At 68.3% G+C, this 111,939-nt stretch carries 106 protein-coding genes and 3 pseudogenes (2 of these 109 only partly in view); 61 read left to right on the top strand and 48 right to left on the bottom strand.

Annotation, left to right across the window (positions count from 1 at the left end; translation table 11 throughout):
* Positions 1–225, top strand: the end of a protein-coding gene (locus QTI68_RS26780; RefSeq protein WP_286525992.1) for a hypothetical protein. Its footprint begins 1,089 nt before the window's first position; 225 of the gene's 1,314 nt are visible here — the last part of the coding sequence; its start codon lies beyond the left edge, outside the window; it ends in the stop codon at positions 223–225.
* Entirely contained in the window at positions 213–3,665 is a 3,453-nt protein-coding gene (locus QTI68_RS26775; RefSeq protein ID WP_286525990.1) for an efflux transporter outer membrane subunit, read from the top strand. Before QTI68_RS26780 ends, QTI68_RS26775 begins: the two co-directional genes overlap by 13 nt.
* 28 nt (positions 3,666–3,693) lie before the next feature.
* Here QTI68_RS26775 and QTI68_RS26770 read toward each other — a convergent pair whose 3' ends face one another.
* Entirely contained in the window at positions 3,694–3,969 is a 276-nt protein-coding gene (locus QTI68_RS26770; protein WP_286525989.1) for a DUF2164 domain-containing protein, read from the bottom strand.
* A gap of 114 nt (positions 3,970–4,083) precedes the next feature.
* Between QTI68_RS26770 and QTI68_RS26765 the strand changes: the two genes are divergently transcribed.
* Together QTI68_RS26765 and QTI68_RS26760 are read left to right on the top strand one after the other, a co-directional pair.
* On the top strand, positions 4,084–4,674 hold the full coding sequence (locus QTI68_RS26765) for a hypothetical protein (protein ID WP_286525988.1): 591 nt from the start codon (positions 4,084–4,086) through the stop codon (positions 4,672–4,674).
* Positions 4,671–5,237, top strand: a complete 567-nt coding sequence (locus QTI68_RS26760) for a nucleoside 2-deoxyribosyltransferase (RefSeq protein ID WP_286525985.1) — start codon at positions 4,671–4,673, stop codon at positions 5,235–5,237. The genes QTI68_RS26765 and QTI68_RS26760 overlap by 4 nt, the downstream gene beginning before the upstream one ends.
* Here QTI68_RS26760 and yccS read toward each other — a convergent pair.
* Both yccS and QTI68_RS26750 read right to left on the bottom strand, forming a co-directional pair.
* Positions 5,229–7,439, bottom strand: a complete 2,211-nt coding sequence (yccS, locus tag QTI68_RS26755; protein ID WP_503011741.1) for a YccS family putative transporter — start codon at positions 7,437–7,439, stop codon at positions 5,229–5,231. The two genes, QTI68_RS26760 and yccS, sit on opposite strands and share 9 nt — an antisense overlap.
* A 73-nt stretch (positions 7,440–7,512) precedes the next feature.
* Positions 7,513–8,958: a sensor domain-containing diguanylate cyclase gene (locus QTI68_RS26750; RefSeq protein WP_286525983.1), complete on the bottom strand. Its 1,446-nt coding sequence runs from the start codon at positions 8,956–8,958 to the stop codon at positions 7,513–7,515.
* A 270-nt stretch (positions 8,959–9,228) separates the two neighbouring features.
* Between QTI68_RS26750 and QTI68_RS26745 the strand changes: the two genes are divergently transcribed.
* A complete protein-coding gene (locus QTI68_RS26745; RefSeq protein ID WP_286525982.1) occupies positions 9,229–9,771 on the top strand; it encodes a DUF3237 domain-containing protein in 543 nt (180 codons plus the stop codon).
* Positions 9,772–9,821: 50 nt separating this feature from the next.
* Here the strand turns inward: QTI68_RS26745 and QTI68_RS26740 are convergent, their stop codons facing one another.
* Genes QTI68_RS26740 through QTI68_RS26725 form a run of 4 tightly spaced genes read right to left on the bottom strand, consistent with a single transcriptional unit; the run spans position 9,822 to position 14,953 of the window.
* Entirely contained in the window at positions 9,822–10,955 is a 1,134-nt protein-coding gene (locus tag QTI68_RS26740; RefSeq protein WP_286526096.1) for a 2-aminoethylphosphonate--pyruvate transaminase, read from the bottom strand.
* Between the two features lie 47 nt (positions 10,956–11,002).
* Positions 11,003–12,736 (bottom strand): putative 2-aminoethylphosphonate ABC transporter permease subunit, encoded by a 1,734-nt coding sequence (locus tag QTI68_RS26735; RefSeq protein WP_503011739.1) that lies wholly within the window; start codon positions 12,734–12,736, stop codon positions 11,003–11,005.
* Positions 12,733–13,863: a putative 2-aminoethylphosphonate ABC transporter ATP-binding protein gene (locus QTI68_RS26730; protein WP_286525981.1), complete on the bottom strand. Its 1,131-nt coding sequence runs from the start codon at positions 13,861–13,863 to the stop codon at positions 12,733–12,735. Before QTI68_RS26730 ends, QTI68_RS26735 begins: the two co-directional genes overlap by 4 nt.
* Positions 13,864–13,906: 43 nt before the next feature.
* Positions 13,907–14,953: a putative 2-aminoethylphosphonate ABC transporter substrate-binding protein gene (locus QTI68_RS26725; protein WP_286525980.1), complete on the bottom strand. Its 1,047-nt coding sequence runs from the start codon at positions 14,951–14,953 to the stop codon at positions 13,907–13,909.
* 152 nt (positions 14,954–15,105) lie between these two features.
* Here QTI68_RS26725 and QTI68_RS26720 point away from each other — a divergent pair, with 152 nt between their 5' ends.
* The 5 genes from QTI68_RS26720 to QTI68_RS26700 are packed head-to-tail and all read left to right on the top strand — an operon-like array spanning position 15,106 to position 20,509.
* Positions 15,106–15,831 (top strand): phosphonate utilization associated transcriptional regulator, encoded by a 726-nt coding sequence (locus QTI68_RS26720; RefSeq protein ID WP_286526094.1) that lies wholly within the window; start codon positions 15,106–15,108, stop codon positions 15,829–15,831.
* Position 15,832: 1 nt separating this feature from the next.
* Positions 15,833–17,059: a phosphonoacetate hydrolase gene (phnA, locus tag QTI68_RS26715; protein WP_286525979.1), complete on the top strand. Its 1,227-nt coding sequence runs from the start codon at positions 15,833–15,835 to the stop codon at positions 17,057–17,059.
* A 44-nt stretch (positions 17,060–17,103) separates the two neighbouring features.
* Positions 17,104–18,540 (top strand): phosphonoacetaldehyde dehydrogenase, encoded by a 1,437-nt coding sequence (gene phnY / locus QTI68_RS26710; protein WP_503011738.1) that lies wholly within the window; start codon positions 17,104–17,106, stop codon positions 18,538–18,540.
* Positions 18,541–18,542: 2 nt separating this feature from the next.
* Entirely contained in the window at positions 18,543–19,112 is a 570-nt protein-coding gene (locus QTI68_RS26705; protein ID WP_286525975.1) for a phosphonate degradation HD-domain oxygenase, read from the top strand.
* Positions 19,113–19,120: 8 nt separating this feature from the next.
* Positions 19,121–20,509 carry an FAD-dependent oxidoreductase gene (locus QTI68_RS26700; protein ID WP_286525974.1) on the top strand — a complete coding sequence of 463 codons (1,389 nt, stop codon included), beginning with the start codon at positions 19,121–19,123 and terminating at the stop codon, positions 20,507–20,509.
* Positions 20,510–20,527: 18 nt separating this feature from the next.
* Here the strand turns inward: QTI68_RS26700 and QTI68_RS26695 are convergent, their stop codons facing one another.
* Positions 20,528–20,773, bottom strand: a complete 246-nt coding sequence (locus tag QTI68_RS26695; protein WP_286525973.1) for a hypothetical protein — start codon at positions 20,771–20,773, stop codon at positions 20,528–20,530.
* A 47-nt stretch (positions 20,774–20,820) separates the two neighbouring features.
* Positions 20,821–21,087: pseudogene (locus QTI68_RS26690) on the bottom strand (group II intron maturase-specific domain-containing protein); the annotation flags it as partial.
* A gap of 357 nt (positions 21,088–21,444) precedes the next feature.
* Here QTI68_RS26690 and QTI68_RS26685 point away from each other — a divergent pair.
* The gene (locus tag QTI68_RS26685) at positions 21,445–21,858 is read left to right on the top strand and encodes a hypothetical protein (RefSeq protein WP_286525971.1); all 414 of its coding nucleotides are present in this window, start codon (positions 21,445–21,447) and stop codon (positions 21,856–21,858) included.
* A 1,214-nt stretch (positions 21,859–23,072) separates the two neighbouring features.
* On the opposite strand, the gene QTI68_RS26680 is transcribed toward QTI68_RS26685, so the two are convergent.
* The 3 genes and pseudogenes from QTI68_RS26680 to QTI68_RS26670 form a co-directional block, all read right to left on the bottom strand.
* Positions 23,073–23,618 carry a DUF4256 domain-containing protein gene (locus QTI68_RS26680; RefSeq protein WP_286525969.1) on the bottom strand — a complete coding sequence of 182 codons (546 nt, stop codon included), beginning with the start codon at positions 23,616–23,618 and terminating at the stop codon, positions 23,073–23,075.
* A gap of 106 nt (positions 23,619–23,724) precedes the next feature.
* Positions 23,725–24,063, bottom strand: coding sequence for a nuclear transport factor 2 family protein (locus tag QTI68_RS26675; RefSeq protein WP_286525967.1), 339 nt, complete (start codon positions 24,061–24,063; stop codon positions 23,725–23,727).
* 120 nt (positions 24,064–24,183) lie between these two features.
* Positions 24,184–24,327 (bottom strand): annotated as a pseudogene (locus QTI68_RS26670) (tyrosine-type recombinase/integrase); the annotation flags it as partial.
* 155 nt (positions 24,328–24,482) lie between these two features.
* Between QTI68_RS26670 and QTI68_RS26665 the strand changes: the two are divergent.
* The 3 genes from QTI68_RS26665 to QTI68_RS26655 are packed head-to-tail and all read left to right on the top strand — an operon-like array spanning position 24,483 to position 25,907.
* A complete protein-coding gene (locus QTI68_RS26665; protein WP_286525965.1) occupies positions 24,483–24,845 on the top strand; it encodes an ArsR/SmtB family transcription factor in 363 nt (120 codons plus the stop codon).
* The gene (locus tag QTI68_RS26660) at positions 24,817–25,302 is read left to right on the top strand and encodes an SRPBCC family protein (RefSeq protein ID WP_286525961.1); all 486 of its coding nucleotides are present in this window, start codon (positions 24,817–24,819) and stop codon (positions 25,300–25,302) included. The genes QTI68_RS26665 and QTI68_RS26660 overlap by 29 nt, the downstream gene beginning before the upstream one ends.
* A complete protein-coding gene (locus tag QTI68_RS26655) occupies positions 25,299–25,907 on the top strand; it encodes a glutathione S-transferase family protein (protein WP_286525959.1) in 609 nt (202 codons plus the stop codon). The genes QTI68_RS26660 and QTI68_RS26655 overlap by 4 nt, the downstream gene beginning before the upstream one ends.
* A gap of 8 nt (positions 25,908–25,915) precedes the next feature.
* Here QTI68_RS26655 and QTI68_RS26650 read toward each other — a convergent pair.
* The 4 genes and pseudogenes from QTI68_RS26650 to QTI68_RS26635 all read right to left on the bottom strand — a co-directional run.
* Positions 25,916–26,047, bottom strand: a pseudogene (locus QTI68_RS26650) (integrase core domain-containing protein); the annotation flags it as partial.
* Between the two features lie 31 nt (positions 26,048–26,078).
* Positions 26,079–26,438 (bottom strand): COG4315 family predicted lipoprotein, encoded by a 360-nt coding sequence (locus QTI68_RS26645; RefSeq protein WP_286525956.1) that lies wholly within the window; start codon positions 26,436–26,438, stop codon positions 26,079–26,081.
* A gap of 281 nt (positions 26,439–26,719) precedes the next feature.
* Complete coding sequence (locus QTI68_RS26640) at positions 26,720–27,142, bottom strand: GNAT family N-acetyltransferase (protein ID WP_286525955.1); 423 nt, start codon at positions 27,140–27,142, stop codon at positions 26,720–26,722.
* 36 nt (positions 27,143–27,178) lie between these two features.
* Positions 27,179–27,913, bottom strand: coding sequence for a GntR family transcriptional regulator (locus tag QTI68_RS26635; RefSeq protein ID WP_286525953.1), 735 nt, complete (start codon positions 27,911–27,913; stop codon positions 27,179–27,181).
* Positions 27,914–28,202: 289 nt separating this feature from the next.
* Here QTI68_RS26635 and QTI68_RS26630 point away from each other — a divergent pair, with 289 nt between their 5' ends.
* From QTI68_RS26630 to QTI68_RS26585, 10 genes are read left to right on the top strand one after another with little or no spacing between them, the layout of a single operon-like run.
* Positions 28,203–29,528: an aromatic ring-hydroxylating dioxygenase subunit alpha gene (locus QTI68_RS26630; protein ID WP_286525952.1), complete on the top strand. Its 1,326-nt coding sequence runs from the start codon at positions 28,203–28,205 to the stop codon at positions 29,526–29,528.
* Between the two features lie 13 nt (positions 29,529–29,541).
* Positions 29,542–30,981, top strand: coding sequence for a glutamine synthetase family protein (locus QTI68_RS26625; RefSeq protein WP_286525949.1), 1,440 nt, complete (start codon positions 29,542–29,544; stop codon positions 30,979–30,981).
* Positions 30,982–30,992: 11 nt separating this feature from the next.
* The gene (locus QTI68_RS26620) at positions 30,993–31,316 is read left to right on the top strand and encodes a 2Fe-2S iron-sulfur cluster-binding protein (RefSeq protein ID WP_286525947.1); all 324 of its coding nucleotides are present in this window, start codon (positions 30,993–30,995) and stop codon (positions 31,314–31,316) included.
* Positions 31,316–32,548 carry an NAD(P)/FAD-dependent oxidoreductase gene (locus tag QTI68_RS26615; RefSeq protein WP_286525945.1) on the top strand — a complete coding sequence of 411 codons (1,233 nt, stop codon included), beginning with the start codon at positions 31,316–31,318 and terminating at the stop codon, positions 32,546–32,548. Before QTI68_RS26620 ends, QTI68_RS26615 begins: the two co-directional genes overlap by 1 nt.
* A 49-nt stretch (positions 32,549–32,597) precedes the next feature.
* On the top strand, positions 32,598–33,791 hold the full coding sequence (locus QTI68_RS26610) for an ABC transporter substrate-binding protein (RefSeq protein ID WP_286525943.1): 1,194 nt from the start codon (positions 32,598–32,600) through the stop codon (positions 33,789–33,791).
* Positions 33,792–33,828: 37 nt separating this feature from the next.
* Entirely contained in the window at positions 33,829–34,689 is an 861-nt protein-coding gene (locus tag QTI68_RS26605; protein ID WP_286525942.1) for a branched-chain amino acid ABC transporter permease, read from the top strand.
* Positions 34,686–35,648 carry a branched-chain amino acid ABC transporter permease gene (locus QTI68_RS26600; RefSeq protein ID WP_286525940.1) on the top strand — a complete coding sequence of 321 codons (963 nt, stop codon included), beginning with the start codon at positions 34,686–34,688 and terminating at the stop codon, positions 35,646–35,648. The genes QTI68_RS26605 and QTI68_RS26600 overlap by 4 nt, the downstream gene beginning before the upstream one ends.
* Positions 35,645–36,400, top strand: coding sequence for an ABC transporter ATP-binding protein (locus tag QTI68_RS26595; protein ID WP_286525939.1), 756 nt, complete (start codon positions 35,645–35,647; stop codon positions 36,398–36,400). The genes QTI68_RS26600 and QTI68_RS26595 overlap by 4 nt, the downstream gene beginning before the upstream one ends.
* Entirely contained in the window at positions 36,393–37,112 is a 720-nt protein-coding gene (locus QTI68_RS26590) for an ABC transporter ATP-binding protein (RefSeq protein WP_286525937.1), read from the top strand. Before QTI68_RS26595 ends, QTI68_RS26590 begins: the two co-directional genes overlap by 8 nt.
* Positions 37,113–37,125: 13 nt before the next feature.
* Positions 37,126–37,848: a type 1 glutamine amidotransferase gene (locus QTI68_RS26585; protein ID WP_286525936.1), complete on the top strand. Its 723-nt coding sequence runs from the start codon at positions 37,126–37,128 to the stop codon at positions 37,846–37,848.
* Positions 37,849–37,888: 40 nt separating this feature from the next.
* Here the strand turns inward: QTI68_RS26585 and QTI68_RS26580 are convergent, their stop codons facing one another.
* Positions 37,889–38,899 (bottom strand): zinc-dependent alcohol dehydrogenase family protein, encoded by a 1,011-nt coding sequence (locus QTI68_RS26580; protein ID WP_286525935.1) that lies wholly within the window; start codon positions 38,897–38,899, stop codon positions 37,889–37,891.
* A gap of 111 nt (positions 38,900–39,010) precedes the next feature.
* Between QTI68_RS26580 and QTI68_RS26575 the strand changes: the two genes are divergently transcribed.
* Positions 39,011–39,889, top strand: coding sequence for a LysR family transcriptional regulator (locus tag QTI68_RS26575; protein ID WP_286525934.1), 879 nt, complete (start codon positions 39,011–39,013; stop codon positions 39,887–39,889).
* A gap of 123 nt (positions 39,890–40,012) precedes the next feature.
* Complete coding sequence (locus QTI68_RS26570; protein ID WP_286525932.1) at positions 40,013–40,666, top strand: H-NS histone family protein; 654 nt, start codon at positions 40,013–40,015, stop codon at positions 40,664–40,666.
* Between the two features lie 96 nt (positions 40,667–40,762).
* On the opposite strand, the gene QTI68_RS26565 is transcribed toward QTI68_RS26570, so the two are convergent.
* The 12 genes from QTI68_RS26565 to nac all read right to left on the bottom strand — a co-directional run bounded on the left by QTI68_RS26565 (position 40,763) and on the right by nac (position 50,516).
* Positions 40,763–41,605: an ABC transporter substrate-binding protein gene (locus tag QTI68_RS26565; RefSeq protein ID WP_286525930.1), complete on the bottom strand. Its 843-nt coding sequence runs from the start codon at positions 41,603–41,605 to the stop codon at positions 40,763–40,765.
* A gap of 37 nt (positions 41,606–41,642) precedes the next feature.
* Positions 41,643–42,377, bottom strand: coding sequence for an amino acid ABC transporter ATP-binding protein (locus QTI68_RS26560; RefSeq protein WP_286526091.1), 735 nt, complete (start codon positions 42,375–42,377; stop codon positions 41,643–41,645).
* A gap of 76 nt (positions 42,378–42,453) precedes the next feature.
* Complete coding sequence (locus QTI68_RS26555; RefSeq protein WP_286525928.1) at positions 42,454–43,209, bottom strand: amino acid ABC transporter permease; 756 nt, start codon at positions 43,207–43,209, stop codon at positions 42,454–42,456.
* Positions 43,210–43,212: 3 nt separating this feature from the next.
* The gene (locus QTI68_RS26550; RefSeq protein ID WP_286525926.1) at positions 43,213–43,914 is read right to left on the bottom strand and encodes an amino acid ABC transporter permease; all 702 of its coding nucleotides are present in this window, start codon (positions 43,912–43,914) and stop codon (positions 43,213–43,215) included.
* Positions 43,915–43,965: 51 nt separating this feature from the next.
* The gene (locus QTI68_RS26545) at positions 43,966–44,718 is read right to left on the bottom strand and encodes an SDR family oxidoreductase (RefSeq protein WP_286525925.1); all 753 of its coding nucleotides are present in this window, start codon (positions 44,716–44,718) and stop codon (positions 43,966–43,968) included.
* Between the two features lie 160 nt (positions 44,719–44,878).
* Positions 44,879–45,643, bottom strand: a complete 765-nt coding sequence (locus QTI68_RS26540; RefSeq protein ID WP_286525923.1) for a LamB/YcsF family protein — start codon at positions 45,641–45,643, stop codon at positions 44,879–44,881.
* A gap of 18 nt (positions 45,644–45,661) precedes the next feature.
* A complete protein-coding gene (locus QTI68_RS26535; RefSeq protein ID WP_286525921.1) occupies positions 45,662–46,027 on the bottom strand; it encodes a biotin/lipoyl attachment domain-containing protein in 366 nt (121 codons plus the stop codon).
* A complete protein-coding gene (locus tag QTI68_RS26530; RefSeq protein WP_286525920.1) occupies positions 46,024–47,007 on the bottom strand; it encodes a 5-oxoprolinase subunit C family protein in 984 nt (327 codons plus the stop codon). The genes QTI68_RS26535 and QTI68_RS26530 overlap by 4 nt, the downstream gene beginning before the upstream one ends.
* Positions 47,004–47,669, bottom strand: coding sequence for a 5-oxoprolinase subunit PxpB (gene pxpB / locus QTI68_RS26525; RefSeq protein ID WP_286525919.1), 666 nt, complete (start codon positions 47,667–47,669; stop codon positions 47,004–47,006). Before pxpB ends, QTI68_RS26530 begins: the two co-directional genes overlap by 4 nt.
* A complete protein-coding gene (gene accC / locus QTI68_RS26520) occupies positions 47,666–49,018 on the bottom strand; it encodes an acetyl-CoA carboxylase biotin carboxylase subunit (protein ID WP_286525918.1) in 1,353 nt (450 codons plus the stop codon). The genes pxpB and accC overlap by 4 nt, the downstream gene beginning before the upstream one ends.
* On the bottom strand, positions 49,011–49,445 hold the full coding sequence (locus QTI68_RS26515) for an acetyl-CoA carboxylase biotin carboxyl carrier protein (protein ID WP_286525917.1): 435 nt from the start codon (positions 49,443–49,445) through the stop codon (positions 49,011–49,013). Before QTI68_RS26515 ends, accC begins: the two co-directional genes overlap by 8 nt.
* A gap of 159 nt (positions 49,446–49,604) precedes the next feature.
* Entirely contained in the window at positions 49,605–50,516 is a 912-nt protein-coding gene (gene nac / locus QTI68_RS26510; protein ID WP_286525916.1) for a nitrogen assimilation transcriptional regulator NAC, read from the bottom strand.
* Between the two features lie 128 nt (positions 50,517–50,644).
* On the opposite strand from nac, the gene QTI68_RS26505 reads away from it, so the two are divergent.
* The 13 genes from QTI68_RS26505 to QTI68_RS26445 all read left to right on the top strand — a co-directional run bounded on the left by QTI68_RS26505 (position 50,645) and on the right by QTI68_RS26445 (position 60,963).
* The gene (locus QTI68_RS26505) at positions 50,645–51,463 is read left to right on the top strand and encodes a FadR/GntR family transcriptional regulator (protein ID WP_286525915.1); all 819 of its coding nucleotides are present in this window, start codon (positions 50,645–50,647) and stop codon (positions 51,461–51,463) included.
* Entirely contained in the window at positions 51,460–52,362 is a 903-nt protein-coding gene (locus QTI68_RS26500; protein WP_286525914.1) for an NAD(P)-dependent oxidoreductase, read from the top strand. The genes QTI68_RS26505 and QTI68_RS26500 overlap by 4 nt, the downstream gene beginning before the upstream one ends.
* Entirely contained in the window at positions 52,359–53,036 is a 678-nt protein-coding gene (locus QTI68_RS26495) for an amino acid ABC transporter permease (RefSeq protein ID WP_286525913.1), read from the top strand. Before QTI68_RS26500 ends, QTI68_RS26495 begins: the two co-directional genes overlap by 4 nt.
* A complete protein-coding gene (locus QTI68_RS26490) occupies positions 53,033–53,728 on the top strand; it encodes an amino acid ABC transporter permease (protein WP_286525912.1) in 696 nt (231 codons plus the stop codon). Before QTI68_RS26495 ends, QTI68_RS26490 begins: the two co-directional genes overlap by 4 nt.
* Positions 53,725–54,477 (top strand): amino acid ABC transporter ATP-binding protein, encoded by a 753-nt coding sequence (locus QTI68_RS26485; RefSeq protein ID WP_286525911.1) that lies wholly within the window; start codon positions 53,725–53,727, stop codon positions 54,475–54,477. The genes QTI68_RS26490 and QTI68_RS26485 overlap by 4 nt, the downstream gene beginning before the upstream one ends.
* Positions 54,478–54,513: 36 nt before the next feature.
* Complete coding sequence (locus QTI68_RS26480; protein ID WP_286525910.1) at positions 54,514–55,299, top strand: transporter substrate-binding domain-containing protein; 786 nt, start codon at positions 54,514–54,516, stop codon at positions 55,297–55,299.
* 21 nt (positions 55,300–55,320) lie between these two features.
* Positions 55,321–55,770 carry a ribose 5-phosphate isomerase B gene (gene rpiB, locus QTI68_RS26475; protein WP_286525909.1) on the top strand — a complete coding sequence of 150 codons (450 nt, stop codon included), beginning with the start codon at positions 55,321–55,323 and terminating at the stop codon, positions 55,768–55,770.
* Positions 55,767–56,708 (top strand): ribokinase, encoded by a 942-nt coding sequence (gene rbsK / locus QTI68_RS26470; RefSeq protein WP_286525908.1) that lies wholly within the window; start codon positions 55,767–55,769, stop codon positions 56,706–56,708. Before rpiB ends, rbsK begins: the two co-directional genes overlap by 4 nt.
* Positions 56,709–56,802: 94 nt before the next feature.
* Positions 56,803–58,011: an aspartate transaminase gene (locus QTI68_RS26465; RefSeq protein WP_286525907.1), complete on the top strand. Its 1,209-nt coding sequence runs from the start codon at positions 56,803–56,805 to the stop codon at positions 58,009–58,011.
* Positions 58,012–58,047: 36 nt separating this feature from the next.
* Positions 58,048–58,719: an RraA family protein gene (locus QTI68_RS26460; protein WP_286525906.1), complete on the top strand. Its 672-nt coding sequence runs from the start codon at positions 58,048–58,050 to the stop codon at positions 58,717–58,719.
* 92 nt (positions 58,720–58,811) lie between these two features.
* The gene (locus tag QTI68_RS26455) at positions 58,812–59,588 is read left to right on the top strand and encodes a glucose 1-dehydrogenase (RefSeq protein WP_286525905.1); all 777 of its coding nucleotides are present in this window, start codon (positions 58,812–58,814) and stop codon (positions 59,586–59,588) included.
* An 8-nt stretch (positions 59,589–59,596) separates the two neighbouring features.
* Entirely contained in the window at positions 59,597–60,631 is a 1,035-nt protein-coding gene (locus tag QTI68_RS26450; RefSeq protein ID WP_286525904.1) for an L-idonate 5-dehydrogenase, read from the top strand.
* A gap of 8 nt (positions 60,632–60,639) precedes the next feature.
* Positions 60,640–60,963: a DUF1161 domain-containing protein gene (locus QTI68_RS26445; RefSeq protein WP_286525903.1), complete on the top strand. Its 324-nt coding sequence runs from the start codon at positions 60,640–60,642 to the stop codon at positions 60,961–60,963.
* A gap of 4 nt (positions 60,964–60,967) precedes the next feature.
* Here QTI68_RS26445 and QTI68_RS26440 read toward each other — a convergent pair whose 3' ends face one another.
* The gene (locus tag QTI68_RS26440) at positions 60,968–61,525 is read right to left on the bottom strand and encodes a DUF4124 domain-containing protein (RefSeq protein WP_286525901.1); all 558 of its coding nucleotides are present in this window, start codon (positions 61,523–61,525) and stop codon (positions 60,968–60,970) included.
* Between the two features lie 27 nt (positions 61,526–61,552).
* On the bottom strand, positions 61,553–63,121 hold the full coding sequence (locus tag QTI68_RS26435; RefSeq protein ID WP_286525900.1) for a phosphoethanolamine transferase: 1,569 nt from the start codon (positions 63,119–63,121) through the stop codon (positions 61,553–61,555).
* A 210-nt stretch (positions 63,122–63,331) separates the two neighbouring features.
* On the opposite strand from QTI68_RS26435, the gene QTI68_RS26430 reads away from it, so the two are divergent.
* The gene (locus tag QTI68_RS26430) at positions 63,332–63,583 is read left to right on the top strand and encodes a hypothetical protein (protein ID WP_286509445.1); all 252 of its coding nucleotides are present in this window, start codon (positions 63,332–63,334) and stop codon (positions 63,581–63,583) included.
* Positions 63,584–63,591: 8 nt separating this feature from the next.
* Here the strand turns inward: QTI68_RS26430 and QTI68_RS26425 are convergent, their stop codons facing one another.
* Positions 63,592–64,485: a LysR family transcriptional regulator ArgP gene (locus QTI68_RS26425; RefSeq protein ID WP_286525899.1), complete on the bottom strand. Its 894-nt coding sequence runs from the start codon at positions 64,483–64,485 to the stop codon at positions 63,592–63,594.
* Positions 64,486–64,555: 70 nt separating this feature from the next.
* On the opposite strand from QTI68_RS26425, the gene QTI68_RS26420 reads away from it, so the two are divergent.
* Entirely contained in the window at positions 64,556–65,182 is a 627-nt protein-coding gene (locus QTI68_RS26420) for a LysE/ArgO family amino acid transporter (protein WP_286525898.1), read from the top strand.
* On the opposite strand, the gene QTI68_RS26415 is transcribed toward QTI68_RS26420, so the two are convergent.
* From QTI68_RS26415 to QTI68_RS26395, 5 genes are all read right to left on the bottom strand, one after another.
* The gene (locus QTI68_RS26415) at positions 65,151–66,476 is read right to left on the bottom strand and encodes an NAD(P)/FAD-dependent oxidoreductase (RefSeq protein ID WP_286525897.1); all 1,326 of its coding nucleotides are present in this window, start codon (positions 66,474–66,476) and stop codon (positions 65,151–65,153) included. The genes QTI68_RS26420 and QTI68_RS26415 overlap by 32 nt on opposite strands.
* Before the next feature lie 111 nt (positions 66,477–66,587).
* Complete coding sequence (locus tag QTI68_RS26410; RefSeq protein WP_286525895.1) at positions 66,588–67,553, bottom strand: helix-hairpin-helix domain-containing protein; 966 nt, start codon at positions 67,551–67,553, stop codon at positions 66,588–66,590.
* 181 nt (positions 67,554–67,734) lie between these two features.
* On the bottom strand, positions 67,735–68,712 hold the full coding sequence (locus QTI68_RS26405; protein ID WP_286525894.1) for a LysR family transcriptional regulator: 978 nt from the start codon (positions 68,710–68,712) through the stop codon (positions 67,735–67,737).
* A 152-nt stretch (positions 68,713–68,864) separates the two neighbouring features.
* Positions 68,865–69,095, bottom strand: a complete 231-nt coding sequence (locus QTI68_RS26400; protein WP_286525893.1) for a hypothetical protein — start codon at positions 69,093–69,095, stop codon at positions 68,865–68,867.
* A gap of 47 nt (positions 69,096–69,142) precedes the next feature.
* Complete coding sequence (locus QTI68_RS26395; protein WP_286525891.1) at positions 69,143–69,670, bottom strand: hypothetical protein; 528 nt, start codon at positions 69,668–69,670, stop codon at positions 69,143–69,145.
* Between the two features lie 164 nt (positions 69,671–69,834).
* Here QTI68_RS26395 and QTI68_RS26390 point away from each other — a divergent pair, with 164 nt between their 5' ends.
* From QTI68_RS26390 to QTI68_RS26360, 7 genes are all read left to right on the top strand, one after another.
* Positions 69,835–74,136: a GAF domain-containing protein gene (locus QTI68_RS26390; RefSeq protein ID WP_286525889.1), complete on the top strand. Its 4,302-nt coding sequence runs from the start codon at positions 69,835–69,837 to the stop codon at positions 74,134–74,136.
* Positions 74,137–74,329: 193 nt separating this feature from the next.
* A complete protein-coding gene (locus tag QTI68_RS26385; RefSeq protein ID WP_286509457.1) occupies positions 74,330–74,686 on the top strand; it encodes an STAS domain-containing protein in 357 nt (118 codons plus the stop codon).
* Positions 74,686–75,123 carry an ATP-binding protein gene (locus QTI68_RS26380; RefSeq protein WP_286525888.1) on the top strand — a complete coding sequence of 146 codons (438 nt, stop codon included), beginning with the start codon at positions 74,686–74,688 and terminating at the stop codon, positions 75,121–75,123. Before QTI68_RS26385 ends, QTI68_RS26380 begins: the two co-directional genes overlap by 1 nt.
* A gap of 51 nt (positions 75,124–75,174) precedes the next feature.
* Positions 75,175–75,798, top strand: a complete 624-nt coding sequence (locus tag QTI68_RS26375) for a hypothetical protein (protein ID WP_286525886.1) — start codon at positions 75,175–75,177, stop codon at positions 75,796–75,798.
* Between the two features lie 52 nt (positions 75,799–75,850).
* A complete protein-coding gene (locus QTI68_RS26370) occupies positions 75,851–77,713 on the top strand; it encodes an OmpA family protein (protein WP_286525885.1) in 1,863 nt (620 codons plus the stop codon).
* Between the two features lie 13 nt (positions 77,714–77,726).
* Positions 77,727–78,221, top strand: coding sequence for a Rab family GTPase (locus QTI68_RS26365; RefSeq protein ID WP_286509461.1), 495 nt, complete (start codon positions 77,727–77,729; stop codon positions 78,219–78,221).
* 2 nt (positions 78,222–78,223) lie between these two features.
* On the top strand, positions 78,224–79,438 hold the full coding sequence (locus tag QTI68_RS26360; protein WP_286525882.1) for a PP2C family protein-serine/threonine phosphatase: 1,215 nt from the start codon (positions 78,224–78,226) through the stop codon (positions 79,436–79,438).
* Between the two features lie 12 nt (positions 79,439–79,450).
* Here QTI68_RS26360 and QTI68_RS26355 read toward each other — a convergent pair whose 3' ends face one another.
* Positions 79,451–80,044, bottom strand: a complete 594-nt coding sequence (locus QTI68_RS26355) for a hypothetical protein (protein WP_286525880.1) — start codon at positions 80,042–80,044, stop codon at positions 79,451–79,453.
* A 123-nt stretch (positions 80,045–80,167) separates the two neighbouring features.
* On the opposite strand from QTI68_RS26355, the gene QTI68_RS26350 reads away from it, so the two are divergent.
* Positions 80,168–82,135, top strand: coding sequence for a hybrid sensor histidine kinase/response regulator (locus tag QTI68_RS26350; protein WP_286525878.1), 1,968 nt, complete (start codon positions 80,168–80,170; stop codon positions 82,133–82,135).
* A 3-nt stretch (positions 82,136–82,138) separates the two neighbouring features.
* Here QTI68_RS26350 and QTI68_RS26345 read toward each other — a convergent pair whose 3' ends face one another.
* Together QTI68_RS26345 and QTI68_RS26340 are read right to left on the bottom strand one after the other, a co-directional pair.
* Complete coding sequence (locus QTI68_RS26345; protein ID WP_286525876.1) at positions 82,139–82,696, bottom strand: hypothetical protein; 558 nt, start codon at positions 82,694–82,696, stop codon at positions 82,139–82,141.
* 20 nt (positions 82,697–82,716) lie between these two features.
* Positions 82,717–82,938, bottom strand: a complete 222-nt coding sequence (locus QTI68_RS26340) for a hypothetical protein (protein ID WP_286525874.1) — start codon at positions 82,936–82,938, stop codon at positions 82,717–82,719.
* Between the two features lie 181 nt (positions 82,939–83,119).
* Between QTI68_RS26340 and glgB the strand changes: the two genes are divergently transcribed.
* The 9 genes from glgB (at position 83,120) to QTI68_RS26295 (ending at position 101,032) form a co-directional block, all read left to right on the top strand.
* Positions 83,120–85,015, top strand: a complete 1,896-nt coding sequence (glgB, locus tag QTI68_RS26335) for a 1,4-alpha-glucan branching protein GlgB (protein WP_286525872.1) — start codon at positions 83,120–83,122, stop codon at positions 85,013–85,015.
* Positions 85,008–87,068, top strand: a complete 2,061-nt coding sequence (locus tag QTI68_RS26330; protein ID WP_286525870.1) for an alpha-1,4-glucan--maltose-1-phosphate maltosyltransferase — start codon at positions 85,008–85,010, stop codon at positions 87,066–87,068. Before glgB ends, QTI68_RS26330 begins: the two co-directional genes overlap by 8 nt.
* Positions 87,069–87,083: 15 nt before the next feature.
* Positions 87,084–90,413: a maltose alpha-D-glucosyltransferase gene (gene treS / locus QTI68_RS26325; RefSeq protein WP_286525868.1), complete on the top strand. Its 3,330-nt coding sequence runs from the start codon at positions 87,084–87,086 to the stop codon at positions 90,411–90,413.
* A gap of 33 nt (positions 90,414–90,446) precedes the next feature.
* Entirely contained in the window at positions 90,447–91,211 is a 765-nt protein-coding gene (locus QTI68_RS26320; protein ID WP_286525867.1) for a mechanosensitive ion channel family protein, read from the top strand.
* The gene (gene glgX / locus QTI68_RS26315) at positions 91,208–93,343 is read left to right on the top strand and encodes a glycogen debranching protein GlgX (protein WP_286525866.1); all 2,136 of its coding nucleotides are present in this window, start codon (positions 91,208–91,210) and stop codon (positions 93,341–93,343) included. Before QTI68_RS26320 ends, glgX begins: the two co-directional genes overlap by 4 nt.
* On the top strand, positions 93,340–95,193 hold the full coding sequence (treZ, locus tag QTI68_RS26310; protein WP_286525864.1) for a malto-oligosyltrehalose trehalohydrolase: 1,854 nt from the start codon (positions 93,340–93,342) through the stop codon (positions 95,191–95,193). Before glgX ends, treZ begins: the two co-directional genes overlap by 4 nt.
* Positions 95,186–100,213 carry a malto-oligosyltrehalose synthase gene (gene treY, locus QTI68_RS26305; protein WP_286525863.1) on the top strand — a complete coding sequence of 1,676 codons (5,028 nt, stop codon included), beginning with the start codon at positions 95,186–95,188 and terminating at the stop codon, positions 100,211–100,213. Before treZ ends, treY begins: the two co-directional genes overlap by 8 nt.
* Before the next feature lie 102 nt (positions 100,214–100,315).
* Complete coding sequence (locus QTI68_RS26300; protein WP_286525861.1) at positions 100,316–100,594, top strand: hypothetical protein; 279 nt, start codon at positions 100,316–100,318, stop codon at positions 100,592–100,594.
* A gap of 48 nt (positions 100,595–100,642) precedes the next feature.
* Positions 100,643–101,032 (top strand): hypothetical protein, encoded by a 390-nt coding sequence (locus tag QTI68_RS26295; protein ID WP_286525859.1) that lies wholly within the window; start codon positions 100,643–100,645, stop codon positions 101,030–101,032.
* Position 101,033: 1 nt separating this feature from the next.
* Here the strand turns inward: QTI68_RS26295 and QTI68_RS26290 are convergent, their stop codons facing one another.
* Both QTI68_RS26290 and QTI68_RS26285 read right to left on the bottom strand, forming a co-directional pair.
* Positions 101,034–102,218: an amylo-alpha-1,6-glucosidase gene (locus tag QTI68_RS26290; RefSeq protein WP_286525857.1), complete on the bottom strand. Its 1,185-nt coding sequence runs from the start codon at positions 102,216–102,218 to the stop codon at positions 101,034–101,036.
* Between the two features lie 79 nt (positions 102,219–102,297).
* Complete coding sequence (locus QTI68_RS26285; protein ID WP_286525855.1) at positions 102,298–103,197, bottom strand: caspase family protein; 900 nt, start codon at positions 103,195–103,197, stop codon at positions 102,298–102,300.
* Between the two features lie 313 nt (positions 103,198–103,510).
* On the opposite strand from QTI68_RS26285, the gene QTI68_RS26280 reads away from it, so the two are divergent.
* The 3 genes from QTI68_RS26280 (at position 103,511) to QTI68_RS26270 (ending at position 106,079) form a co-directional block, all read left to right on the top strand.
* Positions 103,511–104,563: an aromatic ring-hydroxylating dioxygenase subunit alpha gene (locus QTI68_RS26280; RefSeq protein WP_286525852.1), complete on the top strand. Its 1,053-nt coding sequence runs from the start codon at positions 103,511–103,513 to the stop codon at positions 104,561–104,563.
* A 3-nt stretch (positions 104,564–104,566) separates the two neighbouring features.
* Positions 104,567–105,532, top strand: coding sequence for a PDR/VanB family oxidoreductase (locus QTI68_RS26275; RefSeq protein WP_286525851.1), 966 nt, complete (start codon positions 104,567–104,569; stop codon positions 105,530–105,532).
* Between the two features lie 70 nt (positions 105,533–105,602).
* Positions 105,603–106,079, top strand: a complete 477-nt coding sequence (locus QTI68_RS26270) for a MarR family winged helix-turn-helix transcriptional regulator (protein WP_286525849.1) — start codon at positions 105,603–105,605, stop codon at positions 106,077–106,079.
* Positions 106,080–106,100: 21 nt separating this feature from the next.
* Here the strand turns inward: QTI68_RS26270 and QTI68_RS26265 are convergent, their stop codons facing one another.
* From QTI68_RS26265 to QTI68_RS26240, 6 genes are all read right to left on the bottom strand, one after another.
* The gene (locus QTI68_RS26265; protein ID WP_286525848.1) at positions 106,101–107,072 is read right to left on the bottom strand and encodes a Bug family tripartite tricarboxylate transporter substrate binding protein; all 972 of its coding nucleotides are present in this window, start codon (positions 107,070–107,072) and stop codon (positions 106,101–106,103) included.
* A gap of 91 nt (positions 107,073–107,163) precedes the next feature.
* Positions 107,164–108,864: a dihydroxy-acid dehydratase gene (gene ilvD / locus QTI68_RS26260; protein WP_286525846.1), complete on the bottom strand. Its 1,701-nt coding sequence runs from the start codon at positions 108,862–108,864 to the stop codon at positions 107,164–107,166.
* Positions 108,861–109,322 (bottom strand): aconitase X swivel domain-containing protein, encoded by a 462-nt coding sequence (locus QTI68_RS26255; protein ID WP_286525845.1) that lies wholly within the window; start codon positions 109,320–109,322, stop codon positions 108,861–108,863. Before QTI68_RS26255 ends, ilvD begins: the two co-directional genes overlap by 4 nt.
* Positions 109,319–110,611: an aconitase X gene (locus QTI68_RS26250; protein WP_286525843.1), complete on the bottom strand. Its 1,293-nt coding sequence runs from the start codon at positions 110,609–110,611 to the stop codon at positions 109,319–109,321. The genes QTI68_RS26255 and QTI68_RS26250 overlap by 4 nt, the downstream gene beginning before the upstream one ends.
* A gap of 37 nt (positions 110,612–110,648) precedes the next feature.
* On the bottom strand, positions 110,649–111,497 hold the full coding sequence (locus tag QTI68_RS26245; protein ID WP_286525842.1) for an IclR family transcriptional regulator: 849 nt from the start codon (positions 111,495–111,497) through the stop codon (positions 110,649–110,651).
* 76 nt (positions 111,498–111,573) lie between these two features.
* Positions 111,574–111,939, bottom strand: the end of a protein-coding gene (locus QTI68_RS26240; protein WP_286525840.1) for an FAD-dependent oxidoreductase. 1,095 nt of this gene lie beyond the right edge of the window; 366 of the gene's 1,461 nt are visible here — the last part of the coding sequence; its start codon lies off the right edge, out of view; its stop codon occupies positions 111,574–111,576.

Raw genomic sequence — 111,939 nt, 5'->3', positions numbered from 1 at the left:
AAGTTGCTGGCCGCGCAGCGCGCCGACAACGGCCTGTACTACGCGACACCGAGCCCGCGCATCTCGACCGGGCTGGCCATCGGGCCGGACTCGGCGGGCGCCGACTTCTTCTACTACCACTGGCCCCACCTCGGTGCCACCGCCTGGATCGCGCTCGCAGCGACGGGCTGGAACCCGTTCACCGGAAGCCCCACCGCCACAGGAGAGACGCCATGTTCGAGCTGATCGATTCGCCCGAGTTCAGGATCAACCTGATCGTCACGGGCCTGGCCCTGATGATGATCTTCCATGCCCGCGCGGACCGCCTCTCGCACCGCGCGCTGTTCGGCTACCTGACCGCGCTGGTGCTGGTGCGCTACGTGGTGTGGCGGCTGGCCGAAACACTGCCGCCGGCCGATCTCGGCTTCGGCACGCTGGTCGGCTGGGTCTTCCTGGTGTTCGAGATGGTGTCGATCCTCTACACCCTGATGTCGATCCAGATGCTGACCGGGCGGCGCGACAACCACGGGCTGGCCGACCGCGGCGAAGCCTCGCTGCGCGCGCGCGGCGCCGACGTGCCGGCGGTCGATGTCTTCATCTGCACCTACAACGAGGAACTCGGGGTGCTCGAGAAGACGATCCTCGCCGCCCAGGCGATCGACTACCCGCGCCTCGCGGTCTGGGTGCTCGACGACACGCGCCGCGACTGGCTGCGCGACTACTGTGCCCGCAAGGGCGTGCACTACGCCCGGCGCGCCGACAACGCGCATGCCAAGGCCGGCAACCTCAACAACGGCCTGCGCCAATCGGCCGCGGCCACCGACGCGCCGTACATCCTGGTGCTCGACGCCGACTTCACGCCACACCGCAACATCGTCTACCGGATGCTGGGCCTGTTCGACGATCCGAAGGTGGGGCTGGTGCAGACGCCGCAGTTCTACTACAACGCCGACCCGATCCAGCACAACCTGCGCGCCACCGACAGCTGGGTCGACGAGCAGCGCGTGTTCTTCGACGTGCTGCAGCCGGCCAAGGACGCGGCCGACGTCGCCTTCTGCGTCGGCACGTCGTTCATCGTGCGACGCGACGCCATCACCGCCGCCGGCGGCTTCCCGACCGGCAGCGTGTGCGAAGACATCTACACCACCTACACGCTGATGCGCTTCGGCTGGGTCACGCGCTGGCTCAACGAGCGGCTGTCGAACGGGCTGTCGGCCGATAGCATCGTCGACTACATCAACCAGCGCAGCCGCTGGTGCCTCGGCACCATCCAGGTGGCGCTGCTGCGCGACGGTCCGCTGCGCGGCAAGGGCTATGGCCTGGCGGCGCGCCTGCACTATGTGCACGGCCTGCTGCACTGGCTCAGCAAGCCGTTCATCCTGCTGATCCTGGCGGCGCCCGCGCTGTACTGGTATGCGGGCGTCTCGGCCTTCCACGCCACGCCACGGGCCTTCGCACTCTATGGCCTGCCGCCGCTGGTCATGTTCTGGGGCTACACCTACTGGATCAGCCAGCGGCGCTGCCTGCCGGTGTTCACCGAGGTGACGCAGATCGTGGCGGCCATGGCCGTGACGCGCACCATCGTCACCTCGCTGGTGCGGCCCTTCGGGCGCCCTTTCAAGGTCACGGCCAAGGGCCAGGATCGCTCGAAGACCGTGGTCCACTGGAACCTGGTCGCGGTCTTCGGCGGCCTCATCGTGGCGATGGAAATGGGCGCGCTCGACGCCATCGGCGGCACGATGAGCACCGGCGATGTCCTCAACGTGATCTGGACCCTGGTGGCCACGGTCTACTGCCTGGCGGCGCTGATCGCCTGCATCGACCGCCCGCGGCCGGACCATGACGAGCGCTTTCCATACGACGCCGCGACCAACATCCGCAGCGCCGCGGGCGTCGGCGCCACGCAGTTCATCGAGATCGCGGTGGACGGGGCGCTGCTGCGCGACAGCGCCCTGCTGCGCCGGATCCCGGTCGGCCAGCCGCTGGATGTCCATGTCGACCATGTCGGCTGGGTGCCCGCCTTGCTGGCGGACCACACGCCAAGCGGCGCCGAGCTGAGCTTCGCCTGCGACGAGGCCGTGCACGACCGCCTGGTTCGCCATGTGTTCAGCCTGCCGCCGAGCCATGTGGCCACCCAGGTGCGGCCCGGCCACGCGGCCATGGCCTTCCTCGGCAGCGCGGGCTGGCGCTGGCCCCGGGTTCCGGCGGCGTGGCTGCGCGGCGTCGCCGCGCCGGCACCGCTGCTGCTGGCGCTGGTGCTCGGCGTGCTCGTGCTCGGCGGCTGCAGCCTGACGCCCGCGCTCAAGCCGGCCGATGTCGAGCTGCCGACCCAGTGGCCGACAGGCGCCGCCGTTGGCGACGCAGCGCCCATGGCGTGGCAGGCCTTCGTGCGCGACGATGAGCTGCGCGGCCTGGTCGCGACCGCGCTGGCGCAGAACCGCGACCTGCGCGCCTATGCCGCGAAAGCCCGCGAGGCGCGCGCCGTCTACGCCGGCACGCGCTCCAGCCTGTTCCCCGAGATCGGCATCGCCGGCTATGCCCAACGGGGCGACATGGCGACTTCGCTGAGCTCCACCGGTGTCGTCACGAGCAACCAGGCAATCGGCCGGGTCGGCAACACCTACGCGGTCCAGGCCGGCGTCACGGCCTACGAGCTCGATTTCTTCGGCCATGTCGATGCCGGCGTGAAACAGGCCGGCGCGCAGGCGCAGGCCATCGACCGGGACTACGCGGCCGCGCGCATGAACCTGGTCGGCGAGGTCTCGAACGCGTACCTCACGCTGCGCGCCGACCGCGCGCTGCTCGCGCTGGCCGAGGCCGACCTGAAGAGCCAGAGCGACAGCACCGACATCATGAAACGCGCCCGCTCGGTCGGCGGCACCTCCGACCTCGACCTGCTGCGCTCCCAGTCGCTGGTGCAGCGCGCCCTGGTGCAGCGCGAGGAGTTCAGCATGCGCGTCGGCCAGGACCTGCAGTGGCTCACGGTGCTGGTCGGCCAACCGGTGGCGGCCACGACCGGCACCCAGCGCCCCTGGCCGGAGCGCTCGGTGGCCGAGGTGCCGGTCGGCCTGCCGGCCAGCCTGCTGCAGCGCCGGCCCGACCTGCTGGCGGCCTATGCGCGGGTCGAAGCGGCGAACTCGGGCGTGGGGGCCGCCAAGGCGGCGTTCTATCCGACTTTCTCTCTGACCGCCGTGGCCGGCGGGCTCAGCAGCGAGTTCTCGAACCTGCTTGGAAGCGGCAACCGCAGCTGGGCCACGGTGCTCGGGGTCTCGCTGCCGATCCTCGACTGGGGCCGACGTTCGGCCAACCTCACGGCCAACGAGGAGCGGCTGTCCGCTGCCATGTCGGCCTACGAATACGCGGTGCAGCAAGCGCTGCGCGAAACGGCGAACGCGCTGATCGCGAACAACCACCTGTCGCCGCAGCTGGAGGCACAGCAGGGTCGCGTGCAGGCGCTCGAGAAAGTGGCGGCGATCTCGCGCACCCGCTTCCGCAACGGACTCGAGGACTACTTCGCCGGCGCCGACGCCCAGCGCGAGCTCTACCTCGAGCAGCGCCAGTGGATCGAGCTGCAGTTGAAGCAATCGGTCAACCTGGTGAACCTGTACAAGGCGCTGGGCGGGGGATGGGACGAGGCGCCGCAGGCGCAAGCCGCGGCGGCGTCGGCGTCGAGCGCCATGCATTGAGCGCCTGGATCGTCGGCGCGGTCCCGCGTCACTTCCGCTCGCGCGGCTTGCGCTCGTACTTGCGCCAGTACTGGAACTCGTCCTCGTGGACTTCGATGTCCAGCTCGGAGATCCTGGCCTGGAGCCGCTCCTGCACTTCGGTCACGGCCCGGTTGTAGATCACCGGCCCGACTTCCTCGAGGAAGAAGCCGAGCAGTGCGCCGGCGGCGATGTTGCCGATCGGCTCCTCCATGTTCTCCCGGAAATATCGCTCGATGGAGGCGATGGCCTCCTTGCGGGCTTCCTTGCTGAGCTCGATGGCCATCGTGCGCTGTCTCCAGGTTTCGGGTGCGGGGTCTCGGGATGATTCTGCCCGCTCCGCGGTTCGGCGTAAGCTCCCGTGCCTCCAACCGCCACCACTCGATCGGGACCCCGGAACATGGCTGATTCGAAATTCGACACCGACTCGCTGCCCGGCGTCATGTCCACGGCCGCGTCCGACCTGCAGAGCCTGCGGCCCAGCCTGGTCGAGAACGCCCTGACCCAGGCGCTGCCGCTGCCCGACATCATGTTCGGCGGCGCGGTGCTGGTCTTCGTGATCATGTTCCATGCCTTCTGGATCCGCGTGATCACGAGTTCCTTCCTCAAGCACACGAGCGCCTCGCACGTTCGGGCGTCGCTCTGGCGGGCCGACCTGCTGTTCACCGTCACGGTGATGATGCTGCTGGCGCTGCACCTGGCAGAGGTGGTGGTCTGGTCGGCGGCGCTGATCTTCGGCGACATCGTCGCCGACTGGTCGACCGCGGCCTACTTCGCGGCCAACTGCTACACCGCGCTCGGCGAGCCTTTCTCGCTGCCGCGCGCCTGGCGGATCGTGCCGCCGATCATCGGGATCTCGGGTATCTTCGCCTTCGCCTGGACCGCCAGCGTGCTGGTCAATTTCGTCTCGCGCTACAACGACCTGCGCGCCGACATCCTGGGGCGGTCCAGTGCAAGCCAACCGGCGCGGGCCGATAACATGGCGCCATGACTTTCCAGCGCCAAGGCGACCCGGACCGCCCTCGCCCCCGCATCTACCTCGCCGGGCCCGACGTCTTCCTGCCGGACCGCGACCGCATCTTCGCCGCCCTGAAGGCGCACTGCGCGCGCCTGGGCCTGGCCGGCGTCGCACCGATCGACGCACCGCTGGCGTTGGCGGCCTCGGCCGGCGACGACGCCCGGGCGCAAGCCATCTACGAAGGCAACGTCGCGCTGATCCGCGAGTCCGACGGCGTGATCGCCAACCTGTCGAGCTTTCGCGGCCAGGAGCCCGACGCCGGCACCGTGTTCGAGGTCGGCTTCGCGGTCGCGCTCGGCCTGCCGGTGGTCGGCTACGCCGTGCCTCAAGGCAGCTATGCGGACCGCGTGCAGGCCGCGATCGCCTGCCGCCGCGATGCGGCCGGGGTGGTCACGGAAGCCGCCACCGGGACGGTGGTCGAGGGGCTCGGGCAGCCGCTCAACCTCATGCTGTCGCGATCGATCGATCTGGCACCGACCGCCGCGCAGGCGCTCGAGCGGCTCGCCAGGAGGCTCGGCGCCGCCGCCTCACTCTGAAGTTTCGACCACCGGCCGCAGCCACTGCAGGGCATGGCCGCGCAGCGCCTCGATCTGCTGGCCGATCAGGGACAGCTCGGTGCGGATGAGCTGCGCCGCGGCGTCGCCGCCTTCGCCGTCGGACGCCAGCAGGTCGGCCAGGGCCGGGCGCTCGTCCGCCGGGGCCGTGGCGGCCTCGATGGCGTCCGCCGACCCGCGCTCGACATCGGCCGCCAACGCCTCCAGCGCCTGGGCCGCGCCTTCAGCCGCACCGCGCGTCGCGACCGCCAGCGCCGGACTGCGCAGGGCGACCCGGTGGGCGCCGAGCGCCGACAGGTAGCTCAGCAGGGTGTGCGACTGGATCAGGAAGCGCAGCGCGACGCCGGCGCGCGGCCGCACCAGCGCCGGCTCGCGGAACATCTCGGACACCGCCACGGCCAGCGCCGCATCGGCGTTGTGGGCATTGCGCCGGGCCAGCCGGTAGGGCAGGTCGTCGCGCGCGCCGGCACGGTACTGCTCGGCGATCTCGCGCAGATAGAGCGCCTGGTTGCGCATCGCCGCGGCCGCCAGTTCGTTGAAGCGCCGGCCCTGCCAGTGCGGCAGCACCAGCACCATCGCCAGTCCGGCGATCAGGCTGCCGATGGCGGTGTCGACCAGCCGCGGCACGATCAGCACGCCGCCGTCGCCGACCTGGTTGAAGCACATCAGCACCAGCACCGTCATGCAGGCGGTCGCCAGCAAGTAGCGCGCGCTGCGGGTGGCGAAGAAGAGCACGCCGGCCGCCACCGCCAGCAGCGCCTGCACCAGATGCTGCGGGAACAGGTCGAGCAGCGCCCAGCCGACCACCACGCCGACCGCCGTCCCCGCCATGCGCTGGCCCATGCGCGACATGGTGTCGCCCCAGGTCTGCTGGCAGACGAACAGCGTCGTCAGCAGGATCCAGTAGCCCTGGGCGGGATGGATGAGCCACATCACGCCGTAGCCCGCCGCGAGCGCGATCGCCAATCGCAGCGCATGCCGGAACAGGGGCGAGCGCGGCGACAGCTGGCGCCGCACGCGCTCGGCCGCGTCGCGCCAGGAGCGCGGCGAGCGGTCGAGCAGGCCCATGTCGGTGCGCCCGGCGCGCGCGGTCGGCTCGCTGGCGCCGGCCAGCTGGCCATCGAGACGCTCCAGGTTGTGCGCCAGCGCCTCGATCGACGCCAGCAGGGCCTGCCGCGCCGGCTCGCGCGCGTGCGAACGTTCATGCGCGATGGCGCTGCGCAGTTCGGCCAGTGCCTGCACCGTGGCGGTGTCGGCCACGAAGGGCTGGCGCCGCTCGATCGACTGCGCCAGCCGACGGCAGGCCTCGCCCTCCAGGTGCAGCACGCGCTGGCAGCGGTAGAGCAGGTCGCTGTGGAAGAAGGCGTCCGCCAGCGCGTTGTAGTCGTCGTGGGACGAGCTCGCGCGTTCATGCACGTCCTGGGCGATCAGGTAGAGGCCACGGTAGCGCGCGATCCGGCCGGTCGGCGCCCGCGCACCGATGCGGCGGAAGATGCTCTCCTTGGCAGCGTTGAGCTCGGCCACCACGTCGGCATTGAGCTGCGCCAGCGACAGCCGCTTGCGCTCGATATCGATGCCGCGCAGCGGCTCGAACAGCGAGGCCTTGAAGCGCACGTAGTGGCCGAGCACCGAATACAGCCGGGCGAGCCGCGCCTGCACCGGCTGGGCCGGCAAGGCCAGGCACCAGGCGACCGAGAAGACGCCGTACCAGGCGGCGCCCGCGAGCAGCAGCAAGAGCTCGTGCAGGCGTTCGTCCGGGCCCGCGAGCGGGTGGTTGCCGATGCCGAGGGTGGTGTACATCGCCAGGATCAGCGTCGCGTAGGCGATCGCCTTGTAGCGCGCCTCGACCGCCCCGAGCATCGTGAGCCAGAAGGCGGCGAGCGCGAGGCTGGTGATGAACAGCGCCGGGCGGTCGATCAGAGCCGACACCGCGAAAGCCGCCGCCGCGAAGCAGAGCAGCGTGACGACCTGGGCCCGGTAGCGTCCCCGCGCGCTGTCGTCGGTTTCGGCCAGCGCGCTCGCGATGGCGCCCAGGAACAGCGGCGTCACGGCGTCCATCCGGTCGCTGGCGCCGCACACCGCCATCAGGCTTCCGAGGGTGAGCAGCACCCGCAGCGCCTGTGCCTGCCCGGCGCCCCATCGGCGCAGCCGTTGCGGAAATGTCTCGATCACGAATGCGAGCATGCCACCGCTTTGCACGATGCGTGCCATGTCACTCCGGTTGCCGCAGCGAAAGCCCGCGGCCGCCGACGGCGGCTCAGGCGACGCTGCTCGCGTAGTGCCGGGCCTTGTCCTCGTACATGGCCCGGTCGGCCCGCTGCAAGGCGGCTTCCAGCTGGTCGCCGGACCCGCAGGTCGCCACGCCGATCGCCAGGTGCACCACGTGGCCGCTCTGCCCGGCGTGGAACTGGTTGTTCAGGTCGAGCAGCGAAACGATGCGATCCCGCATGCCGGCAGCGCCGCGCTCGTCGGTGGCCGGCAACAGCACGGCGAACTCGTCGCCGCCGATGCGCGCCGGCCAGCCGGGCGCGTCGACCGCCTGGGTCAGCACCTCGCCGACCCGCCTGAGCAGGGCGTCGCCCGCGGCGTGGCCGTCCTCGTCGTTGACGCGCTTGAGGCCGTTGAGGTCGATCGCGATGACGGACACCGGCCACGGGCCCTTGCGCGCCAGCCGGTGCAGCTCCTCGGTGTAGAAGGCGCGGTTGCACAGCTGCGTCAGCACGTCGTGCCGGCCGAGGTATTCGAGGTAGGCCTCGGCTTTCTTGCGCGCCGTGATGTCGACCAGCGACACCAGCACCAGGTCCCAGGTCTGGAGGTGGTGCTGCAGCACGGTGAACTGCATGTGGATGTTGATCAGGTCGCCCGCGAGCGAGTAGTTCACGACTTCGCGCTGCTGGGAGGTCTTGTTGTTCCACAGGTCCTGCAGCTGGTCGGCGAACGAATCCTGCATTTCGTCGCGAAACACCCTGGGGATGTTGCGCAGCAGGTCGGCGGTGTCGGCGGCGCCGAACATCCGCAGGGTCTCGCGATTGACGTCGATCACGCGAATCTCCTGCATGCAGCGCGTGACGAATTCCGGGTGCACCTTGATGAAGGTCGTGAAATCGGTGATGCCGCGCTGCCGGATCTCGTCGAGCAGCTTCTTGACGGCGCTGAAATCCTCGACCCAGAGCGAGACCGGCGAATGGTTGAAGAGGCCGCGGGCATAGCGCTCGGCCTCGGTGCGCTCGCGATAGGCCGCGACGCGGGCCGTGATGTCGTCGAGCGACACCAGCACGCGGTCCCAGCGGTCTTCGTGGCCCGGCAGGATGCGCAGGCGCACCTGCACGTCCAGGCGGCGGCCGTCGAGCGTGTAGTTGACCGTCTGGTTCTCCACGCTCAGCGCTCCCTGCCAGAGCTGTTCGAGTTCGTGCATGACGCAGTCCGCCATGTCGTCGCGGAAGACCTGGTCGAGGGCGGCCAGCAGGTGGTCCTGGCTGCGCGCACCGAACAGCGTCAGCGTGTGCTGGTTGACCCGCAGGACCTTGTAACAGGCCATGCAGTCGCGGATGCGCGCGGGGTCGGCCGCCAGGTGCGCGGCCAGGTCGGTGACGCCGGCCAGCCGCCATTGGTCGAACAGGTCCTTGAGGCCGCTGTAGTCTTCGAGCCAGAGAGAGACGGGCGACAGATCGAACATCGACTCGAGGTCGGTAGACGCGGACATGGCTGCTGGCTTCCTGGGGACGGTGGCGGGGTCGGGACCGCCGATTGTCCACCCAAGCCGACGCGCCCTTCAGCCGCGCCGGTCGCGCCAGCGGCAGTACCGCACGGAAGGCGCGAGAAACCACGGATTGCCGGTGTAGAGCGGCCGGGCCTCGAGACTCGAACCAGGCCAACGCCAGGGATAACCCCTGGAAGAAAGCGTCAGGTGCCCCTTGTTTAGTTATTTAATATAACCATAATGAGGCCAGGACCCCGCCCCAAGGACACCTCGATGAACTCGACTTCCCGCCGCGGCATGCTGCTTGCCGGCTTGGCCTGCGCGACCGCCGCGGGCCCTGCCCTCGCGGCCGATGCCCCCGCCACGCCGACCACCCAGGCCATCCCCATGGTGCTGCCGCGCACCGAGTTCGTCTACGAGGCGATCGTCGATCTCTCGCCGGCGCTGACCTTGGGCGCCTCGCCCTTCGGCGAGCGCTTCATGGTGCCGATCGTCGGCGGCAGCTTCGAAGGGCCGGGACTGCGCGGAACGGTCATCGCCGGCGGCGCCGACCGGCAGCTGCTGCGCCGCGACGGGGCCAAGAACCTGGACGCGGTCTATGAGCTGAAGACCGAGGACGGCGTCGTCATCTCGGTGCGCAACCGGGTGCTCTCGCGGCGGCCGAAGGATGCGCCGCCCTACGTGTTCTCGTCCCTGGAGATCGTCGCGCCCGACGGCCGCTACGGCTGGCTCAACGACTTCGTGTACGTGGGCACGCTGAACAGCCTTCGCCCGCAGCGCGAGGCGGTCGTGATACGGGTCTACAAGGTGGTCTGAGGCGGGCGCTGGCCGGTTCGGCCAGAGGGCCCCACCCCACCTGTGCCGCATCAGGTGACTGCGGCAGCGGCAACACCTTGCCGAATGCCCATGGCCTCGAGTGTGTCTGCCACCGCAGCGACCGCTCCCGGTATCCCTGCTTCACCGAAGTGGCCCATGCATCCGACGCGAAATGTCTCGACCTGCGTGAGCTTGCCGGGGTAGAGGATGTAGCCGCGCTTCTTGACTTCCTGGTAGAACGTCTTGAAGTCGTATTTCGGATCGTCGGGCGCATGAAAAGTGACGATGATCGGCGCCTGGATGGCAGGATCGAGATAGCTGCGGAATCCCAGCGCGGCCATGCCATCGATCAAGGCCTTGCAGTTGCGCGCGTAGCGCCCGCCGCGCGCGTCGAGCCCGCCTTCCTCGACGTATTGCGTGATGGCTTCATCCAGTGCCGCGACCACGTGGGTGGGGGGCGTGAACCGCCATTGCGTCGTCTTGCCCATGTATATCCACTGGTCGTAAAGATCCATGGCGAGCGAGTGGCTGTTGCCCTCGCACTTTTCCAGGGTGCTGCGCCTGACAATGACGAAGCCCATGCCGGGCACGCCTTCGAGGCACTTGCCCGAGGCGGCGACAACCGCGTCGAAAGGCGTGATTCGGGCGTCGATATCAATCGCGCCGAATGAACTCATCGCATCGACGATCAAACCGCGGCCGTGCTTTTCGACGACCAGCGCGACGTCGTGGAGCGGGTTGAGCACACCGGTTCCGGTCTCGCAATGGACCAGCGCCACATGCGTGATCGAAGGGTCTGCTGCGAGGGCACGGTCGACGTCCGCGGCCAGGACCTGCTGGTCTTCCCTGTAGTCGATCGTGGTCACGCGACGGCCGAGCACCTTGCAGATCTTGGCGATGCGCTGGCAATAGGCGCCGTTGTTCGGCACCAGCACGTGGCCGTCGCGCGGGACGATCGTCCCGATGGCAGCCTCCACCGAGAAGGTGCCGCTGCCCTGGAGCGGCACGCACTCGTGCGAGGCCTCGCCATGCACGATGCGCAGCACCTGCTGGCGGATCCTCGCGGTGATCTGGTTGAAGTCAGAATCCCACGAGCCCCAGTCGCGCAGCATGGCCGCGCGGGTCTTGTCCGATGTGGTCAGCGGACCGGGAGTGAGAAGGATCGGCGAACGAACTTGGCTCATGGTGTCTCCTGTGGGAAGGGCGATGGTGTGAGGAAATGCAGTGATGGTCAGCCACGGCGAAGGTTGCGCCAAGCCTGCGTTCGAACGAGCAGCACGCGCGTCAGCAGCGAATAGGCGATGCACACGACGATCGATGTCACGACGATCAGGCTGGCGAGTGCGGCCGCCGGACCGATGTCGCCGGCGTCGTCGAGATGCATGATCGCGACCGACGCCAGGATCGTTTCGGGCGAATACAAAAAGATCGCGCACGAGAGGCTGGCCATCGAGACGACGAAGAAGTAGCGACCGATGTCCAGGATGGCCGGCAGGCAGACCGGCACCGTGACGCGCAGGAAGGTCTTGTAGAACGGCACCTTCAGCGAGGCCGAGACGGCTTCGAACTCGTTGTCGATCTGCTTGAGCGCAGTCACGGCGGTGAGGTGGCTCGATGTGTAGTAGTGGACGATCATCGAGAGGATCAGGATCGCCATCGTCTGGTAGAGCCCGTTCAGCGGATTGGCCGGATGGTTGAAGAACATCACGTAGCCCAGGCCCAGCACCAGGCCCGGCACGGCCATCGACAGCACCGCCATGAGGTGCATGGCGCGTTTCATCGCGACGAGGCCGCGCGACTTCTCGATCAGGTAGGCGCCAACGAACACGATCAGCGATCCGCCGATGGCCGTCGAGATCGCCACGATCAGGCTGTTGCCGTAGGCCGCGGCCATGTCGCTTTCGATCAGGGCGAAGTGATAGTGCTTGAGCGTCAGCGACAGGTCATACGGCCAGAGCGTGATGAACGACGTGTAGAAGGCCATGCCGATGGTGCCGAGCAGCAGCGTGCACACGAGGACGCAGGTCGCAGCCAGGAGGGAATCGGCCAGGCGACGCGGCTTCGGAATGTGCGGGACCGAGCGCGCGGTCAACTGCGCCTTCAGCTTGCGGCGCACCGTGTAGTCGATGACGAACGACAGGATGGACGGAACGAGCAGCAGCATGCCGACCACCGCACCCATCGAGAAGTTGTGCTGCCCCACCACCTGCTTGAAAACGTCCACCGACAGCACGTTGAAGTTGCCGCCGATGACCTTCGGCGCGCCGAAGTCGCTGACCACGTAGGTGAACACGACCGTCGCGGCGCTGATCAGGCCGTACTTGCAGGAGGGCAAGGTGATCGTCGTGAACTGGCGCCACGGGGGCGTGCGCAAAGCAGTGGCCGCTTCGTAGAGGCGGCCATCGGCAAGCGACAACGCGGTGACCAGGATCATCAGCGCGTGCGGAAAGGTGTTGTAGACCTCGGCCAGGATGATGCCCGGCGCACCGTAGATCGAAGCGCCCATCAGGAGCGCCTTGAACGCGCCCTGGTTGCCGAACCACTGCACGAACGAAATGGCCGCCAGGAGCGAGGGCGCAAGCAGCGGGATCAGCGCGACCAGCTTGAACGTGCCCTTGAACCAAGCCGGCAGGCAGGTACGCGTCAGCGCATACGCGCAGACGAAGGCCGTCGGCACCGAGATCATCACGACGACCGAGGCCACCCAGATCGAATTCCATGCGGCGCGCAGCAGGCTGGGTGTCTGGAAGTAGGTGACGAAGTGCGCCAATCCCACGAAAGCGCCGTCCCTGTCCTGCACCGCACTCACGAGGATCATGAAGAGCGGCGCGATCAGGAACGTGAACAGCATCGCCATGATGGCGAGCAGCACCCCTCGCGCGATCAGGTCGTCACGGCTCCAGCGCATTCCAGGGCGGGCGGTAACCATCGGGGCGGACGGGTAGGGACGTGCCAGCGCGTTCATGGCCTGGCAGTCCTGCTGCAGAAGGCCCGGATACGGTTGGCGCGCAGTGCGATCTCGATGCGATTGCCCTCGCGAATGTCGAGATCATGCAACTGGTTGAGCGAGAAGTGCAGGCCCAGGCTCTGGCCATGAAGCGCATCGGCAGTGACTTCGGCAATGCACAGCCCGCCGAGGAACTCGACCTTGCTCACCAGTGCGCTCATCCGGTTGGGCGTGTCGTGGGCAAGGTTCTCGACCAGGCGGTCTTCCGGCCGCAGGTAGAGATTCACCTCGTCGCCCGGCTCGAAGCCGATGTCGCAGGCATCGCACTGCAGCTCCATGTCGCCGACGCGAAAGAGGTTTCCGCCCAGCGCGTAGCCGTGCAGGACGTTGACCTTGCCCACGAAATCGGCCACGAAGGGAGTCGCCGGCCTTTCGTAGATGTCCATCGGCGTTCCCACCTGCTCGATCACGCCATGGTTCATGACGACGATCCGATCGGCCATCGACAGGGCCTCTTCCTGGTCGTGCGTCACCATGATGGTCGTGATGCCCACCTGGCGCTGCAGGCGGCGGATCTCACCGCGCAGACGGATGCGTTCCAGCGCATCGAGCGCCGACAGGGGTTCGTCCAGCAGGAGGAGCCCAGGACGTGTGGCCAGCGCGCGCGCCAACGCGACGCGCTGCTGTTGCCCGCCGGACAGCTGGCTCGGGTACTTGCTGCCCGAGGTCGGCAGGCCGACCAGCTTCAGCAGTTCCTCGACCCGTGCCTTGGCTTCCCCCTTCTTCACCTTGCCATTGACCAGGCCGTAGGCGATGTTGTCGGCGATCGTGAGGTTCGGAAAGAGCGCGTACGACTGGAACACGATGCCGTAGTCGCGCTGATCGGGGGGCAGCCAGGACACATCCTTGCCGTTCTGCAGGATCTGACCGGCGGTTTGCGTCTCGAGCCCCGCGATGATTCGCAGCAGCGTGGTCTTGCCGCACCCCGAGGGACCCAGGAAGCAGAGCATCTCCCCTGGATTGACGCGCAGGTGCACGTCGCGCAGGGCACTGAAGGATTCGAAATCCTTGCGGATGCCGATGACCTCGAGTGCGCCGGCGGTGGTCGGCTCGCTGCCGAGAAACCTGGTGTCAGTCATGTCCATCTTCTTGCTCTCGTCGCGGGTTGAAGAACGGGTCGGGCAGCGATCAGTTGGACTTGGCTTCCGACTTGCCGTCGTAGCGCTTGCTCCACTCCTTCAGGATGCGGTCCCGGTTCTTGGCCGACCAGTTCAGGTCGTTCTTCGACAGCAGCTTCTCGTAGTTCTCGGGGATGCCTTCGAGCTTCTTCGCGACGCCGGGATAGGCCACCACGGCCCACCAGTTGGACGTGACCTGGTTGGCCTCCTTGCTGGCCATCCAGTCGGCCAGGCGTTTGGCCTGCTCCATCTTCTTGGTGCCTTTCATGATGCTCGTGGCCTCGATGTCCCAGCCCAGCCCCTCCTTGGGGAAAACCAGTTCGACCGGAGCGCCGGATTTCTTGACCTGGTGTGCGCGAAATTCGAACGAGATGCCGATCGGGAACTCGCCGGCGCCTGCCTGCTTGCAGGGCTTGGAGCCGGAGTGCACGTACTGGGCGATGTTTTCGTGCAGCGCGTCCATGTACTTCCAGCCGTCGTTCTCGCCCCACATCTGGAGCCATGCGGCCACGTCGAGATAGCCGGTGCCGCTGGAGGCGGGATGCGGCATCACGATCGCGCCCTTGTAGACCGGCTTGGCGAGGTCCTTCCAGGTCTCCGGCTTCGGCAGGCCGCGCTTTTGCGCTTCGACGGTGTTGAAGCAGATCGTCGCGGCCCACACGTCCATGCCCACCCAGGCTGGCGGCCGCGCGCTGTCCGAGTACGCGGGCGTGAGTTCCTTGAAGCCCTTGGGCTCATAGGCGGCGAGCATGCCTTCCTGGTCGAGCAGCGCGAGGCTGCTGGCCGCGAGACCAGCGACCACATCCGCCTGGGGGTTTGCCTTTTCTGCCAGCAGCTTGGCCGTGACGATGCCGGTCGAATCGCGCACCCAGCGGATCTCGATGTCCGGGTTCGCTTTCTCGAAGCCGTCCTTGTAGAGCTTCATCGCGTCGGTTTCGAGCGCGGTGTACACGAGCAAGGTGGTTTTCTGTTGCGCGGAAGCGCCGGTGAGGGCGAAGGCCAGGGCCGTCGCGCACAGTGCCGTAGAGAGTCGGCGGATGCCTTTGCTTGAGTTCATCGGTTCGTCCTGTGTGGGTAGGAATTGGATTGCTGACTCGTGCCCAAGCGCGTCTTGACGGCCGCTTCGGTACGTTCAATGTAAAACGTCAACTGGCCACTGTCAATATTAAATTGTTGACAGTTGGCGATTCGGCACGCAGAATCGATTTCATGAACTCAAGCAAACCAGCCGCTGCCCTGGCCTTCTTCCAGTCCAATTCGCTGCCGATGCTGGTGCAGGAAGAAATCGAACGGCTCATCATGACCGGCGAGCTGGCCGTGGGCACACGCGTGAACGAAAGCGAGCTCGCACAGCGCTTCAACACCAGCCGCGGCCCCATCCGCGAGGCCCTGAGGGCGCTCGAGGAAGCCGGGCTCGTGCGCAACGAGAAGAATCGCGGCGTGTTCGTGCGGGAGATCTCCTTCGAGGAAGCCGACGAGATCTACGAGTTGCGCGAAGCGCTCGAGGAAATCATCGGACGCCGTGTGACGCGCGCCATTGCGCCCGACGGCATCGAGCGCCTCAAGGGCATGCTCAAGGCCATGGGGTCCGCGGCAAAGGCCAAGGACGTGGAGCAATACGCGCAATTGAATCTGCAGTTCCACGAGGTGCTGCTGGAAACGGCCGGCAGCCAGAAGCTGATCGAAACCTACCGGCGCCTGATCAAGGAGCTGCTTCTGTTTCGTATGCGCGCGCTCGACAACGGCGGCGGCCTGCGCGTGTCCGTCGACGAGCATCGCGAGATCGTCGACGCCATCGCCTCCGGCGAAGCCGAGCGCGCAGGGCGCGTCATGCGGCAACACGTTGCCGACAGCCGCAACCGAATGCACGCGGCCATGGGCCGGCCTGACGCCGACTCGCCGAGGTCCAACTCTTCCAATCAACAAGGAGCATGAAATGAATCCCCAGTCGATCGAAGTCAACGCCAGAAGCTACCGCTGGATGAAGCGGCCGGTGGTCGTGGTCTGCGTGGACGGTTGCGAGCCGGCCTACCTCGATGCCGCGGTGGAAGCTGGCGTCGCTCCCTACCTCGAGAAGATGATGCGTACCGGCGCCAACCTGCTGGCCGACTGCGTGGTTCCGTCTTTCACCAATCCCAACAACCTGTCGATCGTCACCGGGGCGCCACCTGCGGTCCACGGCATCTGCGGCAACTACTTCTTCGACCGTGAACTCGGCAAGGAAGTGATGATGAACGACCCCAAGTACCTGCGCGCAGGCACCGTGCTGGCGGCCTTCGCGGACGGAGGTGCCAAGGTGGCCGTGGTCACCGCCAAGGACAAGCTGCGCAAGCTGCTGGGCAACCACATGAAGGGCATCTGCTTCTCTTCCGAGAAAGCCGACGAGGCCACGCAGGAAGAGAACGGCATCGACAACGTGCTGGACCTCGTGCGCCTGCCCGTGCCCTCGGTCTACAGCGCGGAACTCTCCGAGTTCGTGTTCGCTTCCGGCGTCAAGCTGATGGAGACGCGCCGCCCCGACCTGATGTATCTCTCGACGACCGACTACGTGCAGCACAAGGCGGCGCCGGGCAGTCCGGCCGCGAATGCGTTCTACGCGATGATGGACCGCTACCTGGCCGAACTCGACGCGCTCGGCGCCACCATCGTTCTGACCGCCGACCATGGCATGAACGACAAGCACGATAGCGACGGCAAGCCCAACGTCATCTACCTGCAGGATGTGCTGGACGGCTGGTACGGTGCCGAGGCCGCGCGCGTCATTCTTCCGATCACCGACCCCTACGTCGTGCATCATGGTGCCCTGGGCTCGTTCGCCACCGTCTACGCACCGGACGGGGAGATCGCCGCGCAGTGGATCGAACGCATCAAGGAACTGCCCGGAATGGAATCGGTTCTGACGCGCTCCGAGGCCGCAAGGCGCTTCGAGTTGCCGCCCGACCGTATCGGTGACATCGTCGTCGTCAGCGAGCGCAACACGGTGATCGGCACTTCGGCCAGCCGCCACGATCTGTCTGCACTCGAAGTGCCGCTGCGCTCGCACGGCGGGGTGTCGGAGCAGCGTGTGCCATTGATCTGCAACCGCCCTGTCGATGGTGTCGAAAGCAGCCGCCGGTTGCGCAACTTCGACGCGCTCGACATCGCCCTCAATCACGCCCAATAGCACCCATTTAACACCGGGAAGAGACAACCCAAATGAGCCAGCCCATGCCGAAGCCAGCCGAGATCCACTGCGAAGCACTGCGCATTGCGGGCGAACACGTCTATCGCGACGACGTGATCGAGGTCACCTACCCCTACACCGGCGAGGTGATCGCCACCGTGCCGAAGGCCACACTCGAAGACGTGCGGCGCGCCTACCAGGTCGCCCGCGACTACAAGCCGACGCTCACGCGCTACGAGCGATACAAGATCCTCATGCGCGCCGGCGAGATCATCAGCTCCAGGCTGGACGAGATCTCCCGCACGATCACGCTGGAGTCGGGACTGTGCCGCAAGGACTCCTTGTACGAAGTGGGACGCGCTTCCGACGTGCTTCTGTTCGCGGCCAACCAGGCGCTGGTGGACGACGGCCAGGTGTTCTCCTGCGACTTGACGCATCACGGCAAGAGCCGCAAGGTCTACACGATGCGCGAGCCCTTGCTGGGCGTCATCACCGCCATCACGCCGTTCAACCATCCGCTGAACCAGGTGATCCACAAGGTGGCGCCTTCGATCGCAACCAACAACCGGATGGTGCTCAAGCCCAGCGAGAAGACGCCGTTGACCGCATTCATCCTTGCGGACATCCTGTACGAGGCGGGGCTTCCGCCGCAAATGCTGTCGGTGATCACTGGCGACCCGCGCGAGATCGCCGACGAGATGCTCACGCATCCCGACGTGGACCTTGTCACCTTCACGGGCGGCGTGGCCATCGGCAAGTACATCGCCGGCAAGGCCACCTACAAGCGTCAGATACTGGAACTCGGAGGCAACGATCCCATCATCGTGATGGAAGACGCCGACATCGAGGAAGCGGCAACACTGGCGGCCAGTGGCTCCTACAAGAACTCCGGCCAGCGTTGCACCGCCATCAAGCGGATGCTGGTGCATGAAGCCGTGGCGGATGAGTTCGTCGAATTGCTGGTGCAAAAGACGCGCGCACTGAAGTACGGCGACCCGATGGACAAGAGCGTCGACATGGGCACCGTGATCGACGAAGCTGCAGCGATCCAGTTCGAGAAGGTCGTCAACGAGGCCATCGCGGCCGGTGCCGAACTGAAGTGCGGCAATGTCCGCCGCGGCGCGCTGTATTCGCCGACCGTGCTGGATCGGGTCGATCCCGGAATGACGGTCGCCAAGCACGAGACCTTCGGGCCGGTATCGCCCGTCATTCGCTTCAAGGACATCGACGATGCCATCCGCATTTCCAACGGCACGGCCTACGGGCTGTCCTCGGCGGTGTGCACCAACCGCCTCGACTACATCACGCAGTTCATCCGCGAGCTCAATGTCGGCAGCGTGAACGTGCGCGAGGTGCCTGGCTACCGTCTTGAACTCACGCCATTCGGCGGGATCAAGGACTCGGGGCTCGGCTACAAGGAAGGCGTGCTGGAGGCGATGAAGAGCTTCACCAACAGCAAGACCTACTCGTTGCCTTGGTAGCCATGAGCCTCACGATCGAAGACATCGTCCGCGTGTTCGAGGCCAAGGGCCATGAGCAGTACGACGGCGAACCGGTGACCCAGCTTGACCATGCGCTGCAATCCGCGCATCTGGCCGAACAGGATGGCGCAGGAAGTGCGCTCATCACGGCCGCGTTGCTGCATGACCTTGGCCATCTGCTGCACGACTTCGGCAAGACGCCGACGCAACAGGGTCTCGATGACCTGCACCAGTACCGGTGCCTGCCGTTCTTGCGTGCGCTCTTCGGACCGGAGACGCTGGAACCCATACGCCTGCACGTCGATGCCAAGCGCTTCCTCTGCGCGCGCGAGCCTGGTTATCTCGAGACCTTGTCGGCCGACTCGCGGCGCAGCCTCGTGCTGCAGGGCGGTGTCTTCGACGAGGTGCAGGCGCAGGCGTTCGCGGTGCTGCCGTTTGCCGAAGATGCCGTGCGCGTGCGGCGCTGGGACGATGCCGCCAAGTCCGCGGAAGCCCTCGTGCCGTCGCTCTCGCATTTCGTGCGCCACATGCAGGTCTGCGCAGCAGATCGTCGCACCGCGCAGACGGCATAGGAGAAGACATGCGACCCTTCTGGATCGAGCAAGCGTTGTTCAACGACGGCGAACTGTCACCCGCTCTGCAGGGCAGCCAGCGAGCCGACGTCTGCATCGTCGGCGGCGGCTTCACAGGCCTGTGGACGGCCATCCAGGCCAAGCGGCAAGATCCATCATTGGATATTGTGATTCTTGAAAGCGATCTCTGCGGGGCCGGCGCGAGCGGGCGCAACGGCGGTTGCCTGCTCACCTGGTCGGCAAAGTTCTTCACGCTGCGACGGCTCTTCGGCGAGGCCGAGGCCATCAGGCTGGTCAAGGCATCCGAAGCGGCTGTAGCGCATATCGCGGAGTTCTGCCGTGCACACGACATCGATGCCGAATTGCGCATGGACGGCACGCTCTACACCGCCACGTCGCAGGCCCAGATCGGCGTCCTGGACCCGGTCATGCGAGCACTCGAAGAGTGCGGCATCCACAGCTATTTCCCGTTGCCGCCCGACGAGGTGGTGCGACGCTCCGGCTCGGCTCGCAACTTGGCGGGCGTCTATTCGCCCGCGGCCGCGACGGTGCATCCCGGCAAGCTGGTGCGTGGGCTTCGTCGCGTGGCGCTCGCAATGGGCGTGCGCATCCACGAGCGCAGCCCGATGCTCGATTTCAGCACTGGCAATCCGGCGGTCGTCCGCACGCCTTGCGGGACCGTCGAAGCAAAGAAAGTCGTGCTGGCCATGAACGCCTGGATGGCCAGTACCTTCGCGCAGTTTGAGCGAACCATCGCGATCGTGTCGAGTGACATGGTCATCACCGAAAAGTGCCCTGAATTGCTGCGCGAGATCGGCTTGATCGACGGCGTGTCCGTGCTGGATTCGCGCACCTTCGTCTACTACTACCGCAGCACCGTGGACGGTCGAATCATGCTGGGCAAGGGCGGCAACACCTTCGCGCGGGGCGGGCGCATCGCGCCGGTCTTCGACCAGCGCTCTCCCTACGAGGCGCAACTCACGCAAGCGCTGCATTCGTTCTTTCCGGCGCTGCGCGACACGCCGATCACGGCAAGCTGGAATGGCCCCTCCGACCGATCGGTGACCGGCTTTCCCTTCTTCGGCCGGCTCGATGGTGCGCCACACATCAGCTACGGCTTCGGCTACTCGGGCAATGGCGTAGGACCGAGCTACATGGGCGGTCAGATCCTGTCTTCGATGCTGCTGGATCTCGACAATGCGTGGACGCGCAGCCCTCTCACACAGGGCCCGTTGGGGCGTTTTCCGCCGGAGCCAGTGCGCTATGCCGGATCGATCGTGGTTCGCAACGCGATCCGCCGCAAGGAACGCGCGGAAGATGAGAATCGCCGCCCCTGGTTCGTCGACACCATGCTGAGCAAGTTCGCCAACGCGGCGGGCAAGGCCGACAAGGCCTGAGTGCCCGGAGCCGACAACTCAGTCGCGGTCAATGAAGACAGCTACACAGAGTGCGGCGCCCACGACGTACAGCAACCAGGTCTGCGGAATCGCGTAGGGATACAGCATCAAGGCAACGCCGAGCCATTTGCTTCGCGGACGACCGGCGCGCTTTCCGAAGCGATAGACCGCGATGCCAATGAGGCCGAACAGAACGGCACCGATGATGTAGGCCGGCGTCGGGAGCGAAATCCCGAGCGACTCTAGTGTCTGCAAGCTGTCCATGGGGGTCTGGCCGAGGGTTGGAGGGGCTCCTCTGAGCGCCCCGCAGCTTAACCGTGGTCACGAAAAGAACTCACAGAGAGCACCTTGTTCAAACCAAGACGGCTGGTAAGCCACCAGCTTCGTACGTTGCCGGCGACACGCACGGCCACCTCGACGCTCGCGCCCAACCTGCGTAGCTCCCGGCATACCGTGACCCCGCGCCGCCACTGCTTGAGCTGTACGGAGCGCAGCCGGTGCCGCAGCCTCTCGTCGAGTTCGCGCACGACCCTCGGCGTCTGTGCCAGACGGAAGTATGACTTCCATCCCGGCACGTAGGCCCTGAGTTCAGCTCGCTGGCCGAGGACGGCCGTAGGCCTGCTCCTTCTTCAGCGCGAAGCCACCACCGGCGTCGCGCGTTCCCCGTCCAGAGGGCCGCGACAAGTGAGTTGCCGCTCGCTCATTCTGTGGACAAGGCAGAAGGGGGTGCACCAACATGGCGTGCTGCAATGCGTTGCTCCAATGCACACATCATGAGGTCGGGCGAGTCGACCACGATGCGCTTCATCGGCGAAGGCTTCCAGGACTGTCAGTGCGCCCCCCTCCCAGCCTTTAGGTTTGAATCGGCGCGCATTTGCGGCTCGCGCGTCCCCGCAAATTGAACTAGAGTGGCTTCAGGCTTGAGGAAACACACAATGAACAATTTCACTCGGCTAGCGACGCTTGCATGTGTCGCCTACGGGGGACTCACCGCTGCGCAGGAAGCCCCAAAGTACTTGTCCAAGTCGGAAGTTGACAAGGCGCTCACTGGCAAGGTTCTGCTGTTCAATCGTCCAAGCGACGGAGCGGCTGTGCGGTGGGATATGCGCAAGGGCGACGTATTCGCGAACATGGTGGGACGACGGTACGGAACCGGTACCAGCGGCGGCGGCGGCGGTTTTCCGGGAACGTGGGAGACGCGAGACGATGGCGCCATGTGCGTCAAATGGCGCGACAACAGCCCCGGTCAATGCCACTTCTATTTCTGGGATGGCGACAAGCTCAAGCGCACACTTGAACCAACGGCAGAGGCAGCAGCTAGCGCTACTCTCGTCGAGTTCGAAAAGTGAAGCGAGTGGCCGGCGATTGATGCACTGGCATAGGCGCCGCGGCGGTTAAATTCGGCCAGACTACGGAGGAAGTTTTGCAAAACGAACGTCCATCATCCGTCGCGCCCATTTGCCTCATCATCGGCGCCCTCTTTGGCCTAGCGGGTAGCTTCGTCCCTTCTGTTCCATTGCGGGGCTTGGCGTGGGGAATCGATGGCACTGCTCTTGTTGTGGCTGCGGCCCTGCTTGCAGTTCACTTCATCCGGTGCAACCAAGATTCCCTCGCCGCAGGGTTTCTCGTCTTCATTGCGGGCCAGGCTCTGGTCGTCTCTGGTTCAGCCATGTCACTCGAAGCTAGTGGCCCATCCTTTTCTGCGGGTGCAGCGCTGTGGGCCGCTGCATTGGTACTTATCAGCGCACCCAAAATCATGCCGTTGCCTGTGCGCGTGCTCGGATGTGTCGCCGCGTTGCTTCTCGCAGCTACCGCCCTTCAGGCATTTGCGGGCCGAAACCTTACGCCGCTGTCCGAACCTCTTCCGTTCTTTGCGTACCCGTTCCTCGTACTCACTATGCTAGGTTGGGCACAGTGGTGCTTTCGCACTCCACTTCCAAAATAGTATGGCAGTCACACTGCTGTCGCGTCCAGGGAAGTCAAGAATGCCGTCTAATCCGCGGCCGCCACCGACTACATTTGGCCGAGGCCGTGTGTTGGCGGCTTCTCGCTTTGGTCTGCGAAGAGCGGCAGCTGTTGGTTTGTCGAGCAACCCACGCGGGCTGATGCGTGCATCATGGTCCAGAACCCTTCGACTCGTCGGCGTGGTGCAGGCTTCGGAATGCAGTCCATGCAGACCCCATCGACGACGGCAAATACATGGCCTCGCAGCTTGAATATGTAGCTGCCAGCAGGCAGCTTGCTGGCCAGTTGGGCTACCGTGGGTCGATGAATCGCGGGCCGGTCGAGGAAAGAGACCCAGGGGGCCACCTCATAGTTGGCGAACACGACGCTCACGGCCTTGGGGCGCATGACGCCACGAGGACGCCGACCAGCGTCGGCACAAATCTTGTGAGCGCGTGCGTATGGCATACCAGTGCCCAACGCGAGCGAACGGACTGCGCAGTCGGACCTCTCTGCAAAGCCAGCAGCAGCGCGCCCACCGTCAGTCACTGTGTAGTTGAATTTCATTCCTTGCTTGGGCGCCCGAGCGACCGGTCTTGGCCGAATGGGGCGTTCAGGTTCAGACGCTCACTGAGCCTCTGAATCCTCGCGCGGAGTAGTAAGACTCAGCCCCGTTGTGATACACGAAGACCTTGCCGAAACGCCTGTCGCAAAACAGCGCGCCACCGAGCTTTCTGACGTCAGGTGGTGTTGCCACCCAACTGGACGTTTTCATGTCGAACTCCCCGAACTGCTGTAGTTCGCGGTACTGCGCCTCCGTCAACAGCGAAACGCCCATGACCGCAGCCATGTCGATGGCGTTGTTCTGCGGCTTGTTCTGCTTGCGGGAGTTCAAGGCCTCTGCGTCGTAGCACAAGCTCCTGCGCCCCTGCGGACTTTCAGCGGCGCAATCGCAGAAAAGGTAGGCGCCGCCATCGTCCGCTGCCCCGATCACATCGGGTTCGCCTCCGGTCCTCTCCATCTCGAGAAGCGACCTCAGCTTGTCAGGGCTGGCTTGCAATCGACCATGGACGTCGGCCCAGTTGACTCTGGTGTGCCTGTGCACGTTCTGCGTGAACCGCAACTTCAATGTATCGATGAGGACTTCGCTTTGCTCGGCCTTCATATCGCTTGCTCCTGTTCGTGCGCGTCGGTGCCATACCGCCAAGCCGATGCCACTGGCCAAATTCTGCCGCCGCGATGAGGGCCCGCTGTTGGCCTAACTGTGCCACTCATTCCGCGGGAAATAGCCAAACACGCTCGATGAGCCCGCTTTCAACGTGGTAGACCGCGACGATGTCGAACGGCTGCGCTCGCAAGCCGAACACGCGCTCGTGGTCAACAACCTTGGTTCCGCACTCCATGCGACCGAGAAGGTCGGCCCGATGGTTCTCGACGGCGAAGACCTTGGTCGCATAGAGCTCCGCAATGGCGGCCTTGCCGGATGCGAAAGGCTGCGCCGATGGTGCTCTATATAGCTCTGCGTGCTCCGCATACGTCTCCAAAAACGCACGGAGGTCATGTGCGTTGTAAGCCTCGAACTGGCGCTGAACGACGTTGACCGGCAACATTGACTACTCCTTCTGCCTAACGTCTCGAACGTCCCCTACAAGACCAGTTGGATGCCATTGTCGAACGACTGGTTCTAGCCGCATTCTGCCGGAGAGCCGCCCGGGCCAGCGCGACCGGGCGCCCGGCCGCCTCATGCGTCCTTCCAGCTTGCTGTGGCCGAGCAAGAGCTGCACTGCGCGGAGATTCTTCGTCCGTCGGTAAATCAGCGAAGCCTTCGCCCTGCGCATGGAGTGCGTGCCGTACGTTGCGTTGTCCAGACCAAGTCGCAATCCACATCTCGACAGCCAGCCGCGTCGGACTCTGGAGGCGCAAGGGCTCACCTTCCGAGGGCGCCGATTGTGGCCGACGGTTTCGCGAGGAAAACCATTGACACCTGGGCTCTTCGAGAATAATCTATCAGTTATATAACCACAACGTTATGCAAGAACAAGCACTTACCGCAGCGTTCGCAGCGCTGGCGGACCCCACCCGTAGGGCAATCCTTTCGCGCCTTGCCCTGGGCGAAGCCAATGTGACGGAACTCGTCAGGCCTTTCAAGTTAAGCCAGCCCGCGGTTTCGAGGCATCTCAAGGTTCTGGAGGAGGCGGGGCTGATAACGCGCGGCCGAGTTGCGCAGTCGCGTCCATGCCGACTCGCTCCAGAGCCGCTCAGGCAGATGGCCGATTGGCTGGACGGCTACAGAGAGCTTTGGGACAAGAGCTTTGGGCGTCTCGACGAATATTTGGACGAACTTCAGCAACAGGAGAAGCTAGATGCACCTCACACAGCAAAGCGCCGCTGACACAAGTTCCGAGAGAGAACTATCGATGTCGCGCACATTCAAAGCTCCGCGTAGCCTCGTGTTCAAGGCCTGGACCGAGCCCGCGCACTTGGCGCGGTGGTCCGGGCCGCAGGGATTCACGACGCCGCACCACGAGATGGACCTCCGCGTCGGCGGCACCTATCGTGCTTGTTTGCGTGCGCCGGACGGCGTGGACCACTGGGTCAAGGGCGTCTATCGCGAAATCAGAGCGCCCGAGCGCCTTGTCATGACACATTGCTGGACCGACGCAGCAGGTAACCCCACGGGGCCGGAGACCCTCATCACGGTGACGCTGACAGACTGCGATGGCCGGACGCTGATGAAATTCCATCAAGCGCTCTTCGAGAGCTCCGCATCACGCGATGGGCATTCACAGGGTTGGTCGCAAAGCTTCGACCGGCTCGTCGACTACCTTGCCGAGGGGGTGACGCCATGAGGCTTTACTACAGCGAGACCATGAACCCGAGAAAGGCGTGCGCTGCTGCGCGATACCTTGACTCCCCAGTTGAGTTCGTTCGAGTGGACCTTCAAGCAGGTGAGCACAAGAAGGCGGATTTCTTGAAGCTCAATCCGAATGGGCGCGTCCCCGTGTTGCAGGACGGAAAAGCGACGCTGTGGGAGGCCAACGCGATAATGTGCCGCCTGTCGGACGAGGCGGGCGCGGACTTCTGGCCGCATGATGAACGGCAAATCGACGTGCTTCGATGGTTCAGCTGGGACGCTCAACACTTTACGCGCCACGCCGGAACTCTCTACTTCGAGAACCTCATCAAACCGGCCATTGGGCTGGGGGCTCCCGACGCGGCTGCAGTCGAACTCGCCACCTGCCATTTCCGAACCGCGGCCGCGGTGCTTGATGCCCATTTGGCCCAGAACAGCTACTTGGTAGGGGCCGCGCTGACCGTGGCAGACTTTGCAACCGCCGTGGCGTTGCCATACGCCGAGCGTATTCATCTTCCACTTGATGAGTTTCCGGCTATTCAGCGGTGGCGCGCACGGCTGAACGAGCTGCCAGCCTGGCGCGAACCTTTTCCTCACTGACATCCGACCTAGCTGTCGAGTTTCAGCAGGTTGTTCATGGCCGGAATCCGGCTCATGGGCGGCTGATGGTTGAGGGCTGAGTGTGGCCGATGCCAGTTGTAGTGATGGATGAAGGGCTGTAGCGCGGCCTCGCGTTGGCTGCCGATTCAACCGGTCGATGCAACGATGTGGCTACGGTCGTACCAGATGCCACGTCCCGCCACGAAAGCCGTCGCCTGTTCGGTCGCCAGGCTTGCTGTCATTCACCCAGAGGTATAGCGGCCTGTCCTTGTATGCCCACTGTTTACTGCCGTCCTCACGGACCATGAGCGAGTAGTCGCCTGAGGGCTTGTCGCCAGCCCCCGCCAACATGGGCGGCCAGCTTAGACTGCAGGCGCCCACGCACTGAATCTTCCCGGGAACCGTAAGGTCGTTGTCCCAGACATATAGGGTCATACCTTTGGCATCGGTGAGAACGCCATCTACCACTCTCGGTTGCGCAAGGGCTGAAAACGCCAACACGACAAGAGCGGGCAATAGCAATATCTTCATCAACGGCTCCTTCACATGTCCTGGCCATACGAGCGCCGCGCGTCAAAGCGGATTCCAAATGCCCAAAGGATTACCTCAGGCAGCGCCCAGGCATCATCTGCGTGTCGATATGCGAAATCAATCGATTTCAGAAAATGGGTGAAGAGTGTCACGGCCCTGATGCGAACCAGCGGCGGAAGTCAGTCAGCGCTCAGCAAGTAGGCTTCGCGTAGCGCGATGCAGCGCAAATGTGAGGGTCGGTGGCGGACGTCCGCTCCTGGCCCGCACCCTGCCCTTGGACCTCAGAGCTTCTTCATCATGAACGCCAGGTAGAACCCATCGGTGTGGTTGTCGATGCGCCCGAACTCTTTGTAGCCGCGCTTCGCATAGAAGTCGCGGGCCTGCCATTCGAACGTATCGAGTTTGGCGCTGTGCGCGCCCAGGCGCTTCGCCTTCGTCTCGGCCTGCCCAAGCAGCTCGCTGCCAAGCCCGGCTGCCCTGGCCGCCTCGTCGACCCAAAGCACGTCGATGTGGAGCCAGTAAAGGAAGACGTAGCCGCGAAGCCCTCCGACCATTCGACCTTGCGCATCCCTTGCGCTGAGCCATACCGGTTGAGATTCGGGATACTCGCCCACGAATCCGTAGTTGAAGTGGCGCAGCCGTCGACCGAGCTCGCCGGACCGCACCTCCTCTTGCGTCGCTTCGATGATGGTCCAGGCTGTCATGGCGGGCTCAGGCGCCTGTCGACCGCAGCGCCCCTGTCAGGGCCGCGTCTTCCCAGCCACCAGCCGCATCCCCGGCATCAGCTCGGCCGCGAGCTCCGGCCGCTCGAGCGCGTAGTCGAGGTTCATGCGTGCGATCTCGACGTGCTCCTCGCCCAGCGCCTGCGCGCGCGAGCCCTGCCCGCGCTCGATCGCCTGCACCATCGCGTGGTGCGTGCGGTGGGCCTGCTTCATCCACTGGTGCCCCTCCTCCATCGACGACTGCATCGGCAGCATGGCGCTCGGCGATGCGAAGGGCTGGCCGTCGAGCATGTCCATCACGCGCTGGAGCGCGACATTGCCGCAGCCCTGCATGATCAGCTGGTGGAAGCGGTCGTTCATCTGGACATAGGCCGCGTAGTCGTCCAGGCCCATCTCGGGCTTGTTGACCGCCTTGTCGCCCTCGTCGAGGCAGTCGTGCAAGTCGCGCAGCAGCTGGCGCGAGGCGCCGTCCTCGGCCAGCAGGCGGGCCGCGAAGCCTTCGATCACCCCGCGCACGCGGATCGCGTCGGCGATCTCCTGCGACGTGAAGCGGCGCATCTGGTAGCCGCCGCTCGGCGACTGCTCGATCAGGCCCTCGTGCTCCAGGCTGGTGAGCGCCAGCCGCACGGGCGTGCGCGAGGCGCCGAGCTTCTCCGCCAGCGGGATCTCGGCCAGCCGCTCGCCGGGCACGAATTCGCCCTTGAGGATCAGGTCGCGAAGTTGAACCAGCACACGGTTTTGTTGGGAGTCCATCTGGGGCAGCGGAACGAAGAATGCCTCGATTCTAAGGAGATCGGCCGTCACTGCACACAGTCAGGCCAACTTGGTCCGGTTGTTGCATACATGTCGTGAGCAGTGCATTCAGAAAGCAGAAATGCACCTCGAAGATGCGTCAATTTATAAGTACTAACCCTCGTTTCAGCGCCTGAATGACCCCAGGCGAATCAAAATAGATTGACCTGGATCAGAAACCGCCCAGACAATGTATGCAATTGCATGCAGCGCATGTTTTCGACAGTCACCCCCACGATGGAGCACCCCCATGATCAGTGCAGAACAGAATGATTTCATCACCCGGGTCGGCCGGGGCACCCCCGCCGGCACGCTGTTGCGCCGCTACTGGCAGCCGGTGGCGCTGGCCGACGAACTCGCCGGTCCGCGCCCGGTCAAGGCGGTGCAGCTGATGGGCCAGCACTTCGTCCTGTTCCGCGACGAGCAGGGCCAGCTGGGCATGCTCGACCGCGACTGTCCGCACCGCGGCGCCGACCTGGCTTTCGGCCGCCTCGAGCACGGCGGCCTGCGCTGCCCCTTCCATGGCTGGCTGTTCGACGCCAAGGGCAACTGCCTCGAAACCCCCGCCGAGCCCGTGGGCAGCAAGCTCTGCACCCGCATCAAGCAGGCCGCCTATCCGGTGGTCGAGCGCGCCGGCACCGTGTTCGCCTACATCGGCGAAGGCGAACCGCCCGCGTTCCCCGATTTCGACTGCTTCGTGGCGCCCGACTCGCACACCTTCGCCTTCAAGGGCCTGTTCGAATGCAACTGGCTGCAGGCGCTCGAGGTCGGCATCGACCCGGCGCATGCCTCGTACCTGCACCGCTTCTTCGAAGATGCCGACACCTCGGAGAGCTACGGCAAGCAGTTCCGCGGCGCCTCGGCCGACTCCGACATGCCGATCACCCAGGTGCTGCGCGAGTACGACCGCCCCGACATCAGCGTTGAGCCGACCGACTACGGCATGCGGCTGACCGCACTGCGCCAGCTGTCCGAAACCCAGACCCACGTGCGGGTGACCAACGTGGTGTTCCCGCAGGCCTTCGTGATCCCGATGAGCGCCGAGATGACGATCTCGCAGTGGCACGTGCCGGTCGACGACACGCACTGCTACTGGTATGCGATCTTCACCAGCTTCACCGGCCCGGTCGACAAGCAGCAGATGCGCGACCAACGCCTGAAGCTCTACGAGCTGCCCGACTACACCTCGCGCAAGAACAAGCGCAACAACTACGGCTACAGCATCGACGAGCAGCTGAGCCAGACCTACACCGGCATGGGCGACGACATCAATGTGCACGACCAGTGGGCGGTCGAGTCGCAGGGCCCGATCCAGGACCGCACGCGCGAGCACCTGGGCAGCACCGACAAGGGCATCATCACCTACCGCCGGATGCTGGTGCGGGCCATCGAGAGCACGCAGGCCGGCGAAACGGCGCCGATGCTGATCGACGCCGCGCAGGCCAGCGCGCTCACGGGACCACCGTCGATCGACGGCATCGGCGAAGCCGGCAACACCGACGGCTACTGGCAGAGCGCCGACCGCGAACGCCGCCTCAAGTCGGACTGGGCCTCGGCCCGCCTGGCCGCAGCCTGAGCACGCGCACGCCATGAGCTCCTTTGTAGACCGCCACGGCCTCTGGTCCGACGACCAGCAGAAGCAGGCCCAGGAACTGGTGCGCCGCATCGACGCCGGCGAAGTCGACGTCGTGCGCTTCGCCTGGCCCGACCAGCACGGCTTGCTGCGCGGCAAGACCCTGGTCGCCAGCGAAGCCCGCTCCGCGCTGTGGGACGGCGTCAACCTCACCTCCACCCTGCTCGCCAAGGACACCTCGCACAAGACCGTGTTCCCGGTGTTCGCGGCCGGCGGCGGCTTCGCCATCGAAGGCTTCCAGGGCGGCGCCGACTTCACGGTCGTGGCCGACCCCGCCACCTTCAAGGTGCTGCCCTGGGCGCCGCGCTCGGGCTGGGTCCTGTGCGATGCCTACATGGCCGACGGCAGGCCTTGTCCCTATGCCACGCGCCAGATCCTGCAGCGCGCGGTGAAGCAGCTCGACGCACTCGGCATGGACTTCATCGCCGGCCTCGAGGTCGAGTTCCACGTCTTCAAGCTCGAAGACCCGCGCATGGGCCTGGCCGATTCGGGCCAGCCCGGCGAGCCGCCGCGGGTGTCGCTGCTGTCGCACGGCCACCAGTACCTGACCGAGCTGCGCTACGACCGGGTCGACGCCGTGATGGAGCTGCTGCGCTCGCAGCTGGTCGCGCTCGGCCTGCCGCTGCGCTCGCTCGAGATCGAGTTCGGCCCGAGCCAGTTCGAGCTGACCTTCGGCCCGACCGCCGGCGTGCTGCCGGCCGACACCATGGTGCTGCTGCGCAGCGCCATCAAGCAGATCTGCCAGCGCGCCGGCTACCACGCGACCTTCATGTGCCGGCCGAAGATTCCGAACGTGATGTCCAGCGGCTGGCACCTGCACCAGTCGCTGCGCCGCAAGAGCGACGGGGTCAACGCCTTCATGCCGGCCGAACCGGGCCAGGACCTGAGCGAGATCGGCCTGCACTACCTCGGCGGCCTGAAGCAGCATGCCTGCGGCGCGGCGGCCCTGGCCAGCCCGACCATCAACGGCTACCGCCGCTACCGGCCCTTCTCGCTGGCGCCGGACCGTGCCATCTGGGCCCGCGACAACCGCGGCGCGATGCTGCGCGTGCTGGGCGGCGCCGGGCAGAACGCGACCCGGATCGAGAACCGGGTCGGCGAGCCGACGGCCAACCCCTACCTCTACCTCGCGTCGCAGCTGTTCTCGGGCCTGGATGGCATGCGCAACAAGACCGACCCCGGCCCGTCGGCCGACGCGCCCTACGAAACGCCGGCCGAGCAGCTGCCGCGCTCGCTCGGCGATGCGCTCGCCTGCCTGCGCGGCGACGAGATGCTCAACGCCCAGATGGGCAAGGCCTTCGTCGACTACCTGTGCCACATCAAGGAAGCGGAGATCGCCCGCTTCAACCTCGAAGTCAGCGAGTGGGAACACCGCGAGTACTTCGACATGTTCTGACGCTGCCCGCCATGCCCACGATCCACTACATCCTGAAAGACGGCAGCAGCCGCAGCGTCGACGCCAAGCCCGGCTCCAGCGTGATGGAGAACGCCATCCGCGGCAACGTGCGCGGCATCGACGCCGAGTGCGGCGGCTCCTGCTCCTGCGCCACCTGCCACGTCTATGTCGATGAGGCCTTCACCGACCGCCTGCCGCCGGCCGACGAGATGGAAAGCGAGCTGCTCGACGGCGTCGCCTCCGAGCGCCGCCCGGGCAGCCGCCTGAGCTGCCAGCTCACGGTGACCGCCGAGCTGGACGGCCTGACCGTGCGCATCCCCGAGACCCAGAGCTGATGGCCGCCGCCCACCCCCTGGTGATCGTCGGCGCGTCCTATGCCGGCGTCCAGCTGGCCGCCAGCGCGCGCGAGCTCGGCTTCGAGGAGCGCATCGTCATCGTCGGCGACGAGGTCCACGCGCCCTACCAGCGCCCGCCCTTGTCCAAGGGCCTGCTGACCGGCAAGACCAGCGTCGACAACCTGGCATTGCGCGGCCCCGATTTCTTCGCCCAGAACGGCATCGAGCTGATGCTCGGCCGGCGCGCCACCGCGCTCGACCCCGGCGCGCGCAGCGTGCGGCTCGACGATGGCGCCGTGCTCGACTACGGCTGGCTCGCGCTGGCGACCGGCGCGCGCTGCCGCCCCTTCGCGCTGCCGGGCTCGACGCTCGAAGGCGTGCTCGACCTGCGCACGCTCGACGATGCGCTGCGGATCGCCGACGCCGCCGGGCGCAGCGAGCGCGCCTGCGTGATCGGCGGCGGCTTCATCGGCCTGGAGGTGGCGTCGGCGCTGCGCGCGCGCGGCGCCGAGGTCACAGTGGTCGAGGCCCAGCCGCACCTGCTGACACGCGCATTTCCGCCGCTGATGTCGGCCTATGTCGAGAACGCGCATCGCCGCCGCGGCGTCGCGCTCCTGACCGGCCGCGGCGTGCGGGCGCTGCACGGCGCGCAGGGCCGGGTGGCCGCGGTCGAACTCGACGACGGCACCCGCATCGACTGCGACCTGGTCGTCCTCGGCATCGGCGTGCTGCCCAACGCCGAGCTGGCGCAGCAGGCCGGCATCGCGGTCGACAACGGCATCGTCGTCGACATGCTGGGCCGTACGTCAGCGCCGCGGGTGCTGGCCGCGGGCGACGTCGCCAGCATGGCGCTGCCGCCCGCACCCGGCGTGCCGGCGCGCATGCGGCTCGAGTCGATCCAGTCGGCCAATGACGGCGCCCGCGCGCTGGCCTCCCTGGTGGTCGGCCGCGAGGCGCCCTGCACCGCGGTGCCCTGGTTCTGGAGCGACCAGTTCGACCTCAAGCTGCAGATGACCGGCCTGGCCGCGCCCGGCGACGAAGTCGTGCTGCGCGGCGACATGGGCAGCGACCGCTTCAGCGTGTTCTACCTGCGGCAAGGCACACTCGTGGCCGCCCACTCGGTGAACAAGCCGGCCGAGCACATGCAAAGCCGCAAGCTGATCGGCGCCCGAGCCCGCCTCGGTGCGGACCAGCTCGCCGACCCCTCCTTCGACCTCAAGACGGTCGCCTGATCACCCTTTGCCCGCCGGCTCGCCGGCTTCCCTGAACGGAGCTTCCCCGATGATGATGAACAAGAGAAACGCGCTCGCCACCCTGACCCTGGCCTGCCTCGGCGCCTTCGGTGCCATGTCCGCGCAGGCGGCCGACGAGCCGTTGCGCATCGGCCTGATCGCGACCTACTCCGGCCCCTATGCCGACTACGGCCGCCAGTTCGACGCCGGCGTCGCGCTCTACCTCAAGGAACACGGCGGCAAGATCGCCGGCCGCACGGTCGAGGTCATCAAGAAGGACACCGCCGGCCCGGCGCCCGATGCCGCCAAGCGGATCGCCCAGGAACTGGTGGTGCGCGACAAGGTGAGCGTGCTCACCGGCCTCGACTTCAGCCCCAACGCCTACGCAGTCGCGGCGATCGCCACCCAGGCCAAGATCCCGACCCTCGTGATGAACGCGGCCTCCTCCGCGATCACGGCCAGCTCGCCCTACGTGGCGCGCCTGTCGTTCACCGTGCAGCAGGTCACCGACCCGATGGCGCGCTGGATGGTCAAGCAGGGCGTGAAGGAGGCCTATACCGTGGTGGCCGACTACGCATCGGGCACCGATGCCGAGACCGCGTTCAAGAAGGCCTTCACGGCCGAAGGCGGCAAGGTGGTCGGCGAAGTCCGCACGCCGATGAACAACCCCGACTTCTCGGCCTACGTGCAGCGCATCAAGGACGCCAAGCCGCAGGCGGTGTTCTTCTTCTTTCCGTCGGGCGTGATGCCGCCGGCCTTCCTCAAGGTCTGGAAGGAGCGCGGCATGGAAGAAGCCGGCATCAAGCTCTACGCCACCGGCGAAGCCACCGACGACAGCTACCTCGACGCCACCGGCGACGTGGCGCTGGGCCTGGTCACGAGCCACCACTATTCGTACGCCCATGCGTCGCCGAAGAACCAGAAGTTCGTCAAGGACTTCGCGGCCGAGTTCGGCACCAAGCTACGCCCGAGCTACTTCGCGGTCACCGCCTACGACACCATGGCCGCCATCGACCTGGCGCTCGCCAAGACCAAAGGCGACCTCTCGGGTGACAAGTTCATGGACGCGCTCAAGGGGCTGAAGTTCGAGAGCCCGCGCGGCCCGATCGAGATCGACCCAGCCACCCGCGACATCGTGCAGACGGTCTACATCCGCAAGACCGAACGCGTCAAGGGCGAGCTGGTGAACGTCGAGTTCGACAAGTTCGAGCGCGTCAAGGACCCGGCCAAGGAAAGCCAGTAACCGGCACCAGCCGGACGCCAGCAGCAACGGGAAATCCATGGGAATCGTGATCTTCGACGGAGTGGCCTACGGCATGCTCCTGTTCCTCATCGGGGTGGGCCTGTCCATCACGATGGGCCTCATGAACTTCGTCAACCTCGCGCACGGCACGTTCGCGATGGTCGGCGGCTACGCCGCGAGTGTTCTGATGAACCACTTCGGCGTCGGCTTCTTCCCGTCGCTGGCGGCGGCCTTCGTCGCCGCCGCGCTGGTCGGCGCGGTGCTCGAAATCTGCTTCTACCGCCGGCTCTACCGCGCCCATCCGCTCGACCAGGTGCTGCTGTCGATCGGCATCGTGTTCGTCTCGGTCGCGGTGTTCACGTATTTCTTCGGCCCGACCATGCAGGCCTTCCAGCTGCCGCCGCTGCTGGACGGCCGGGTGTCGCTGCTCGGGCTGGAGGTGGGACGCTACCGCCTGTTCCTGATCCTCTGCGGCGTGGCGGTTCTGGCGGCCCTGCTTCTGGTGCTCGGCAAGACCCGCTACGGCGCGATGGTGCGGGCCGCGGTCGACAACCAGCGCGTCGCCGGCGGCACCGGCATCCACGTGCAGCGGCTGTTCTTCCTGACCTTCTCGCTGGGCTGCGGGCTGGCGGGCCTCGGCGGGGCGCTGAGCCTCGGCATGCTCGGGCTCGAGCCCTCGTTCCCGCTCAAGTACCTCGTGTACTTCCTGATCGTCGTCTGCGTCGGCGGCGCCGGCACCATCACCGGCCCCTTCGTGGCCGCGCTGCTGGTCGGCATCGTCGATGTCGCAGGCAAGTACTACCTGCCGGAAGCCGGCGCATTCCTCATCTACGTCGTCATGATCATCATGTTGCTGGCACGGCCCAACGGCATCATCCCGCGCAAGGGCCTGGCATGAAGCCGCTCGCACTGTCCCCCGCCCGCCTGCGAGGCGTCGAGGTCTTCTTCTGGCTCGCACTGGCTTCGAGCTTCTTCCTGCTGCCCGACAAGCTCACGCTGATGAGCCAGATCGTGATCTTCGGCCTGTTCGCGGTCTCGCTGGACATGGCGCTCGGCTACGCCGGCATCCTCACGGTGGGCCATGCGGCCTTCTTCGGCGCCGGCGCCTATGCCGCCGGGCTGCTGGCCAAGCATGGCTGGAGCGAGCCCTTCAGCGGCCTGCTGTTCGCCCTGCTGCTGTGCGTCGCGCTCGGCTATGTGCTGAGCTACCTGGTGGTGCGGGGCGCCGACCTCACGCGGCTCATGATCACCATCGGCGTGTGCATGCTGCTGGCCGAACTGGCCAACCGGCTGTCGTCGATCACCGGCGGCACCGACGGGCTGCAGGGCGTGGTGATCGCGCCGGTCCTCGGACTGTTCGAGTTCGACCTGTACGGCAAGACGGCCTTCGCCTATGCCTACGGCGTGGTGCTGGTGGTCTTTCTCGGCGTACGGCTGGTGCTGCGCTCGCCCTTCGGGCTCACGCTGCGCGGCATCCACGACAGCCGCAAGCGCATGCTGGCGATCGGCTCGCCGGTCGAGGCCCGCCTGCGCCTGGCCTATGCGCTGTCGGCCGGCGTGGCCGGCATCGCCGGCGCGCTGCTGGCCCAGACCACGCAGTTCGTCGGCATCGAATCGATCGGCTTCAACCGCTCGGCCGAGGTGCTGATCATCCTCGTGCTCGGCGGCACCGGCCGGCTGTACGGCGGCATGATCGGCGCGATCGTCTACATGCTGGTGCACGACTGGTTCGCCGATCTCAACCCGCAGTACTGGATGTTCTGGCTCGGCATCTTCCTGATCGCCGCCGTCATGCTGGGCCGCGGCGGGATCATGGGCGCGCTGTCTCGGCTCGTGAAGACCGGGAGGCCTTCATGAGCGCCGCACTCCGCACGCGCGGGCTTGGCATCTCCTTCGGTGCCTTCCGCGCGGTCGACGACGTCAACCTGACGCTCGAACCGGGCGCCCGCCAGGCCCTGATCGGCCCCAACGGCGCCGGCAAGACGACCCTGATCAACCTGCTGACGGGCGTCTTCAAGCCAACTCACGGAACGATCCACATGGGCGAGCGCGAGCTCACCGCGCTCAGCGCCGACAAGCGCGCCCGCCTCGGGCTGGCGCGCACCTTCCAGATCAACACGCTGTTCCCGAGCCTCACGCCGCTGCTGTCGGTGGTGCTGGCGATCAGCGAACGCGAAGGCCTGGGCGCGGTCTGGTGGCGCCCGCTGATGCGCCACAAGGCGGCGTTCGACGAAGCCCATGCGCTGCTCGGCCGACTCAAGCTCGACGCGCTGGCCGACGTGCCGGTGGCCGAGCTGGCCTACGGCAAGCAGCGGCTGCTAGAGATCGCGCTCGCCATGGCCGCCAAACCCCGCATCCTGCTGCTCGACGAGCCCGCGGCCGGCGTGCCCGAGGACGAGAGCGGCGAACTCTTCGAAGCCATCGCCGAACTGCCGCAGGACATCAGCGTGCTGTTCATCGAACACGACATGAACCTCGTCTTCCGTTTTTCGCGCCGGATCTCGGTGCTGGTCGCCGGCCGGATCCTCACCGAGGGCAGCCCGGCGGAAATCGGCCGCGACCCGCGGGTGCGCGAGGTCTATCTCGGCCACGGAGCTGCGCATGTCTGAAATGCTCGCCTTCGACCAGGTGGTCGCCGGCTACGGCAACGCCGTGGTGCTCGACCGCTTGAGCTTCGCGCTCGCGCAGGGCCAGAGCCTCGCCATCCTCGGACGCAACGGCGTCGGCAAGACCACCCTGCTCGAGACGCTGATGGGCAACACCCGCGTGATGCGCGGTGCGCTGCGATGGTGCGGCGAGGACATCACGCGCTGGCCGGCCCACCGGCGCGTGCGGGCCGGCCTGGGCTGGGTGCCGCAGGAGCGCGAGGTGTTCCCGTCGCTGACCGTCGAGGAGAACCTGACCGTGATCGGCCGGCCCGGTCCCTGGAACCTGCAGCGGGTCTACCAGTTCTTCCCGCGGCTGCGCGAGCGGCGCGGCAACTACGGCAATCAGCTGTCCGGCGGCGAGCAGCAGATGCTGGCCATCGGCCGCGCGCTCATGACCAACCCGAAACTGCTGCTGCTCGACGAGCCGATGGAAGGCCTGGCGCCGATCATCGTCGAGGAGCTGGCCCGCTCGATCCGCCACCTTTGCGAGAGCGAGGGGCTGGCGTCGATCGTGGTCGAGCAGCATCCGGTGCTGGCGCTCGAGATGACGCACCAGGCCATCGTGCTCGAACGCGGCACGGTGGTGCATGCCGGCCCGAGCGCGACGCTGGCCGGCGACGCCTCGCTGCTCGAGGGCCTGCTCGGCGTCGGCATGGCCGACGTGCCGGCCTGAAGGGTCGGCGCCGATGAAGCCGATCGCGGTCTTCCAGCACACCGAGGTGGGGGCACCGGGCGCGGTGCTGCCGATACTCGAGGCCCTGGGTCGCGAGGTGGAATTGGTGCGCATCGTCGACGGCGACGCGGTCCCTGCGGACGCTTCGGGCTTCGGCGGCCTGGTGTTCATGGGTGGCTACATGGGCGCGCACGACCCGCTGCCATGGATCGCACAGGAGCTCGCACTGATCCGCGACGCCGATGCGCGCGGCATCCCGGTGGCCGGCCATTGCCTGGGAAGCCAGCTGGTGGCGCTCGCGCTGGGCGGCGAAGTCCATCCGCACGACCGGCCCGAGATCGGCTGGTGCGAGATCACCGCGGAAGCCAGCGACACGGCGCGTGCGTGGTGGGGCGAGGCGCACGCGGGCAAGGTGCTTCAGACCTTCCAGTGGCACGCCGACACCTTCGCGCCGCCGCCCGGCGCCGTTCCGCTGGCGCGCGGCGCCTATTGCGCCAACCAGGCCTTCGTGCTGCGCGACCGGCATCTGCTGCTGCAGTCGCACCTCGAGATGACGCCTGCCCTGATCGAGCTGTCGATGGCGCGCAACGGCCAGCAGTTGGTTCGGCAGAACGCGCTCGCGAATCCGGCGGCGAGCGCCAGCGGCGACCTGCTGAACGATCTGCCGAAGCGCACGCAGGGAATGCACGCGTTGCTGGGGCGGCTCTACGGACGATGGGTGGTGGGCTGCGGGTGACCTGCACGGGGCGCGCATTGCGAAGCGGAATCCGAGGGGACTAGGCGACGTCGACAACCACCCTGCCAACAGCCCGACCGCTGGTCGCGCGAGCGTGTGCGTCTGCGGCCTCACCGAGCGTGAATCTCTGAGTGTCCACGAGAGGGCGAAGCCGACCCGCATCGACCAGTTCGGCGATCCGGGCCAGGATGTGTCCGTGGTGGGCGCGGCCCTTGCCACTGAGCATGGGCATCAGCGTGAAGACGCCGGAATAGGTGGCCCCGCGGAAGGACAGCGGCGCCAGCGAGTGGGTGCCCCAACCCAGAGCGCTCACGACGTGGCCGGTGTAGCGGCGTACAGAAACAAATGATGCATCGAGCGTGGCGCCACCCACGGTGTCGTACACCACATCGAATCCCTCATCCGCTGTGTGCTCGTGGACATAGTCCGCAGGGGTCGAGGCCGCGTAATCGATGGGCGTCGCGCCAAGCGAACGGACGACATCGAACTGCGAGGGCTTTGCAGTCGCGTAGACGTCGGCGCCGAATGCGCGCGCAATTTGTATCGCCACATGCCCGACACCACCCGCTCCGCCATGAACGAGGACCTTGTGACCGGTACTGGCGCGTGCGCGGTCGATCAAGCCTTCCCAGGCGGTGATCGAGACCAGCGGGAGTGCGGCGGACTCCCGCATGGACAAGCGCTTCGGCTTGTGCGCAAGGAGGTCCGCGTCTACCGCAGCGTATTCGGCCAAGGTCCCTTGCAGGCCGCCCACGCCACCGACGAGACCGAAAACCTCGTCACCCACCTGGAAGCGAGAGACGCCGACACCGACCTGGACGACAACCCCTGCCATGTCCATTCCAAGAACCGCCGGCAGGGGGTGCTCTGCATGCGCCGCGACGCCGGCGCGAATCTTGGTGTCGAGCGGGTTGACGCCGCTGGCTCCGATACGCACCAGGACATGCCCCCGAGGGACATCCGGAACCGGGCGGGCTAGAACTTCGAAGGGGCCGTCGGTCTCGCGAACGACAGCAGCCTGCATGGTGGCGGGAACAAGTGAGCGGGGCATGGAAGACGTCCTTTTGATATGCATGTGAATCCAGGACTTCAGTTTGGAGTGTTCGTCTTTGCATGTAAATTCACGAATCTGAACTTCTCTCATTCATATTTGAATGCGCCTATGGACTGGAGTGATGTCCGCATCTTTCTGGCGGTCGCTCGCTCGGGCTCGCTGAGTGGCGCAGCGCAGCGCTTGGGGATGTCCCAGCCAACCATGGGACGTCGCCTGCGAGCCTTGGAAGACTCGACCGGTCAGAGGCTGTTCCAACGCGGGCGCGAGGGGTTTCAACTCACGGATGAAGGCGCGTCGGTGCTATTGCACGCCGAGCGGATGGAAGAAGAGGCGCTCGCCATCGAGCGACAACTTGCAGGACGGGGCGCCGAGCTCCAAGGCCTTCTTCGGGTGTCGTCTTCGGACTGGTTCGGACTGCATGTCCTCTCGCCGGTAGTCGCCCGGTTCGTTGCGCTCCACCCGGGGGTGCGCGTCGACCTCATCACGGACTCGCGCTTTCGCGACCTTGCCCGACGGGAGGCGGAGCTGGTGTTTCGAATCCGGCCTTCGGAAAGTCCGGACGTCGTCCAGCGGCAGTTGATGCACATGACCTATGCCCTGTACGGCCCGGCCGGGATGCCTCCGCCGACGGCAGGCGATGGCGCGGGCAGCCGGCTCATCACGCTGGATGTGGCGTTCGAGGATCTCCCGGATGTGCACTGGCTGCGAAACACGTTTCCGGCGGCGACCTTCGCGCTGGGCAGCAACAATCGCGATGTGCAGGCTCGCACATGCGCCTTGGGGGCGGGTTTCGCCGTGTTGCCAACTCTGCTGGGTGACCAGTTTCCCGGTATCGAGAGACACGACGTCCACCCGTCCCCTCCAGGCAGGGACGTTTGGTTCGCCTATCACCAGGACCTGCGTGGACTGGCACGGCTGCGCGCATTCCTGGACCTGGTCGTCGACTGCGTCGGCGAAGGCGCCAGTTCGACGTCGTGCAGCCCGTAAAATCCGCACTGGCGTCGATTTGAATAAGCGAAGTTCATTCATCGATTCATCAAAGACGCCTTTGTCGCAAACGTTCATGACGCCATGCGACGAACTCCCTCAACTTCAAAGGTTTCAGACTCAATGACGAAGTCCTACGCGCAACTCAAATCCGCCATCGCCAAACTCGAAAAGGAAGCGACTGCGCTCCGTGAAGCTGAAATGACGAAGGTGATTGCACAAATCAAGGAGTCGATTGCCACGTTTGGCCTGACTGTCGAGCACCTCTTTGGCCGTGGGGCCAAAGCGTTGAAGGTGGTCGCCGGCAAGGCCCTCGGCGATGGCAAGGCACCTCGCAAGGGCGCAGGCATTCCCAAGTACCGCCATCCCAAGACGGGCAAGACCTGGACGGGCTTCGGTAAAGCTCCCGGATGGATTGCCACGGCCCGCAACCGTGACAAGTTCCTCATCGCCCCATCTGGCGTCGCTGCAGCACCTTCGGTTGACGAAGTCGACGCCCCTGTCGCGGCCGTCGCAAAAACCACCCGCAAGGCCCGCCTTGTCGCACCGGCGAAAAAGTCGGTTCGCGCCAAGAAGGCCGCACCAAGGAAGAGCGCTCCTTTGAAGAAGGCTGCGCCGGCACGCAAGGCAGCTGCTGCGCCCAAGGCTCCAAAGGCCGCAGCAAAGGCACCCGCGTCGCAAGCCGCCGCCAAGACCCGCCGACCGCGCGCGTCCTCGAAAGCTTCGGCGCCTGTTTCAGCTGTCGCCCCGGCAGAGACGACCGCATCCGCAAACTGACATCGCAGTCTGCCTCCTTCGGCCGAAGGAACCAGACGAACGGGCCGCTGTGCGGCCCGTTTTTTTTTGGCGCATTTGCGCCCGGTGCAGCTCCGCTCAGGGCAGCAGTTCGAACTTCAGGTCCGCCAGCGGCATCACCTTCTCCTCGCGCACCAGCTTGTATTCGGTGTTCGGGCCCAGCCACTTGGCCCAGAGGCGGTCGAGTTCGCCCGACTTCTCGAGCGCATACAGCGCGCCGTTCACCTTCGCCAGCAGCTGCGGTTCGTCCTTCTTCATGCCGATGCCGATCGGCTGCAGCACCATCGGCTCCTTGATCATCTTGAGCGGCACGCCTTCGGTCTTCGACTGGTTGACCAGCTTGGTGATGGTCATGGTGTTGGCCACCATCCCCATCGACTTGTTCTGCTGCACCGCCATGAAGGCCGATCCGGTGTCCTGGAAAGTCACGGGCTCGGAGCCGTTCATCTTGATCGACAGCTCGGAGGTCGAGCCCTTGGTCGAACTCAGGCGCTTGCCCTTGAAGTCGGCCTTGGTGGTGCCGGGGTCCGAGGCCTTGACCGCGAGCATCTCCTTGGCGACGTAGTAGGGATCGCTGAACTGGATCTGCTCGCCGCGGCTCTTGGTGTAGGCCAGGTTGGCGATCGTCACGTCGACCCGGCCCAGCTTGACTTCAGGCACCCGCGCCTCCACCGACAGCGGCGTGACCTTGGCCGTCAATCCCAGCTCCTTGGCCAGCGCGTTGCACAGGTCGACGTCGTGCCCGACCATCTCGCGCGTCTTCGGGTCCGGCGCGGCGAACGGCGGCACGTCGGCGAAGGTGCCGCACCTGAGTTCCTTGCGCGCGGCGATGTCGGCCCACTGGTCGGCATGCGCCAGCATCGAGAGCGCGGACAGGCAGACGCCCAGGGCGCCGAGTTGAAGAGCGGTCGGTTTCGACATGGAGATCTCCTGAAGGGGTGAGAGGACGGGGGACGGGTCAATGGGCGCGCAGGTCGGACAGGAAGCGCTGCGCACGCGGATGCTGCGGGTGACGAAAGAAGGTCTCGGGCTCGGCCTTCTCGAGGATCCGGCCGGCATCCATGAACCACACGCGGTCGGCGACTTCGCGGGCGAAGTTCATCTCGTGCGTGACGCACATCATGGTCATGCCGTCGCTGGCCAGGCCACGCATCACCGACAGGACCTCGCCCACCATCTCGGGGTCGAGCGCGCTGGTCGGCTCGTCGAACAGCATCGCGGGCGGCTCCATGGCGAGCGCGCGCGCAATCGCCACGCGCTGCTGCTGCCCGCCCGAGAGCTGCGCAGGAAAAGCGCCGGCCTTGCCCGACAGGCCGACCCGCTCCAGCAGTTGGCCTGCCTTCTCGCGGGCCTGGGCCTTCTTCACGCCGAGCACCCGCATCGGGGACAGCATGATGTTGTCCATCACCGAGAGGTGCGGAAAAAGGTTGAAGCTCTGGAACACGAAGCCGATGCGGCTGCGCAACCGGTTGAGCGCCACGCTGCTCATCGGCGCGTGGATGTCGTGGCCGTCGAACAGCAGCTGGCCCGACTTGATCTCCTCGAGCCGGTTCACGGTGCGGATCAAGGTCGACTTGCCGGAGCCGGACGGCCCGCAGACCACCACGACCTCGCCCTTCTTCACTTCGGCACAGACGTCGGTCAGCGCTTGATAGTCGCCGTACCACTTGTTGATGTTGTTGAACAGAATCATGGTGTCGTCCTGGAGGAGCGATGGGGGGTTCATGGTCTGTCTCCGTCGGTTTCTGTGGTGGGCCGTCTGCGCGACCTCAGGGATGGGTGGCCACGGCGGGCGGCAGCTCGCTGCCGCCGGGGTCCTGGCGGACGGCGCTGCCGAGCCGCTTGAGGGCGATGCGCCGCTCGAGCCAGAGCGCCAGCCGGGTCAGGCTGAAGCAGACCACGTAGTAGGTCATCGCCAGGATGAAGAACACCTGGAAGGGCTTGGTCAACAGCTGGTTGTTGATCTGGTTGGCGGCAAAGGTGAGCTCCTGGACATTGATCACGTAGCCCAGCGTCGTTTCCTTGATGGTCGAGATGAACTGGCTCAGCATGCTCGGCAGCATGTTGTAGAGCGCCTGCGGCAGGATCACGTAGAACATCGTCCCGAGGTGGCTGTGGCCGAGCGCGCGCGCCGCCTCGCTCTGCCCCTTGGGAAGGGACTGGATGCCCGCACGCACCACCTCCGACAGGTAGGCGCCCTCGTAGATGACCAGCGTGCAGAGCATCGTCGTGAAGCCCGACACGTCGTGACCGATCAGGATCGGCACCAGGAAATAGACCCACAGGATCACCATCAGCAGCGGCACGCCGCGCACGATGTAGACCAGCACCGTGGCGGGCACGCGCAGCAGCTTCCACGGCGACAGGCGCGCCAGCGCGAGCAGCACCGACAGCGGGAAGGCCAACACGATGCCGAGCACCGACAGGATCAGGGTGGCGACGATCCCGCCCAGGGGCCCGTTCGGATACTGGCCCACCAGCAGCAGCAGCCAGTTGTCCCTGAGGATCTCGAAGATGCTGAACATGGGCTACCTCGCACCGACGATTCGATAGCGCCGCGCCACCCAGGCGCCGACGGCCATGATGAGCAGGGAGAACGCCAGGTACAGCACGGTGGCGGCGCTGTAGGCCTCGAAGGTGCGGAAGCTCTGGCTCTCGATCTCCTTGACCGCATGCGTCAGCTCGGCGACGCCGATCGCCATCGCCAGGCTGCTGTTCTTGAACAGCGACACACTGTGGTTCACCAGCGCCGGCACCGCGTTGCGGATCGCCTGCGGCAGCATCACGTGACGCATCGATCCGATGTAGCCGTGGCCCAGCGCCCGGGCGGCCTCGGCCTGCCCGGCGGGAATGGAGCGCAGGCCGGAGCGCATGTCCTCGCTGAAATACGCCGCCTGGCACAGGCCCAGCGCGACGATCGACAGCAGGGTCTCGGCGTTGTGCTCCGACAGCCAGGCCTGCAGGGCGTCGGGCAGCAGGCTGAAGATGCCGAAGTACCAGAGCATCAGCTGCACCAGGGTCGGCACGTTGCGGTGGTAGGACACATAGGCCGCCACGGCCCGCTCGGCGATCGGCTGGCCCGTCAGCCGCACCACCAGCAGCACGATCGCGATGGTCATGGCCAGCAGCCAGGAGCCGGCGGCGATCTGCAAGGTGGCCTCGATGCCGTGCAGCAGCATCAGGCCGAACTCAGGCTTGAGCAGGATCGCGAGGAGATCGAATTCCTTCATTGCCGGTCCTTGGTGTGGCAGGCGCCGTGCGGAGGGATGCGAGGCCCGGACTCAGGCCTGTGCCGCGCCGGGACGCGTGGTCGACAGTCCGCCCGGAACCTGCATGGTGGGCGTGATTTCCATGTGGCCGACATTGACCGCGATGGGCGCCGCGATCGCGAAGGCGATCGCATTCGCGATGTCCTCCGCCTGCGGCAGTTCGAAGCCTTCGACGAAGCGCTGGTAGGTGGCCTCGGAATCGCCGTGCACGTGGGCGAAGATGTCGGTCGCGACGCGGCCCGGACAGATCTCGGTGACCCGCACCCGCTTGCCGAAGCAGTCGATGCGCAGCTGCCGCGACAGCATGCTCACGGCGGCCTTGGTCGCGTGGTAGGTGCTGTTGCCGCCGAAGTTGTAGGCCGCCGCGATCGAGCTGATGTTGACCACGTGCCCGCGGTCGCGCGCGGCCATGCCGGGGACGACGAGCCGGCAGAGGTGCAGCACGGCGCGCAGGTTGACGTCCACCAGCAGGTCGATCCCTTCGGCATCGGCCGCGAGGATCGAGCCGGGCCGGTCGACGCCGGCGTTGTTGACCAGCACGTCGAAGTCGACCTCCTTCGCCAGCGCCGTGATGCCGCGCAGGTCGCTGACGTCGATCGCGTGCGGGATGCAGCCGGTGCGCGCCGCCAGCTCCTCGAGCTTGCCGCCGCTGCGCGCCAGCGCGTGGACCTGCAGGCCCTCCTTGCAAAGGCGCTCGACCACCGCGGCACCGATGCCGGAGGAGGCGCCCGTCACGAGGGCTGTCTTGTAGTCGGAGAACGGCATGGCGATGGCTTTCAATGGGACGAAGAACGATGCGATGGATTCACTGTATCGAGCGCTCCGGCAACGCGCCAAGACGGTTTGTCTGTGGAGCGATAAGGGGCCCTTATGTCGCCCGGGAAGGGTGCGCGGCGGCTCAGGGTTAGCACCATGTCCGTGCCTCTCAAGCCGCTTGCCTGGAGATCGGGACGACCCGTCCGTGCGCCTCGACCAGCGCGCGCACCCCGCGCGCCAGCGCCACCGCCCCCGGCGTGTCGCCATGGACCAGGATCGAGTGGACGCGCATCGGGATCTGCCGGCCGCCATAGCTGGTGACCGTGCCCTCCTCCAGCAACTGACGGACCCGGGCCAGCACGCGCGCCGGCTCGTGGATCACGGCGTCCGGCATCTTGCGCGGGATCAGCAGGCCCTCCTCGTCGCAGGCGCGGTCGGCCAGGAAGGTGGTTCGCACGCGCAGCCCGCAGCGCGCCGCGGCCTCCTCGATGGCGCGGCTGGCCGACGAGCTGATCGTGAGCGACGGATCGAAATCGGCGACCGTGCGGACCAGCGGCCCGGCCAGCGCCGGATCGGCCGCCGCCATGTTGCCGAGGGCGCCGTGGAAGCTCATGTGCGTCATGCGGTGGCCGGCGGCACGGGCCATGCCGGACAGCGCGGCGAGCTGGTAGAGCACGCAGGCAGCGAGCTCGGCCGGGTCCATCTGCATCTGTCGCCGGCCGAAGCCGACCAGGTCCGGAAAGCCCACGTGGGCGCCGACGTCGACGCCGTGCCTGAGCGCCGTGCGCACGGTGCGGTCCATGATGAGCGGGTCGCCGGCATGGAAGCCGCAGGCGACGTTGGCCGACGAGACGATGCCGAGCAGGGCCTCGTCGTCGCCCATGCGCCAAGGGCCCAGCCCCTCGCCGAGGTCGGCGTTCAGATCGATGTCCATGGTGAGGTCTCTTCGCCGTCAGGTCGTTTGAAACTCGATCAGGGCGGCGCCGAAGCCGACCGCCGCCCCATCGTCCGCGAGCCACCGGGCCACCCGACCGGCCACCGGCGCAAGCACCGGCAGCAGGAGTGGGCCGATCTGCAGCACGCCCACGGCCTGCCCCGCCGACACCGGCTCGCCGATGGGCGCCAGCGCTGCGGCATGGAGCGGGTGCGCATGCCTGAAGACGCCGACCGAGGCGGCCCGCAGCGTCGTTGTCGCGCAGTGGGCCTGCGGCGCGCCGAAGCGCAGGGTCTCGAAGGGCGTGCGCAGCTCGAAATAGCCGATGTCGGTGGCGGCCAGCCAGCGCGCGATGTCCTCGCGTTGTGCGTCGGTCTTCTTCACCGGGCGCCCCGCGCGCTGCAATGCAGCGCCACCATCCGTTCGACCTTCGCCAGCCATTGGCGGGCTTCGTCGCGCGCCGCGACGGCCTGCGCCCAGGTGGTCTCGATGAAACGGATGCGGCTGCCGATCGGCGCCTGCCCGAGCCGCCACAGGTCAGCCTCGATCACGGTGCCGAACTTGGGATAGCCGCCGGAAGGCTGGGCGTCGCGCATCTGGACGATCGGCTGGCCGCTGTGGGGCACCTGGATCACGCCCGGCACGATGCCGTGCGACAGCAGCTCCATGGGTGCGATCGGCCGCAGCGCTTCGCCGTCGAGCCGATAGCCATAGCGATCGCTCTGGGCGGTGATCTTCCAGTCCCGGTTCCAGAAGGCTTCGCGCGACGCGGGTTCGAAGGCCAGGTATTCGGCCGCCGGCAGGACCCGCACGGCCGCGATGCCGTCGCGCTGCAGGGGCATGGCCAGCGCCGGCGGCACCAGACCGAAGCCGGTGGGCCGGCCGTGGCCGTCATGGCCGCAGCGCAGCACGTCGCCGCGCTTCAGCGCCCGCCCCTCGAAGCCGCCGAAGGCGCCGCGCAGCTGGGTGCTGCGCGAGCCCAGCACCTCCGGCACGTCGACGCCGCCGGACAGGCACAGCAAGGCCCGGCTGGCCCGCATCGGACCCTTCGGGACGCCCAGCGCCAGCACCTCGCCGGCTCGTGCGCGATGCGTCCACCAGGGCAGCAGGGGCCGCTCGTCCAGCCGCGCGTCGCAGTCGGCGCCGGTCAGGGCAAAGGCGCAGTCCGCGCCGAAGCGCAGCTTGAAGGGAAACACCGGGATCTCGATGCCGGCCGCCCCCACCGCGTTGCCGAGCATCAGGTTGCCGGCCGCCAGCGCCAGGTCGTCCATGGCGCCCGAGGTGCCGACGCCCCAGCGCAGGCTGCCGTTGCGGCCGAGGTCCTGGACCGTCGCCAGCGCCGCGTTGGAAAGGATTTCGATCATCGCAAGACGGCCTCCACGCGGAACCGGATCATGTCGCCCGGCTGCAGGGCGGCCGGCGGCTCGGCCGCCGGGTCGAAGAAGGACATCGTGGTGCTCCCGATGGTGTTCCAGCCGCTCGGCCCGGCGGACGCGGAGACGCCGGTCTGCGCACCGCCGATCGACACCGCACCGCCCGGGATGCTCATGACCGGCACCTTGCGCCGCGGCGTGGCCAGGCGCGGGTCCATGCCGCCCAGGTAGCAGTAGCCGGGATGGCTGCCCAGCGCATACACCGGGTAGAGCGGCGCGCTGTGGAGCTCGACGATCTGGTCGACCGAGAGCCCGGTGTGCGCGACCACGTCCGCCATGTGCGGCCCGCCGGCGCCGCCGTAGACCACCGGCAGCTCGACCACCCGACCGCTGCGGGCGAGCGGTACTGCGGCCTGCCATGCGGCCATCAGCCGCTCCTGCAGCGCATCGAGCGTCTGCGGCGGCTCGACGAAGGTCAGCATCAGGTTCTTCATGCCCGGCACCGCTTCGCGGATCTCGGGCCAGGCCTCGGCCTCCTTCGCCAGCGCCCAGATGCGCTGCTGGGCTTCCAGGTCGAACGCGCCCGGCGCCTCGAACAGCAGCGCCGTGGTGCCGAGCAGGCTGAATGCCGGCGTCGCGGGCAGCGCGTTCATGCCGCGCTCCGCTGCGCCAGCCAGCGCTCCAGATGGTGGATGTCGACGCCGCCGGCGGCGAAGCCCTCGTCCCGCATGATGGCCCGATGCAGCGGCACGTTGGTCGCGATGCCCTCGATCTGCATCTCGGCCAGCGCCAGGCGCATGCGATCGAGCGCATCGGCGCGCGAGCTGCCGTGGACGATCAGCTTGGCGATCATCGAGTCGTAGTACGGCGGCACGCGGTAGCCCGCGCCGGCATGCGAGTCGACCCGCACGCCGAAGCCGCCCGGCATGTGCCAGCCCGTGATGCGGCCCGGCGAGGGGGCGAAGCTGTCCGGATCTTCGGCGTTGATGCGGCATTCGATCGCGTGGCCCTGGCAGGCGATGTCGGCCTGGGTCAGCACCAGCCGTTCGCCGCGTGCGGCGCGCAGCTGCTGCTGCACGATGTCGATGCCGGTGGTCATTTCGGTCACCGTGTGCTCGACCTGGAGCCGCGTGTTCATCTCGATGAAGTAGAAGGCGCCCTTCTCGTACAGGAATTCGAAGGTGCCCACGCCGCTGTAGCCGAGCTGCCGGCAGGCGGCCGCGCAGCGCTCGCCCACCTCCGCCACCAGCGCCTCGTCGATGCCCGGCGCCGGCGCTTCCTCGACCACCTTCTGGTGGCGCCGCTGCAGCGAGCAATCCCGGCTGCCAAGCCAGATCGCATGGCCATGGCTGTCGGCCAGCACCTGGATCTCCACATGCCGCGGATGCAGCAGGAACTTCTCGATGTAGACCTCGGCGTTGCCGAAGGCGCGGCGCGCCTCCTCGCGGGTCAGGGCGATGGCCTCGAGCAGGGCGCTTTCTTCGTGGACCACGCGCATGCCGCGCCCGCCGCCGCCGCCGGCGGCCTTGACGATGACCGGAAAGCCGACCTCGCGCGCCAGGGCCAGCACCTCGGCCGGCGCCGAAGGCAGTCCTTCGTCGGGCCCGGGAACGCAGGGCACGCCGGCCCTGCGCATCGCACGCTTGGCCGCGACCTTGTCGCCCATGGTGCGGATGCAGGCCGCGCTGGGGCCGATGAAGACCAGTCCGGCGTCCTCGACCTGCTGCGCGAAGCCCGCGTTCTCCGACAGGAAGCCATAGCCCGGATGGACCGCCTGCGCGCCGCTGACCTCGGCGGCGAACAGCAGCGCCGACGGGTCGAGGTAGCTTTGCGACGGGCTCGCCGGGCCGATGCACAGGGCCTGGTCGGCCTGCCCCACATAGACCGCGTCGCGGTCAGCTTCCGAGTGGACCGCCACGGTCTTGAGGCCCAGCCCGCGGCAGGCGCGCTGGATGCGCAGGGCGATTTCCCCGCGGTTCGCGATCAGGACGGTGTCAAACATCGGGCTGCCCCCGGTGGATGCGAAAGAGCGCCTGCCCGCCTTCGACTTCGTCGCCCGAGGCCACCAGCACGGCTTCGATCATGCCGTCGGCGTCGGCGCGCACCTCGTTGAAGACTTTCATGGCTTCGATCACGCAAAGGGTCTGGCCCGCTGCGATACCTTGGCCGACCCGCACGTAGGGAGGCTCGCCGGGCGTCGGCTGCAGGTGGACCACGCCGTAGAGCGGCGCCACGCACAGGGTCGAGGCGTCGGCGGCAGTCGATGGCGCCACCGGCTCGGCGACCCGCGCCGTGGACGGCGATCCGTCTTCGGCGGGCGTCGCCTTCTTCACCAGCCTCAGCGTGCTGCCGTTCTCGCTGAAGCTGAGTTCCGCAAGGTCCGACGCCGCCAGAGAATCGATGAGTAGCTTGATCTGTTCCTGGTTCATACCCGGGTCCGCCGCTGGGGGCAGGCTCCTGAAGGACCGACGCGCTCCACGAACGCGTGACGGCTGGCATGAAAGGTAACTGGCGCGCGCGCCGATGCCAAAGACGGTTTGGCTGTGGCGGGATAAGGGCGCCTTATGACGCCGGCCGCGGCCCGGGGCTCAGCGGGTGGCGGCGCCGCCGTCCAGGTCGGTGACCAGTTCGAGCAGGATGTCCTTGACCGCCTGCGCCGGCTCCGACAGCGGCAGGTGGTCGGACTGGCAGAGCGCGAGCGGCGCTTCGATCACGGGGTCGACGATCTGGAACTGCCAGGCGCCGCAGGCCGCGACCACCTCGCGCGCCATCGAGGCCGGCAGGATGGTGGCGCCCAGGCCGTCGGCGATCGCGGCCGTCAGGGTGAAGGCGGATTCGATCTCGGCCACGATCCGGGGCGCGATGCCCAGCCGCATGCAGGCGGCATCGACCAGCTTGCGCACCACGTTGTAGGGGCGCGGCAGGAACAGTTCGATCTCGTGCAGGTCGGCCAGCCTCACCGGCTGCGCCGGCGCCGGCAGCGACGCCGGCCCGACCAGGAACAGGGGCTCCTTGAGCAGCGGCAGGAAGGTCAGTCCGTGGATGGCCTTGTCGCCGTACAGCACCGCCAGGTCCATGCGGCCGTTCATGATCAGCTCGCTCAGGGTGGTGCCGTAGTTCTCGTTGAGGTACAGCAGGATGCCGGGATGGCGCGCCCGCACGGTGCGCAGCAGCGGCAGCGACAGCGCCGAGGCCGCCGTCCCCGGCGCCAGCCCGACCGACACCGGCCCCGACACGCCCTGCCCGGCCGCCTCCATGTCGACCGTCGCCTGCTCGCACTGACGCAGGATGATCTGGGCATGCCGGTACAGCACCTTGCCGGCCTCGGTCGGCGTGACGCCGCGCCCGGTGCGCACGAGCAATTGCTGGCGGACTTCGCCTTCGAGCGTGGCCAGTTGCTGGCTCAGCGCCGGCTGGGCGATGAACAGGTGCTCGGCCGCCTGGGTCAGGCTGCCGATGTCCACGATCTTGACGAAGTATTTGAGGCGGCGGAGGTTCACGACCGGTCCACATGCAAAAGACAAGCCTGGCGTTCGGCTGTCGGGTTCCCATCTTAAGCACGCTGCCATTTCCAGGCTACGGGACTACCCGAATTCGCACGTTGGTCAGCCGCTGGTAAAACCACGGCATGACAACAAAGTCCCGGATTCCGAACATCACCCGCGCCGAGTCCGAAAACCAGACGACCGGCTTCGCCAAGGTGTTCGGGTTCCTGCGCGAACAGCTGCTTGAAAGCCGCATCCGCACCGGCGACCGGCTGCTTCCCGAACGCGAACTGGCGCTCCAGCTGGGCGTCAGCCGTCCGATCGTGCGCGAAGGCCTTCGGGCCTTGTCCATGATGGGCGTGGTCGAGATCCGCGAACGCGTCGGCACAGTGGTGCGACAGCCTGACGTTTCGGTGCTCGGCGACGTGTTCGCCTTTTCGCTGGCGCAGGCACCGGATGCGCTGGACGACGTCATGCAGGCCCGCATCGCACTCGAATGCCAGGCCATCCGCCTCGCCTGCCAACGCGCCACGACCGCCGACATCGAGCGCATGCGCGCAGCACTGGACGTCATCGAGGCCACGGTGGACGACGCTGCCGGAGGGGCACTGGCCGACTTCGAATTCCACCAGGCGATCGTGCGGTCGAGCAAATCCGACACGCTGATCCAGCTGCATGGCGCGATGGCCGCGATGCTGACCCGCTCGCACCGGGACCGCCGCCATCTGGTGGGCGAGCACAAGGACGAGTCGATCAAGCGCACCGTGGTCGAAGACCATCACCTGCTGCTGGAAATGGTGATCGCCGGCGACGAAGACGCCGCCGACCAGGCCCTTCGCAAGCACTTCCGCATCGGCGACGAATTGAGGCGGCAGAAGGCAATCGCTCCCCGCAAGGCGCCCGCCACGCCGGCGGCCCCGCCAACCGTCAAGAAACCCAGGAAGGCCAAGGCAACCCCATGAGCGATGAAACAAGCAAGGGCGTCGTCGGCTTCATCGGCATCGGGACGATGGGGCGCGAGATGGCGATCAACCTCGCGAAAGCCGGCCATCGCGTCAAGGCCTACGACGTGCGGCGAGAGGCCGTCGACACACTCGCGCCTTTCGGCATCGACGCAGCGGCCAGCATTGCCGATGCAAGCACCGGGGCCGACGCCGTGGTCACGATGCTGCCGGACACGCCCGACGTCGAGGCTGTCGTCTATGGCGACGGCGGACTGCTTGCCCATCCGCCGGCGGGTCGACTGGTCATCGACATGAGCACCATCGCGCCCGGCGCCGTGCGCCGCATGTCCGCCGACCTGGCCCGCATCGGCGTCGGATTCCTCGACGCGCCCGTTTCGGGGGGTCCGATCGGCGCCCGGAACGCGGCGCTGTCCATCATGGCCGGAGGCGACGCGGCAGCCTTCGAAAAGGCCCGGCGCTTCTTTTCGGCGATGGGAACGACGATCACGCACGTCGGCGAAAGCGGTTCCGGCCAGACGGTCAAGCTGTGCAACCAACTGATCTGCGGCATCAACTTGCAGGCGATCTGCGAAGCACTGGCCCTCGGCCGTGCCGCCGGCGTCGACCTGCCTCGGCTGCGCCAGGTGCTCATGGGGGGATCGGCCGCTTCCTGGATGCTCGACAAGCTGGGCCCCCAGATGATCGACGGCGACGCTTCGGCCGGCTTCCGGATCGACCTGATGCTCAAGGACCTGCGCCTGGTGGCACAGCAGGCCGCGGAAACCAACGTGCCGCTGCCGGCCACTTCGCTGGTCACGACGCAATACCTCGATGCACGGGCCCACGGCGAAGGATCCAACGGCAACCAGGCCCTGTTTCGCGTCTACGACCGCATGAGCGGACAGGCGCCGGCATGACGCTCGATTTCGCGGCGGTGCTGTCGCGCTGGCCGATGTTTCTCGACGGCGCGATCGTGACCGTGAAACTCGCGACCGGTGCCACCGTCATCGGCTTTGCCATCGGGACGCTGTTCGCGATCGCCAAGCGAAGCAACGTGGTGTGGGCGCAGCGCGTGGCAAGCGCCTATGTCGAGGCGATCCGCAACACACCGCTGCTGGTGCAGATCTTCCTGGTCTACTTCGGCCTCAGCAGCATCGGCCTCAAGCTGCCCGCCATCACGGTGGCGATCGCGGCGCTGATCATCAACGTCGGCGCCTATGCGACCGAGATCATGCGGGCCGGCTTCGACTCCATCCACAAGGGCCAGGTCGAGGCCGCCGAATGCCTGGCGCTCAGCCGCCGGCAGATCTACTGGCACGTGGTCCTGCTGCCGGCGATGGAGCGGGTCTACCCGGCGCTGACCAGCCAGTTCGTGCTGCTGATGCTGGCGACCTCGGTCTGCTCGCAGATCTCCGCCGAGGAGCTCACGGCCGTGGCGAACTTCGTCCAGTCCGACACCTACCGGCCGTTCGAGACCTACGTGCTGGTCGGCGTGCTCTACGTGCTGCTCTCTCTCGCCATGCGCGCAGCGTTCTGGGGGCTGGGCATGTGGCTCTTTCCGCGCCGGCGTCGCCTGGGGACCGCCCTGTGACCACCGGCCTGAACGCCAATCACCTGCTGTTCCTGCTGCAGGGAGCAGCCTGGACCATCGGCCTGTCGTTGATCGCCTTCATCGGCGGCGGCCTGCTCGGCATGGTCGTCGCGCTGTGCCGGGTGTCGCCGCTCAAGTCGGTGCGCCTGGCCACCGGCACCTACGTGCAACTGGTGCAGGGCACCCCGCTCATGGTGATCCTGTTCATGACCTTCTTCGGCCTGCCCGCCCTGGGCTTGAAGATCTCGCCGCTGACGGCAGCGAGCGCGTCGCTGCTGGTCTATGTATCGGCCTACCTCGGCGAAATCTGGCGCGGCTGCATTCTTTCGGTGCCGCGCGCGCAGTGGGAGGCGGCCGAATGCCTGGCGTTGACGCGCGCGCAACGCATGCGGAAGGTCGTGTTGCCGCAGGCGATCCGCATCGCCACGCCGCCCACCGTCGGCTTCATGGTGCAGATCGTCAAGAACACCTCGCTGGCATCGGTGGTCGGCTTCGTCGAGCTGGCGCGTGCCGGCCAGATCATCAACAACTCGCTGTTCGAGCCCTTCCTGGTCTACCTGATCATCGCGGCGGTCTACTTCGCGCTGTGCTATCCCCTGTCGCGCTGGAGTCGCCGGCTCGAGAGCCGCAGCGCCCGGGCGCAGGAAGCCCGGAGCTTGTCCACCCCGCCGGGCCAACTCTCACTGACATGAGCGACATCGATATGAACAGCGGCGATCCCATCGTGATGCTGCGCGACGTGCGCAAGAGCTTCGGCAACCACCTGGTGCTGGCCGGCGTCGACATGGAGGCGCATCGCGGCGAAGTCACGGCCATCATCGGCCGCAGCGGCTCCGGCAAGAGCACGGCGCTGCGCTGCATCGATCGCCTCGAGGTGGTCGACAGCGGCCAGATCTCGGTCTGCGGCCGCCGCGTGGACGACCCGAACGTCGACCTCAAGGCCTTGCGCCTCGACGTCGGCATCGTCTTCCAGAGTTACAACCTCTTCCCGCATCTGACGATCGAAGAGAACATCATGCTGGCCCCGCGCGCCGCCAAGGGCGTCGACAAGGCACAGGCGCGCGAACTCGCGCAATCCGTCCTCGCCAAGGTCGGCTTGTCGGAGAAGGCGAAGGCCTATCCGGAGCAGCTCTCCGGTGGCCAGCAGCAGCGGGTTGCGATCGCGCGGTCGCTGGCGATGCAGCCGAAGGTCATGCTCTTCGACGAGGTCACCTCCGCGCTGGACCCCCAGTTGACCGGCGAGGTCCTCAAGGTCATCGAGGAACTCGCTGCCGCCGGCATGACCATGGTCATGGTCACCCACGAGATGGCCTTTGCGCGCCGGGTGGCCGACAAGGTGGTCTTCATGCATTCCGGGCGCGTCTGGGAGCACGGCGATGCAAGCATCCTGACCGATCCGCAAACGCCGGAACTCCAACAATTCGTGCACAGCGACTTGTAGCTTCACCGATCCCAAGCGAAAAACCAAGGAGACAACATGACACCGATTCGTGCTTCCCTCGCAGCAGCCTGCCTCAGCCTGTTGGCATTGACCGCGCACGCCGACCTGCTGGACGACATCATGGCGGCGAAGAAGATACGCATCTCCACCGACGTCGCGATTCCTCCGGCGGGCATGATGGATGCCAACATGCAGCCCACCGGCTCCGACGTCGAGACCGCGAAGCTGCTGGCCCAGGATTGGGGCCTGCAGATCGAGTGGGTGCCGACCACCGGCGCGACCCGCATCCCGAACCTCAACACCGGCAAGGCCGACATCGTCATCTCGACCCTGTCGGTCACGCCCGAGCGGGCCAAGATCATCGACTTCTCGAAGCCCTACGCGGTCCTTCAATCGGTCGTGGGCGCGCCGAAGAATGCGTCGATCAAGGATTGGGGCGACCTGAAGGGAAAGAACGTCACGGTCTCCCGCGGCACGACGCAGGACACCGAACTGAGCGCCATGGCGAACGACAAGGGCTTCAAGGTCGCGCGCTACGACGACGACGCCACCGTGGTCGCCGCAGGCGCAACCGGCCAGGCGGAGGTGGTCGCGACGTCGGTGGCGCTGGTGAACCAGATCTCGGCCAAGAATCCGCAGAAGCCCTGGGAGCCGAAGTTCGTCATCCGCAACTTCGACCTCGCGATCGGCGTCAAGCAAGGCGAGCCGAGGTTGTTGGCGAAGCTAAACGAATGGGTCGCCGCCAACCTCAAGAACGGCAAGCTGAGCGACATCTACAAGAAGTTCTATGGTGTCGGCCTGCCCGATTCGATGACCCACTGAAACCTGAAAGAACGCTGCACCATGAAACTCGCCATCGGCTCGGACCACGCAGGTTGGGCACTCAAGGGCGGCGTGATCGCCCATCTCGAGGCGCTCGGCCACCAGGTGGTCGACGTCGGAAGCCATGACGCCAACCCGGTGGACTTTCCGGACATTGCCCAGGCATTGACGGCCCAGGTGCTGTCCGGCGAGGTCGAGCGCGGCATCATGGTGTGCGGCACCGGCGTCGGCGCGGCGATCGCGGCGAACAAGGTGCGCGGCATCCGCGCCGCCGTCTGCCACGACGTGCATTCGTCGCACCAGAGCGTCGAGCACGACGACGTCAACGTCATGTGCATCGGTGCCCAGATCGTCGGACCCTGGCTGGCCAACGACCTGGTGACGGCATTCCTCGATGCCAGGTTCGACGACAACGAAGACTATCGCCGTCGGGTCCGGAAGCTGCACGACATGGAGCGAGACCTCAAGTGAACGCCCCGGCGTTGCGGCAAGGCGTCGTCGTCTTCGGCAGCCTGAACATGGACCTGGTGGCACGCGTGCCGCGCATGCCCGGGCCCGGCGAGACCCTCACCGGCGAGAGCCTGCTCGTCAATCCCGGCGGCAAGGGGGCCAACCAGGCGGTGGCCTGTGCGCTCCAGGGTGCTTCCGTCCGGATGGTGGGTCGGGTCGGCGACGATGACTTTGCGGACCAGCTGCGAGCAGCCCTGGACAGCCGTCAGGTCGACCACACCGGCGTCGGCAGCACACCGGGCCAGAGCACCGGCGTGGCGATGATCATGGTCGACAGCAGCGGACAGAACTGCATCACCGTGATTCCCGGCGCCAATGCATCGGTGACTGTCGCCGATGCGGACCTCCTGCAGACGCACCTCGAACGGGCGGCGATGCTGCTGCTGCAACTCGAGGTGCCGCTGGACTCGGTGGTGCGTGCCGCCGCGGTATCGCGCCAGGCCGGCTGCACCGTCCTGTTGAACCCAGCGCCTGCGCAATTGCTGCCGCCCGACCTGTGGCGATCGACCGACATCCTGGTCGTCAACGAATCCGAGGCCAGCCTCCTCTCCGGCATGCCCTTGGTCACGCGCTCGAACGCCGGGGAAGCTGCGAACCTCCTGCGCCGGAACGGACCGGACGACGTGCTGGTGACCCTGGGCGAGCAAGGCGTCGTGTGGTGCTCGGGTGCCGGAACGCAGCACTTCGAGGCGCAGCCGGTTGTCGCGGTCGACACCACGGCGGCGGGGGACACGTTCATCGGGGCGCTTGCGGCCCTGCGGGCGGAAGGCCGCGGGATGGCCGAGGCCATTCGCCATGCCATACGCGCTGCGGCAATTTGCGTGACGCGCGTCGGCGCCCAGGCGTCGATGCCCACGCGGGCAGAAGTCCTTCGGGAGACCTTTCCCAACCCACCATAAGCTCTTCCTATACGACCAGAGCGAACTCGTCTTGGCCTCGCGAGCGGGATTTGCGTACCGTTCGGTCCGTGCAATCCCTCAACCAGGAAGACATGTGACCACCTCCCGAATTGCCGCCCGCGTGCGGCGGATCAAGCCCTCGCCCAGCACCTCCGCCGCCGACCGTGCCAACGAACTGCGCCGCCAGGGCAAGTCGATCGTGAACCTCGTGGTCGGCGAGCCCGACTTCGACACGCCGGCCCACATCCGCCAGGCCGCCGCCGCCGCGATCGAGAAGGGCGCCACGCGCTACACCCTGATGGCGGGCACCGTGGAGCTGCGCCAGGCGATCGTCGCCAAGCTCGAACGCGAGAACGGCCTGCACTACGCGATGGACGAGATCATCGCCACCAACGGCGCCAAGAGCGCCATCTACAACGCCCTGGCGGTCACGCTGGAGCCCGGGGACGAGGTGATCGTGCCCGCCCCCTACTGGGTGTCCTACCCGGACATGGTGATCGCCTGCGAAGGCGTGCCGGTGACCGTCGCCTGCCCCGAATCCAGCGGCTTCAAGCTGCAGCCGGCGCAGCTCGAGGCGGCCATCACGCCGCGCACCCGCTGGCTGCTGATCAACTCCCCCAGCAACCCCACCGGCGCGAGCTACACCGCCGACGAGTACCGGGCCCTGGCCGAGGTGCTGCTGCGTCATCCGCAGGTGCTGCTGATGACCGACGACATCTACGAGCACATCCGCTTCGACGGCCAGAAGACGCCGCATATCCTCGCGGTCGCCCCGGCCCTGCGCGACCGCACACTGGTCGTCAACGGCGTGTCGAAGACCTACGCCATGACCGGCTGGCGCATCGGCTACGTGGCCGGGCCGGTGGACCTGGTGCGCGCGCTGGACACGCTGCTGTCGCAGTCGGCTGGCAACTGCTGCTCGGTCAGCCAGGCCGCGGCGGCGGCGGCGATGAACGGCGAGCAGAGTTTCGTGACCGAGAGCGTCGCCATCTACAAGCAGCGCCGCGACCGCACGCTCGCGCTGGTCAACGCGATCGAGGGCCTGAGTTGCGCGACGCCGCCGGGCGCGTTCTACCTCTACATCAACTGCGCCGGCCTGATCGGCAAGACCACGCCGGCGGGCAAGACGCTGGCGGAGGACGGCGACGTGGTGATGTACCTGCTCGAGAGCCAGGGCGTGGCCGTGGTCGCGGGCACCGCCTACGGGCTCTCGCCCTACTTCCGCCTCTCCATCGCGACCTCGATCGAAACGCTTGAAGAAGGCTGCGCCCGGATCGCCCGGGCCGTGGCCGAGCTGCGCTGACCCCCCACCCCGAACACGGCAGTCCAGGACACCACCATGACATTCAAAGGCATCCGCAAGAACCCGTCCGCGCCGCAGGTCGACGCAGCGATCCTCGCCGCGCTGCGCGACATCCCGGTCGCGGCACTGAGCGACAACATGCACCGCAACATCGGCAGCGTCGGCCTCACGCCCTACCACCGGCCCGGCCCGGCCACCATGGCGGGCACGGCCGTGACCCTCAAGTCGCGCGGCGGCGACAACCTCACGCTGCTGCGGGCCTTCGAGTTCTGCCGCCCGGGCGACGTGATCGTGATCGATGCCGACGGCGACCTCTCGAATGCGGTGATCGGCGGCATCCTGTCCTTCTACGCCGCCACCATCGGCACCGCCGGCGTGGTGCTCGACGGTGCGATCCGCGACCTGGCGGAGATCCGGGCGCGCGACTTCCCGGTGTATGCGCGCGGCGTGAACCACCGCGGCCCCTACAAGGACGGCCCGGGCGAGATCAACGTGCCGGTCTCGGTCGGCGGCATGGTGGTGAACCCCGGCGACATCGTGGTCGGCGACCAGGACGGCCTGATGGCCTTCGCGCCGGCCGAAGCCGAGGCGCTGATCGCCAAGGCGCGCGCCCATCTCGAGGTCGAGGCCAACACCATGCGCGCCATGAAGGAAGGACGCTGGGACCGGTCCTTCATCGATGCGCTCGAGGCCCGCTGCGCGAACTGAGCCAGGGGGAAACCCCGGCCGTCCGCGCGCCGCTGGCCGACCGACAATGGCGCTGGCCCGGCCGTTCCTCCCATGACTCCCTCGGACACCGCATGACGAACAACGTACTCAAGTCCTTCGACCTCACGGGGCGCACCGCCCTTGTCACCGGCTCCAGCGCCGGCATCGGCTTTGCGCTGGCCCGCGGCCTGGCCGGCGCCGGCGCCCGCGTGATCCTGAACGCGCGCAACGCGGCCAAGCTCGAGGCCGCCGCCGACGTGCTGCGCGGCGAAGGCCTGCAGGCGCTGACCGCCGCCTTCGACGTCACCTCGGGAGAGGCGGTCACGGCCGCCATTTCGCGCATCGAGGCCGAGGTCGGCGCCATCGACATCCTGGTCAACAACGCCGGCATGCAGCGCCGCGCGCCGCTGGACCAGTTCGCCGAAGCCGACTGGCACGAGCTCATGAAGACCAACGTCGACAGCGTCTTCCTCGTCGGGCAAGCCGTGGCGCGGCACATGATCGGGCGCCGGCGCGGCAAGATCGTCAACATCTGCTCGGTCCAGAGCGAACTGGGCCGCCCCGGCATCGCGCCCTACACGGCCAGCAAGGGCGCGGTCAAGATGCTCACCAAGGGCATGGCGATCGACTGGGGCCAGCACGGCATCCAGGTCAACGGCCTGGGGCCGGGCTACTTCAAGACCGAGCTGACCGACGCCCTGGTCAAGAACGAGGAGTTCACCCAGTGGCTGGTGGGCCGCACCCCTTCGCGCCGCTGGGGCGATGTCGAGGACCTGGTCGGCGCGGCCGTCTTCCTGTCCAGCGACGCCTCCAATTTCGTCAACGGCCACATCCTCTACGTGGATGGCGGCGTGACCGCAACCCTCTGAGGACCCCCATGGAAGCGCTCGTCATCCACGCCCCCGGCGACCTGCGGGTCGAACAGTTCGACACCGCCCCGCTCGGGCCCGACCAGCTGCAGGTGCGGGTGCGCTGCGGCGGCATCTGCGGCTCCGACCTGCACTACTACCAGCATGGCGGCTTCGGCACCGTGCGCATCAAGGAACCGATGGTGCTCGGCCACGAGGTGGCCGGCATGATCGAGGCGGTGGGCGCCGACGTGCGCGGCTTCGCCGTCGGCGAGCGCGTCGCGATCAGCCCCAGCCGGCCCTGCGGCCTGTGCACCTACTGCCAGCAGGGCCTGCAGAACCACTGCCTCGACATGCGCTACTACGGCAGCGCGATGCGCACCCCGCACGTGCAGGGCGCCTTCCGCCAGCAGATCGTGGTCGAGACCCACCAGGCCCACAAACTGGCCGATTCGGTCAGCGACGGCGAGGGGTCGATGGCCGAGCCGCTGTCGGTGGCGCTGCATGCGGTGCGCCGGGCCGGATCGCTGCTGGGCAAGCGGGTGCTGGTGACGGGCTGCGGCCCGATCGGCGCGCTGGCGATCATCGCGGCGCGGCGCGCGGGCGCGGTCCACATCGTGGCCACCGACGTCGGCGCGCACACGCTGGGCAAGGCGCTCAAGGTGGGCGCCGACGAGGTGGTCAACGTGGCCGACGACCCCGAGGGCCTGCAGCGCTTCACGGCCGACAAGGGCAGCTTCGACGTGCTGTTCGAGGCCAGCGGCAACGCGCGCGCGCTGGTCGGCGCCTTCGACGCGCTGCGCCCGCGCGCCGTGATCGTCCAGCTCGGCCTGGGCGGCGAAATGACGCTGCCGATCAACACCATCGTGGCCAAGGAATTCGACCTGCGCGGCGCCTTCCGCTTCCACGAAGAGTTCGCGGTGGCCGTCGAACTGCTGAACAAGGGCCTGGTCGACGTCAAGCCGCTGATCTCGGCCACGCTGTCGTACCGGGATTCGGCCCGCGCCTTCGCGCTGGCGGCCGATCGCTCGCAGGCGATGAAGGTGATTCTGAACTTCGACTGACATCCGTCATGACCAGAACCTGGCTGCTCCCCATCGCTTGTGCGTTCGCCGGCGCGGCCGCGGCCGCCGAACCCTGCGAAGCCCTGCGGGCACAGATCGAAGCCAAGATCGCCGCCGCCGGCGTGACGCGCTTCACCGTCACCACGGTGGACGCGGCTGCGGTGGCGGCCGGCCAGGTGGTGGGCAGCTGCGAGCTCGGCAGCAAGAAGATCGTCTACCAGCGCGAACCGGCCAGCGGGGCCGGGGCGGCCCCTGCGCGAGCGCGCGGCGAGCCGATCCTCACGGAGTGCAAGAACGGCACGGTCTCGGTCGGCGGCGATTGCCCCCGATAGCGGCTCAGCGGCAGACCGTCGTCGTCCCGACCGGCTGGCAGTTCTTGCCGTCGATGCTCCGGTAGCGCTCCAGCTGGCCTGAGCGGTTGTACCGGTTGCCCTGGCGGTCGTCGCAGCCGCCCGCGTCGCAGCTGCGGATCCGCGGCCGCATGTCGCGTGGAGGCGCAGGCCGGCCATAGGCGCCGGCATAGCCGGGATAGGCATAGCCGGAACCGTCGTCGACCAGCATCGGGTCGCTGCCGCGGTCGCTCCAGCGCGAATCGCCGGCCTGCTGGTTGCTGTTCGCGCCGCTGCCGATCACGCCCGGGCCGGAAGGCGCCGGCGGCGCATGCACGATGGGCGCCGGCGGCTCGCGCGGCACGGCCACCGGCCGGTCGCCGCCGTCCGCGGCGGGTGGCGGCGCCTCAAGGATCGTGACCCGCCCCACCGCGCGGGCACCCGCGGGGCAGGCGCCGTCGGTGTAGCTCATGTTGCCGGCCGCGTCCGCGCAACGCACCACCTCGGCACCGGCAACCGGGCCGAGTAGCAGGAGCATCGCGAAGGTCAGAGCGGTCCGGCACATGGCGCATCCATTGTGCCGGGCTCCGCTTCACTCCGAGAAGGATTTCACCTCGACCGGCAGCACCGGCGCCTGCCAGCGATAGGTCGCGCTCAGCGCGTTGCGGTCCGGCGGCGCGCCAGGCCATTGGATGTCGAGCAGGTCCGCGATCGTCCAGCCGGCCCAGTCCGCCCTGAGAGGCGTGAGCGCAGCCCCGGCTGCGCGCGAGGCATCGGGCGGGTCCTGCCAGATGACGGCGGGAATCCGATAGCCCGACGCGGTGGTCGGGCTGTGGCCGGCCCGGTCGCTCACATGGCCGACCTCCTGCCCGTGGTCGGACAGGTACATCCAGGCCCGGTAGTCGCCCGGCCGGCCCGCCCGGCGCGTCAGCTGCAGCGTCTCGGACACCACGAAGTCGTGATAAAGCAGCGCGGCGTCGTAGGTCTGGCGGTAGCGCCGCACCCAGCTCGAACGGCCGCGCTCGACCAGGCCGGTCTCGACCGCATCGACCTGGTCGTCGAACGGGTTCTCGCCGGCGGGGAATCTCAGGCTGTAGTGCGGATGCGCGCCCATCAGGTGGACCACGATGAGCTTGCGCTCGGCCGGGTCTTCCAGGGCCTCCTGCAGGCAGTCGAGCAGTTCGCCGTCCAGCGAAGCGCCGGCCCGGCCCGGCGTGCGATTGACCATCTCGACCACGTCGGCCAGGCGCGCATGCGCCTGCTCGACCGCGATGTCGTCATGGTTGCTCATCCACCAGACCTTGTAGCCGGCCGTGCGGGCCAGCGCCAGCAGGTGCTGCGGCGACTCGCCGGCCGGCACGCCGAAGTTGAACAGGCTGCGCAGTGCCGGCAGGGTGCTGGCATCGACCGACCAGGCGTTGCGGATCACCAGCATGTCGTCGCCGAGCAGTTGCCGGTGCGCCAGCAGGCGCGGCGTCGTCGCCCGGCCGTAGCCGTAGAGCGCCAGGTTGTCGCGGTTGATGCTGTCGGTGATGACCAGCACCACGGTGGACGGCCCCGGCCGGGTCGCCACCGGCGCGGCTTCCCGGGCCCGCTGCAAGGCCTGGTCGCGCGCACGCTGCTGATCCGACCAGGCGAGGCGCAGCGCCTGGACCGAATGGGCCCAGTCGGTCCAGAACGCCACTGGATGCAGGCGGCGCCAGGGCTTGCTGGCATGGGCGGCGGCGGCCAGCAGGAGCGCCGCGCACAGGAGCCCGATCGCCCAGGGCGGCCAGGGTGCGGTGGCCCGAGCGCCTTGCCGCACGCAGCGTCCGAAAACCCATCCTGCAACCATCAGCGGCGCCGCCCAGACCACCAGCGCGCGCCAGTGCATCGAGAGGTACTCCGCGCCCTCCCGGCCGTTGGTATTGGCTGCCGACGCCAGCACCAGCGCGCTGTTCGGTGCCGCCTGGTAGGCCTCCAGCAGGTAGCCGCGCGCCACGCCGTCGAAGGCGAAGGCCATGGCGCCCAGCCACAGCAGGGCGGTGCGCAGCCGATGGATCCGGCGGCTGCGCACCGGCCACAGCATCCAGGCCAGCAAGGGCAGGCCGAGCGCGAACAGCTGGGCCACGCGCCGGCCGTCATGTCCCAGCACCACCAGCGCCAGCAGCATGGCTCCCATGGCGGCGCAGGCCTTCAGTGGGCGGATATGCCGTGTGGCGGTCGCTGGCGCGGAGGCAGGCGGTGGGGGGACCCTCATGGCCGGCGGATTCTGGCAGCGCCCGGAACCGGCAACGGACAGAGTCCCTTGGGCGAGGCGGCCCATTCCCCGCCCCGATCGGCCAGTTAACATGCCCGACCGAGCCACCCATCCCGAGAGAGCAGCAGCGCCATGGCGAACGAATCCAACCGACAAGCCGAACTGAAGAAGATGGTGCTGTGCACGTCATGCGCCGGCATCCAGCGCAACTGGCGGCGCGCGCCAGGGCATGCCGAACTGGTGCAGCAATCGAGCCGCAAGGAAGAGCGCGACGGCCACACGGTCAACGTCACCAGCTACCGCTGCGACGCCTGCGGCACGCGCTGGGAATACGAGAACGACAAGACCAACCAGCAGGCCGGCTGGTCGGTGATCGGGCAGTAGCGCGGCTGCTACCCCTGCTCGAGCATGGCGGCGGCGGCCGCATGCACCGCCCCCGTCAACAAACGCAGCGCCTGCGATTCGACACGCCAGTGCTGCCAGTACAAGGCCACGTCGAGCGACTGCCCCGGCACCAGTTCGACCAGATCGCCGCGCGCGAGCAAGCCGGCCACCAGCACCTGCGGGTTCATGCCCCACCCCAGGCCCTGCACCGCCGCATGCACGAATCCGTGGGTGCCGGGCACCCGGTGCAGCGGCGGCGCCAGCTGCTTGCGCGTGAGCCGGCGCATGAACCGCGCCTGCAGCGCGTCCTTGGCATTGAACACGTTGCAGGGCGCCGCAGCCAGCGCCGCGGCATCGACACCGCGCGCGAAGTGCCGGGCCATGAAGGCCGGGCTGGCGACCGCCAGGTAGCGCATCGCGCCCAGGGGCTCGACCACGCAGCCCTGCACCGCCTGGGGCTCGGCGGTGACGGCCGCCATCACGCGGCCCTCGCGCAGCAGCAGCGCCGAATGGTCCTGGTCCTCGACGTGCAGTTCGAAGCTCACCGGGCCGGCGGCCTGCACCGCGGCCAGCGCCGGCACGAACCAGGTGGCCAGCGAATCGGCGTTGACCGCCAGCGCCAGCGGCAGCACGGCATCCGGCGCGCCGAGGCCGAAGGGCCGCAGGGCGTCGGCCTCCAGCAAGCGCACCTGCTGCGCATGCCGCTGCAGCGCCTGGCCGGCCGGCGTCGCCACGCAGGGCGAGGCCCGCTGGATCAGCACCCGGCCCATCCGCTCCTCGAGGCCCTTGATGCGTTGGCTGATGGCCGACGGCGTGACGTGCAGCGCGCGCGCCGCGCCATCGAAGCTGCCTTCGCGCAGCACGGCATCGAAGGCGGCGAGCTGGCGCGAGTCGATCTGCATGTCAAAAATTCTAATCTGGTGTCAGAAAGATGAGTTTGATTGATCCGCCCGGGGCCGCTACCGTGCGGCCATGTTCCTGATCTTTGCCAAGGGTTTCCTCACATCGGCCGCGCTGATCGTCGCCATCGGGGCGCAGAACGCCTTCGTGCTGCGCCAGGGCCTGAAGCGCGAACACGTGCGCGAGGTGATGCTGGTCTGCGCCTTGTCCGACGCGCTTTTGATCGCCCTCGGCGTGGCCGGGCTGGGGCTGCTGGTGCAGGCCAACGCCCCGCTGCTGGCGTTCGCACGTTGGGGCGGTGCCGCCTTCCTGCTGGCCTACGGCGCGCTGGCAGCCCGCCGTGCCTGGGCCGGCGAGCGGATGTCGCTGCCCTCGACCGCGCCGATGAGCCGGCGCTCGGCCCTGGCCGCCTGCCTGGGCTTCACCTACCTCAATCCGCACTGCTGGCTCGACACCGTGGTGCTGCTGGGCGCCGTCTCGGCCCAGCAGCCCGCGGGCGGGCGCTGGATCTTCGGCATTGGCGCGGCGTGCGCCAGCGTGGCCTGGTTCGTCGCGCTGGGCTACGGTGCCCGGCTGCTCGGCCCGCTGTTCACGCGCCCCCTGGCCTGGCGCGTGCTCGACACCCTGGTGGCCCTGCTGATGGCAACGATCGCCGGGTCGCTGCTGTTCAATCCGCCTTCAGGATGGTCTCGCCCTTGAGCGGACCCCAGTCGCGGATGTTGTCGCGCCGGCGCTTCCAGCCGCCATAGGTGCGCCGCCAGTTCACCACCGAGATGAAGTAGTAGAGCACCTTGAACATCCACAGCGAACGGCGGTACGCCGGCCCGTGGTGGATGTCGGCCGCCAGCAGCGACATCAGGCCCTGCTTGGCCTTGAAGACGTTGTTGGGGTGCATGAACATGTCGCGGATCGTCGGGTTGGTGACCCGGTAGATGAACCACGAGTAGTCGCGCGGCCCCACCCGCATGCGCTTCTCGAGCGCCTGGCGCGCCGCCGCCAGCTCCGCCGGCCGGTCGAGGGCGGTCGCCACCAGCGCGGCGCCATCGAAGGCGCTCTGCATCGCCAGGAACACGCCCGAGGAGAACATCGGGTCGATGAAGGTGAAGGCGTCGCCCACCATCAGGTAGCGCTCGCCGGTGGCATGCGTGCTCGCGTACGAGAAGTTACCGGTGGCGTGCACCGCGTCGTCGACCAGCGTGGCGTTCGCGAGCCGGTCGTGCAGTTCCGGGCACATCGCGATGGTGTCGAGGAAATAGTCCTTCAGCGGCTTGTCGCGCGCCTTCAGGTAGTAGGCCCAGCACACCGCGCCGACACTGGTGGTGCCGTCGGCGAGCGGAATGAACCAGAACCAGCCGTGCTCGAACCAGCAGATGCTGATGTTGCCCTCGCGCCGGCCCTCGAGGCGCCGCGCATTGCGGAAGTGGCCGAACAGCGCCGTGCTGTTGTGGTCGGGGTTCTTGTTCTTGCACTTGAACTTGGTGGCCAGCAGCGTGTCGCGGCCGCTGGCATCGACCACGAAGCGTGCCCGCCAGCTGCGGGTGCCGCCATCGTCGAGCACGGCCTGCACCGTGGCGCCCTCGGCGTCGAAATCCACCTGCCGGACCCGGGCGCCTTCAAGGGTCAGCGCGCCCTCCTTGCCGGCGTGGCGGAACAGCAGTTCGTCGAGTTCGGATCGGCGCACCTGCCAGGCCGAATCCTTGGTCGGGTCCCAGCCCTCGGAGAAATCGACGTAGCTGCGGTAGTCGAGGTCCGGCGGCACGAACTCGATGCCGAACTTGGGCATGCCGATCTTCTCGACCTGGTCGCGCACGCCCAGCTTGTCGAACAGCTCGACATTGCCCGGCAGCAGGGACTCGCCGATGTGGAAGCGCGGGTGATGCTCCTTTTCGAGCAGCACCACCCGCCGCCCCTGGCGCGCGAGCAGCGTGGCGATGGTCGAGCCGGCCGGCCCACCGCCGACCACCAGCACATCGCATTCCTGACTTGTCTCCATGACTCCGGCTCTCCATTGAATTCACTTGACGCGGCCCGCATTGTGCCGGGGTCGCGAACCGCCCCGCGAGGGCCGGCCGTGAAGTCGCAGGACTTGCCGCGTCGGCCCCGGTCAGCCGGACGCCGCCTGGTCGTCCAAGGCCAGGTCCCTGGGCGGCTCGACCCGCCGCCCTTCGTTCGCCGTGTAGGGGCTTCGCCACAGCGAGACCACCTGATCGAGCTTGGGCAGTCCGGGCTCCGGCATGGAGACGGTGGACCGGGGCGCGAACACGAAGTGCCGCGGGAGCTCCCTGGCGGACTGGCCCGGCAGCGCGGCACGCACCACCTTCAGGCCGTCGACATGGGCCTCGGTCCAGAACACGTCCTTCCACGACGTGCCGGCCGGGAAGCGCGCGGCCCAATCGGTGTTGCCCTTGACCCAGACACCGCAGACCGTGCCGAGGCGCCCGCGCCAGGCCGGCGGGCAGACGAAGACGCCGGAATCGCCCGGACGAAGCCGCAGCAGCTGCGAGGGGTAGGCGTACAGGCCCATCCAGTCCATGCTCTCGCCGACGCTGGTGTCGCGCGACTGGCGCGCCTGCTCGCTCAGCAGCTTGCGGACCTCCACGAAGCGCGGCCGACCCGGGCCCGGGCCCCCCATCGATTCCTCAGGCTCGGCGCCGGCCGGGACGGGGTCCTCCGCGCGACGCCCCTGGCCGGAACCCTCCACGCCGGCGTTGGGAAGAAAGTCGAGCCCCACGCGGATCAGCGCCTCGCGCAGCCGGCCCACGGTCTTGGCGCCGATCGCCTCTTCGTTGAGCAGTTCCTGTTCGCTGATCGCCGACAGGTCGTCGATGCAGAAGATGCTGAGGTTGCGCAGCGCGTCGCGGGCCCCGGAACGCATGGAGATCTCGTCGATCGGCGTCTCGGGGCTCAGCTGAGCCGGCATGTTGAAACGCTGGGAACCCCGGGGGCGCCAGTCGAAGGAGCGGAACTCGAAGGTCGAGCCGGAGGGGATCAGGCTGTCGCGCAGCGCATCCGCATGCTGGCGCTTGGCCTCGTGGATGGCGGTCCGGAGGGCGCCGAAACAGGCGAGCAATTGAGCATCAGGCAGTTGGGCGAGGTCATCAACGGTTCGGATCGTGCAAGACATAAACGCAGTCGCTATCGATACAGGTGCCGGTCCCGATGGACCGTGGTTGCTTGCCGAATCAACGGGCGATGTCCCAGTATTGGGACTCCGCCAGCCCTTGTCCATGCCAGGAATGGATGAACACTATTCACTTATTGAATGCAGGCATCAATGCGTAAGCCCAATCCGGCCCCTGGCCGTTCAGGTCAAGGCTCTGCATGACCTGGTTGCGAAACCAGATGTGAGCGGCGTGGCGGTGGGTGCGGTCGTGCCAGGAGATGTAGACCTCGAATTCCGGCACCTCCACCGGCAGCGCCAGCTCGGCCAGCCCGAAGCGCTCCTGGAAGCGGGCCGCCAGCGACTGTGGCAGCAGCGCCACCATGTCGGTCCTTTCGAGCAGGTGCGGCGCCGTGAGGTAATTCGGGGTGACGAAGCGGCGGTTGCGCGCCAGGCCCTGGGCCGCCAGCGCCTGGTCGACCACCTCGCCGAAGCAGTTGACCGTGTTGGGCATGATCACGACGTGCCCGAGCGCCGCGAATTCGGCCGCCGACAACGTCCGGCCGATCGCCCAGTGGCCGGCGCGCGCCACGCAGATGATGCGATCGCGAAACAGCAGCCGGTGGCGCAGTTCGCGCAGGCTGGCCGGCAGCATGCCGACCGCGAAGTCGACCTCGCCGGCTTCCAGCACCTTGTTGAACTGCGACGGATGGACTGGGTGCCGCACCGACATCGAGATGCCCGGATAGCGGCTGCCCATGTGCTGCACCAAGCCTTCCATGAACAGGCATTCGAGGTAGTCGGTGGCGACCATCCGGAACAAGTACGGCGTGCTGCCGGGGTCGAAGGCCACCGCGTTGCCCAGCAGCTCGCTCATTTCGCCCAGGATCCGCTCGGCGAACTCGCGCAGCTGGAGCGCCTTGGCGGTGGGGATGAGCCCGGTGCCGCCCTTCACGAGGATCGGATCGGCGGTGACGGCGCGCAACTGGCTCATCGCCCGGCTCATGGCGGGCTGGCTGACCGACAGCGCCTCCGCGGCGCGCGAGACATGCGAGTGGTCGACCAGCGCGACCAGGCACTTCAGGAGATAGAAATTGAGTTCGCCGCTGTCATTTCTTTTCTGCTGCATGGGTGCACGGGACCTTTGGCATGGACGCAAGAATAGGCGTCTGCATACTAAGGCGGATTTCGCACCAGGAAAGCGCCGGATGCTCCACTGCCTTGATGAAGGTCAATACCGTTCGTCAGGGGACGCCGAGGGACTCCTGGCGCGGCGCCGGCTCAGCCGAGCTTGCGGATCAGTTCCGCGCGGACCACGGCACGCGATTCGGGCCCGTCGGCGGCATCGTGAAGGCCGCGCATCATGTCGTCGTAGCAGAGCGCGAACAGGGCCTCGACGGCGCAGCGCTGCTCGTTCGAAAACGTGCCCAGGCGGGTCCAGGCATCGAGCAGCTGGGTCGACTCGGCGCACGAAACCAGGCGAAGCTCGTGCAGCTCGAGCACCAGCTTCATCTGGACTGCGCTGAGGGTTTGCCGGACCCGCACGGGCGCCCCCGTCTTCAAAAGTTGGCCTGGATGGTGGCGCCGCCCTGGATCTGGCATTCGCCGGTGCCGCCGCCCGACATGCCCTGCTGGGGCCGCAGCATGTGCAGCCGGCAGCGCATCAGGCCCCCTTGCGGGCTCTTCAGGTTGGCGATCACCTTGCCGCTGTAGACGGTGGCGAACTGCACCGGGTCGAAGCCCGGCATCATGCCCCCGCCGCCCATGCCCGCGACGCTGCCATAGCCCCAGTAGGACCAGTCGGACCAGCCCACCGGCCAGCCGCCGCCCCACATCGGCGCCATGGCCTCGCTCCGGGTCTGCTGCGTGATCTGCAGGAAGGGTCCCTGGAAGGTGGCGGTCGGCAGCGTGGCCGTCATGGTGCCGGTGATGCCGCCGTCGGTGCTCTTCCAGGAGAACAGCACCGGCTTGTCGGGCTGGCCCTTCTGCACGATCTCGCCACCCCCCGTGCCGGTGGTGGTGCAACCCGCCAGCGCCATCCCCGCCACCGCGGCCACGGCAGCGGCCCACCTCTTCAATCTGCGCATTTTGGTTCTTCCTAGTCAGCGAATTCGAGCCCCAGCGATTGTTCCGCAGCGCCTCCCAAAAGTCACGAATCGGATATACCCTTTGTTGTACAAGTCAGGCGCTAGACTGGCGCCGTGGTGCGCCGCCCGCGCACCGAGCTGCTGATCGCTGAAGGCACCTCCCCATGGCTGAGTCCCGGTCTCGCCCCCTGTCGAAGAACCCGCCGCGCGCGGGCCGGACGCTGCGCGACCCGTTCGAGCGCCTGGTCGAGGCCGGGCTGCGGCTCAACGCGCTGGCCGACGCCGGCGCGCTGCACGCGGCGCTGGTCGACGAAGCCGCCCGGCTCCTCGGGGCACAGCGGGTGCTGCTGGTGCTCGACACCGAGGCCGGCCCGCACAGCGCCGGCGCCCTGCTGCCGCCGGCCGAAGATGCCGCTGCCCTGCTCGGCGCCATCGCACCGTGGCTCGCCGAGGCCCGCCAGAGCCGCAAGCCCAGCCTGCGCCACGGGCCCGAGCACGCCGCGCCGGGCGAGCAGCGCTCCTGCCTGATCGCGCCGCTCGTCGTCCAGCGCGACCTGCTCGGTTACCTCTACGCCGACATCGAAGGCCGGCTGGGCCGGTTCGACCGAATCCACCGCGACCTGCTGGCCGCGCTGGCGCGCCAGGCGGCGGCGGCCCTGGCCCGCTGCCGCGAACGCGAGAACCTCCAGCGCGAGCTGGCCGCGCGCCAGGACGAGCTCCAGCAGCGCAACGACGGACTGGCGCTGATCAACGGCATCCAGCGCGGGATCGCGGCCAAGCTGGGCTTCCAGGCCATCGTCGACCTGGTGGGCGACCGGCTGCGCGAGATCTTCGATTCCGGCAACCTGAACATCGTGTGGTGGGACGACCGGACCAACCTGGTGCAGGCGATGTACCGCTACGAGCACAACCGGCCCCTGCCCCGGCCGCCGGCGCGGCCGCTGGACCCGGACGAGCCGATGGCGCGCCTGATGCGCACGCGCGAGGTCGGCGTGCTCAACACGCGCGAGGAGCAGACCCGGATGGGGCTGCATCCCGCGCCGGGCACCGACTGGGCCCTGTCGATGGCGGCCGTCCCGATCATCGGCAACGACCGCGCGCTCGGCATCATCTCGCTGCAGAACCACGAACGCGAATACGCTTTCGGCGCCCACGAGCTCCACCTGCTGGAAACCGTGGCCGCCAGCCTGGGCCTGGCCCTGGAGAGCGCGCGCCTGTTCGACGAAACGCGGCGCCACGCCCGCGAGATGCAGGAGGCGCTGGCCCACCAGAGCGCGGCGGCCGAGGTGCTGCAGGTCATCGGCAGCTCGCTGGCCGACCCCGGCCCGGTGTTCGACAAGATCCTGGAGTGCTGCGAGCACCTGTTCGACGGCAGCTCCTTCGCCCTGCTGATGGTCGATGCCCAGGGCAAGCTGGCACTGACCCGCTGGCAGATGACGGCCGCCGGCCGCGCCGCGGTCGGCGAAGCGCGGCTGGCGCAGCTCGCCGCCTCGATGGAGGCGAACTACCCGATGCCGCTGGCCGGCACCTCGGCCGAAGTCTCGTTCCGCACCGGCGACCTGGTGGAGTTCGCCGACGTGCTGGGCGACCCGGCGGCGCCGGTGGTGCTGCGCCGCAATGCCGAGCTGATCGGCTACAGCTACGCCAACCTGGCGGCGCCGCTGATCTGGGAGGGCCGCGGCATCGGCATCCTGAGCATGCAGCGCACCGAGACCGGCCCGTTCCGCCCGAGCGAGCGGGCGCTGCTCAAGACCTTCGCCGACCAGGCGGTCATCGCGATCCAGAACGCCCGGCTGTTCAATGAAACGCAGGTGGCGCTGCACAAGGTCGAGGAGCGCACCGCCGAGCTGACCGAGTCGCTCGAATACCAGACCGCCGTCAGCGACGTGCTGCGCGCCATCAGCGAATCGCCCGACGACGTGATGCCGGTGTTCGAGGCGATCCTGGACTGCACCATGTGGCTGTTCGAAGGCCCGACCGCCGCGATCTTCAGCTTCGACGGCCGGCAGGTCCACCTGGCGGCGGCCCGCAACTGGTCCGAGCAGGCGCTCGAGGCGGCGCGCACGGTGTGGCCGGCGCCGCCCGACCGGCGCCAGATGAACGGGCGCGTGATCCTCGAGCGCCAGGCACTGAGCATCGAGGACGCGTGGTCGGACCCCGACTACGACCGCCGGCTGGCCAACTCCGGCAACCGGCGCCGCGTGATCGCCGCCCCGATGCTCAAGGACGGCGAGCCGATCGGCGCCATCACCATGGCCTGGCCGGACCCCGGCCCGACGCCGCAGCGGCAGGTCGACCTGCTCAACCTGTTCGCCGAGCAGGCGGTGATCGCGATCGACAACGTCCGCCTGACCACCGAGACCCGCGAGGCGCTCGAGCGCCAGACCGCGACCGCCGACGTGCTGCAGGTCATCAGTGAATCGATGGAGGACGCGCGCCCCGTGTTCGACAAGATCCTCGAGAGCTGCCAGCGCCTGTTCTCCGGCACGCAGCTCGGCATCTCCCTGGTCGGCGACGACGGGATGATGCACCTGGGCGCCCATCGCGGCTCGGCCCGCGAGGCGCTCGAGCGCTACTATCCGCGGCCCATCGACCATTCGCCCATGGGCGAGGCCATGGCCGGGCCAGAGGTCCTGCACATCCCCGACGCGCTGGCCGAGCCGAACCTGCCGGTCTTCATGCGCGAGCTCGGCGAAAAGATCGGCAGCTACGCGATCATGCTGGCGCCGCTGATCTGGGAGGGCCGCTACATCGGCTCGATCCACGTCGCGCGCCAGCCCCCCGGGGCCTTCGCCGACAAGGAGATCCGGCTGCTCGAGACCTTCGCCGACCAGGCCGTGATCGCGATCCAGAACGCGCGCCTGTTCAACGAGACCAAGGAGGCGCGTGCCGCCGCCGAGGCCACGAACGAGGCCAAGAGCGCCTTCCTGGCGACCATGAGCCACGAGATCCGCACCCCCATGAATGCCGTCATCGGCATGAGCGGGCTGCTGCTCGACACCGCGCTCGACGCCGAGCAGCAGGACTACGTCTCGACCATCCGCGATTCGGGCGATGCGCTGCTGACCATCATCAACGACATCCTCGACTACTCGAAGATCGAGGCCGGCCGGATGGACATCGAGGCCCATCCCTTCGACCTGCGCGATTGCGTGGAGTCGGCGCTCGACCTGGTCAGCACACGGGCGACCGAGAAGAAGCTCGACATCGCCTACGTGTTCGAGGGCGACGTGCCGGTGGGCGTGAGCGGCGACCTCACGCGGCTGCGGCAGATCCTGCTGAACCTGCTGAGCAACGCGGTGAAGTTCACCGAGGCCGGCGAGGTGGTGCTGACGGTCAGCGCCGACACGAGGCCGGGCGGCCGGGTCGAGCTGACCTTCGCGGTGCGCGACACCGGCATCGGCCTGTCGGCGCAGGGCAAGAGCCGGCTGTTCCAGTCGTTCTCGCAGGCCGACTCCAGCACCACCCGCAAGTACGGCGGCACCGGCCTCGGGCTGGCCATCAGCAAGCGGCTGGCCGAGCTGATGGGCGGCACCATGTGGGTCGAGAGCGACGGGCCGGGCATGGGCTCGACCTTCTTCTTCACCCTCGAGGTGGCGACCTCCGATGCGCCGCCGAGCAAGCGCCGCATCGTCAGCGGCGTGCAGATCGAACTGCAGGGCAAGCACCTGCTGATCGTCGACGACAACGCGACCAACCGGCGCGTGCTGGCGCTCCAGACCGCCCGCTGGGGCATGGATTCGCGCGCCACCGAATCGCCGGCCGAGGCCCTGCGCTGGCTGGCCCAGGGCGAGCGCTTCGACCTCGCGATTCTCGACATGCACATGCCGGAGATGGACGGCGTCGATCTCGCGCGCCGCATCCGCGCCAACCACGCCAGCCTGCCGCTGGTGCTCTTCAGCTCGCTCGGCCGGCGCGAGGCAGGCGACGCCGAGTCGCTGTTCAACGCCTACCTGTCCAAGCCGATCCACCAGTCGGCGCTGTTCGACACCCTGGTGAGCCTGCTGGCGCACGAAACGGTCGCCGCCCGGCCCGCGGACAGCGCCGGCGCCAAGCCGCAGATCGACCCGACGATGGCGGCGCGGCATCCGCTGCGGATCCTGCTGGCCGAGGACAACGTGGTGAACCAGAAGCTCGCGCTGCGCCTGCTGCAGCAGATGGGCTACCGGGCCGACCTGGCCTCCAACGGCATCGAGGCGGTCGAGTCGGTGCAGCGCCAGACCTACGACGTGGTGCTGATGGATGTCCAGATGCCCGAACTCGACGGGCTCGACGCCACCCGGCAGATCTGCACGCTGTTCGAGGCCGGCCGCCGGCCCCGCATCGTCGCCATGACCGCCAACGCCATGCAGGGCGACCAGGAAATGTGCATCGGCGCCGGCATGGACGACTACCTGACCAAGCCGATCAGGGTCGATCGGCTGGTCGAGGCCCTGCACAACGTGCCGCCGCGCAAGGATCGTTGAGAACCCGAGGGCGTCCATCGGCTTGATGAGGCCCCCTTGTCGACGAGGCTGCAATTTGGGCGTAAGCTAGAAAAAGGTTCTATTTGTTGCTCAAAACAGCATCTTGTTTTCTTTTAAAAACAAGAACTTGCGTGAGAGGCAGGCATACGACGGACCCGAACAGCCCCCTATCGAAATCGACTGCGGAGAGCGTATGGATCTGAGAAGCGAGCAACTGGCCGACGGTGTCGAGAAGATCAGTCTGGTCGGGCGCATGGACAGCATCGGCGGGCATGACATCAACGTGCGCCTGTCGGCGCTGGTGGCCAACCGCAAGCTGCTCGCGGTGGTCGATCTGTCCGAGGTCTCGTTCCTGGCGTCGATCGGCATCCGCACCCTGGTCGTCAACGCGAGGGCGCAGTCGATGCGCGGCGGCGTCATGGCGTTGGCAAGTCCGCAACCGCTCGTGGCGGAGGTACTCAAGATGGCAGGCATCGACACGATCATCCCGGTGTACCCCGACGTCGACACCGCCTGCAGCGCGCTGATGGCGGGAGCCGGGAGCCGCTGATGGCCGCCACCGGCGGGGAGCCCCAAGCCTCCCTCACCGTCGGCAGCGAGTTGCGCGAACTCGCGCGCGTGAGTGCCTGGGTGCACGACTGGGCCGAAGGCCAGCGGCTGCCGCCGCGCGTCGCGCTGAACCTCGACCTCTGCTCGACCGAGGTGGTGACGAACATCATGACCCATGCCTGCAGCCAGGGCGCGCAGAACATCTTCCTGCGGCTGGGCTGGCAGGGCCAGGACGTGGCCCTGGAAGTCGAGGACGAGGGCAGCGAGTTCGATCCGCGGCAGGTGCCTGAACCGGCGCGTGCGACCAGCATCGACGATGCCCGAATCGGCGGCTGGGGCATTCCGATCGTGCGGCGCTTCTCCGACGGGCTGCGCTACAGCCACCACGACGGCCGCAACTGCCTGACCCTCCTGTTCCGGGCGTCGGCGCCGCCCTGAGCGCCTTTGATTTCACCACCCATCGTCAACCCACCACGAGGAGCATTCTCCATGGCAACTGCAGCCAAGCCTTCCATGAGCATCGACACCCAGAGCGCGCTGGCGGCGCAGGCGGCCCTGGCCGCCGGCCAACCCAACGGCGCCGGCGAGAGTTCCGGCGTCGACAAGATGCGCGAGTTGCTGTTCGGCAACCAGATGCAGGACTACGACAAGCGCTTCTCGATCCTCGAGGACCGCTTCCAGCAGCGGATGCGCGACATGGAGACCGAGTCGTCGCGCGGGCTGAGCAGCCTCGAATCGACGATGAAGAAGCAGCTCGAATCGGTCGCCGGCCAGTTCCGCGAGGAAAAGGACCTGCGCGCCGACGCCGACAAGGAGCTGGAGCGCAGCCTGCGCGACCACACCCAGACGCTCGAGAAGCGGCTGGCCCAGCTGTCCGACCAGCTGGCGCGGCAGGAGCGCGAGTTCACCGATCGACTGAGCCACGAGGTCCAGGTGCTGCGCGACGAGATGCGCAAGCGCCAGGATGACGCCCGGGCCACCACCGAGCGGATGTTCGCCGAGCTCAGCAACGTCAAGACCGACCGCAACCTGCTCGCCGGGCTGTTCGTCGAGATCGCCAAATGCCTGAACCAGGACGTCGCGCCCAAGGCCAGCAACGGCCACGGCGGCTGACTCGAATGACCGCAGCGCCAGGGGCACGGGCGCGCGCCCGAGCGGAGGCGCGGTGAACGCACGCCTGTCGCTGGCCGCGACGCACGCGCCAGGCGAGGCTTCCGACGAGGAGCAGAAGGCGCGGCTCGCCGCCCTGCTTCTGGAACTGGCGCGCTGCGTCGATCCCAGCGTCGCGGCCACCCTGCCGAGCCGCCTGGAGGCCGATCCGCGGCTGGACGCGATGCGCCGCGTGCTGCTCGAACGCGAGCGGGTGGCGCTGGCGCGGCTGCAGCAGAAGTTCGACGATCCCAAAGAGCTCGCCGATGCGGTGGGCTCGGTGCTGCCCGCGGCCTTCGCGCTGGCGGCGGCACAGGACGACCGCCTCGGTCTCGCGATCTCGCCCACGGTCGAGCGCGCCACCCAGGCGTCGATCCAGAAGAACCCGGGCCGGATGGTCGACATCCTGTACCCCGTCATGGGGCCGGCGATCCGCAAGGCCATCGCCGAGACCCTCGAGGGCTCGCTGCAATCGCTGAACCAGGCGCTCAAGCACAGCTTGTCGTGGCGCGGCCTCAAGTGGCGCATCGAAGCCTGGCGCACCGGCAGCAGCTTCGCCGAGGTGGTGCTCAAGCACACGGCCGTGTTCCGGGTCGACCACGTCTTCCTGATCCATCGCAAGACCGGCCTGCTGCTGGCGCACGTGGCGCGCGACGACGCGACGACGCGCGATCCGCAGCTGGTGTCGGCGATGCTCTCGGCGATCCAGGATTTCGTGCGCGACTCGTTCGACGAATCCGCCAGCGGCGGCGCCAGCAGCGGCGGCATCGACAGCCTGCGCCTGGGCGACCTGCTGCTGTGGTGCGAGGAAGGCCCGTCGGCCTTCCTCGCCGCCGTGATCCACGGCACGCCGCCGGCCATGGTGCGCACGCGGCTCGGCGAGACGCTGGGCTCGGTGCACGACCAGTGGCGCGGCGCGCTGGATGAATTCTCCGGCGACACGGCGCCTTTCGAAGCAGCACAGCCGCTGCTGCGCCTGTGCCTGCTGTCCCAGGCCGCGGAGACCCACAAGAAGGTCTCGCCGCTGATGTGGCTGATCCCCTTGCTGCTGCTGGGGGCGCTGGGCTGGTGGGTCGGCCAGCGGATCATCGAGCGCCGCCACGTCGACGCCTATGTGTCGAGCCTGCAGGACCAGCCCGGCATCGTCGTGATGAACGCCGAACGGCGCGACGGCAAGTGGCTGGTGTCCGGGCTGCGCGACCCGCTGGCGGCGCAGCCGGAAGCCCTGCTGGCAAAGACCGACCTCGATCCGGCGCGCATCGTCGGCCGCTGGGAACCCTACCAGGCGCTGCATCCGGCCATCGTGCTGAAGCGGCTGCAGGCGACGCTCGACCCGCCGCCGACGGTCATCCTGACGCAGGACGCGAGCGGCATCCGCGCCACCGGCAACGCGCCCCAGCGCTGGATGGAGAAGGCGCGGGCTTTCGCGCAGACCCTGCCTGCCGGCGCGCCCAAGGTCGACCTCAGCGCCCTGAAGGATGTGCAAGACCCAGATTACCTTCGCCTGCGCGATGCGATCCAGGCCCAGCTCATCCACTTCGACTTCAGCGTGCCGCGGCCCGCGGCCGACCAGGAGGCCAAGCTCGACGCCGTCGCCGGCTACATGCGCGAACTGGTCCAGGTGGCGCGCGACCAGGGCTTCCCGGTCAAGGTGACGATCGTCGGCCACGCCGACGCCACCGGCAAGGACACCTCGAATCTGGCCCTCAGCGTGGGCCGCGCCGAGGTCGTGCGCTCGATGCTGCGCGCCCGCGGCGTCGATCCTTCCGTGCTCGCGGTGCGCGGTGCCGGCCCGCTCGAACCGCTGCGCCCCGGCGCCAGCGAGGACGAGCTGTCGATGAACCGGCGCGTTTCGTTCGGCGTCAGCACCGGAGATTGAGGCACTTACACACATGCTGCAAAAGAAGATCTGCCTGCTCGGTGCCTTCGGCGTCGGAAAGACCAGCCTGGTGCGCCGCTTCGTCGACACCATTTTCTCGGACGCCTACCTGACCACGGTCGGGGTGAAGATCGACAAGAAGCTGCTCACCGTCGGCAGCGAGCAGATGGCGCTGATCCTGTGGGACATCGCCGGCGAGGACGACATCGCGGCCGTGCGGGTGAGCTACCTGCGCGGCGCGGCGGGCTACCTGCTGGTGATCGACGGCACGCGGCCCGAGACGCTGGACACCGCGGTCTCGATCCAGGGCCGTGTCGATGCCGAGATCGGCAGCGTTCCTTTCGTCGCCCTGCTCAACAAGGCCGACCTCGAGGAAGACTGGACCATCTCGATGGAGCGGATCGCGCAGCTGGAAGCCGCCGGATGGCAGTTTCGCCGCACCAGCGCCAAGACCGGGGCCGCGGTCGAGGAGACCTTCCAGGAACTGGCGGCGCTGCTCGCCCGATAGCCATGCTCGACCTGCCGGCGCGGATCTCCGACTCGCTCCTGACGCTGCTGCACGCGCAGCGCGTGCTGGCGCACCTGGTCGTCGACGACGCCCAGAACCTCGTGCAGGCGGGCGGGCACCTGGACCACTACGGGCTGACCGGCCTGCAGTCCGGCGGCCTGGCGAGCGACCAGATCCCGTTCCTCGAAGGGCTGCTGCCGCTGGTCGAGACGCCGTTCCTGATCCGTTCGATGGAAATGCCCAGCGGGCGCGTGGCCGACGTCCATTTCTTCGCCGACGACGGCACGGTCTGGATCCTGCTGCTCGACGTGACCGCGGAATACGAGGAAGCCCGGCTGGTGCAGCAGAAGGCCTACGACATGACCCTGCTCAGCCAGCGCGAGGCCCGGCTGATCGCGCAGCTCGAGGCGGCCAACCAGGAGCTGACCCTGGCCCACCGCGAGTTGGCCGCCTCGCGCGAGGCGCTGCAGGTCACGCACGACCGGCTGCAGGACGAGCTGCGCGAGGCCGAGCGCTACGTTCGCGCGATCCTGCCGCCGCCGCTCGCGGAGCCGCTTGCGGTCGATTGGCGCTTCGTGCCTTCGACCGAGCTGGGCGGCGACTCGTTCGGCTACCACTGGCTCGACGACGAGCACTTCGCGCTCTACCTGATCGACGTCTGCGGCCATGGCGTGGGTTCGGCCCTGCTGTCGGTGGCGGTCGCCGACACGCTGCGCTCGGAAGCGCTGCAGCGAACCGACTTCCGCAGTCCCGCCGCGGTGCTGACCGCGCTCAACCAGGCCTACCAGATGGAGCGCCACGGCGAGCTGTTCTCCACCGTCTGGTACGGCGTCTATCACCGGGCCACGGGCGAGCTGCGCTATGCCTCGGCCGGCCATCCGCCGGCCCTGCTGGTGAGCGGCCCCTGCGAAGCCGCCGGCGAGGGCCGGCCGCTGCCGGCCAACGGCCCCTGCATCGGCATCTCGCCGGCCGCCCGCTACCAGGAGGAGCGCTGCGTCCTGCCATCGCCGGCGCGGCTCTACGTCTTCAGCGACGGCACCTACGAGGTCGGCCGGCCGGACGGCTCCATGCTCGAGTTCTCAGCCCTCGCCGAGGCGCTTTCGCAGCCGGTCGCCGGCGGGGCGTCGGAGCTGGACCGGCTGCTGGAATGCGCGCGCGACGCCCATGGCCCGGGCGTGCTCGAGGACGACTTCACGATCCTCAAGATGACGCTCTGAGCCGGCCCCCTGCTAAGGCGCGACAGGATTGCGCTTCGCCTCCTCGAGCCGCTGGCGGCGGCGCACGTCGTCGCACTGCGGATGCTGCGTGAATTGCGGCTTCAGGCACTGGGCGGCCATGCACCTGGCTTCGGCGATGAAGCCCAGGCCGGCGCACGCCGCCCGCGGCGCGCCGGCCACCGCCTGACGTGCGCTCGGAGCGGCGGGCGGCGCCGCCGGGCGCTCCACGGCCGCGGCAGTGCCCGCGGGCGAGACCGGCGCGATCGGCTGAGGAGCGGGCGCCGGCGCGGCGACGCGCTCCGCCTCGCCGACCGGGTTCGCCTGCGCCTTGCCGGCGCTGTGGGGATACCAGCCACCCGCGCCGGCCACGAGCCAGCCCGCGGCGCCGACGAGCAGGGCCACGCTCAGCGCCGCCACGCTGACCCGCAGCCCCTTGGCGAACGGGGCCTGGGCGTGGCCCGTCGACGCCTCCCCGGGCCAGCGCAACTGCAGCGTCGGCGCAAAGCCGTCGTCGGCGCGCGGGGTCGGCAGCGTGCTGATGCACTCGATGCAGAACTTCGCGATCGCGCGATTCTCGGTATGGCACTTGGGACAGATCACGGACATTGCGCGAGCTTGAAAGCATTCGCCCGAATCGCAGCGTGCCGATTTCACGGAACAGCACGAAATGTTACATAACCGCGCCGTCGAGGACAGCCCGCGATAATCCGGTGAAAGCGAAGGGCGCCAGTGGATTACCTTTCAAATGCCGGTTCGAGCATCCAGACCGAGGAGCGGTATCGGCTGTTGGTGGATGCGGTCGTCGACTACGCGATCTACATGCTGAACCCGGACGGCATCGTCGTCAGCTGGAACTCGGGTGCCGAACGGCTCAAGGGCTTTACCGCGTCCGAGATCATCGGCAAGCACTTTTCGACCTTCTATCTCCCGGAAGACGTGCGCAACGGGATGCCGGACCATGCGCTGACGATGGCCCGGCAGGAGGGCCGCTTCGAATCCCAGGGCTGGCGCGTCTGCAAGGACGGCCATCGCTTCTGGGCCCAAGTCGTGGTCCGCCCGATCCGCGCGCCGGGGGGCGAGCTCATCGGCTACGCCAAGGTGACCCGCGACCTCAGCGAACGCAAGGCGGCCGAAGACGCCCTGATGAAGAGCGAAGAGCAGTTCAGCCTGCTGGTGCAGGCAGTGACCGACTACGCGATCTTCATGCTCGACGCCGACGGCATCGTCACCAACTGGAATGCCGGCGCGCAGCGCATCAAGGGCTACGCGCCGCGCGAGATCATCGGCACCCACTTCTCGCGCTTCTACCGCCCCGAAGACCGTGAGCGCGGCATTCCCGCCCAGGCGCTGGCGACGGCAGCAGCCGAAGGCCGCTTCGAAGGCGAGGGATGGCGGGTGCGCAAGGACGGCTCGACGTTCTGGGCCAACGTGGTCATCGACCCGATCTACGGCCCGCACGGCCAGGTGATCGGCTTCGCCAAGGTGACGCGCGACATCACCGAAAAGCGCAACGCGCAGCTGGCGCTCGAACAGGCGCGCGAAGCGCTGTTCCAGTCGCAGAAGCTCGACGCGATCGGCCAGCTCACGGGCGGTGTCGCGCACGACTTCAACAACCTCCTGATGGTCGTGCTCACCAGCCTCGAACTGCTGCGGCGCCGGGTCGCAGGCGACGACAAGCTGCTGCGCCTGGTCGAGAACGCGGTGTCGGCGGCCAAGCGAGGCGCCTCGCTCACCCAGCGGATGCTGGCCTTCGCGCGCCGCCAGGACCTGCAGCCCGCCGCGGTCGACATCCCGGCGCTGGTCGACGGCATGAAGGACATGCTCGAGCGCACGCTCGGGGCCACCATCCACATCGAGGAGGCGTTCGAGCCGGCACTGCGACCGGTGCTGGTGGATGCGCACCAGCTGGAGCTGGCCCTGCTCAACCTGGCGGTGAATGCACGCGACGCGATGCCCGAAGGGGGACGGCTCCGCTTCGCGGCATCCGAGGTGGCGTGCACGTTGACCGACCACCTGGCGCCGGGCGCCTACCTGCGACTCTCGATGACCGACAGCGGCAGCGGCATGGACGCCGCGACGCTGGCGCGCGCGCTCGAACCGTTCTTCACGACCAAGGGCGTCGGCAAGGGCACCGGCCTGGGCCTGGCCATGGTGCACGGACTCGCGGTCCAGTCGGGCGGCAAGTTCGTTCTCGAGAGCACCGAGGGCGTGGGGACGACCGCCACCCTGTGGCTTCCCGTGGCTTCGGCGAATTCGCAGGCCCTGCCCGCTGCCGCCCCGATGGCCTCGGTGCCGACGGAAGCCGCGCCCCTGGCGCCCATGGTGGTCCTGGCCGTCGACGACGACCCCCTGGTTCTCGCCGGGACGGCCTCCATGCTGGAGGACCTGGGCCATTCGGTGCTCGCGGCCTCGAGCGCCGAAGAGGCGTTGGCCATGGCCCGGGCGGCGCCGCACATCGACCTGGTCATTTCAGACCAGGTGATGCCGGGCATGAGCGGCGCGCACCTCGTCGAGGCCTTGCGCAAGAACAACCCCTCCCTGCCGATGATCCTCGCCTCGGGCTTCGCCGAGCAACCAGGCGACCTGCATCCCTCCACCGTCAAGCTCTCGAAGCCGTTCGACATGGCGCAGCTGGCACACGCGATCTCGCAGGGCTTGCGTCGAACCGGTGAGGCCCAGGGGCAGGAAGGCACCTGAGCGTCAACGCGAGCGGCTCGCCGCATCCGCGTCGACCGGCCCGATGCCGGGCGCATCGACCGGAGGGCGGCCAGGGATGCGGGCGGGATCGATGCCGAGTGCGTCGAGCACGGCGGCCGCCGAGGTCGCGGGGGCCTCGGCGGCCGGTGGCGGCGTCGACCGCGCCGCCTGCCGTGCAGGCGCTGCCGGCGCTCTCACCGCCGGCTCGATCCATCGGGCGATCGCCTGGCCCCATCGGTCCGCAGGGACGACCTGCGCCACCAGCACGGCCGCCCCGGCCAGTGCGGCGAGCACAGCCGCCTTGGCGGCGACGGCCGCGGCAGTGGTCGAGCGCCTGGTCCTCGGCTTGCGCGCGCCGGGCGCCGCCGCTGCATGACCCGGAGGCTTCAGCGGCGGTTCGTGCCGCCCTGGTGGCGTCCAGGTGGTCTCGGCCGCTTCCAGGCGCGTGCTGTCGAAGCCGAAGGCGGGCGTGCGAATGCCGGAAAACCTGCCGCCACATCCGCGGCAACGACGCGCGCGATCCGGGCTTGGGGTATGGCAGGAACTGCAATACTTCGTCATCCGCGGACCGGCGACACGCCTCAGGCGTCGATGGGCACGCCGCCTCCGTAATGCGCCACCCACACATCCCACACTTCCTGTGAAGCGGTACTGAACGGCCGCTGCCATGCGGTCATCATCTGGAGCTGCATTTGCTGGAGTTGCAGCAGCCCGGTGAAAAAGGCCTGCTGAAAGGCCAGGACCGGCTGCATCACCGGGTCGGGCGCAGACGAGGCGAGATGGGGGCTCGTCGGATATGCCATGGCACTTCCTCCTTGGCGCTCCAATTTACCGCCATCGATCGGCAGCCGGGCCGTTTGCAACGTTGCGTTTCAGTTTCCCGGGCTGCCGCAGGCCTTTCTTCGTCATCGAGTCACTGTCCGACAGGAGGATGGGTGCTTTGACGCATTTCGCCTCCGGCCGCATCGCCTAAACCCGAGATCCATGTCTCGATCCCCCGATTCCACCTTCGGCGACACGGACGCCTACCTGCTCGGGGAAGGCACGCACGCCCGTCTCCACGAGCACCTGGGCGGCCGCCTGGTCGCCGACGGCCTCGGCGCCACCTTTGCGGTCTGGGCGCCCAACGCGCGTTCGGTGTCGGTGATCGGCGACTGGAACGGCTGGGACCCGCGGGCCGACCCGCTGATCGTTCGCGCCGACAGCACCGGCGTCTGGGAAGGCCGCAGCGCGCTTGCCCGCCACGGCCAGGCCTACAAGTTCAGGATCGTCGCCGAGGGCGGCCGCGTGCTGGAAAAGGCCGACCCGCTGGCCCTCCTGAGCGAGGCGCCGCCGGCCACCGCCTCGCGGCTCTGGTCGCTCGCGCATGACTGGGGCGACCACGACTGGATGCGGACGCGCGCCGAGCGCAACCGCCTCGATGCGCCAATTTCCATCTACGAGGTCCATCCGGGCTCCTGGCGGCGTCCGGATGGCGCACTGCCCAACTATCGCGAGCTCGCGCGCCCGCTCGCCGAGCACGTGGTGTCGCTGGGCTTCACCCATGTCGAATTGATGCCGGTCACCGAGCATCCGTTCTACGGCTCGTGGGGCTACCAGACGACCGGCTATTTCGCGCCCACCGCTCGCTACGGCACGCCGCAGGACTTCATGGACTTCGTCGACCACCTGCACCAGCGCGGCATCGGCGTGGTGCTCGACTGGGTGCCGTCGCACTTCCCCGACGACGCCCACGGACTGTCCGTCTTCGACGGCACCCACCTCTACGAACACGCCGATCCTCGCCAGGGCTTCCATCCCGAGTGGCACTCGGCGATCTTCAACTACGGGCGCAACGAGGTCCGCAGCTTCCTGGTCTCGTCGGCCCTGTTCTGGCTCGACCGCTACCACATCGACGGCCTGCGCGTGGACGCGGTCGCCTCGATGCTGTACCTGGACTACGCGCGCAAGGAAGGCGAGTGGATCCCCAACCGGCACGGCGGGCGCGAGAACCTAGAGGCCATCGCCTTCCTGAATGAACTCAACCGGGCCGTCTACCGCGAACACCCCGACGCCTTCACGGTGGCCGAAGAATCGACCGCCTGGCCCCGCGTGTCGCGGCCGATCGAGATGGGCGGCCTCGGCTTCGGCATGAAATGGAACATGGGCTGGATGCACGACACCCTGGCCTTCATGAAGGAAGACCCGGTGCATCGCCGCTTCCACCACCACCGCCTGACCTTCTCGATGGTCTACGCCTTCAGCGAGAATTTCGTGCTGCCGCTGTCGCACGACGAGGTGGTGTACGGCAAGGGCTCGCTGATCGGCAAGATGCCCGGCGACGCCTGGCAGCAGTTCGCCAACCTGCGCCTGCTGTACGGCTACATGTGGGCGCATCCCGGCAAGAAGCTGCTGTTCATGGGTGGCGAATTCGCCCAGCGGCGCGAGTGGACGCACGAGGGCCAGCTGGAGTGGCAGCAGGCCGAGCTGCCGGCGCACCGCGGCGTCCAGCACCTGGTGGGCGAGCTCAACCGGCTCTATCGCAGCGAGCGGGCGCTGCACGAGCTCGATGCCTCGTCCGACGGCTTCGAGTGGATCGAGGCCGACGACCCGTCGCACAGCGTGATCGCGTTCCTGCGCCGGGCCCGCAACGGCGAGGCCGTGCTGGTGGTCTGCAACCTGACGCCGGTGCCGCGGCGCAACTACCGGCTGGGCGTGCCCAGCGGCGGCATCTGGCGCGAACTGCTCAACAGCGATACGCTCGCCTTCGGCGGCGCGGGTTGGGGAAATCTCGGCGAGGTCGAGGCCGCACCCGTGCCTTCGCATGGCCACAGGCAGGCGCTCAGCCTGACCCTGCCGCCGTTGTCCACCCTCTATCTGAAGGCGGTTGCCGATGCCTGATGGACTGCTGCCGCCCTCAACGCCGGCCGAGCCCCAGCCTCCCTTCGCGATCGACACGCCCGACGGCCGCAGCCGCGCCGTCGTCGATGCGGTGCTGCCCGCGGTGGACGGCGGCCGCTTCGCCGCCAAGTGCGTGGCGGGCGAGCACTTCCGGGTCACGGCCCATGTGTTCACCGACGGCCACGACGCGCCGCGCGTGATGCTTCAGTGGTGGAAGGACGGCGAGGCCCGCCGCCGCGAGTTGCCGATGAAGCTTCGCTACAACGACGAGTGGCATGCGGACTTCGTGCCGCCCATGGCCGGGCGCTACCGCTATACGGTGGTGGCCTGGGTCGACGCCTTCGAGTCGTGGCGCCACGAACTGGAGCGGCGGGTCGATGCCGACGACATCCGGCTGGCGGCGCGGGTCGGCGCACTGGAAATCCGGGCCGCCGCCGCACGCGCGGCGGGCACCGAACGGGAGGCGCTCGCGGATTGGGCCCTCGCGCTCGAACAGGGCGCCCAGGACCCGTCGCTGGAGGTGGCGGCGCTGAAGGCGCTGGCGCTCGACGAGGACCTGGCCGTCACCGCGGGCCGCTATCCGGACCGCCGGCTGGAGACCCGCTACGGCGCCGACCTGCCCCTGGTCGCCGATCGCGAGCGGGCCCGCTTCAGCACCTGGTACGAACTGTTCCCGCGCTCGGCCGGCGACGCGCCCGGCGCCCACGGCACCCTGCGCGATGTCGAAGCGCGGCTGCCGCTGGTCGCGGCCATGGGCTTCGACGTGCTGTACTTTCCGCCGATCCATCCGGTCGGCCGCCTGCAGCGCAAGGGTCGCAACAACGCGCTCGACACCGAACCGGGCGACGTCGGCAGCCCCTGGGCGATCGGCGCCGCCGAGGGCGGCCACAAGGCCATCCTGCCCGCCCTCGGCACGCCGGAGGACTTCCGCCACCTGGTCGCCGCCGCCCGGGCCCGGGGGCTCGAGATCGCGATGGACATCGCCTTCCAGTGCGCACCCGACCATCCCTACGTCAAGGCGCATCCCCAGTGGTTCCGCTGGCGGCCCGACGGCAGCGTGCAATACGCCGAGAACCCGCCGAAGAAGTACCAGGACATCTATCCCTTCAACTTCGAGAGCGAAGACTGGCAGGGCCTCTGGTGCGAACTCAAGAGCGTGCTCGACCACTGGATCGCCGAGGGCGTGACGATCTTCCGGGTCGACAACCCGCACACCAAGTCGTTCGCGTTCTGGGAATGGGCGATCACCGAATGCAAGCGGGCGCACCCCGAACTGATCTTCCTGGCCGAGGCCTTCACCCGGCCGAAGGTCATGCATCGCCTCGCCAAGCTGGGCTTCACGCAGTCCTACACCTACTTCACCTGGCGCAACACCAAGGCCGAACTCACGGACTATTTCACCGAGCTCGCACACGGCCCGGGCGCGGACTACTTCCGGCCCAACGTCTGGCCCAACACGCCCGACATCCTGCACGCCGCGCTGCAGGGCGGCGAGGAGGCGATGTTCAGGCTGCGGCTGGTGCTGGCCGCCACGCTGGCCGCCAGCTACGGCATCTACGGCCCGGCCTTCGAACTGCTCGAGCACCTGCCGCGCGGTCCCTCGAGCGAGGAGTATCTCGACTCGGAGAAGTACCAGCTGCGCCACTGGGACTGGGATCCCGACAGCGGCCTGCGGCCCTTCATCGCGCGGGTCAACCGCATCCGGCAGGGCAACGCGGCCCTGCAGTCCGACCGCAGTCTGCGCTTCCTGGACATCGACAACGACCAGCTGATCGCCTACCTGAAGGCCTCCGACGACGGCCGCAATGTGGTGGTGACGATCGTCAACCTCGACCCGCACAACGCCCAGTGGGGCTTCCTCTCGCTGGACCCCTCGGAGGTCGACGTGCCGCGCGACCAGCCGTTCCAGATGCACGACCTGCTGACCGACCAGCGCTTCAGCTGGCAGGGCGGACGGCACTTCATCCGGCTCGAGCCCGAGCGCGTGCCGGCACACGTGCTGGTGGTGCGCCGCCGGCTGCGCGACGAGCGCGACTTCGACTACTACATCTGAGCAACAGGAAGCCGCATGAATGCTCCCGTGCCGAAACTGGCGCTCGAAACCACCGAGATCGACACCTCGGGCGACCCGACCTGGTACCGCGACGCGGTGATCTACCAGTGCAACGTCAAGGCCTTCGTCGACTCCAACGGCGACGGCGTCGGCGACTTCCAGGGCCTGACGAGCAAGCTCGACTACGTGAAGGACCTGGGCGTCAACACGCTGTGGCTGATGCCCTTCTATCCGTCGCCGCTGCGCGACGACGGCTACGACATCGCGGCCTACGAGGACGTGCATCCGCAGTACGGCACCTTGCAGGATTTCAAGGACATGCTCGAGGAGGCGCACAAGCGCGAGCTGCGCGTGGTGATCGAACTGGTCATCAACCACACCTCGGACGCCCATCCGTGGTTCCAGGCGGCGCGCATGGCGCCGCCAGGGTCGCCCGAGCGCGACTTCTACGTCTGGAGCGACACCGACCAGCTCTACCAGGGCACGCGCATCATCTTCACCGACACCGAGAAGTCGAACTGGACCTGGGACCCGGTCGCCAAGGCCTACTTCTGGCATCGCTTCTTCAGCCACCAGCCGGACCTCAACTTCGACAACCCGCAGGTGCTCGAGGCGGTCTTCCGCACCATGCGCTTCTGGCTCGACATGGGGGTCGACGGCTTCCGGCTCGACGCCATTCCCTACCTGATCGAGCGCGACGGCACCTCGAACGAGAACCTGCCCGAGACCCACGTGGTCATCAAGGCCCTGCGCGCGGCGATCGACGCCAACTACAAGGACCGCTTCCTGCTGGCCGAGGCCAACATGTGGCCGGAAGACGTGCGCGAGTATTTCGGCGATGGCGACGAGTGCCACATGGCCTATCACTTCCCCCTGATGCCGCGCATGTACATGGCGATCGCGCAGGAAGACCGGGACCCGATCGTCGAGATCCTGCAGCAGACGCCGGAGATTCCCGAGGGCTGCCAATGGGCGATCTTCCTGCGCAACCACGACGAGCTGACCCTGGAGATGGTGACCAACCGCGAACGCGACTACATGTACACCACCTACGCGGCCGACATGCAGGCGCGCATCAACCTCGGCATCCGGCGCCGGCTGGCGCCGCTCATGGACAACGACAAGGACCGCATCAAGCTCATGAACAGCATGCTGCTGTCGATGCCGGGCTCGCCGATCATCTACTACGGCGACGAGATCGGCATGGGCGACAACGTCTTCGTCGGCGACCGCAACGGGGTGCGGACGCCGATGCAATGGAGCCCCGACCGCAACGCCGGCTTCTCGCGCGCCGACCCGCAGCGGCTCTACCTGCAGCCGATCATGGATGCGATGTACGGCTACGAGGCGGTCAACGTCGAGGCCCAGCTGCGCGACAAGAGCTCGCTGCTGCACTGGACCCGCCGGATGCTCGCGGTGCGCAAGACCAGCCGCGCCTTCGGCCGCGGCAAGCGCACCTTCCTGAAGCCCGGCAACCGGAAGATCCTCGCCTACATCAGCGAGCACGACGACGACGCGATCCTGTCGGTGTTCAACCTGTCGCGCGCGGCGCAGCCGGTCGAACTCGACCTCTCGGCCTTCAAGGGCCGGGTGCCGGTCGAGATGCTCGGACGCACCTCGTTCCCGCCGATCGGCGAACTGCCCTACCTGCTGACCCTGCCCTCGCATGGCTTCTACTGGTTCAAGCTGGCCGACGAGGCACCGATGCCGAGCTGGCACCAGGAGGGCGTGGCGCTGCTCGACCGCCCGGTCATCGTGCTCTTCGACGGCTGGACCAGCCTGCTCAAGGACCGCGTGATGCCCTGGCGCATCGGCTTCGCGGACCGGCTGATCAAGCAGTTCGAGACCGACACGCTGCCACCGCACATCGAAGCCCAGCGCTGGTACGCGTCCAAGGGCAGCCGCATCGCACGGGCCCGGCTGGCGGACTCGGCGATCTGGGACATCGACGGGCTGAGCTGGATGCTGCCGCTGCTCGAACTCGAGGGACTGCCCGAGGCTGCGACCTATTTCATGCCGCTCGCGCTGGCCTGGGAAGACCGCGACGAAGAGCGCATGAAGTGCCTGCAGCCGGCCGCCATCGCCAAGGTCCGCCAGAAGGCCAACGTGGGGGTGATGGGCGACGCCTTCTTCGACGAGGCCTTCTGCCGCGCGCTGGTGCGCGGCATCGTCGGCGACGCCGAGATGCGAACCGCGCACGGCCGGCTGCATTTCCGGCCCACCTCGCTGGGCCGCGAACTGGTGATCTCCGCGATCCAGGACCTGCCGGTCAGCCGGCCGACCGCGATGAGCAGCAACACCGTCGTGACCCTCGGCGAGACCCTGTTCCTCAAGGGCTACCGACAGCTGCGCCGCGGCATCAACCCCGAACTCGAGATGGGGCGCTTCCTGACCGAGGAGGCCGGCTTCCTGCACGGCGTGCCGGTGGCCGGCGCGCTCGAATACCTGGGCGACAACGGCACCGTCTTCACCCTCGCGCTGCTGCAGGCCTACGTGCCGAACCAGGGCGATGGCTGGAGCTGGACGCTGGACTACCTGGAGCGCGTGCTGACCGAGCTGCGCGACGCCGATGGCCCTCGGCCCGACGCGCCGCACGGGGCCTTCCTGGCCCTGATCGCGATCCTGGGCCGCCGCACCGCGGAGCTGCACAACGCGCTCGGCCGGCGCACCGGCAATCCGGCCTTCGACCCCGAACCGATGACCGCGGCCGACCGGCGCGCGATGCGCGACAGCGTGCGCGCGCAGGGCCAGGCGACGCTGGTCCAGTTGCGCGAACATCTGGCCGGGCTGCCCCAGGCGACGCAAGAGGATGCGCGCCGGCTGCTGGAGCGCTCCGGCGCGATCGATGCCTTCGTCGACGCCCTGCCGCTCGAAGGCGGTGCGGGCCGGCGCTCGCGCTTCCACGGCGACTACCACCTGGGCCAGGTGCTGCTGGCCCGCAACGACTTCGTGATCATCGACTTCGAGGGCGAACCGGCGCGTTCGATCGAGGAGCGCCGCGCCAAGCAGCCGCCGCTGCGCGACGTCGCCGGCATGCTGCGCTCGTTCAACTACGCGCGCTGGAGCGCATTGCGGCGCGCGGCGCAGAACGCGGTCGAACTGGCCCGGCTCGACGCCGACGCCCGCGACTGGGAACGCGAGACCCGCGCGGCCTTCCTGGACGGCTACGCCGCGGCGCTGGCGCCCGACGCCGGACCGGTAGACCCGCAGCTGCTGCGCCTGTTCGAGCTCGAGAAAGCCTTCTACGAACTGCGCTACGAACTCGGCAATCGGGTCGACTGGGTGCCCGTGCCGCTGCAGGGCATCCTGGCACTGCTCGAAGGCCATGGCCCGACGGCCGTCTGAGCGACCGACCCCCCCATCTCCCGGAGAGCTTCCATGGACACCCTGACGTTCTACCTCGAGCCGCTGCGCGCCTTCCTGTTCCAGATCGGTGCCTTCGTGCCGCGGCTGGTGTTCGCCACCCTGGTCGTGATCGCGGGCTGGCTGATCGCGAAGGTGGTGCGCTTCGCGGTGATCCGCGGGCTGCATGCGATCAATTTCCCCGTCCTGACCGAGCGCGCCGGCATCGACACCTTCCTGCGCCAGGGCGGCATGGTGACGGACTCGACCGTGGTCTTCGGCGCCCTGGCCTACTGGATGGTGATCCTGGCCTCGCTGGTGGTGGCCTCCAACGGACTGGGACTGAGCTACGTCGCCGACCTGCTCGGCCGCGTGATGTGGTTCGTGCCGAATGTCTTCGTGGCCATGCTGGTGCTGGCCTTCGGCGCCTACTTCGCCAAGTTCGTGGGCGACGCCGTGACCACCTACGGCCGCCATGCGGGCATCCAGGACGCCATGCTGCTGGGCAAGGTGGCGCAGTACGCAATTTTGCTGTTCGTGGTTCTGATCGCGCTCGACCAGGTCAAGATCGGCGGCGACATCGTGCGCCAGAGCTTCCTGATCATCCTCGGCGGCGTGGTCTTCGCGCTGGCGCTGGCCTTCGGCCTGGCCGGCAAGGACTGGGCGGCCGACCGGATCGAGGACTGGTGGCCCAAGAAGAAGCGCCCGCCCGACCGCCCGGCGCCGCGCGCGACGCCGGCCGCCAGTGCATGGCCGGCCCGCCCGGCGCAGAACTTGCACGACGACCGCCCGCATCCATGACCAAGCACCCGCACACCCTGCTGTCCGCCGTCTGGCCCGGCAAGCCCTACCCACTGGGCGCCACCTGGGACGGCCAGGGTGTGAACTTCGCGGTGTTCTCGAAGCACGGCGAAAAAGCCGAGCTCTGCATCTTCGACGACAAGGGCCGCCACGAGCGGCAGCGCATCGTGCTGCGCGAGCGCACCAACGACGTCTGGCACTGCTACCTGCCCGAGGCACGCCCCGGCATGGCCTATGGCCTGCGCATCCACGGCCCCTACAAGCCCGAGCAGGGCCATCGCTTCAACCCGAACAAGCTGCTGCTCGACCCCTATGCCAAGGACCTGGTCGGCGAACTGCGGTGGGGCGACGCGCTGTACGGCTATTCGGTCGGCAGCAAGCGCCAGGACCTGTCCTACGACCGCCGCGACAGCGCCGCCTTCATGCCCAAGGGCCGGGTGCTCGAGACCGCCTTCACCTGGGGCGACGACCGCCGGCCCGAGGTGCCGTGGCAGGACATGGTGATCTACGAACTGCACGTGCGCGGCTTCACCATGCAGCACCCGGCCGTGCCCGAGCCGCTGCGCGGCACCTACGCGGCGCTCGGCTGCGCGCCGGTCATCGACTACCTTCAGCGCCTCGGCGTGACCACCGTCGAGCTGCTGCCGGTGCATGCCTTCCTGAACGACCGCCACCTGGCCGAACAGGGCCTGCAGAACTACTGGGGCTACAACACGCTCGGCTATTTCGCGCCCGAAGTGCGCTACAGCGCCTCGGGCAAGGTGAAGGAGTTCAAGACCCTGGTCAAGACCCTGCACTCGGCCGGCATCGAGGTGATCCTCGACGTGGTCTACAACCACACCTGCGAGGGCAACCATCTCGGGCCCACCTTGTCGATGCGGGGCGTCGACAACGCCTCCTACTACATCGCCAATGCCGAGCAGCCGCGCTACTACGACGACTTCACCGGCTGCGGCAACACGGTCAACCTGGAGCAGCCGCGCGCGCTGCAGCTGGTGATGGACTCGCTGCGCTACTGGGCCGAGGAAATGCATGTCGACGGCTTCCGCTTCGACCTCGCCTCGGCGCTGGCGCGCGAGGCCGGCAAGGTCGAGAACCTCGGCGGCTTCTTCGACGCCATCCGCCAGGACCCGACGCTGAACCAGGTCAAGCTGATCGCCGAACCCTGGGACCTGGGCCATGGCGGCTACCAGGTGGGCAACTTCCCGCCCGGCTGGGCCGAGTGGAACGACCGCTACCGCGACGGCCTGCGCGGCTGGTGGAAGGGCGACGCCGGCGTGGTGGGCGACGTCGCCCACCGGCTGGCGGGCTCGCAGGACCTGTACGGCTGGTCGGGCAAGGGGCCGCACGCGAGCATCAATTTCATCACCGCCCACGACGGCTTCACCTTGCACGATCTGGTCTCCTACAACGACAAGCACAACGAGGCGAACGGCGAGGACAACCGCGACGGCAACAGCAACAACCGGTCCTGGAACTGCGGCGCCGAGGGACCCACCGACGACCCCGAGATCAACGCCCTGCGCGAACGCCAGAAGCGCAACTTCCTGGCCACCCTGCTGCTGTCGCAAGGGGTGCCGATGCTGCTCGCGGGCGACGAGCGCGGCCACACGCAAAAGGGCAACAACAACGTCTACTGCCAGGACAACGCCCTCGGCTGGCTCGACTGGACGCCGCGGCCCGAGGCCGACTCGCTGCGCGATTTCGTCGCCCGCCTGATCCGCGTTCGGCGCGAGCACCCGTCGTTCCGGCGGCGCAGCTTCTTCCGCGGCCAGCCGGCGGGCGACAGCGAGACCAAGGACGTCGTCTGGCTGCGGCCCGACGGCCAGGAGATGACGCCGCCCGACTGGGACGGCGAGCACGTGCGCTGCCTCGGCATGCTGTTCTCGGGCACCGGCATCACCGACGTCGGCCCGCGCGGCGAGCCGCAGCGCGACGACGACTTCCTGCTGCTGCTCAACGCCTACCACGACCCCGTGCCCTTCACGATGCCGACGCGCCCGGGCGACCGCTGGACCCGGATGGTCGATACCGCCCGCGAGAGCGCGTTGTCGCTGCTGCTGGCCGAGACCACCTATCCGCTGCAGGGCCGGTCGCTGGCGCTGCTGCGCCGCAGCCTGGCCGCCTCATGAAGCGCCGCCACGCGATGCCCTTCGGCGCCGAGGTGCTGGCGGAGGGCGGCGTGCGCTTCCGGCTCTGGGCACCCTCGATCGAGCGGGTGGTGCTCGAACGAGCGCGCGGCGCCGGCTGGCAGGACCACGCGATGCAGCGCGCCGAAGGCGGCTGGCACGAGGCCCGGCTGGCGCAGGCGGCGGCGGGCGACCGCTATCGCTACCGCCTGCCCGACGGCCTGCGCGTGCCCGACCCGGCCTCGCGGCTGAACCCCGACGACGTCCACGGCCCGAGCGAGGTGGTCGACCCGGGGGCCTACGCATGGCGCGACGCGGACTGGACCGGCCGGCCCTGGCACGAGGCCGTGGTCTACGAACTGCACCTCGGCACCTTCACGCCCGAAGGCACGCTGGCGGCGGCCCGGGACCGGCTCACCGGCCTCGCCGAACTCGGCATCACGGCGCTCGAACTGATGCCCCTCGCCGATTTCCCGGGGCGCCGCAACTGGGGCTACGACGGCGTGCTGCCCTTCGCGCAGGACGCCAGCTACGGCACGCCCGACGACCTCAAGCGCTTCGTCGAGAGCGCCCACGCGCTGGGGCTGATGGTGCTGCTCGACGTGGTCTACAACCACCTCGGCCCCGAAGGCAACTACCTGCCGGCCTACTGCCCGGAATTCTTCAACCCGGCCCACCAGACGCCGTGGGGCGCGGCGATCAACTTCGATGGCGCCGGGGCCCGCACCGTGCGCGACTTCTTCGTCCACAACGCGCTCTACTGGACCGAGGAGTACGGCTTCGACGGCCTGCGGATGGACGCGGTGCATGCCATCCGCGACGATTCGACGCCGCCGATCGTCGAGGAGATCTGCAACGCACTGCGACAGGGCCCGGGCCGCCGCCGGCAGGTCCACGTGGTGCTCGAGAACGACCTCAACCAGGCGCATCGGCTCGAACGCGGCGACGACGGTGCGCCGCTGGCCGCCACCGCCCAATGGAACGACGACCTGCACCATGCGGCGCATGTGCTGCTGACCGGCGAGACCGACGGCTACTACGCCGACTATGCGTCGCGGCCGCTCGAACAGTTCGGGCTGGCGCTGGCGCAGGGCTTCATCTACAGCGGGCAGCCCTCCGCGTTTCGCGGCGGCGAGGCCCGGGGCGAACCCTGCACCCACCTGCCGCTGGGCGCCTTCGTCTCGTTCCTGCAGACCCACGACCAGGTCGGCAACCGCGCCATGGGCGAGCGCATCGATGCCCTCGCCGACCCGCTGCTGGTGATGGCCGCCCGCAGCTGCGTGCTGCTGTCGCCGCACACGCCGATGCTGTTCATGGGCGAGGAATACGCGGCGACCACGCCGTTCCAGTTCTTCTGCGACTTCGGACCCGAGCTGGCGGCCGCGGTCACGGCCGGCCGGCGCGCCGAGTTCGGCCGCTTCGCCGCCTTTGCCGGCGAGGCCGCGCAGGCCCGCATTCCCGATCCCAACGACCCCGCCACCTTCGCCGATTCGCGCCTCGATGCGAAGCAAGCGGCGCAGCCGCCGCACGCCGCCGCGCTGGCCATCACGCGGGAGCTGCTGCGGGTCCGGCGCGCCGAACTGATGCCCCGCCTGGCCGGCGGCGCGCGCGCGCACCAGTGGTCCTGCGAAGGCGATGCCTTGCGGCTGGCGTGGCGGCTCGGCGCCGATGACGGCCCTGGCGTCCTTTTGCACCTGGTCGCCAATTTCGGCGCCGACGACGCCGAGCTGGCCTGGCCACCCGGCCGCGTGATCCACCGGCTGCGGGTCGACGATGCGGCGCCCCCCGGCGGCCTGCTGCGTCTGCCCAGGGGCGGCGTCTGTGCAAGCCTCGAGGAGCCCGGCGATGGATGAGGCGGAGGCGCTGCAGCGTCTCTGCGAACGCCACGGCGTGGCGACCGGCTACCACGACGTCGTTGGCCATTGGCATCGGGTCGCGCCCGAGGCGCTCGCGGCACTGCTGCGCGATGCCGGCTTCCTGCCGGCGGATGTCGATCCCGCCGCCGCGGAGGCCGCCGCCGAGCGCCGCTCGTGGCAGCACGCACTGCCGCCGGTTCAATCGGTCGCGGCCGGCAGCGACCACTTCAGCGTGATGCTGCAACTGCCGGCGTCCACCACGCGGATCGAATGGCGGGTGGACGACGAGAGCGGCGCCTGCCACCAGGGCGCCGTCGACTCCGCCGCCCTCGAAGTCGATGCGCAGGCCGAGATCGAGGGCGCCGGCTACCGCCGTTTCCGGCTTTCGATCGCGTTGGCGCTGCCCGCGGGCTACCACCGCCTGCGCATCGTCGACCAGCCCGGCGATACGCTGCTGGTCTGCGCCCCCGCCCGCTGCCACCAGCCGGCCTGGCTGGAGCGCGGCGGCCGGCCCTGGGGCTTCACGCTGCAATTGCATTCGCTGCGCTCGGAGCGCAACTGGGGCTTCGGCGACTTCGGCGATCTGGCCGACTTCGTCGTCGGCGCCGCCCGCGCGGGCGCGGATGTGGTCGGGCTGAATCCCCTGCACGCGCTGTTCGCGCACAACCCCGCGCACCAGAGCCCGTACAGCCCCTCGTCGCGGGCCCAGCTCAACCCGCTCTACATCGATGTCGAGGCGGTGCCGGATTTCCGGGCCTCGCCCGCGGCGCAGCGGCGCGTGCGCTCGCCGGCCTTCCAGGCCCGGCTGGCCGGCCTGCGCGCGGCGCCGTTGATCGACCACGAAGGCGTCTCGACCGCCAAGCACGAGGTGCTGGAGCTGCTCTACCGGCGCTTCCTCGAGCGCGCGCCGGACGATGCGGAAGTCGCCGCGCTGGCGCTGTTCCGGCAGCGCGGTGGCGTCGCCTTGCAGCAGCACGCGCTGTTCGAGGCACTGCAGGCGCACCTGCATGCGGCCGATGCCAGCGTCTGGGGCTGGCCGGCCTGGCCCGAGGCCTATCGCGATCCGGGCCATGCCGCCGTCGCCGCCTTTGCCGCCGAACATGCCGAGCGCATCGGCTATCAGGCCTACCTGCAATGGCAGGCCGCCCGGCAGCTCGAAGCCGCGGCGGCGCGCTGCGCCGAACTCGGCATGACGGTCGGCCTCTACCTCGACCTCGCAGTCTCGGTCGACCGCGGCGGCTCGGACGCCTGGCGCCATCGCCACAGCTTCGCGCTCGACGTGCGGGTCGGCGCACCGCCCGACGCCTTCAACACCCAGGGCCAGGACTGGGGCCTGCCGCCGCTGCGCCCGGACCGGCTGCGCGAAGGCCGGTACGCCGTCTTCATCGAGGCCCTGCGCGCCAACATGCGCGGCGCCGGCGCGATCCGCATCGACCACGTGATGATGCTGATGCGCCTGTTCTGGATCCCGGCCGCCGGCACGCCGCGCGACGGCAGCTACGTGGCCTATCCGGTCGACGAACTGATGGCCATCCTGGCCCTGGAAAGCCAGCGCCACCGCTGCCTGGTGATCGGCGAGGACCTCGGCACCGTGCCGGACGCCATGCGCGATGCGATGCGCAGCCGCGGCGTGCAGTCGTACCGGCTGCTGTACTTCGAGCGCGAGGCCGACGGTGCCTTCCGGGCGCCGGCGTCCTGGCCGCGCGAAGCGGTGGTGGCGGTCAGCACCCACGACCTGCCGACGCTCGCGGGCTGGTGGTCGGCCCATGACCTGCGCCTGCGCTTCGAGCTCGGGCTGATTCCCGACGCCGCGGCCTGCGAGCAGCAGGTGGAACAGCGCAAGCGCGATCGCGCGGGCCTGCTCGACGCCGTGCGGCAGCAGCAGGCGCTGTCGCAAGACAGCGTGGCCGCGGCCGAGGCCGGCACGCTGGATGCCGATGCCGTGGCGGCCGTGCATGCCTTCCTGGCGGCGGCGCCCTCGTGCGTGATGATGGCGCAGCTCGAGGACGCGCTCGGCGAGATCGAGCAGGCCAACCTGCCCGGCACCACCTTCCAGCATCCCAACTGGCAGCGCAAGTACGGCGGCGGTCCGAAGGACCTGTGGGCCCGGACGCCGGTGCTGCGGCTGTGCGCCGCCATCGCCCGCAGCCGGCCGCGCGAAGCGGCCAGCCCGCCGACCGGCACCCGCGTGCCGCGCGCCACCTACCGGCTGCAGCTGCACAGCGGCTTCACTTTCGACCATGCCGCGCGCATCGTGCCCTACCTCGCGCGGCTCGGCATCAGCCACGTCTACTGCTCGCCGATCCATCGGGCCCGCCCCGGCAGCATGCACGGCTACGACGTCGTGGCCCACGACGAGATCAATCCCGAGCTCGGCGGCCTGGCCGCGTTCGAGCGCCTGACGAAGACGCTGAAGGCCCATGACATGGGCCAGCTGATCGACCTGGTGCCCAACCACATGGGGGTGCTCGGCAACGACAACGCCTGGTGGTCCGACGTGCTCGCGCACGGCATGGCCTCGCGCTACGCGCGCCACTTCGACATCGACTGGCAGCCGCTGACACCGAAGCTGGCGGGCAAGGTGATGCTGCCGGTGCTCGGCGACGCCTACGGCTGGGTCCTCGAGCGCGGCGAGCTGGCGCTGCTGTGGGACGCCGAGACCGGCGAGTTCGGCATCGGCTACTTCGAGCACCGCTTTCCGCTGGCCCCGGAAAGCACCGCCGCCGTGCTCGAGCGCGCCTGCGCCCATCTCGGCGCGGGCGACGCCAGCGCCCCGCTGGCCGGCATCGCCACCGCGCTGCGCCATCTGCCCGGCATGCACCGCACGAAGCCCAAGGCCGTGGCCGAGCGCGCGCGCGACAGCCAGCTGCTCAAGGCCCAGCTGGCGCTGCTCGCGGCCGCCCGACCCGCGGTGGCGCAGGCGATCTCGGCCGTGGTCGAGGCGCTCAACGGACCGCAGCAACGCGACCGCCTGCATCGGCTGCTGGAGGCGCAGGCCTGGCGGCTGGCCCACTGGCGGGCGGCGGCCGACGAGATCAACTACCGGCGCTTCTTCGACGTCAACGAGCTCGCGGCGCTGCGCAACGAGCGCCGTTCGGTCTTCGAGGCGACGCACGCGATGGCGCTCGACCTGGCCGCTCGCGGCTGGGTCGACGGCCTGCGCATCGACCATCCCGACGGGCTGCAGGACCCGGCGCGCTATTTCGAGCGGCTGCAGGACGGCTTCGTCGCCCGCGCCGGCCTGCCATCGCGCGGCGTCGATGCCGACGGCCGCCCCGACCGGCCGCTCTACGTGGTGGCCGAGAAGATCGCGGCGCCGAACGAGGAGGTGCCGGAGTCGTGGGCGGTCCACGGCACCACCGGCTACCGCTTCGCCAACCTGGCCAACGCGGTGCTGGTGGACGAGCGCGCCGCCGACCGGCTGAAGCGGATCTGGCGCAATTTCACCGGGCAGTGCGCACCGTTCGAGGAGATCGTCTACCAGGCGAAGCGCGAGGTGGCCGGCGTGACGCTGGCCTCCGACCTCGAGGTGCTCTCGATCGCGCTGCTGGCCATCGGCAAGGCCCATCGCAGCACCCGCGACCACACGCTCAACACGCTGCGCGAGGTGCTGGCGACCGTGGCGGCGAGCCTCACGGTCTATCGCACCTACAACGACGAGCAGGTCAGCGAGCAGGATCGGCATTTCATCGACCAGGCGATCGCCGCGGCCCGCGAACGCCTCGCGCTGCCCGACCCCTCGGTGTTCGAGTTCGTGCGCGAAGCCCTGCTGGGCCGGGCCCCTGCGCCGGGCCGCGCGGCGCGGCGGCAGGCGCTGCGCTTCGCCCGCCGCTTCCAGCAGTTCAGCGCGCCGGTGGCGGCCAAGGGGGTCGAGGACACGGCGTTCTACCGCTACTTTCCGCTCGCCTCGGCCAACGAGGTCGGCGGCGAGCCCGACCGGCTCGGCGTTTCGGTGGCGGCCTTCCACGAAGCCGGCAGCGATCGCCAGCGGCGCTGGCCTCAGACCATGCTGGCCACCTCGACCCACGACAACAAGCGTGCCGAGGACGTGCGGCTGCGCATCGACGTGCTGTCCGAGATGCCCGGCCTGTGGCGGCTGGCGCTGCGGCGCTGGTCGCGCTTCAATGCGCCGCTGTGCGGCCCGGTCCTGGCCGTGCACGAGTACCTGCTCTACCAGACGCTGTTGGGCACGATGCCGGTGGCGCCCCCCGACACCGAGGCACAGGACGGCTATGCGGACCGCATCGTGCGCTACATGCACAAGGCTGCCCGGGAAGGCAAGACGGGCACCAGCTGGACCCGGCCTGATGCCGCCTACGAAGAGGCGCTGGAACGCTTCGTGCGCGGTGTGCTGGCGCCTTGGCCCGACAATGCGTTCCTGGCCGACCTGGGACGCGTGGTGGGCACGCTGGACCGCTTCGGTGCGCTCAACGGCGTCAGCCTCACGCTGCTCAAGTACAGCTCGCCCGGGGTGCCCGACCTGTACCAGGGCTGCGAACTCATCGATCGCAGCCTGGTCGATCCGGACAACCGTCGGCCGGTGGACTACGGCGAGCGCGAGCGCCTCCTGGAAGCCATGCAGGCACTGGCGGCCGCCGCCTCCGGCAGCGCGCTCGCGCAGGCCGTCAGCGGATTCGCGGCCACGCCGTCCGACGGCCGGGCGAAGCTGTGGCTGACCTGGCGGCTGCTCGCCTTGCGCCAGCGCTGGCCCGCGCTGTTCCGGCATGGCAGCTACGAACCGCTCGAGGTGCGCGGCGAACGCGCCGGCCACGTCATCGCCTTTGCCCGCCGCCACGACGACCGGGCGCTGGTGGTGATCGTGGTGCGCCTGTTCGCGCGGCTCGGCGACGCAGGTTGGGGCGACACCTGCGTACAGCTGCCCGCCGGCCTCGGATCCGTCGCGATGGACGACGAAGTGACGGGCCTGCGGCATCCGGCGGGCGGCCCGCAGCTCTCGCTGGCCAGCGTGCTGCAGTCCTTTCCCGGCGCTCTGTTGACGCTGGTGCAGCCACTGTAGGCGCCGCCCTACATTGCAATGCGTGCGGTGCCGCTCCCGCATCGCTATCGATCGGATAAACCTTCCAGGGTGCTCTCACGCACCGACGCGGAGACAAGGCACATGACCCAAGCCATCTACTGTTTCGACACGGCGAGCGTTCGCTTCGCCATCCATCCCGAGGGCCCGGACGGCGAGCGCTGCATCGTCGAGATCGCCGAAGACCCGCTGCGAGACCTGTTCGGCGCCTGCGGCGGCGGCGACAGCCTGGTCGACGCCTACTTGATGAACGCCGACGTGATCAACGCGCTGGCCCTGGCGCGCCACCGCGAGACCCAGGGCCGGCCGGTGCGGCTGGAGACGGCCGACTTCGAGACGTCGGACGTCGGCGTCTGTCACTGAGGCCGAGTCCTACGGGCGCCCCGGCAGGCCGGAACTGAAATCGGCGCCATGACGCCCACCGCGCTGCAATTGCTGCAGCTGCTCCAGCAGCTGTCGCAAGCCAGGATCCGTTTCAGCTGCAGCCAGCTGTCGGGCGTTGCCGGCGGCCGACCGAAGGAGCTGGAGGTGCCTGCGCGCATCTTGGCCCGGGAACGCCTGGCGCTGAGACTGTTCGCCGGGCTGGCCGACAAGGAGCGCTCCGAGGTCATGCTGGCCCGTGCCCGGTTCCTCCGCCTGCTGCTCGAAAGCGCGCCGCGGCGGCTGCAGGGCTGGAGCGACCAGGACCCACTCGACCGCATGCCGCCGTCCCGCCTGTTCGAATGGATCTCCCACGACTTCGAGCAGCTGGAGCTCGCCCAGATCGAGGCCCAGATGACAACGGGCGAAGCGCCAGGCTGACTCACCAGGCCGCCGCGCCGCCCGCCAGGGCGCGCCGGGCGAGCAGGAAGGTGGCCGCGTTCCAGCTCTGGCCGGCCATGCCCATGGGCGCCAGCGTCCGGCCGTGGAACCACTCGGTGAAGCGCCAGTCGTCGAGCGCGTTCACCTGCGCCAGCCGGGCCAGATCGGACCAGGCTTGCGCTTCCAGCCCCAGGCCGGCCAGCGCCATGACCCAAAAGCCGCCCACGAAGGGCCAGATGCCGCCGTTGTGGTACTGGTGGACCATGTTCTGCTGATGGCGCGCCATGTAGGGCCGCCAGAGCTCATGCTGGCGCGACAACGGATGCAGCACCACGCGCACCGGATAGGGATCGTCGGCGCCGGCGGCGGCGATGGTGTCCACGATGCGGCGCGCCATCGAGGCGTCGGCCAACCCGCTCTGGATCGCGAGCACGTTGCCGAACACGTCGCCCTCGTCGCCGACGACCGCGAGATTCACGAAGCTGAGGTAGAGGCCGGGATCGCGCCGGCCACGACGCGCATAGTGCCGCAGCAGGCGCGCCCGGTGGTACTCGGGCAGGTCGCGCTGGAACGGATTGAACAGGTGGTTGAAGTGATGCAGCGTGGCCTCGGCATGGTCGAGCGCAAAGCGGCGCTTGACCTCGTACCACAGGGCGTTGGTGTACAGCACATAGCCGGAGCGCGGCATGATGTCGGCCCAGTCGCTGGCCTCGTTCTGCTGCAGCAGCCGGAAGTGCTGGTGCTCCTGCGCCAGCAGCCAGCCGAGCGCGCGATCCACCTCCGGCTGCCAGTGCGAGGCGCCGACCTGGCCGTGGCGCCGCACATGGTCCACCGCGATCAGCCACCACAGGGTGGCGTCGATGCACCCCAGGTACCAGAAGTCGGCGTCGCGGCCTTCGGGATCGACGTACTTGGGAATCTGGCCGTTGCCGGCCTGCTGCGCCGCCAGCGCGTCGAGGCTGGCCACCGCGCCCTGCTCCAGCGCCGGCACGCCGCTGCCGCACATCGCCATCACGCAGATGGCGGCATCGCGTCCGAAGATCCGCGTGTAGCGCCGGGCCACCGCCGCCTCGGTGCGGCTGGCCGCGAGGATGCCGTGCGGCGTCAGGTTGCGCTGCAGGAGGTCGAGCGAGGCTTCGGCGCAGGCATCGATCTGCGCGAGCGTGGAGGCATCGGGGTAGGTCATGCGTTCGTGATTCGCCGCCAACCAGCGGCGGCAGCACGCATTCTCGCGGCAGGCGCGAGCCGGTGCCCGGAGTTGTCGCTCAGGTCGCGAAGGGTGCCTGCTTGAGGAAGGCGGCCGCCGGGCCCAGCACGAAGAGGTTGGGGGACTGGCTGGCGGGCATGCCGGCCCGGATGCGGGCATGGAAGCTGCCGTAGGTGCCTTGGAAGGCCCCGTGGTTCCAGATCTTCAGGAGCTGCTCGGTGAAGGCGCCGTTGTGGTCGCCGTCCAGCGAGACCTGGTTGTCCTGGCAGCCGGAAATCAGGATCACCGAGGGCTTGAACGCGCCGATCACGGTCGACGCCTGGCCGGCCGTGCCCACCTGGGACAAGGCCGCGTCGGGGTCGGTCACCTGGCCGCCGGCCGCCTTCGCCACGTCGTTCTGGAGCTTGTCGTAGAAGGCCTTGTGCGCCTCGTAGACGCGCATCGCCACGCCGGCGGGCATCAGGCGCGCCCGCGTTCCGGGCGGCGGTATCGGCGGCCGGTCGCGCGTCACGGTGCCGCTGTGGCAACTGTCGGAAAGCACCAGGATCCGGACGCCGGCGCCGAACTTGCTGAGCTCGAAGTAGAGCTCGTCGTCGATCAGCTGTCCGTCGAACAGGCACCAGGTCTCGTCCTTGCGGTCTTTCTCGTCATGGTCGATGTCCGGGACCTGGCCGCCATGGCCGGAGTAGCTCATGAAGAACAGGTCGCCGGACCTGAGCGCCTTGGCCGCGCCGCGGATCGCCGCGAGGACATTCGCTCGCGTGGCCTTCTTGGTCAGCAGCACGGTGGACGTCATGCCTTTGGCCTTGGCGATCGCCGCCATGTCCGAGGCATCGAATTCGCATGCCGCCAGGGGGCCATCCCAGCCCTCGTAGGCGGCCGCGCTCACGGCATTGAGCCCGATGTGCAGCGACAGCGCGGTGGCAGCGTTGCCCGGCTTGGGTTTCTTGGCGGCCATGGTGTCCCCCTTCTTGCGTGCTCGATGGAGATCGAGGGCAGCCGAGCGGCCGCCGGGGTCGCGATGATAGGCGCGATTCGCGGGCGGAGGAAGTGCGAGCCGCGTCGAATTCTGCGCCCTGCCCCTCCCCGAAGCGCTCTTCCTCAAAGGGAAAACCCTGATCCCCGATGCCTTCGCTTGATTCACAATCAGTATACTGATCGACAAACCAGAGGCGATCGAAGCGAAGACGATGAAGCGCGACACAGGTGCCGGTCTCGCCGAGGGCGAGGCCCCGCCTCCCCCGATTCGATACCTTGAAGGAGTACCCACGATGTTCCCGAAAAATGCCTGGTACGTCGCCTGTTCGAGCGACGAAGTGACCGATGCGCCGCTCGGTCGAACGATCTGCAACGAGCGCCTGGTGATCTACCGCGACAGCGCCGGAAGCGCAGTCGCGCTCGAGGACTTCTGCCCGCACCGAGGCGCCCCGCTGTCGCTCGGCCGCGTCGTCGACGGCAAGCTGGTCTGCGGCTACCACGGGCTCGAAATGGGCTGCGACGGCAAGACGGTCGCGATGCCGGGCCAGCGCGTGCGCGGCTTCCCACCGATCAGGAAGTTTCCGCTGATCGAGCGCTACGGCTTCGTCTGGATCTGGCCGGGCCAGGCCAGCGAGGCGGATGCCTCCAAGCTGCACCACCTCGAATGGGCCGAAAGCCCCGACTGGGCCTATGGCGGCGGCCTGTACCACATCCAGTGCGACTACCGCCTGATGATCGACAACCTGATGGACCTCACGCACGAGACCTACGTCCATGCATCGAGCATCGGCCAGAAGGAGATCGACGAGACACCGACCCAGACCCGCGTCGAGGGGGACGAGGTCATCACGAGCCGCTTCATGGAGAAGGTGTCGGCGCCGCCTTTCTGGCGCATGGCCCTGCGCGGCAACGGCCTGGCCGACGACGTGCCGGTCGACCGCTGGCAGATCTGCCGCTTCACGCCGCCGAGCCACGTGATGATCGAGGTCGGCGTGGCGCATGCCGGCAAGGGCGGCTACGAGGCCGATCCGGCACACAAGGTATCGAGCATCGTGGTCGACTTCATCACGCCCGAGACCGACACCTCGATCTGGTACTTCTGGGGCATGGCGCGCAACTTCAAGCCCGGGGATGCCGAGCTCACCGCCACGATCCGCGAAGGTCAGGGCAAGATCTTCGGCGAAGACCTCGAGATGCTGGAGCGGCAGCAGCGCAACCTGCTGGCGCACCCGGCCCGCTCATTGCTCAAGCTCAACATCGACGCCGGCGGCGTGCAGTCGCGGCGCGTGATCGAGCGGCTCATCGCGCAGGAAGAACCGGCAAGCAGCGCCGCTGCCGGCGCCTGAGCCATGCAAGCCATCGAACTGGACGTGCGCGTGGCGCGCAAGACCGCCGAGGCGCTCGACATCTGCGCCTTCGAACTGGTGCAGCCCGACGGCAGCGCCCTGCCGGCGTTCTCGGCGGGCTCGCACATCGACGTCCGCCTGCCGACCGGCATCACGCGCCAGTATTCGCTGTGCAACGACGCCAGCGAGACCCATCGCTACCTGATCGGCGTGCTGCGCGATCCGGCCTCGCGCGGCGGATCCCGCGCCATGCACGAGCAGGTCAACGAGGGCGACCTGCTCCGCATCGCGGTGCCGCGGAATCACTTCGCGCTCGACGAAGAGGCGCCGCACAGCCTGCTGCTGGCCGGCGGCATCGGCATCACGCCGCTGCTGAGCATGGCGGACAAGCTGGCCGCGGCGGGCCGGTCGTTCGACATGCACTACTGCACCCGCTCGCCCGAGCGCGCGGCGTTCCGCCACCGCATCGCCGCGGCCGCGTTCGCCGGGCAGGTCCGCTTCCATTTCGACGACGGCCTCGACGCGCAGAAGCTCGACATCGACCGCACGCTCGCGGCCGCGCCGGCCGACACCCATCTCTACGTCTGCGGACCGAAGGGCTTCATCGACTGGGTGCTCGCACGTGCGCGCGGCGCGGGCTGGACCGAATCGAGGCTGCACTTCGAGTTCTTCGGGGCCGAGGTCGCGCCGTCCGCGACCGACGGCGCATTCGACGTCAAGCTCGCGAGTTCGGGCCGCGTGATCCACGTGCCGGCGGACCGCACCGTCGTCCAGGCGCTTTCACAAGCCGGGGTCGAGATCCAGGTCTCCTGCGAACAGGGCGTGTGCGGCACCTGCCTCACGCGCGTGCTCGATGGCGAACCCGAGCACAAGGACCTGTACCTGACGCCCGAAGAGCAGGCCGCGAACGACCAGTTCACGCCCTGCTGCTCGCGCTCGCGCTCGCCGGTGCTGGTGCTCGATATCTAGCGCGCGGGTTGGTGGGACAATCGGGCGCCGCTCGCCAGCGGCGGCGCCCTCTCTTCCCTCTCCTTCGCCCATGTCGACCCCCACCGACGCTCACGCCTTCATCGACCTCGACCAGCAGCCCGGCCACCTCATACGGCGGGCGCACCAGATCTCCGTGTCGGTCTTCCTGGACGTCGTCGGCCGAGAGGTGACGCCGATCCAGTACGCCATGCTGATGCTGCTGGGCCAGCGGCCCGGGCTCGACCAGCTGACCGTGGCGCAAGAGGTCGCGATCGACACCTCGTCCTGCGCCGACATCGCCGCCCGACTCGAGGCCAAGGGACTGATCACCCGCGACGTGGGCGCAAGGGGACAGCGCAGCCTGCACCTGACAGACGACGGCCGCAGCCTGATCCAGGATCTCTCGGTGCCGATCCAGACACTGCAGGACACCCTGCTCGAAGGCCTGACCGAGAACGAAAGCAGCGAGCTGCTGCGCCTGCTGCGAAAGTTCGTCAGCCTCAACAACGAACGCAGCCGGGCGCCGCTGCGCAAGCGCCGGCCCTGACCGCCGCAGGGCGAACGCGCCCTATTCGAAGCTGACGCCGTGCTCGCGCACCGTCGAGACGAAAGCGTCGTGCTGCGCGCGGAAGAACTCGGCGAACTTCGCCGGGCTCATGCCATAGCCTTCGAAGCCCTGCTGCGTCAGCCGCTCGTGCACCGCGGGGTCCTTCAGCGTCTGCTGCAGCGCGGCCGACAGCTTCTCGGTGATCCCGGCCGGCAGCCCGGGCGGTCCGAAGAAACCGGCCCAGGGCGTGATGGTCAGCTTGCCGAGTCCGAGCTCGCCCGCGCTCGGCACGTCGGGCAGCAGCGCACTGCGCTGCGGCTGCAGCGTGACGAGCGCTCGGATGCGGCCGTCGCGCACGAAGGCGGGCGCCAGTGTTCCGGTGGTGAACATCATCTGCACCTGCCCGCCCAGCAGATCGGTCATCGCCTGCATGTCGCCCTTGTAGCGTGCGTTCACGACCTTGCGCCCGCCGAGCAGCTGCAGCATCGCGAGCTCCGAAGCGCTGTTGCTGGACGCCGAGTTGTAGGCGCCGGGCCGGGCCGCGACCATGTCCAGCAGATCGCCGACGCTCTTCACCGGCAATGAAGCCGGCACCACGAGGAACATCGAGAACTGGCCTGCGCTGCTGATCGGCGCAAAGGCCTTGAAGGGGTCGTAGGGCGGATTCGGCCGCAAGGTCGGCGCCGCCACCATCGCGGTGTTGGTGCCCATCAGCAGCGTGTAGCCATCGGGCCGTGCGCCGCTCACGGCTTGCGCCGCCAGCACGCCATCGGCACCCGGCCGGTTCTCCACCACCACCTGCTGGCCCAGCTGCCGCGACAGGCCCTCGGCCATGATCCGCGTGATGGTGTCGGCGCCCCCACCGGACGCGAAGCCGACGATCAACCGGACCGGCTTCTCGGGATAGGCTTCCGCGCCCCAGCTCGCGCCGTGGGGCAGCGCCAGCGCTGCGGCGATGGGCGCAGCCCACCGGAGGATCGTCCTGCGTTGCATCTCTGTCTCCTTGCGATTGACAAACCTGGCGCCGCCGAGTCGGGCCGATGGGTCGCGGAACGGGAGAGCCGGACGGCTCTCCGCAAAGGGCCTAGCCGGGCGGCACGGGTTCCTGCGCCTGTACCAGCACCGCGCCCTGCGACAGTGGACCGACGTTGCGCCGGTACTGCTGCAGCCAGCCGGTGTGATGCGCCAGCGGCGGCGCGCGCCAGTCCGCGCGGCGGGCCTGCAGCTGGGCCTCGTCGAGGGCGACGTCGAGACGGCGGGCGTCGAGATCGATGGTCACGATATCGCCGTCCTCGAGCAGTCCCAACGGTCCGCCGAGCGCGGCCTCGGGCGAGACTTCGGCAACCACCAGGCCCTTGCACACCAGGCCGGAGAGATGGCCGTCGGTCAACAGCGCGACCTCGTCGCCGAGGCCTGCGCCGTCGATCGCGAAGACGACGCGCGAGGCGCCACCGCCCATCGCAGGACCGCCGCAGGCTCCGGCACCGCGCATGACCACCACCTGGCCGGCACGGATGCGACCTTGCTTCAGCGCCGCAATCGCTTCGTCGGAACTCCAGAAGCACAACGCCGGACCGCTGAAGCGGCGCACCTTCCGCTCGACGATGCCGGTCTTGATCAGGCCCGATTCGGGCGCCAGGTTGCCGCGCAGCAGGATGATCGCGGGCCGCGGCGCGACCGGTCGGGCGATCGGCCGGATGACTTCCGCATCCGCCACCTCGATGCCCCGCAGGTTGCCTGCGACCGAGTCGCCGCTGACCGTGCGCGCGCCGGTGTCGAGCAGCGGTTCGAGCTGCTTCATCAGCGCCCGGCAGCCGCCGGCCGCCTCGAATTCCTCGATGCTGTGCCCGCCGATCGGGCGCACGCCGGCGAGCACCGGCGTCTCGGGCCCGAGCCGCTCGAACAGGCCATACACGTCGACGCCGCATTCGCCTTCGGTGGCCACGGCCTGGAGGTGCTTGGCCGCGTTGAGCGAGCCGCCGATCGCGAGCACCGCGCGCACGGCGTTCGCGAACGCGCCAGGCGTGAGGATGTCGCGCGGCTTCAGGTCGTCCCGCACCATCTGCACGATGCGGGCCCCGGCCGCACGCGCATCGGCCATCATCTTCGGGCTCATGGCCGCGACCGGCGCGCTGCCCGGCAGCGCCAGGCCGAGCGCTTCGCAGACGACGTGCATCGTGTTGGCGGTTCCCAGGCCGGAGCACACGCCGGGGCCGCGGATCGCCTCGCGGCTCATCTCGATCAGCTCGCCGACCGGCAGCGTGCCGGTGACGGCATGCATCGCGCCGATGAAGACCTCCTCGATGTCCATGTGGCGCCCCCTGAACTCGCCGCTGGGCTGGTAGCCGCAAGGCACCAGCAGGGTCGGAACGTTGAGCCGCGCCGCCGCCATCAACTGCCCGGGCACCGTCTTGTCGCAAGACGTGAGGCAGACCATGCCGTCGAGCTGCGCGCCCTCGACCGCGACCTCGATGTCGTTGGTCACGAGGTCCCGCGCCGCCAGCATGTAGGCGCCGCGCGCTCCGGCGCCGGTGATGAAGTCGCTCGGCGCGGCGGTGCGGATCTCGAACGGAACCCCGCCGGCGGCGCGGATCGCGTCCTTGACCTGCACCGCGACCTGGTCCAGATGGCTGAAGCAGGCGGCGAGCTCCGAGGAACTGTTGACGACCGCGATCTTGGGCTTCTCGCAGTCTTCCTCGGGGATGCCGAGCGCGCGCCAATGGGCATTGCGCACCGACCAGAGGTAGGAACCGCGCGGGAAATTGCTGCGCAGCGGACGTGTCATGGTGCGGCCTCCGGGTTGTGCTTGTTCTTCTTCGTGACTTCGACGATGCCGCGGTCGGCATCGACCCGCACCCAGTCGCCGGTCTCGATGCATTCGAGCGGGTCGCGGTCGAAGTCGGTCATCGACGGCGAATGCGAGACCACGGTGCCGAGCGCCACCTTGGTGGTCATCTCGTTGAACAGGAAGGCCGCCGGCACCGTGTTCATGAGCCGCGCGACGTGGAACATCGCGGACCAGCCCGACGACCCCTTGGCCCCCGGGAACACCAGCACCTTGCCCGCGAAGCTCTGGCCGCGCAGCGAGTGGCGCGTCTCGACGACCGTGCCGGTGCGCGGATCGATGCCGCCCCAGCCCGAGATCTGGTCCCGCGTGACCATCGCCTCGCCCTCGGCGACGCCGCCGACCACCTTGCGTCCCCGGATCACCAGGGTCTGTGCGCCCAGTGTCTGTCCGCTCATGCCAGGCTCCCGTTCCAGCGCCCCGTACAGGCCGCATCGATGCATTCGGCCGTGCTGCCGAACCAGGCCTGCACGCCGAGGATGGCGGGCAGGTAGTGCGCCTGCTTGGCCGAATCCAGGGCCACGGTCTGCGTGCCCTTCGGCACCGCGCGGCTCATGGCCGAGCAGCTGTCGGTCATGAGGATGCCTCCCGCGTCCTCGATGATCTTGGTGTAGCCGTTGCGATCGGCCAGCGACTTGATGGCGCGCGGCGTGAATATCCACAGTTCGCAACCGGGATGCACCTTGCGCCCCTCGATCAGTTGCGCCGCCTCCCAGATCTGCTCGATCGTGTAGTGCGGGCAGCCGAGCATCACGTACTGGATGTCCGCGCTGCGGGCGGTGGCGTTGATGGTCTCGTAGGTGGCGCGGCGCTCGGCCTCGCCATAGCGCAGCACCTGTGCCGGCTTGCGGCCGCCCAGGGCCTGCTCCAGGCTGAGCGCTTCGGGCGTCACGCCGACCACGTGGTACATCTCGACGCCGCCCGACGACGAGGCCGCGGCGCCGAAGTGCTTGAGCCGCGGCAGGTTCGGCACCCGGCCGATGCCGCGCCGGCTGTGGACCACCGGCACCCGGTCCTGCACCTGCTCGCCGATGAAGTAGCCGAGCAGGCCCCAGTCCTGCACCGACTCGATCTCGATGTCGAGCTCGACGACGTGGGTCCCGAGCCGGTGCGCGTCGAGGTGGTAGCCCCAGTAGGGGATGCGGCCGGTGAGCATCGCGGCGCCGGTGCTCTCCCGGCCTTCGGCATTGGTGCGCGCGCCGAGCACCGAGTTGCAGTAGATCACCGCCGACGACTCCATCCAGGCGCAGTGTTCGCCGCGGGTCGGGATGTTGCCGACCTGGTAGGGCGTGCAGGTGTTCATGATCTGGGCGCCGAGTCCGGCCGCGTGGCGCTCGCTCTTCTCGTAGAAGCGCACGATGTCCTCGCTCACGCCCATGCGCTCGGGCTGCCCCGGATCGAAGCCGAGCTGCAGGTGGCTCGTGAAGACCTTGAACTTCGGGATCGGCACCACCTCCTGGCTGTCCAGGCTGAACTCTGAAAACACCGCGTCCATGCCCCCCTGCTTCAACGCGAAATCGCGTTGGAACGGCGTCGTCGACGTGATGGTGGCGCAGACGTTGCGCGTCTCCACGAGCCGCTCGGCGCCCAGTGCCTCGCCATAGCGCACCAGAAGGTCCATCGCCTTCTGCACCGCGGCGCCACCGCTGCCGTCTCGCATCGCTTTCTCGTCGTCGGTCAGGTACATCGCCTGTTGTCTCGCTGGAGGGTTCGAAGAAAAAAGGTCAGCGCTCTTGCAGGCGCGGGCCCGGCACATGGCCGCCGATCTCGCTCGCGATGCGCCCGGCCACCGCGCGCAGCCGCGGCGCGAGTTCGTCGCGCAGCCGCTCCTCGGGAAACACGAAGCCCGCGCCGCCGCCGTTCAAGGCCATGATCTCGTTGCCCGGCCCGACCAGCGGCACCGACACCGAGTTGATCTCGCGATGGAATTCGCCGAGCGACAGGCAATAGCCGAGGCGCTGGGCCTCGTCGATCGCGCGCAGCATGGCCGGCGCCAGGCTGTCCCACTCGGGGCCGCGCATGAGGCGCATCGAATCGAACAGCTGCGCGCGCGTGGCGTCGTCGAGCGCCGACAGGTAGGCGCGGCCCAGCGCCGAGTTCGGCAGCGGCGCACGCGATCCGACATCGAGGCGGGCCGACAGCATGGTCGAGCGCGGCCGGCAGGCCTCGATCAGCACCATCTCCATCCCGTCGCGCACCGCCAGATAGACCGAGGCGCCGCTTTCCTCCGCCAGCGCCTGCATCACCGGCCGCGCAACGGCGCGGACGTCGAGGCTGCCGAGGAAGACGCGCGACAGCGACACCACGCCCGGGCCGAGCGCCAGGCGGTCGCCGGCCGGCGATGCCTTGAGCATGCCCATCGCCACCAGCGTCGAGACCAGGCGGTTGACCGTCGGCCTCGGGATGCCGGTGATGCGCGCGAGTTCGGCGGGGCTCAGCAGCGGTCGGTCTTCGGAGAAGCTGCGCAGCACCGAGATGCCGCGCTCGAGCGCGCTCACGGTGTCGGAACGGTCCACGCGCGCATCGGTGGTGTCGGCGGAGGGAACGGGGAGCGGGTTGTGTTCGGCGGCCATGCGGAAGTCCTTTGGGAGATCCGCCAATGTAGAGCCTGCCGGCGAGGGTCCGGGCGTCGCGATCATCGTGAGCGGCTCAGCTGTTCGCGGTTTCGAGCGACGGCCGCTCGGCCACCGGCCCGGCGCCGGCGGCACCGGCGCGCAGGTACACGCCCTGGGCCTGCAGCGCCGTCTGCAGCGCGTTCACCTCGACCGCCCTCGGTGCGATCCGTCCCTGCGAGGCCAGTGCCGCTGCCGTGCCCGCCGCCTGTCCGGTGATCCAGCATTGCGGGATCTCGCGCATGAAGCCGTGCGAGTTGCGGTCGCACGAGATGTGGCGGCCGCAGGCCAGCAGGCCGTCGAGCCGCTGCGGCACCAGCGCGCCGTAGGGGATCGAGATGTTCGGGAATTTGGGCGACACGGCCGGAGACACGCCGATCTCGTCGGCCAGCGCCCGGCCTTC

This window comes from Variovorax sp. J31P207, assembly GCF_030316965.1.
Classification (GTDB): domain Bacteria; phylum Pseudomonadota; class Gammaproteobacteria; order Burkholderiales; family Burkholderiaceae_C; genus Variovorax; species Variovorax ginsengisoli_B.
The sequence above is the reverse complement of the archived record's forward strand: the minus strand, read 5'-3'. Positions and strand labels throughout refer to the sequence as shown.

Excerpts from the sequence above, each read along its gene's own strand:
- QTI68_RS26775 (WP_286525990.1), top strand. The coding sequence starts at position 213 with ATGTTCGAGCTGATCGATTCGCCCGAGTTCAGGATCAACCTGATCGTC.
- QTI68_RS26770 (WP_286525989.1), bottom strand. The coding sequence starts at position 3,969 with ATGGCCATCGAGCTCAGCAAGGAAGCCCGCAAGGAGGCCATCGCCTCC.
- QTI68_RS26765 (WP_286525988.1), top strand. The coding sequence starts at position 4,084 with ATGGCTGATTCGAAATTCGACACCGACTCGCTGCCCGGCGTCATGTCC.
- QTI68_RS26760 (WP_286525985.1), top strand. The coding sequence starts at position 4,671 with ATGACTTTCCAGCGCCAAGGCGACCCGGACCGCCCTCGCCCCCGCATC.
- yccS (WP_503011741.1), bottom strand. The coding sequence starts at position 7,439 with ATGCTCGCATTCGTGATCGAGACATTTCCGCAACGGCTGCGCCGATGG.
- QTI68_RS26750 (WP_286525983.1), bottom strand. The coding sequence starts at position 8,958 with ATGTCCGCGTCTACCGACCTCGAGTCGATGTTCGATCTGTCGCCCGTC.
- QTI68_RS26745 (WP_286525982.1), top strand. The coding sequence starts at position 9,229 with ATGAACTCGACTTCCCGCCGCGGCATGCTGCTTGCCGGCTTGGCCTGC.
- QTI68_RS26740 (WP_286526096.1), bottom strand. The coding sequence starts at position 10,955 with ATGAGCCAAGTTCGTTCGCCGATCCTTCTCACTCCCGGTCCGCTGACC.
- QTI68_RS26735 (WP_503011739.1), bottom strand. The coding sequence starts at position 12,736 with ATGAACGCGCTGGCACGTCCCTACCCGTCCGCCCCGATGGTTACCGCC.
- QTI68_RS26730 (WP_286525981.1), bottom strand. The coding sequence starts at position 13,863 with ATGGACATGACTGACACCAGGTTTCTCGGCAGCGAGCCGACCACCGCC.
- QTI68_RS26725 (WP_286525980.1), bottom strand. The coding sequence starts at position 14,953 with ATGAACTCAAGCAAAGGCATCCGCCGACTCTCTACGGCACTGTGCGCG.
- QTI68_RS26720 (WP_286526094.1), top strand. The coding sequence starts at position 15,106 with ATGAACTCAAGCAAACCAGCCGCTGCCCTGGCCTTCTTCCAGTCCAAT.
- phnA (WP_286525979.1), top strand. The coding sequence starts at position 15,833 with ATGAATCCCCAGTCGATCGAAGTCAACGCCAGAAGCTACCGCTGGATG.
- phnY (WP_503011738.1), top strand. The coding sequence starts at position 17,104 with ATGCCGAAGCCAGCCGAGATCCACTGCGAAGCACTGCGCATTGCGGGC.
- QTI68_RS26705 (WP_286525975.1), top strand. The coding sequence starts at position 18,543 with ATGAGCCTCACGATCGAAGACATCGTCCGCGTGTTCGAGGCCAAGGGC.
- QTI68_RS26700 (WP_286525974.1), top strand. The coding sequence starts at position 19,121 with ATGCGACCCTTCTGGATCGAGCAAGCGTTGTTCAACGACGGCGAACTG.
- QTI68_RS26695 (WP_286525973.1), bottom strand. The coding sequence starts at position 20,773 with ATGGACAGCTTGCAGACACTAGAGTCGCTCGGGATTTCGCTCCCGACG.
- QTI68_RS26685 (WP_286525971.1), top strand. The coding sequence starts at position 21,445 with ATGAACAATTTCACTCGGCTAGCGACGCTTGCATGTGTCGCCTACGGG.
- QTI68_RS26680 (WP_286525969.1), bottom strand. The coding sequence starts at position 23,618 with ATGAAGGCCGAGCAAAGCGAAGTCCTCATCGATACATTGAAGTTGCGG.
- QTI68_RS26675 (WP_286525967.1), bottom strand. The coding sequence starts at position 24,063 with ATGTTGCCGGTCAACGTCGTTCAGCGCCAGTTCGAGGCTTACAACGCA.
- QTI68_RS26665 (WP_286525965.1), top strand. The coding sequence starts at position 24,483 with ATGCAAGAACAAGCACTTACCGCAGCGTTCGCAGCGCTGGCGGACCCC.
- QTI68_RS26660 (WP_286525961.1), top strand. The coding sequence starts at position 24,817 with ATGCACCTCACACAGCAAAGCGCCGCTGACACAAGTTCCGAGAGAGAA.
- QTI68_RS26655 (WP_286525959.1), top strand. The coding sequence starts at position 25,299 with ATGAGGCTTTACTACAGCGAGACCATGAACCCGAGAAAGGCGTGCGCT.
- QTI68_RS26645 (WP_286525956.1), bottom strand. The coding sequence starts at position 26,438 with ATGAAGATATTGCTATTGCCCGCTCTTGTCGTGTTGGCGTTTTCAGCC.
- QTI68_RS26640 (WP_286525955.1), bottom strand. The coding sequence starts at position 27,142 with ATGACAGCCTGGACCATCATCGAAGCGACGCAAGAGGAGGTGCGGTCC.
- QTI68_RS26635 (WP_286525953.1), bottom strand. The coding sequence starts at position 27,913 with ATGGACTCCCAACAAAACCGTGTGCTGGTTCAACTTCGCGACCTGATC.
- QTI68_RS26630 (WP_286525952.1), top strand. The coding sequence starts at position 28,203 with ATGATCAGTGCAGAACAGAATGATTTCATCACCCGGGTCGGCCGGGGC.
- QTI68_RS26625 (WP_286525949.1), top strand. The coding sequence starts at position 29,542 with ATGAGCTCCTTTGTAGACCGCCACGGCCTCTGGTCCGACGACCAGCAG.
- QTI68_RS26620 (WP_286525947.1), top strand. The coding sequence starts at position 30,993 with ATGCCCACGATCCACTACATCCTGAAAGACGGCAGCAGCCGCAGCGTC.
- QTI68_RS26615 (WP_286525945.1), top strand. The coding sequence starts at position 31,316 with ATGGCCGCCGCCCACCCCCTGGTGATCGTCGGCGCGTCCTATGCCGGC.
- QTI68_RS26610 (WP_286525943.1), top strand. The coding sequence starts at position 32,598 with ATGATGATGAACAAGAGAAACGCGCTCGCCACCCTGACCCTGGCCTGC.
- QTI68_RS26605 (WP_286525942.1), top strand. The coding sequence starts at position 33,829 with ATGGGAATCGTGATCTTCGACGGAGTGGCCTACGGCATGCTCCTGTTC.
- QTI68_RS26600 (WP_286525940.1), top strand. The coding sequence starts at position 34,686 with ATGAAGCCGCTCGCACTGTCCCCCGCCCGCCTGCGAGGCGTCGAGGTC.
- QTI68_RS26595 (WP_286525939.1), top strand. The coding sequence starts at position 35,645 with ATGAGCGCCGCACTCCGCACGCGCGGGCTTGGCATCTCCTTCGGTGCC.
- QTI68_RS26590 (WP_286525937.1), top strand. The coding sequence starts at position 36,393 with ATGTCTGAAATGCTCGCCTTCGACCAGGTGGTCGCCGGCTACGGCAAC.
- QTI68_RS26585 (WP_286525936.1), top strand. The coding sequence starts at position 37,126 with ATGAAGCCGATCGCGGTCTTCCAGCACACCGAGGTGGGGGCACCGGGC.
- QTI68_RS26580 (WP_286525935.1), bottom strand. The coding sequence starts at position 38,899 with ATGCCCCGCTCACTTGTTCCCGCCACCATGCAGGCTGCTGTCGTTCGC.
- QTI68_RS26575 (WP_286525934.1), top strand. The coding sequence starts at position 39,011 with ATGGACTGGAGTGATGTCCGCATCTTTCTGGCGGTCGCTCGCTCGGGC.
- QTI68_RS26570 (WP_286525932.1), top strand. The coding sequence starts at position 40,013 with ATGACGAAGTCCTACGCGCAACTCAAATCCGCCATCGCCAAACTCGAA.
- QTI68_RS26565 (WP_286525930.1), bottom strand. The coding sequence starts at position 41,605 with ATGTCGAAACCGACCGCTCTTCAACTCGGCGCCCTGGGCGTCTGCCTG.
- QTI68_RS26560 (WP_286526091.1), bottom strand. The coding sequence starts at position 42,377 with ATGATTCTGTTCAACAACATCAACAAGTGGTACGGCGACTATCAAGCG.
- QTI68_RS26555 (WP_286525928.1), bottom strand. The coding sequence starts at position 43,209 with ATGTTCAGCATCTTCGAGATCCTCAGGGACAACTGGCTGCTGCTGCTG.
- QTI68_RS26550 (WP_286525926.1), bottom strand. The coding sequence starts at position 43,914 with ATGAAGGAATTCGATCTCCTCGCGATCCTGCTCAAGCCTGAGTTCGGC.
- QTI68_RS26545 (WP_286525925.1), bottom strand. The coding sequence starts at position 44,718 with ATGCCGTTCTCCGACTACAAGACAGCCCTCGTGACGGGCGCCTCCTCC.
- QTI68_RS26540 (WP_286525923.1), bottom strand. The coding sequence starts at position 45,643 with ATGGACATCGATCTGAACGCCGACCTCGGCGAGGGGCTGGGCCCTTGG.
- QTI68_RS26530 (WP_286525920.1), bottom strand. The coding sequence starts at position 47,007 with ATGATCGAAATCCTTTCCAACGCGGCGCTGGCGACGGTCCAGGACCTC.
- pxpB (WP_286525919.1), bottom strand. The coding sequence starts at position 47,669 with ATGAACGCGCTGCCCGCGACGCCGGCATTCAGCCTGCTCGGCACCACG.
- accC (WP_286525918.1), bottom strand. The coding sequence starts at position 49,018 with ATGTTTGACACCGTCCTGATCGCGAACCGCGGGGAAATCGCCCTGCGC.
- QTI68_RS26515 (WP_286525917.1), bottom strand. The coding sequence starts at position 49,445 with ATGAACCAGGAACAGATCAAGCTACTCATCGATTCTCTGGCGGCGTCG.
- QTI68_RS26505 (WP_286525915.1), top strand. The coding sequence starts at position 50,645 with ATGACAACAAAGTCCCGGATTCCGAACATCACCCGCGCCGAGTCCGAA.
- QTI68_RS26500 (WP_286525914.1), top strand. The coding sequence starts at position 51,460 with ATGAGCGATGAAACAAGCAAGGGCGTCGTCGGCTTCATCGGCATCGGG.
- QTI68_RS26495 (WP_286525913.1), top strand. The coding sequence starts at position 52,359 with ATGACGCTCGATTTCGCGGCGGTGCTGTCGCGCTGGCCGATGTTTCTC.
- QTI68_RS26485 (WP_286525911.1), top strand. The coding sequence starts at position 53,725 with ATGAGCGACATCGATATGAACAGCGGCGATCCCATCGTGATGCTGCGC.
- QTI68_RS26480 (WP_286525910.1), top strand. The coding sequence starts at position 54,514 with ATGACACCGATTCGTGCTTCCCTCGCAGCAGCCTGCCTCAGCCTGTTG.
- rpiB (WP_286525909.1), top strand. The coding sequence starts at position 55,321 with ATGAAACTCGCCATCGGCTCGGACCACGCAGGTTGGGCACTCAAGGGC.
- QTI68_RS26460 (WP_286525906.1), top strand. The coding sequence starts at position 58,048 with ATGACATTCAAAGGCATCCGCAAGAACCCGTCCGCGCCGCAGGTCGAC.
- QTI68_RS26455 (WP_286525905.1), top strand. The coding sequence starts at position 58,812 with ATGACGAACAACGTACTCAAGTCCTTCGACCTCACGGGGCGCACCGCC.
- QTI68_RS26450 (WP_286525904.1), top strand. The coding sequence starts at position 59,597 with ATGGAAGCGCTCGTCATCCACGCCCCCGGCGACCTGCGGGTCGAACAG.
- QTI68_RS26445 (WP_286525903.1), top strand. The coding sequence starts at position 60,640 with ATGACCAGAACCTGGCTGCTCCCCATCGCTTGTGCGTTCGCCGGCGCG.
- QTI68_RS26440 (WP_286525901.1), bottom strand. The coding sequence starts at position 61,525 with ATGTGCCGGACCGCTCTGACCTTCGCGATGCTCCTGCTACTCGGCCCG.
- QTI68_RS26435 (WP_286525900.1), bottom strand. The coding sequence starts at position 63,121 with ATGGGAGCCATGCTGCTGGCGCTGGTGGTGCTGGGACATGACGGCCGG.
- QTI68_RS26430 (WP_286509445.1), top strand. The coding sequence starts at position 63,332 with ATGGCGAACGAATCCAACCGACAAGCCGAACTGAAGAAGATGGTGCTG.
- QTI68_RS26425 (WP_286525899.1), bottom strand. The coding sequence starts at position 64,485 with ATGCAGATCGACTCGCGCCAGCTCGCCGCCTTCGATGCCGTGCTGCGC.
- QTI68_RS26420 (WP_286525898.1), top strand. The coding sequence starts at position 64,556 with ATGTTCCTGATCTTTGCCAAGGGTTTCCTCACATCGGCCGCGCTGATC.
- QTI68_RS26415 (WP_286525897.1), bottom strand. The coding sequence starts at position 66,476 with ATGGAGACAAGTCAGGAATGCGATGTGCTGGTGGTCGGCGGTGGGCCG.
- QTI68_RS26405 (WP_286525894.1), bottom strand. The coding sequence starts at position 68,712 with ATGCAGCAGAAAAGAAATGACAGCGGCGAACTCAATTTCTATCTCCTG.
- QTI68_RS26400 (WP_286525893.1), bottom strand. The coding sequence starts at position 69,095 with ATGAAGCTGGTGCTCGAGCTGCACGAGCTTCGCCTGGTTTCGTGCGCC.
- QTI68_RS26395 (WP_286525891.1), bottom strand. The coding sequence starts at position 69,670 with ATGCGCAGATTGAAGAGGTGGGCCGCTGCCGTGGCCGCGGTGGCGGGG.
- QTI68_RS26390 (WP_286525889.1), top strand. The coding sequence starts at position 69,835 with ATGGCTGAGTCCCGGTCTCGCCCCCTGTCGAAGAACCCGCCGCGCGCG.
- QTI68_RS26385 (WP_286509457.1), top strand. The coding sequence starts at position 74,330 with ATGGATCTGAGAAGCGAGCAACTGGCCGACGGTGTCGAGAAGATCAGT.
- QTI68_RS26380 (WP_286525888.1), top strand. The coding sequence starts at position 74,686 with ATGGCCGCCACCGGCGGGGAGCCCCAAGCCTCCCTCACCGTCGGCAGC.
- QTI68_RS26375 (WP_286525886.1), top strand. The coding sequence starts at position 75,175 with ATGGCAACTGCAGCCAAGCCTTCCATGAGCATCGACACCCAGAGCGCG.
- QTI68_RS26365 (WP_286509461.1), top strand. The coding sequence starts at position 77,727 with ATGCTGCAAAAGAAGATCTGCCTGCTCGGTGCCTTCGGCGTCGGAAAG.
- QTI68_RS26360 (WP_286525882.1), top strand. The coding sequence starts at position 78,224 with ATGCTCGACCTGCCGGCGCGGATCTCCGACTCGCTCCTGACGCTGCTG.
- QTI68_RS26355 (WP_286525880.1), bottom strand. The coding sequence starts at position 80,044 with ATGTCCGTGATCTGTCCCAAGTGCCATACCGAGAATCGCGCGATCGCG.
- QTI68_RS26345 (WP_286525876.1), bottom strand. The coding sequence starts at position 82,696 with ATGACGAAGTATTGCAGTTCCTGCCATACCCCAAGCCCGGATCGCGCG.
- QTI68_RS26340 (WP_286525874.1), bottom strand. The coding sequence starts at position 82,938 with ATGGCATATCCGACGAGCCCCCATCTCGCCTCGTCTGCGCCCGACCCG.
- glgB (WP_286525872.1), top strand. The coding sequence starts at position 83,120 with ATGTCTCGATCCCCCGATTCCACCTTCGGCGACACGGACGCCTACCTG.
- QTI68_RS26330 (WP_286525870.1), top strand. The coding sequence starts at position 85,008 with ATGCCTGATGGACTGCTGCCGCCCTCAACGCCGGCCGAGCCCCAGCCT.
- treS (WP_286525868.1), top strand. The coding sequence starts at position 87,084 with ATGAATGCTCCCGTGCCGAAACTGGCGCTCGAAACCACCGAGATCGAC.
- QTI68_RS26320 (WP_286525867.1), top strand. The coding sequence starts at position 90,447 with ATGGACACCCTGACGTTCTACCTCGAGCCGCTGCGCGCCTTCCTGTTC.
- glgX (WP_286525866.1), top strand. The coding sequence starts at position 91,208 with ATGACCAAGCACCCGCACACCCTGCTGTCCGCCGTCTGGCCCGGCAAG.
- treZ (WP_286525864.1), top strand. The coding sequence starts at position 93,340 with ATGAAGCGCCGCCACGCGATGCCCTTCGGCGCCGAGGTGCTGGCGGAG.
- treY (WP_286525863.1), top strand. The coding sequence starts at position 95,186 with ATGGATGAGGCGGAGGCGCTGCAGCGTCTCTGCGAACGCCACGGCGTG.
- QTI68_RS26300 (WP_286525861.1), top strand. The coding sequence starts at position 100,316 with ATGACCCAAGCCATCTACTGTTTCGACACGGCGAGCGTTCGCTTCGCC.
- QTI68_RS26295 (WP_286525859.1), top strand. The coding sequence starts at position 100,643 with ATGACGCCCACCGCGCTGCAATTGCTGCAGCTGCTCCAGCAGCTGTCG.
- QTI68_RS26290 (WP_286525857.1), bottom strand. The coding sequence starts at position 102,218 with ATGACCTACCCCGATGCCTCCACGCTCGCGCAGATCGATGCCTGCGCC.
- QTI68_RS26285 (WP_286525855.1), bottom strand. The coding sequence starts at position 103,197 with ATGGCCGCCAAGAAACCCAAGCCGGGCAACGCTGCCACCGCGCTGTCG.
- QTI68_RS26280 (WP_286525852.1), top strand. The coding sequence starts at position 103,511 with ATGTTCCCGAAAAATGCCTGGTACGTCGCCTGTTCGAGCGACGAAGTG.
- QTI68_RS26275 (WP_286525851.1), top strand. The coding sequence starts at position 104,567 with ATGCAAGCCATCGAACTGGACGTGCGCGTGGCGCGCAAGACCGCCGAG.
- QTI68_RS26270 (WP_286525849.1), top strand. The coding sequence starts at position 105,603 with ATGTCGACCCCCACCGACGCTCACGCCTTCATCGACCTCGACCAGCAG.
- QTI68_RS26265 (WP_286525848.1), bottom strand. The coding sequence starts at position 107,072 with ATGCAACGCAGGACGATCCTCCGGTGGGCTGCGCCCATCGCCGCAGCG.
- ilvD (WP_286525846.1), bottom strand. The coding sequence starts at position 108,864 with ATGACACGTCCGCTGCGCAGCAATTTCCCGCGCGGTTCCTACCTCTGG.
- QTI68_RS26255 (WP_286525845.1), bottom strand. The coding sequence starts at position 109,322 with ATGAGCGGACAGACACTGGGCGCACAGACCCTGGTGATCCGGGGACGC.
- QTI68_RS26250 (WP_286525843.1), bottom strand. The coding sequence starts at position 110,611 with ATGTACCTGACCGACGACGAGAAAGCGATGCGAGACGGCAGCGGTGGC.
- QTI68_RS26245 (WP_286525842.1), bottom strand. The coding sequence starts at position 111,497 with ATGGCCGCCGAACACAACCCGCTCCCCGTTCCCTCCGCCGACACCACC.